The organism is Pseudoxanthomonas suwonensis (assembly GCF_000972865.1).
Lineage (GTDB): Bacteria > Pseudomonadota > Gammaproteobacteria > Xanthomonadales > Xanthomonadaceae > Pseudoxanthomonas > Pseudoxanthomonas suwonensis_B.
In genome coordinates this window covers 3,767,666-3,882,238 of record NZ_CP011144.1, presented here as the reverse complement: position 1 = coordinate 3,882,238, position 114,573 = coordinate 3,767,666, and the positions used below count along the sequence as shown (strand labels likewise).

Genomic DNA, 114,573 nt, shown 5'->3' with positions numbered 1-114,573 from the left:
GTGGCGGCGATCCGGTCCATGTCGGCCAGCGCGTCGGTGGCCAGCACTTCGCGCAGCAGCGCGGCCTTGGCACCGTCGACGCCGGCCTGCCGGCGCAGGTGTTCGCTGAGGCTGCGGCCATTGCGCGGCCGCGCCAGGTCGCGGCGCAGGCGTGCCAGGTCGCGGCCGGGAACCAGGTCCAGCCACAGCTTGGCCTGGCCGTCGCGGGCGATGGCCTCGCGCAACGGTACCGACAGCGCATAGACCAGGCTGCCCTCGATGCCGGTGGCGGTGGCCACGCATTCGCCCTGCAGCACGTGTTCGGCTCCGGCCGCGTCGCGCCAGTGCGCGACCACCGGTTTCAGCGGCGCGCCGGCGTGGCGCGCGGAGAAATGCGCGCTCCAGCCGACGTCGAAACCGCAGTTGCTCGGCAGCAGCGGCGCGACGTCCACGCCGCGCGCCTCCAGCGCCGGCACCCAGGCGCCGTCGGAACCCAGCTGCGGCCAGCTGCCACCGCCCAGCGCCAGCACCGTCGCCGCGACGCGCACGCTTCGCTCCCCGTCGGGCGTAGCCAGGCGCAGGGTGCCGCCTGCGTCGTCCCAGCCCAGCCAGCGGTGCTGGACGTGGAAACGCACGCCCTGGTCCTTGAGCCGGCGGACCCAGCCGCGCAGCAGGGGCGCGGCCTTGCGGTCCAGCGGGAACACCCGGTCCGAGCTGCCGACGTAGGTGTCCACGCCGAGCCCGCGCGCCCAGTCGCGCAGGTCGTCCGGCCCGAAGTCGCGCAGCCAGCCGCCGACCTCGGCTGCGCGGACACCGTAGCGCCGGGCGAAGCCCGGCATCGGCTCGGCATGGGTCAGGTTCAGCCCGCCCTTGCCGGCGATCAGGAACTTGCGCCCGACCGATCCCTTGGCCTCGAACAGGTCGACCTCCACGCCGGCCGCACGTGCCACCTCGGCGGCCATCAGGCCGGCGGGGCCGCCGCCGACGATGGCCAGTCCGGGCAGGGCAGGCGGGGATGTGGCCGCGGCCATGCGCGCCTCAGTGCGGCTTGACGTCCAGCAGCTCGACCTCGAACACCAGCGAGGCGTTGGGCGGGATCACCCCGCCGGCGCCGTTGCGTCCGTAGGCGTAGCCGGAGGGGATCAGCAGGGTGCGCCTGCCGCCCACGCGCATGCCGGCCACGCCGTCGTCCCAGCCGCGGATCACCTGGCCGGCGCCGAGCAGGAAGGTGAACGGTTCGCCGCGGTCGCGCGAGCTGTCGAACTTCATGCCGCGCCGCTCAGGCGCCTGCTCGTCGTACAGCCAGCCGGTGTAGTGCACGGTCACGGCGCTGCCGGCGCTGGCCAGGTCGCCGCCGCCGACCGCATCGTCGATGCGCTGCAGTTCGGCCACGCTGCCGCCCGGCGGGAGGCCCGGGTCGGCCCGGCACGCGGCCAGCAGCAGGAGGGCGAGCAGGGAGAGCAGGACAGGCAGGCGGCGCATGGCAACGGGTCCGTTCGCGGGGCGGCAAGGGTAACCGATGCCGGGCCGGCATCCGCCGCGCGGCTATCATGCGCCGATGGCGAAGCTGATCTTTCCCCTGCGCAACGTACCCGAGGACGAAGCCGACGAGGTGCGCCAGCTGCTGGCCGCGCACGGCCTCGACTGGTACGAGACCCGGCCGGGGCCGTGGGGCATTTCCGCCGGGGCGCTGTGGCTGAAGGAGGAATCGGCCTATCCCGAGGCGCGACGGCTACTCGACGACTACCAGCGCCAGCGGCGTGAACAGGTCCATGAGGAGGAGCGGGAACACGGCCGCGAGACCTTCCTCGACCTCCTGCGCCGGCGTCCCGGCTACGTACTGCCCAGGCTGCTGGCGATCCTGGCCGTGATCGCACTGGTGCTGGCCTTGCCCTGGCTGCTGCTGCGCTGAAGGCGCCGCGCCACGCAGAGGCGGCGGCCGTCGAGGTCGCCCGCCGGTCAGGTCGGGCCAGGGGCCGGCCTCTACAATGCGCCCCATGCTGAACGTCGCCGCCTACCACTTCACGCCGGTGGAAGACCCCCGGGCCCTGGCCGACCGGCTGCACGAGGCGGCCGCCGAGGCCGGCCTGAAGGGCTCGATCCTGGTCGCCGGCGAGGGCATCAACCTGTTCCTGGCCGGGACCGATCCGGCCGTGCGCGGCTTCGTCGACGCGCTGCGTGCCGATCCGCGCTTTGCCGGCCTGCAGGCCAAGTACAGCCACAGCAGCCAGCCGCCGTTCGCGCGGCTGAAGGTCAAGGTGAAGCCTGAGATCGTCAGTTTCCGCCATGCCCGCGCCACGCCGCTGGCAGCAGGCGAGCGGGCGCCGGCGGTGGATCCGCCGACGCTGGCGCGCTGGCTGGGGCAGGGCGGCCACGACGACCAGGGCAGGCCGGTGGTGCTGCTGGACACCCGCAACGCGCAGGAGATCGAGCACGGCACCTTCGCCGGCGCGCTGACCCTGCCGATCACGCGCTTCACCGAGTTGCCCGATGCCCTGGCGCCGCACCGCGAAGCGCTGCGCCATGCGACGGTGGTCAGCTTCTGCACCGGCGGCATCCGCTGCGAGAAGGCCGCGCTGTGGATGCGCCAGGACGGCATGGACAACGTGCTGCAGCTGGACGGCGGCATCCTCGGCTATTTCGAGCAGGTCGGCGGTGCCGGATACGACGGCCGCTGCTTCGTGTTCGACGAGCGGGTGGCGCTGGATCCGCAGCTGCGCCCGCTGGTCGACTGACCGCCGCGGGTTCCGCGCATCGGCTCGGCCGAGGGGCGCCACCTGAAGATTTTGCAGGGGGGAGGCTTGCGCGTCCCCGAAAGGCTGCATACAATTTCGCTCCTCAGCTCGTGGGGCCATAGCTCAGCTGGGAGAGCGCTTGCATGGCATGCAAGAGGTCGCCGGTTCGATCCCGGCTGGCTCCACCAACTCCGCGCCGTTCGCCGGCCGGGGAGCGACAGGTTCCAAGTCCCCATCGTCTAGAGGCCTAGGACATTACCCTTTCACGGTAGCGACCGGGGTTCGAATCCCCGTGGGGACGCCATACGGCAGACGGGCCCGCAGCAATGCGGGCCCGTTTCTTTTTGCGTCCTGCGTTCGCGTCCCTGCAGTTGCCGCCCGTAAAAACAGCGATCATCAACGCTGCTGGCGGTGCTGCTCTTCGTCCTGCGGGCGCTGCTGCGGGTTGCGGCCCTTCTGCTGGTCCTGGTTCGGATCCTGCTGCTGCTGACGGTTGTGGTCCGGTTCGCGCTGGTTCTGGTCCGGGCGCTGCTGATCGTTCTGGTTCTTGTTGGCCATGGTCGCTCTTTTCCGAATCGCGCGGCCGGTGCTGGCCGCAGATGAAGGCTAGGGCGGGGCCGGTAAAACACGGGTGGATCATTCGCTAGCTTGGCGTGATGGGTTCATCTTCGGGTGTGCGCGACCTGGAACATTGATCGGCATGCCTGTGGGAACAGCCGACGGTTGCGCCTTGGCATCGCCGTTCTCGTTGCCATGCGCCGGGCTGGGTATTCGACATGGGCGGCTGTGCCGAAGTGCCCGAAGCGATCGATCTGATGCACATGCGAACGCGGTTCCACCGAGGCATGCGTCTACGCAGAGTGCTGCCGAAGTCCAGTTTCGGATCGCACGCAGGGCAGGCTTTTTCCGAACGCGGTCCAGATCAGATTGAGGGATGGGGCCGTCATACGGCCCTCGTATCGCTGCATGTCACCCCAGAGACAGCGTCCGGTGCGAAGGGGGCGTCGGCCGTGCCGTACTGCCATTGACTTGTCAATCAACATCATAAAAATCAAATAAATATTTGATTTTGATGTGTAATTATTGGCGGAATTGCGACAAGAGCTTCGCGCCGCCGGCTTGCACGAGTGCTTCCGCATGCCGCGGCCATGCACGCACCGATCCTGAGCCGGCCTTCGTCAACACCCCTGGCATGCCGCCAAGCCGACACGGATGGCCGTCATTTGCATTCGCCATGACTGCCGAGCAGCATGGGCCGCACGCCGCAGGGGCGGCCACGGCAAGGGGAAGGGATATGGCATCGACTGACGGCAAGATGTCCCGGTTCCACCTCACCGCGATGGTGGTGGGCAGCATGGTGGGCGCGGGCATCTTCTCGCTGCCGCGCACCTTCGCCGGCGCGACCGGCCCGCTGGGCGCGGTGATCGCCTGGATCATCGCCGGCACCGGCATGTACATGCTGGCGCGCGTGTTCCAGTTCCTGGCCGAGCGCAAGCCCAATCTCGACGCGGGCGTGTTCGCCTATGCCAAGGAGGGCTACGGCGACTACCCAGGCTTCCTGTCCGCCTTCGGCTACTGGATCGGCAGCTGCATCGGCAACGTGTCCTACTGGGTGCTGATCAAGTCCACCCTCGGCGCGTTCTTCCCGGTGTTCGGCGACGGCAACACGCTGGTCGCGATCCTGGTCGCTTCCGTGGGCATCTGGCTGTTCCACTTCATGATCCTGCGCGGCGTGCAGCAGGCGGCGGCGCTGAACTTCATCGTCACCATCGCCAAGATCATCCCGATCCTGGTGTTCATCGGGATCCTGATCTTCGCCTTCCAGGCCGACATGTTCCGCTTCAACTTCTACGGCGGCGGGCTGGAAGGCGGCATCTTCGAACAGGTCCGCATGACGATGCTGGTGACGGTGTTCGTGTTCCTCGGCATCGAGGGCGCCAGCGTCTACTCGCGCTACGCCAGGGAGCGCCGCGACGTCGGCTTCGCCACGATCGCGGGCTTCGTCGGCGTGACCACGCTGATGGTGCTGGTGACGCTGCTGCCGTACGCGGTCATCCCGCGCGAGGAGATCGCCGGGATCCGGCAGCCGTCGATGGCCGGCGTGCTGGAGGCGGTGGTCGGACCCTGGGGCGCGGTGTTCGTGAGCGTGGGCCTGCTGATCTCGGTGCTCGGCGCCTACCTGGCCTGGGCCCTGATCTGCGCCGAGGTGATGTCCGCCGCGGCGCGCACGCGGGCCATGCCGTCGCTGTTCGCGCGCGAGAACAAGGCCAGGGTGCCGTCGGCGGCGATGTGGGCCACCAGCATCGTGGTCCAGGTGATCGTGATCACCACCTACTGGTCCACCGACGCCTTCGCGCTGATGCTCAACCTGACCAGTTCGATGGCGCTGATTCCCTTCCTGCTGGTGGCCGGCTACGCCATGCAACTGACCACGCGGGGAGAGAGCTACGCGGCGGGGCCGTCGTCGGACCGTTCCCGCGACATCCTCATCGCGGCGGTCGCCACGGTCTATACCGGCTACCTGGTCTATGCCGGCGGCCTGAAGTTCCTGGTGCTGTCGGCCATCCTGTACGCGCCAGGCAGCCTGCTGTACGTCTGGGCACGGCGGGAGCAGGGCAAGAAGGTGTTCGAGCGCACCTCGGACGTCGTGGTCCTGGCGTTGGCGTCGCTCGGTGCCGTCGTCGGCATCTACTGGATCGCGACCGGCTACATCGTTCTGTAACGTCTGGCCGGCCGCAGCGGCCGGACCCAAAAAAAACCGCCCCGGCATGGCCAGGGCGGTTGCGGGTCGGGTTTGCCGGCAGGTCAGTTGACGCGGGTGACCCGGGTGGTGACGCCGTCGGAGGCCACGTTCACGCGATCGCCGACGCGGAACTGGTTTGGAGCGCCTTCCTGGACGACCGCGACGGTCCTGCCGGAATCCAGTTGCACGGTCACTTCCACGCCCTGGCGGGTATTGCCGGAAATCGCACTGCCGGCGGCGCCGCCGGCGACCGCGCCGCCGACCGTGGCTGCGGTCCGGCCGCGGCCGCCACCGATCGTGTTGCCGGCCAGGCCGCCGAGCACCGCGCCGGTGGCGGTGGCCACGACGCTGCCGTCGGTCTGGATGGTCACCTCGCGCAACGCGGAGACGGTGCCGGCCTCGACCGTCTGCTGCCTGCCGACTTCAGACCGGTTGAAGGTGCTGGGACTGTTGTGGGTGGCGCACCCGGAAACGGCAAGCACGCCCAGAACCAGAGCTGCACTGCAGATCATTGCTTGGGGCTTCATCGGTTCCTCCATTGCGGTGAGTGGAACGGGGATGGCCTTGATTCGGATCAATGCTGGCCCCGGTGCGCTTGTGCTGTGCTGCAGCGGGCGCTACGAGGCAACCGAAGGCTCGCGATATTCATACTCCCGAAGCGGGGGGGGGCACAAGGCGGAGAGCACAATGCGGGAACGTCGGATCGACAGGACACTCGGCCGGGTGTCAAGATGGCCGCCGGACGGCCGTCTGCCCGCTTGCAGGCCGCCATGGTTGCGGCCGCAATGGCCTGCGACGGATCCATCGGGGGTTGTCGAGCACCAATCGCCTGGGAGGAGAGTGACATGTCCGCACCGGTCTACGGGGTCCATTCGGAAGTCGGCCTGTTGCGCAAGGTCCTGGTCTGTTCGCCCGGGCTGGCGCACACGCGCCTGACCCCGCGCAACAAGGACGACCTGCTGTTCGACGACGTGATGTGGGTGGAGAACGCCAAGCGCGACCACTTCGACTTCGCGTCCAAGATGCGCGACCGCGGCGTCGACGTGGTGGAGATGCACCAGCTGCTGGCGGAAACGGTCGCCTTGCCCGAGGCACGCAAGTGGATCCTCGACCACCAGATCAACGCCAACGAGGTCGGCCTGGACGTGATGGTCGACGTGCGCGCCTACCTGGAAAGCCTGTCGCCGCAGGAGTTGGCCAACACGCTGATCGGTGGCCTTAGCGTGCTCGATGTACCCGACGACTTCGCCGGCACGGTGCTGAAGGCCGCGCGCGCGGCGCCGGAGATGATCGGCTACCTGCTGCCGCCGCTGCCGAACATGCTGTACACGCGCGACACGACCTGCTGGATCTACCAGGGGGTCACACTCAATCCGCTTTATTGGCCGGCGCGCCACGAGGAGACCATCCTCACCACGGCCATCTACCGCTTCCATCCGGACTTCGCCGACGCCGGCTTCCCCGTCTGGTACGGCGATCCCACCCTGGACCACGGCAACGCCACGCTCGAAGGCGGCGACGTGCTGGTGCCGGGCAACGGCGTGGTCCTGGTCGGCATGAGCGAGCGCAGTTCGCGCACCGCGATCCTGCAGCTGGCCAAGTCGCTGTTCGACCACCAGGCCGTCGAACGGGTCATCGTCGCCGCGATGCCCAAGCTGCGCTCGGCGATGCACCTGGACACCGTGTTCACCTTCGCCGACCGCGACGTGGCCACTTACTTCCCGCACATCGTCGACCAGATCACGCCGATCTCGCTGCGTCCCAGCGACAAGGCACCGGGCTTCGAGGTCACCGTGGAGAAGAAGCACTTCAACGACGTGGTCGCCGAGTCGCTTGGCTTCAAGAAGCTGCGCATGGTGCCGGCGGGCGGCGACCACTACGCGGCCGAACGCTCGCAGTGGGACAGCGGCAACAACCTGGTGGCGCTGGCGCCGGGCGTGGTCATGGCTTACGACCGCAATCCGACCACCAACACGGCGCTGCGCAAGGAGGGCATCGAGGTCATCACGATCGTCGGCGCCGAACTCGGCCGCGGCCGCGGTGGCGGCCACTGCATGACCTGTCCGCTGATCCGCGACCCGGTGGCGTTCTGAGCCCGCAACGCCACAGTCGACCGGCAAGGGCAGGCGACGCGCGACCCTGCCAGCATCCAAACGAGGCCCGATGAAGAATCCCAGCACCGAACCGAAGCAAGCGCCCACCGCCATCCGCACGGCCGGGCGTGCCGGACCGCTGGCGGGCATGGCGATGGCGGTCGCCTGCGCCCTCGCCAGTCCGGCCGCACTGGCGCAGGTGGATACCGACGCCATCGCCGACCTGCTGGACACCCCGGGCAGCGCGGGGCTGGGTTTCCTGTACCGGTTCGAGGATTCGCCGTACATCGGGGCAGGGCACCGCAGCGACCTGCTGCCGCTGTACCTCTACCAGGGCGAGCGTTTCTATCTCAACGCGGACCGGGCCGGCTTCAAGTTCATCGACGACGGCACCCATCGCCTCGACGTGTTCCTGTCACGGCGGCTGGAGGGTTTCGCGCAGGACGACGTGCCCGCGATCGCCGAGGACATGGATCCGCGCAATGCCGGCGCCGACCTTGGCCTGCGGTACCGGCACCGCCTGCCGTGGGGAACGCTGCGCGCCACCGCGCTGCAGGACGTCACCAGCACCTCCAACGGCAGCGAACTGCGCCTGGGTTATTCCCATACCTGGAGCGGCGACCGCTGGAGCCTGCGCCCGGACGTCAGCGTGTCGTTCCGCGACGCCGACCTCAACAACTACTACTTCGGCGTGGCGCCCCACGAGGCGACCGTCGACCGTCCAGCCTATTCGCCGGGCAGCGGCACCGACCTGACCGTCGGCCTGTACGGCACCTGGGGCTTCCTGCAGAACTGGCGGCTGGTCGGCGGCGTGGCGGTGATCGCGCACGACAGCAGCGTGCGCGACAGCCCCATCATCCGCGACGAGCGGCTGCAGCCGGCGGTCTTCGCCGGCGCCGTCTACGACTTCGGCACCGCGATCGCCCGCTGGGACGATGACGACGTGCCGATGCTGCTGAAGGTGTTCTACGGCCGCTCGTCGGGCGAAGGCTGCCACATGGCCAGGATCATGACCCTCGCCTGCACCTCGCTGGACCACGACGAGCCCAGCAGCGTGACCGGCGTGCACTGGGGGCGTCCGTTCGTGGAGCGGATCAACGGCTGGCCGGTGGACTTCCACGGCTACGCCGGGTTCCTGTACCGCCACGAGATGAACGACATCCAGCCCGACGCATGGCAGTTCGACGCATACATGAAGGGCTTCTTCTACGGCTTCCCCTGGAGCCACCGGGTGAACACCCGGATCGGCATGGGGGCGGGCATCTCCTACGCAAACCACGTACCTTCGCCGGAGGTCACCAGCCAGGCCAGGCGCGAGCGCCCGATCTCCAAGCTGCTGAACTACCTCGATCCCACCATCGACATCAGCCTGGGCGACCTGTTCCGCTCGCCTGGCCTGAAGCAGACCTACTTCGGCCTGGGCATCTCGCACCGGTCCGGCATCTTCGCCAGTTCACGCCTGCTGGGCAGCGTCAACGGAGGATCCAACTACATCTATGCCTACGTGGAGACCACCCTCTGACCAGCCGCGCGCTTCGCGCGCATGGGTCCAGGCCGCGGGTATCCCGGGGGACGGCCCGGGGCCTGCGCGCCCGCGCCTGCCGATCCGGATGCCTGCGCTCCAAAGCGGCCAGGTCGCTGCGGGCCTGCATGTGTCCCGGCCATCCACCGGCGAGCGGCTAGGGCATCTGGTCAGGCGCGAATGTGAGGTGGCCCGGCAGGCGCTTGCGGCGTCCGGGTCCGTGCATGGACGCGTGCACGAGGCACGCAAGGCGATCCGTCGCGCGCGTTCCGCCTTGGCACTGGTGGAGAAACGCCTGGACATCGGCTCCGCGGACCGGACCCTGCAGCGGGTGGGCGACAGCCTGTCCTCACTGCGGGACGCCCATGCCACGGTCGAAACCCTGGCACGCGTGGACGAACTCGATGGCGGCGATCGCTGGGCACCGGCGATGGCGACGCTTCGCGCGCATGCTGACCAGGTGGCGGTAGTCGTGCAGGGTGGCGATCCGGGATTCGCCTGGCGCCAGCGGGCCATCGCCAGGGCCACGGCGCAGTTGGCCGGCCTTCCGTGGAAAACGGTCAAGCCGGCCCACCTGCGAGAAGGACTGGGCCGTCAGAGTGCGCGGGTGGAACGATCGGTGGCCCGCGCCAGGAAATCGCCCACGCCCGAGAACATCCACCGGTGGCGCCGTCGCGCCCGGCGCCTGCGCATGCAGCTCGAAGCGGTCGCCAAGCTGGAAGAACGGCGGCTTCAAGTGGATGCGCAGCAGCCGAAGAAACTTCGCCGGCTCGCCGACGAACTGGGCTGGTACCAGGACATCCAGGCGCTGATGCAGCTGGTGCGCCGATTGCCGGACGTGCCGGAACGGGCTGCGCTGGCGGCGCGTCTGGACGAACTGCTCGGACAATGCCAGGTGGAACCGGTCTCGGTACACAAGTTGCCGGAGCCGCCAGCGTAGGTAGCTCCAGAGCCAGCGGGCCCGTCCCTCCCAGTATTTCGCATAATGCACATTATGTACATCTGCGGCGACGCCGCAGGACGTAGAGAGTCAGGCTTTTCGGTTCTTGGCCATTCGCAGGTGTTCGCGCCACTCTTTGATTTCCCGGGAATTTGTCTGCTGCGGTGAACACCGCCCCGCGGTAATTGCGTAACTCAAAACGTTGTCTGGCGAGGCCAAATCCGCCCCGAAACTCTGCTCCGCAAGGCTCGTGCCGCCGCCCCAAGGACGAGCAAGCGGTCTTGGGCGTTGGGAAAATCTCAACGGATGAGATCCACGGCCGCTAGAAAGGATTGGTAGCCCCCGATTGGAGCGGACGCGTGACCTACGAGGCGATCACGGCATTAGCGAGCAATACCAGTCTGGCGGTCATCACGCTGATGACCGTGGGCTGGTGGTGGATTTGCCGGCGAACCGGCTCCAGCCATGCGCTGCACATGCGGTTGTGGCGGATATTGACCGGGAATCGAGAAATTAGCCACCCGCAGATCCGCGCCTATATCGAAGAGCAGGACAGTCTGATGGCATTCCGCTTGAGCTCGGGAATGCGGGTCAAATCGGCCACACATGCGGACCGGGCGATTGCGTTCGTGACGGCGCGTGACCTATCACCTGATCTGATTCGCCGAGTCGGTGACTACTTTGATGCCGATGAACTTCGAATGGCATCACGACCATCGAATTTGCTCAAAATCTGGCTCTTCTTCGCTACGGCCGTGCTCCTTCTGATCTTCGCAATCGCCGGATTTGCCTCGTTTGAACAGCGGGTCTTGGTCAGTTTGAAGGAAACCGGAACTTGGTTGTGGCTTTCTAGCAGTGAGGCGCAGGCTGTACGTCCAGCACTACTGGGCGATCGTCCAATCCTCTCGTTTGTGGAGTGCCCGAAGGCTGATTTCCAAGGGTGGTCTGCCCGTGATGTCGCCATCTTGTGCTCCATCAGGACGAATCCTGCGCTGGGTCCATACATCGAGAAGACTCGGAAGAGACAGCGTGTGACGTTCCTAGTGCTTGCTACCTTCTCGTTGGTAGTAGCCGGGTCCCAGTGGCTGGAGTTCTTACGTGCCAATGCTGCCGAGCGGCTGGCCAGGCAATTGGATAAGTGGGCCGCAACCTCTGCTGCAACCCAACCCATCAATGTCGCTCCAGAGCCGGCGGCAGCCACCCCGCTCCCCTAACGCGCGTTCACCGTGCTCCACCTTTTCCGGATCGGCGTTGCCGCACCAGTCAGTCCGCGCGTGCCTTGGGCTTGCGAACACGTCGGGCCGGTGCGGCGGTAGCGGTTTTCCTGCGCCCTGGCGCCGCGACCCCGACCTGGGCCCAGGCACGCTGCAGGACACCCAACTGCTCCTCCAGCGCTTGGCAGCGGGCCCGTTGCGCGCCGAGTTCACCCTGCACTGCCGCTGATCGCTGTACTGCCTCGTCGCGCTCACGCGCCAGGGTCAACTCCCGGGCATCGCGCCCTTTGAGGGCTATGGCCATCTCCGAGCGCGCTTCCTTGGTGGCTTGGCGCGCCAGGTCGATTTCCTGATGCGCTCGGTCTTCGAAGGCCCGGCGGTGGGCATCCAGCGCGTCCCGCTCGCGCTCGGCGCCTGCTTTGTGTTCCTCGAACCGAGTGGTCAGGGCCAGCAGCTCGGCGTCCAGACGATCGGCCCGGCCTTGGGCGCCATCGCGCTGGACAGCTAGGTCGGTGGTCTGGGCCTTGAGCTGGTCGACCAGTTGCTGCAGTTCGCGGGCTTGAGCCAAGGCGAGATCGCACGCGGACCGGGCCTCGGCCGCCACTTGCCGTGCGTCTCTGGCGTCGACCAGGGCGGCGTCCCGTTCGTCCTGCTGGCGGGCGCGTTCCTTGTCCAGGGTGTGCCGGTCCTGTTCCAGCGCGGCATCGGCCTGCTGGCGGGCCTCAGCCAGAGCGTGGGACCACAACTGCCCGGCCAGCCGAGCCACCGATTCAGGCGCCTCCGGCAGGGCCACCTGCATCGCATGGCGTTGCAGACGCGGGCCGAGCTGTCGCCACCAAGTGTCCAACCACCGAGTCACCGTGTTCGGCGATCCCGTGCCCAGATGGGCCCGGATCCGCTCCACGGTGGGACGCTCGCCGGCCGCAACCAAGGCGTCAGCGGCGTGGTGCACGTCGTTTTCGGTGATCCCGCGGGCCATGAAGGTCTCCTACTGGGGCACCCTGCCCCGTTGATTGCGTACTTGCGATAAGTGATGATTATCGCGGCTATAAACTCTATATCGTAGTATACATTACATACTATGAAAGAAATCTCTGCTAATTCCGCCCTTGCCCAGACCGTCCATCAGTTGGTGCTGCCGGAACAGCTGGCCCAACAGGCCGCCGACGCGGTGCGCGAACTCCTTGCCGAGGCCGCGGCCGCCAACACCATCCGGAGCTATGCCAGCGCTTTGCGCTATTGGGCCGGCTGGCACGCCGCTCGCTACGGCATCGAGTTGACGCTGCCGGTGCCCGAGGCGGCCGTGCTGCAGTTCGTGGTCGACCATGTGGTGCGCCGTAACGCCGACGGTGACTTGGCCTGGGAGCTGCCGCCGGCGGTCGACCAGGCCCTAGTGGCCGCCGGCCTGAAGGCCAAACCCGGCCCGTGGACCCTGGCCACGGTCCGGCACCGGGTGGCGGTCCTGTCCACGGCGCACCGGCTCAAACAGCAACCCAACCCCTGCGAGCAGCCGGCGATCCGCACCGTGCTCAGCCGCGCCGCCCGGGCGGCGGTCAAGCGTGGCGAGCGGCCACGCAAGAAGACCGCCATCACCCTGGCCGAACTGGAGGCCATGCTGGCCACCTGCGACGACAGCCTGGAAGGCCTGCGCGACCGTGCCCTGCTCTGCTTCGGCTTTGCCAGCGGCGGGCGCCGGCGTAGCGAGATCGCTGCGGCCGACCTGCGCGACCTACGCCGTATCGGGGCGCAGGGCTATATCTATCGGCTCGAGCACAGCAAGACCCAGCAGGCCGGTGTCACCGCGTCCTCCACCCCGGACAAGCCGGTGCTCGATCGGGCCGCTCTGGCGCTGGCGGACTGGCTGGACGCGGCGGGGATCACCGAGGGGGCGATCTTCCGGCGGCTGTGGAAACGGCGCGTGGGCCCTGCCCTCTCCCCTTCCGCGGTCGGGGAGATCGTGCAGCGGCGCGCGCGTCTGGCGGGGCTGGAGGGGGATTTTGGAGGGCACAGCCTCAGGTCGGGGTTCGTGACCGAGGCAAGCCGCCAAGGAGTCTCGCTGCCGGCGATCATGCAGCTCACCGAGCATCGGGCGGTGTCGAGCGTGGTTGGGTATTTTCAGGCCGGCGGAGCTACCGGTAACCCAGCAGCTCGCCTCTTAGAAGACTAGGGAACAGCACTCAGGTTACACGTGAAATACCAAGCCCTCATCTACTCTGCTCGTGACGAGTACTAGATCATCGTTGTTTCGCAAAATGCGATCCCGTTCGCGGTAAAGACGCGCCTGATCGACATGTATGTCCAGTCCTTGGGGCGTACAGCCACGAGTCTTATAAATCGTGAACGCCATCCAGAGTCAACTCCGAGTTCGCTTTCCATACCTCGGCCGGCGACTGGTCGACGACATGGATCAGCTCAGGTCGCCCGAGTTGGACGTAGTTCATGGAATCGGTTAGCCATGCGTACTTCTCACGATGGGCTTGGACCCGTGACAGTGAGCTACCCGAGGCAGTAGCGAGACGCTTCTGAAGTCGCTCGAGCCATCTCGGGTCCCGCTGGTTGATGTCGATGTTCGCCTGGATCAGTGCCTCGCTGAGGCTGGGCCAGCCCATTCCGACCGATGCACCATATGAATGGCCAAGTTCGCTTGCGTACACCATCCGGAGCATCCCGCTCATCAAGTATCTCCAGTTCACTCCGTGCGGAAATCGCGCCATGACGATCGGCAGGAACTCAGACAGGCGAAAGAGCAAGCGGGACAAGAACGCGCTTGACCGAACGGAGTGGACTGGCAGCAGCGTTCCCAATACCGTTCGTGCCCCGAGCGCGAGCATTCCGATGGCTGACGATCCGTGGCTACCGTCGATGGGGTACGTATCGCAGGCGCTCAGGAGCACGATGGGGGGAAGCGACAACCTGTCCCTGAGAGTCCAGATATCCAGAGGCTGGCCGCCCACGACGATCGAGCCGACACCTGTTTGCGAATCGCGGGACCCATGCCCGTCGAAAATCAGCATCGCCCCCTTGTAGCTCGAAACCGTCTCCACGAATTCATCGGCATTGGCCACATCCTGGAACCTGACGCGTGGCACGGATGACGCGTCGCCGCGCATTCGACCCGACAGAGCGGCTTCAAGGTGCCCTGCGATCGGATCCGATCCGGAAAAGCTTCGAACGACGAGAACCTCGTCGAAGCCGCTCTTCGAAATGAATGTGATGTCGTTGTTGACACATTGGGCAAACATCACGTTTCCGGGATTGCACGGGATTCGCGATACGTCGTGTTTAAGCCCCAAGGGCATGCCATCGATCGACAGCAGTTCAAGCGGAAGGTCTGCGATCAACGACATCTCGCCGATCCTGTTCGTCGGCCCTCGAACTTCGGAAAGCATTCGGCTCCCTGCCAGGGAGCCCATTTCCGTTGACAGCCTGCGCGCCAGCTTGTTGATCTTGAAATCCCTGTGAGGACCGCCCCCTCGCGCGCAACTTCCGATCTCAAGAAGCGCTGACCGAACCTTGTTGATGCCGGGATTCAGCCGCACCACTGGGGTGAGCGTCAATCCGCTGTGGACAATGAGCGCGCTCGAAAGCGCTCGAAGCTCCCGGGAACGGGTGGAAAGAACCCACTGCACAGTCGCGCCGTCAGGCATGCGAGGAGCGTTTCGCTTCCCCACCAAGGCGATTTCTGACACGTATCCGGCTCTTCTCGTTAGCGCATGGACGAAATTTGCCACGACCCGAGGCAGCCCTTCCTTCACCAGCTTTTGGCGGATATCTGTATGCGAAATCCACCACGCCACGGAATCAACGCAGATCGTCAGATCGTTAACGTGGCGCGCGAGACCATACTTGCCAAGGATCCTGGTCCGCATTGCGCTGACTGCACGGGCGCAGCGGACGGATCCAGAAACGTAGAGATTTTGTGCATGCGGGCCCATTGGTTCAACGCCACGCGTGTCAACCAGAAATCCTGCAAGCGCAATCTCGTTTGGCCGCGTAGTGTTGTGCGCATAGCTCGGACAGTCGACAGACATCGCAGGCCACTGTCGCAGCGGAGATTGCAGAAACTCCTCGAAAACACTTGCGAAGCGGGAATCGGTCTGCGCAGCTGCCACTCTGTGAAGGTAGTTATCGAAAACCTTGTCGTTGACCTGATCAAGCGGGATGGCACGTGGCTCTCCCGATTCGGAGAAGTGAAGCCAGTCGCATCCTGATTGCTCAATGATGTCGGCAACCCGCGTTGCCAATCCTTCCCTTGAGACCACGATATGGAAGAAGGGTTTCGCTTGCCCCGCCAGCACCTTAAAAGCGGATAGCTGCACCGGCAGGATATTCAATTTCACGAGTCCGACCTGACGAGCATTCAGTACATCGGTCCTGTCCGCGAACATCTCGCGCATATCCAGCGGCATCCGTACAATATGCTCAAGCAAATGTGCCGTTTCCAGAACTCCGGGAAGGAATGCCTGAAAAGGACTGGAATCCTCAAGCTCATCGTCTTCATGCGGCACCCAATACGTGATGGAGAACATCTGAGCGATGGCTTGCGCCGCCGCACGGATCTGGGGAGAACTTTCCTTCATCTATCCCTCACCCGATGACAAGTGGAACCACTCTCCACATCGACGACAATGGACTGTGTCGAAAGCTTTCTGGATGCTTCGGGCCTGCGATTCAAACTGGATATCCACGCGATCCCACTTCCGGAAACCCTCTCTCTCGCAGGCGTTTGCACTCCCGACGACTCCAGTGATTCCAAGAGGAGTCTGATCTTATGAAGCGGACGACAAATCAAGCCCGAGGAGTCGATTCGTGCCCGCGCCCGATCGCATAGACTCCTTTCGCGATCTTCTCCAGATGCCCGCGCTTGTAGGCCACACCGCAGGCTTGCGCGAAATCACGCTTCCAGGTTTCGAACGTCAACCCGTCCGGGACCAGGTAGCGGCCGTAAAGTTCGCGAGCCATGCCGGCCACGGTCAGTTTCCCGCCAATCGGCAGCAAGTTGATGAGCGAATACACGAAGCCCAGTGCGGCGTGATACGAGATTCGACCGCCGTACATCTGGTCGTACCCCACCAGGTCACGGGTCAAGTCACGCTCGGCGAATAGAAGCGCCGCTCCAGCAGCCAACGACAGCGGCAGCGATTTCCGCTCCGACTCGCCAAGCAATTTCGGGTTCTCCACCGCGACGAGATCATCCAGCCCCCTGATCTCCTCGACCATCCAGTCATCCGGACTCTCCGGAACCGCTATCTCATCCCATTCGCAGATCGAGCATTTCCATAGGTCGTCGCCGGACAACGGGTTCCTTCGCTGCGGGGTGATCATCGAGCAATTGCCACAATGGCGTACTTGATAGTGAGCACCTGCGGGACTGTCCTCTCCCGCACTACTCACTGGCGAAGCTCCTTGGATTTCGCGCAATGACGACTCATGCCAGTAGTAGATGGGCCACGGATAATGCGAAGACAGATAGTCGATCCAGTACAACGAGAGCTCGTTCTGAACCACCACGATCCACGCCCCCCATTCCCTGAGCCAGCCGACCTCGACACTGTGCAAGTCGAACCATTTTGGCAAGAAATTCGCGCGAACTATCTCACCCGTCTGCGCCTTCAATCGAGCATTGCTGGCCCGTTCACCGTTTCCCGGCTCGGAGATGACGGTCGCCTGGAATCGGCAGCCTGCGCCTCTCACTCCGAGGATCTCCGCGTCGTACAGGGCAATGCAAAGGGTCGTGGCGCGCGAGTAAGCGCAGAACAGCTCGGCGTCGTCCATTTCTTGGGCATTGCATATGACGACCACCGGGGATTCCATGCCTCGATAACGCGAAAGCGCGTAGCAGTGAAGGTCCTGTCTTTCGTCGCTTTTCGCCAAGTGACCGAATTTGTCGAGCACCACGATGTCGGAGTCGCGTATGCCGCTTCTGGCAAGAATGGCCAGTGTCCGGGACAGGGCGTCATGCATCCCGTCGACCAGTTCCTCCATTAAGGTGTCCGCTTCCAGATCCCGCGGCATGTGGAGCTGGTAGTCCGATTCCTTGACGGATCTCAACCGCTGGTACACCGCCTTCGGAGAGCGGATGACCGTAGTGAGCGCGAATGGCCTGGCGCCCCCCACCTGCTCACAAAGCCTAGATAACGAAACCCGATCCTGCTCGAACGAAAACACCTGCGTTTCGTCACAAAACGCCAGCATCTGGCCCTGCGAGTGCCAGCCGCATAGCCATTCGAGCCATTCCGCCCTGAAAGTCTGCGCTTCGTCAATCAACACCGCATCGAACTGCTGCACGCTGCTCCGAGAGGCCGCGCCCCGGATGTCCTCCAGGCAGCCGACTTCAAGCCATTCCCTGTCCATTTCCCCGTCATCGCGCCGCGTTCTTGAAGCCGTGGATGCGCACAGCGAATGCCACGTCCCCACTTTCAGCCGCTTGTCGTCCCCGATCTGCTTGCGGATGTACCTGGCGAGAAGTGTGTTGTAAGTCAGCACCAGCACTCTTTTGCCATCCTGCAGCAGGCGCCTTGCGCTCTCTATCAGGATCAGCGTCTTCCCGGTTCCAGGCCAACCCGTTATCACCCTCCTGTTGCCCATGACCGCATCGTCCACGATAGCCGATTGCTCAGCGGTCAAGCGCAGCCATACCTGTTCATCCCAAACGACGCGGGAGGCCCAGGCGGGAGTGCCATCGAACGACGGGCATATGGTGTTGATGAGGGCGTTTCTACGCTGGTCCCCCAGTGCCGAATTCGCGAGGGCCGCTTTCCAATAGGTCATGATCTCGACGATCCGCTGCCCGATGACCGGCAAGCCCGACCTGTCGATCACGATCGATTCCGGTGGATCGACGGTCACGTCCGTCAAGGCCACGCTCGCGATCTGGCCATTGAAATCGCTATCCGGAAAGATCAGCGCATAGCCGATCTTCAGTCGCAGGCCGGGCTTCACTCCCAGCCATCTCGCCAGGCCGTGGGCGCTCGCGCGGGCCTGCTCCACCGCCCGGCTGACGTTCCCGGAAGTGACGTGCACGAAAGCCAGCCCCTGGACCTTGTGTGCACCGCCCTTCACTTCCACGGCCAGCACACCCAACTCCGGATGGACAATCAAGAAGTCGATTTCCCCGGTCACGGCCTTGACCCCGGCGACCTCACGAACCGCCGCGCTGAGCCATGGAAGGCTATGCACTACAGTGAATCCATCTCCCAGCTGATCCTTCAGAAGATGGTAGACGAGCCCCTCCGCCCTGCTGTCGGTAGGTGCTGGCCCGCAATTGGGAATCATGACCACCAAATCAGACTCTCCCCGTCATCCCCACGCCTCGACTTCCGGCGTCGAGGATCCCGCGGACCGCGACAGACGCGTCGCTGCGCCCGGAGATCCCAGCGCAATCCGGGGCCAACCTCCCCATCGCGGCGTCCACGCACGAACCAAACATCGTTACGTTCGCGCCCGCCTCTTCCTCGCGCCTGGGTAAGGCAACTCGCCCACGCGTTCGCTGAAGGCGCGTTCGCCTACGCCCAGGAACTCGTCGTGGAATACTTGGCTGATCACCGACCGCGGCACGTGCTTGTTGCGGGAGTAGCTCTTGAGTTGACGCGACTCGCTCATCCATGTCTCCAGCCTCTGGCTGGCGCGCAGCACGATCACGTTCGAGGCCTGTTGGTTGCTGACCGGATGACGCTGCTTGTGGTCGGACGCGGCCATGGCCCCGAGGTAGATCAGATAGAACGCCTGGCTGACAGACACTTGCCGCACGAGTGATTTTGCCAGTGCATGGACCTTCGCATCATCGTCCGGGCTCGGCCAACCCCGGTCGTCGGCGACGTGCATCAGATACTGGACGCATTCTTCCTCTGCGATCGCTTCGGCCAGCGGCCTCGCCGCCTCTGTCCACGCCTGCGGCCAAACCGACTTATTCGCCATCTCCTCAATGGACTGCATCAGCGAGAGCGTCGCCGGCGAGACTCGCCATCGCATTCGGTCGAAGTGGTAGCCGCGAACCCTGTCGCCATTGACCTCGAATGCGACAGGTGGCGTATCCTCGTCAATTGCAACCAATCCGGTTTGCAGCAAGCGGAACAATCCCTTGCGATGCGCCGCGGTCGGCGAGAACAGTTTTCCGCTCTGGCCGAATGGCTCGAGCACCAATGTCCCATCCGCCGGGTCGCATATCCGCAGCAACGTCATCAGCGTCACCGCGTCCTGCAGAGGAATCTTCGCGGCCTTGGGCAACTCTCTGATCAGAGCCGGATACTGACCCAGTTCGCTCCGAATCGCAGCGCGGATCGCGTCGTTCGGATCACGACAGGCGTCACGTGCCTCGGCCAGCAGTCCAAGCAGCTTGCCACGCGCCTCGGATTCATCGGCAGGCAAGGCGTCGACCAGTGCGGCGACCAGTTCCGTCGCTGCCGCATATTGAGGGGATCGATAGAGCAGCAACAGGTTATGCAGTGACGAATAGTGCGCCTGGTCCCGGGAGAGCACGTCCCAATAGCGCGTGATCGCACGGCCATGATCCCTGCACCAATGCGCACCCAAGGCCTCAAAGAAGATCACGTTCGGATCTTCGGATTCCAGCGCCGCCAGCTCCGCGAGCTCACGGAACGCCCGGTACATTTTGTTCTCGCTGAGGACGTCGCGCAACGACGAGAATATCTCGGCCAGGTGCGGAGATGGCGCGACCTGCTCGAACACCTCCCGCATGCCCTTCGCATAGGCTTCGATCGCCGCGACCGAGGGGCAATCGACGGCATCCAACGGTCCCACTTCAGCAGATGGCGATCCCGCGCTTAAGCAGCGCAGTTCGCAGCGTGCCCAAATACTCCCCGCCAGTCGCCAGTGCGGGCGCTTCTTGACCGCGTAGGCCGTTGCTAACGCCGCGAGAATCACCGGGTTGCTCGTTTCCTCTGCGGCCTCGAGCATCGCTTCAGCGAAAACCTGCCTGTCGTAATCGTCGTCGCTTTCCCGCTCGCGGCATGCGAATAGGAATCTGACCAAGCCGCGTTCATTGGCTTGGGCAACATCGAGCAACCGCGCGCGATATGGAACCAGCGATTCAGCGGCGGCGAAGCCGCCGACTTCGCCGTCGAAGAAATAGAGCGGTTCGTACTCGCCTTCCAGCAGGTCGCTGAACGTTAATCGGCCCAACGACGGTATCGCCACCGCCAGCCAGGACTTGAGTGCATCGTCAACTCGTCCGGCATCGCCACCGCGGCAGGCAATCGCCAGCAGTGCCCGGCGCGCTGCAAGGACAATATCCCTGTCGGCTGCGACGTCCAGCGTCGCCAGTTCCCGGTAGAGCGTCACGGCCTCCTGTTCTCGTCCGGCAGATATCAAGATTTCAGCTTGCTTGATGCGCAATTGTTGGGCCGCGGTGCGTGCTCCCTCGCCATGTGCGATCGTCATGGCCAAGGCCGGGCCAAGGTACGCTAGTGCGTCGTCCCACCGCGCCAGCCGTTCTGCAGACGAAGCACACGTCCACAGGTACTCGGTCGTGACGTTCGCACCGAGGCCGGCTTCCAGGATTGCATATCGTTCGGCCTCATCTCCACCGTGTCTTCCGATGCACTCCGCCAGTTGCAGTCGAAAAAAGCAGCTGTCGGGATAAAGGGAAACCGCCGACCTGGCGTGTGCGAGCAGTGCATCGCCATCGCGGCGGTGGCTCTTGAACCAGAACAGCGCCACATAGGCTAGATAGGCTGGCACGTCGTCCGCCAGCGCCTCGCCTAGCAATTCATCGAGCAGACCCTTCTTGGGCTCTTCCAGCCGGTAGCGCGCGCTCCATCCTCCCACCGAGGCAACAGCCAAAGCCGCCAATCCGGCCGACGACAGGCGGTCGCGTTGGGGCGACAACAAGGCAGTGGCATCGGCCCAGGCTTCCGATTTGACGAGGCACCATCCCCGCTTTTCGTCGATGCGGACGCCACCTTCGCCGCATTGTTCGTACGCCGCAACCGCCTTCGACCAATCCTCGTCGAACAGCGCCTGGTCGCCTGCATGCTCCATTGTCGCGGGAGGGGAAGGCGGGGATATGCCTTGAAGAACTTCGGTCAACGTCAGATTGGTAGGGCTTGGCATTGCGATACCCGGCTGCATTACTCGAACCGAAGGTGTCCCGCCTACAAGGCTTACTCGGACACGAAGTGAAGAATGCTACGAACCATACTCGGGGAAACACCAAACTGCTGCGAGGATCCTCCTGTAATTCTTTGCCGCGTACGAGCGATTCCAGCAGGCCCCATCTTGCATTTGCCCAGCTCCATTACGCTGCCGCCAGGCCCTCGCAGAGTACCTCGATGGGATCCGCTTTCTTGCGCAAAACATCCTTTGAGTACTGTGCGATCAACTTCGCCGCCATCTTTTTGCACCAGTTCGGGCTCTTCAACTCATTTTTGTAGTCAAAGATTTCCCCTTCGTCGCCAACAAGCTCGGCATTCAGATCTAATGCAAGGGACCTGGCGAGCCCGCCGATCACCTCCAACAGCTTCGGAAGCTTATCGGGAATGAGAACTTTCTCAATATTCTGGAGCATCGCCACACCAGCCGGATCGGTCCTAAGAAGAGTGATGACTGCATACGCTAAAAAGTACTTCGTGAGGTTGTAATAGGCCAAGTGCTTGTCCTCGATCGCGTCAAGTGCCTCCTCAACCGCTTTGAAACTCTCCCAGTATCCTAGTATCCGAGCTCCCGTAACACCAGGCCTACCGAAGATATCGGAGTGGAGTTCATCCATTACTTTGTACTTCTGATGGCAGCTCCAGGGCTGTAGCAAGTCCATGGCAAGCAAGATTAGTCCTGCAGATTCATTGCTCAAGACGAGCTTTCCCTTATTGACTTCGCCTTGCTTAATTTCGTAGGCGACAGTCGCGGCGCTGATAGCCTCTACTTCAGCTTTCAGCCGCTGCTGGATCATATGGTTGGACTTGAGGTCACGCGCCTTGATCGCGTTTTGGTTGTTGCTTTTCGTTGTGATGGCTTGCGAGAGAGCGGAATCACCCTTTGTCTCTATGAGTTTCACCAGAATTTTTAGGTCTTCCGTGATCCTTGATTTCTCGGCCATCAACGATGTAAGGCTTTGCGCGCCATTGACAACTACGTAATCCTCGACTTCTAGTCGCTCGTCCGATTCCGCTACAATCTTCTTGCATAGCACATTGATGCCATTGTGATAGAGCGGAAAATTCTTATGCTCCCCTTTCTCTTTGATGCTGGCTCTCAGCCCCTTATTGACCTTCGTATTGCCAAGAGCAAATCTAACATTCTGCTCAAATAGTCGCCCGTCGACGATCCCGTCCATCTTTAGAAGATTGAGCGCTGGCGCAAGAAAAATCCGAGCGGCAGCACCGCCGGCGTCATAGTCGATAACGTCCGAATCAGAAATATCGAAGTAGTAGGCGCCCTTGATGCCACCATCTACTTCCAAGTCGATGTAAGCGCTGGCAATCGCGTCCGCGTCAAAGAGATCAATCTTAGGCAGCTTAGTGATAATTGCCTTTGCATCATCGTTCGCTAGTGCATTGGTAATAAACGCACCGCGCACTTCGTATGCATCTACTTTGTCAGCCAGACCGGTTCTTACGATCGTCTGCTTCAGCTTCTCGTTCTTAGTCTCCGCCAGAACTTCGTCAATCTTCTTCTTGCTATCGAATTGCTGAAGGGTCCCATAGAATTCCTTAAGATCAGTATCACCAAGCTCGGAATTGTCCTTTGTTTTGGTCTTAGCCTGAATGATGAAAACGGTCTCTGAAAAATCATCGACATAGATGGCATCCACGCCCTTGTCGTGCTTAGCATCCACGCATGCATCGTCAGCGTCGACCTCTTCCAGCCGATAAATGTGCTCCAGAAACCATCGAATGAAGCGCCCTGAGAAGTCAGGCGCCCGCTTTTCATAGGGCTTGAGATGATGCTCGGAGAAAGCCCCGTAGTTAAGATCAACGACCTTCATTTGTCACCCTTGCTCGCGAGTTACGGTCATTCTGCAACTATATCCGCCCAGCGTCACGCTCATCTTAATCGCCCGAGAGCTTTGGCGGTGAGAGGCTATTTACCCATGATAAATCAATCTAATCCGTGCCGCCCCAATGCCCGTCTTCGGCCAGATGAAGACATCCGACGCCTGTCATAAGTCGCGCCGCGAAGCAGCATTGATTTAAATGGAGAATGCCTGGCCTTCTCGGAGGCAACCAACGAGCCATCCATGCAGCGAGCTATCATCCCCAGATGATAACCGATGCGAAGAGAGCGCTGACCATGTAGCACGGGTTTCTGGTCGGTACATCAGCCATCCCTGTCCACCGACAAGCTATGAACAACGACTCCCTGGAAATCACCTATCTCATCACAGGACTCCGGCAAACCGTCTACGTGCCTATTCCCGAATGGCCGGGTTGCACCTTTGAGCAGGCCGACAACTTCGACGTCACGCTCCGAATCACAGAGGCCGAGCTGACGCCCGACACCGATCTCGGTTCGCTGATCGAGTTCTCCGATATGCGTGTAAGGCAGCTTGTCCTGGCATGGGAGCTCAGATTCGGGCGTAGGCTGCAACTCACCCGGCGCAACACCACGCTGCCCTCATTCCCGCAGAATGGTGGAACAATCGAGGTCTCCGATACGGTAATGCTCAGCGACCGAGCGGGAGCTGAGATCGTGCTTGCGCCCCCTCCCGAGCAGATGCCACAGGTGGCGCTCAGGGCGGAACGCTGGATCAGGACGTTCGCTGAGGCTGGCGACTTTCCGGACTATCCGGAGGAGCAGCTGCGGCGGCACTACCTGATCATCGAGGAACTGTGGGAAACATATAAGTCGACGTTCGATGCGGACGGCCAGGCAAAGTGCGAGGACATCGGCCTGATCAGGCACTTCGTGTCGCACGTCGAATGCAACCATGAGAAGGTCGTACAGTTCATCTCTGCTCGTCTACCCAGCGCGGTCGTGGCCGGGAAAAGTCGTCCGACCGTTCGCTTCGACCGTCTCAGCGTCGAGCATCGCAACTTCGTCGGGAGGCATGTCCCCGACTCCGAGCGGACGGCGAGAGAGCTGATAGAGCTTGCGATCAAGGACCTCCCGACGATCCCCTGCGGGTGACGGACTCCACCGACCCATCCCGAGGACGGCGCGGTGGCGGGAACAGCTCGGGTTGGACGCCTCGCGGGCGCCCAGCTTGGCTACCCATGCGGCGGTGATGCCAACCGGTCTAAGCGCGTCCTGGCCCACAACCGCCAGGACGTGATCGCCCAATCGTCGTTAGGGTCAAATCGAACTTGATGCGGCCCACGCCCCGTCCTGAACTATGTCGATAAGGCAATCCGGAAGGCACTCTACCCCCGATAAACATCCCTAATCCTCTACCCCTACCCATCTGGATGTCCGCTTAGGGAAGGTCTGAACAAGCGACCGACCTGAATGACGTTTCCACGTTCGCTCCGATCTCCATGGGATCAGGCGCATGCAATTGCACCAGCATTGTCAATTTCATGCTGGAATCGCCTGAAAAATCCCTCTCTTTCGGTTCTCCGGACGCAGCAATCGCTTGCGCGCCATCCACAGATTCGACAGCGCGAACAGCACGTTAAGCTGCGCCCCATTCTTGGCCAAGCCCCGATAGCGCATCTTCGTGTAGCCAACCTGCCGCTTGATCACCCGGAATGGATGCTCCACCCGTGACCTCACCTTCGCGATCAGGTGTTCGAGCAGTTCGCTGACATTCCTCAACTCGCCTTCCGGTAGCGCCTTGATCCGGCTCCGCCGCTCGGCAATTTCCAGCGGATCTTCTTGTCCTTCAGCCCCTCACGCTTGTCCGCGCCCATGTAACCGGCATTGGCATAGACCGCCTTCTCCTTGCCGTGCAGCAACTTTCCCATCTGGGTCACGTCCGCCACGTTCGCGGCCGTCGACACCACCGTGTGCACTAGGCCCGAGTCCCGATCCACGCCGATGTGCGCCTTCATCCCGAAGAACTACGGGTTCCCCTTCTTCGTCTGGTGCATCTCGGGGTCGCGCGTGCCACTGCGGTTCTTCGTCGAACTGGGTGCGTCGATGATCGTCGCATCCATGATCATGTCCTCGACGCCCCCCGGTTTTGAGTAGCGCGGCGATCTGGAGTCCAATTCCCCAACCCAAGGAGATTGGACGTGAAGAAGCGCTTTTCCGAAGAGCAGATCATCGGCTTCCTGCGTGAGGCCGAGGCCGGGCTGCCGGTCAAGGAACTGTGCTGCCGGTACGGCTTCAGCGAGGCGTCGTACTACCTGTGGCGGAGCAAGTTCGGGGGCATGAGCGTGCCCGACGCCAAGCGCCTGAAGGAGTTGGAGACCGAGAACGCCCGGCTGAAGAAGCTGCTGGCCGAATCGATGCTCGAGAACGAGGTGACCCGCGAGGCGCTGCGAAAAAAGTGGTGACCGCACCGGCGCGCAGGGCACTGGTGCGGTACATGGTGGAGCGTGGCCTGAGCGAGCGGCGATCGTTGGCGGTGGTGCGCATGAGTGCCAGCGCGTACCGCTACCAGCCACGGCCTGACGGCAATGTCAAACTGCGCGAGCGCATCCTAGCGCTGGCGCAGCGGTACAAGCGCTACGGCGTCGGGATGATCTACCTCAAGCTCAGGCAAGTGGAAGTGCTCGTGAACTACAAGCGCGTGGAGCGGCTGTACCAGGAAGCGAAGCTGCAGGTGCGGCGTCGGAAGCGGAAGAAGGTGCCCGCGGGTGAGCGACAGCCGCTGCTGCGACCAGAGCGTGCCAACCAGGTCTGGTCGATGGACTTCGTGTTCGACCGGACAGCGGATGGGCGGGCATCGCGGTCGAGCCGGCGATGCTGGCACACTCGCCAGCTGGGCGCGCCCGGGCACGGTGCTGCGCAGCTACAACGGCAAGTGCTACGACACGCCGCTGCTGGCCACCCGTTACCAGCTGGCGCGGCGCATACATCTGCTGGCCGACCTGCGCCACGTCGATCTGCTGTTTCCGGCGCGGCGCCGATACCGTGGCGTCTACGAGAATTGCCGCCCGGCGACCATCGAGCGTCGCATGCTGCAGGTCGTGCGCGACGATGACCTGCTCGGCTCGGAAGCGTCTGCCGTCTGGCTGGGCTACCTGCGCGGCGACGCCGGCCTGCTGCGGCGCGTGCTCACGCACAACCGGCAGGACGTGATCTCGCTGTCGTGGTTGTTGAGGCACCTCAGCCAACTGGTCCCGGTTTGAAGTCAGCGGGCTGAGACGACGACTACCTTAGCCCCGATGCATGCCACATATAGCGGCGCTGTTTCCCTTGTGAGAGACGCCGTCCAGGAGGTTAGTACTATAAAGCTGCAGCCAACGAAATGGGGAACGATCATTGTTCTAGCATGCCGAGATAGGTGACCTTCCTGAAGATCAAGCTCTCGTTGGCTGTAAGGCGAACAGAATCGCCTTCTCTCACGACATGCCTATTGCCCAGTATCACAGCAGGCACCAAGTTACCATTTTCTAGCTTTACAACCGCCGGGCCGGACCCCACGGCAAATCGACTTGCCGGCTCAACACTCACCACCACGCCTCGATAATTACCTATAACTCGCCATTGCGGGTCAATAATCGCCGCTACTAGCAGAAGAAAAATAGCCCCGAATATTACGAGAACACAGCCGCTAGGCTTATGCTTCGCGTCCATAGCAACCTTCAAGAGAGCTTAATAATTCGCAAACGCCTTCTTCCCAAGCAGAACCCATAACACGGGAATCGCCAATAGCGTACATAGCACCATTGTTGAATAGGAAAAATTTCGACCTTCATGGCGAAGCACTCTTGCCATCCCCCAAAAGCCTTGGACCCGCCCCCTTATCGCTGCCCGTCGAAAGTATCGCAACGAAAGCTGAAGGTCCTTTAGTTCGCTCCGTTCGTAGAGACGGCCAAGATCCAACTCAACGTCTGGAAGCGCACCGTCCATGACGGCGGCCTCTTTCAAGAATCTCTCGGCCTGCACTATCTCCCCGCTCTTCATTAGCGCACGTCCCAAATACCAATACGAGATCATCGCGGGAGTTAGAACGGACGCCCGTCGATAGTCACTTATGGCTTTCGACAAATCCTGCGCAACACCTGTAGCCCCGTATTCATAGACTCCGCCCCTCATCAAAAATCCCGCGCCGTGCTCCGACTCATCGATAGACTTGATCAAAATCTCCGCAGCTTCAATAAGCGCCCTACCGTCGCGCTCCCTAAGCGATCTCCTGGCATCGCTATAGAAATTATTGCGGTTCATGGGGGAGGTACCGGCTTGGCTTCAATCGAAACCCCGGGCCTAGCGCGTTGACCAGCCTCTTGCAGAGCACGAACATGCACCAAGAATTCATCAGGCAACTGCGCTTGACGATTGTTCATATGCTGATCCAAGTGGCAGTGTGCGGTCGCTCCCCCGATTGTACAGGCTAACGCTAGCTCTCTCCTGTACTGCCATACCCTCCGAGCACCTTCAATGCATCCAGCACCGCCAATCACGGCGCACCCACCCCCGACAACAGGGCCGATTGAGACGACTGCGACCATGGTTAAGTCACCTCTCTTTACCTGATCTGGTCGCACGCAGGTGTCCATCGTGATGCATGAACTACGATATCCAACGACTCTCACCGTTTGGATATCAACAATCTCTGGCTCTTTGTCAGGTGGTGGTCTTTCACCTTTCACTTCGAGCCTCGGAAGATTCGTTGGCGCGGGGCCGGGATCCGTTGCCGTTGAGTCACAGCCACTAGTCGTGCACCCACTGAGCGCAGCGCGTCCATCAGGATCAACAAACGAGTAAGGATTTCCAAACGCGTAGGCGTAACGAGTGAAAAAGCGCCAATCGCCACTTTCAATCGCAGACACGGGATCAGCACTTATGAAAAGGCCCAGCTCCGGATCATAGTAGCGCTGTTCCATGTAAATGAGACCGGTGAGATGGTCCTGTACATGACCCGTATACCCGGGCTCATCATCGGGTTCACCATTTAGAGACTCTCCATACGGCGAGTATTCTGTAGTGCCCACGATCATGCCGCTGGCATCGGTTATAGCGATCGGAGTTCCCAAGCTGTCGTTGTGATAGTAAACGACAGTATCGGCCTGGACTTCGGGAGCCTTCGCTAGAAAAATGAGAGCAGCGAGCGAGATCAACGCAGCTTTATGCACCACAATCTCCCCCTACAGGTCTAACGAGCGAATTAAAACGTTATATATAGATGTTAGTCGAGACATCTTAATCAGTGCGCAAGCCACAGCAATCAGATGCCTGTTCGAGACTGCCCGCCGGTGCTACTCGATGCTCTAAGGCCTTGAGAAGGCGAAATCAATCGTAACTACGGATCCGGGCTCAAGGACTGGGCTCGCTCGATTTCACTATCTTTGTGGGACGAAAGCGCTCATCGAAACACGGTGAACCACCGGACCCGCATGTAGACGGGACTTCGCTAATGAACGACCGCCCAGACTCAGTAGTTACCATCTTTCTAGGGCGAACTACTCGATAGGATCGAACGTCATAACCCAGGACCCGTTTGCCTGGAAGCCCGGTATTTTCGTAGAGGGATACATTATCAATTAAAACAGATCGCAACCCGCCCTCTGTACTACCAAGGAGCAGACCGGCATTCCCGTAAAACTGGTTACCAAACGTCAGGGTTCTGAGACTCCCGTCAGTACCAGAGATCGTCACGTTACGCACCCGGGGGGAATTAGAACCGCACACATTCGGCGGCGCAGGTTGAGGGCCAGGGGAATAGCAAGCATTGATGTCACCATAATCTATGGTATGAGTGAAAGAAGCCAATCCTGGACCCGATACCGTCCTCGACTTTAATGCAATCTCATCCATAAAATGCATTATGTTCGAGTAGTTCTGGCCCTCCTTGCTCCCTGAAAGGGCGTAGTCACATTGGAACCACACATCAGAAAACCCCTGACGACGTGGTTGAAACACGAAAACACCCTTAGCCCCAGACTCGATCTGTACTTGCACTGTCATCTGGCCAGAGTAGGAAGACGGGATTTGACTTTCCGTCGAACATGAATTGGACAGGGGCGATAAGGCGGGAGAAATGATCCCGGTCTGCGAGAAATCCCAAACTGATCCATCAGGATTCGTTATTGCGAAGGATCCGTTGCCAGCAAGGTTCCTGCTGCCGGATATCGACCACTGCTTGCCATTTGTTTGGATAACTGCTCCAGCGCTGCCCTGGCTTGGGTTTGAAGTTAAAGTGATGGCACGCCCATCACTACTGGTTATTCCGCTGGCGCCGTAGCTAACCCAGTTCCCGAATCTGTCTTCAATTCGAGTAACGTACATTCGGAATGTGTCCACATCGAGCCATCCGTCTACATCAGGACGATTAGGACTAAGGATCTGAATGTTCCGCCCCATCGCCTCCGGAGCACCGAAGTAGTACTTATCACCATTCGGGCTATGTCCGACGAAACCTTCCCCCCCGCCAGGCAGTTGATAGCAGCTGAATCGCCATCCTTCATTGGTGGCCCACTTGGAATCGAAGCCTGTGGGTCGATCCTCTTCGGTAGACAGCGGACGTAGAAGTCCACCACCGGCGTCGGGTGTATACAGAGAGTTGCCGTCCCAATAGTCGGATGGGAGGATATTATCTAAGGGCTTAAGTATGCGAACAGTCGCTGCGCCGCCATGGGGAAACATCAGAGCCCTCGGATCTGAACATCGATTCTCCGTATAGCTTGAAGGTGCATACCCCACTACCCACCCATACTCAGTGCTATGTACACCTTCGATATAAGGAATATCTCTTTCAAGCATGTAAGTCGCGTAGCCGCCGGGGGGCGTGTACAGACGGACTATGTAGTCTGCGGCAACTCGAAGATTATTGTTTCCCGGGATTTCAACTAAGGTCTTCCTAAATGTTGTTACTCCGGAAAAGTAGTCTATTCCGTCACCAAACTGACCAAACCCTGGCAACACGGCAGCCTTTGACGCACGATCGATCTCCTTGCCATGAGTTTCAAATGTGTATACCTGACCGAGCACGGAAAATGTGACAGACATAATTGCCACTAAAATCGCGCTACGAGTGATCATTCTAGAGCCACCCTTCAGCCCAGGGCTGGATTGTGCAAAGCGGCGGACGACAACTCCCGCCGCGATCATCAATTTGGGGATGACTGACATCATATTCATTTGACTACTCCGCAAATCCATACAGGCATGCCGCATAGTTGCTCCCAATCCAATCGACCCCTAGTCCTATAAAGGAGTGTGAGTCACCCAATCTGACCATGCTGAACAGGTTGTGCCATTGCATGACCTAATTCTGTATTGCCCCTGAGGTCCGAAGTGCATGGGGGGACCGGACATCGAGACTTGGTGCGGGATTGCTGTATTGCCTGGCAATGTCATCGTCGGCCCGGATTGTCCTGTGATTTCATAGCTGGTCGCACCCGCGACCTGGTTCCAGAAAAAGTAGTAGGTGGTTGTTTGCGGCCAACCGGACGACTGGTATTTCACGTAGAAGTTCACCGGAATCAGATTTATCACTACCACGGTCTGCGCCACAGCCGAGTACGGCCCACAACCAGAGGTATTGCATGCGCGTACTCGATATCCGTAGGTGCCGTTGGGCTTCGAACTGATTGATCTGCTCGTATTTGCCCCCTCATAGATCTGAGCCCATGCCCCACCGTCGACTTGCTCTTCCAACTGGTAGCTCGTCGCTGTACCTACGGCCGTCCACATGAGGGCGTACGTGCCGGTAGTGTTGTTAGTAGGTGCAGTCACCGTTGGCGCCGAGGCCGGTGGCAGCAGCACCGTGGTGCTACTCACCGCCGAATAGCCGCCACAGCCACTGCTGTTGCAGGCCTGGACCCGATAGCCGTAGGTCCCGTTGCCCTTGCCGCTGATCGCCCGGCTCGTCCCGGCCGCATCCTGGATCAGGGACCAGCTGCCACCGTCGATCTGCTCCTGCAGCTCGTAGCGGGTCGCCGTGGCCACGGTGGTCCAGCTCACCGTGTAACTGCCGGTAGCGCTGCTGGCCGGCGTGGTCACCGTCGGCACCGACGCCGGTGGCAGCAGCACCGTAGTGCTCTTCACCGCCGAATAGCCGCCACAGCCACTGCTGTTGCAAGCGCGGGCTCGATAGTCATAGGCGCCACCATCTCTTCCGCTGAGCGCCTTGCTGGCGGACGATCCATTGTGGACCTCGCTCCAGCCACCCCCATCCTTGCGTTCCTCCAGGCGGTAGCTAGTCGCCGCGGCCACCGTGGTCCAGCTCACCGTGTAACTACCGGTGGTGCTGCTGGCCGGCGCGGTCACCGTCGGAGCTCCGTCGGGGGGCTGCAGGGTCGAAGTGGTCACTTTAGCCACCAGGCTTCCGCCCAGGTGGATGTACGCGTTGGTCTCGCTCGTCCGAGCATTCCGCTGGTAACGCAGCGCACCGCCCATGTCGTAGAACGAGTCGATATCGCCCAACGTGGACGATACGGACTTCACGCGGCGTCCGTGGCCATCGTAGCGATAGCTCTCCTGGCCCGTGACCTCACGAAGGCGGTTGCCGTAATCGAACTGGTGCAGCACACCATTCTTGTTGGCCAAGTTGCCGCGCACGTCGTAACCGAGCCCGACCACCGCCGCACCGCCCACCACCTGGTTCACCGTCTCCAGCTGCTGCTTGGCGTTGTACCAATAGGTGTAGTTGCGGCTGGTCCCAACCTTGAAGGTTTTCAGGTTGTCCAGCACGTCGTAACTGAACTGGGCCAGATTGTCCCCGCCGAACATCACCGACTGGGTTGTGAGCAGACGGTCCAGGCCGTCATAGGCCATGCTGCGCGTCTGGCGTCCCGTGCCGACGTAGTCCGTGATGGCTGCAACGTTGGCATTGGCGTCGTAGCTGTACGCCAAATCCAGCGGATTGCCGCCGCCGGAATCGGTGCTGCGCGCCGGGAGCTGACGCGCGTTCTGGGTCATGGAATGGACGATGCCGTTGCCGTAGGTGAACTGTTTGATCGCCCCGTTGGGGTAGTAACTCACCCCCGTGGCATAGGTTCCGGCTCGGGTGGCCTGCCCCAAGGCATTGGGGGCATAGGCCACGGTTAGGCCCGAAGGATAAACGTGGTTGGCGAGATGGCCGTTGGCCGTGTAGCCATAACCCAGGGTGAAGGTGTCCCCTCCCTGAGTGACAGCCTCCCCGGTCAGCAACCGACGCTTGTTATAGGTATATGCATTGATGGCGGTGTCCCCGCCATTGCTGTTGTTCGTGCTGATCTGGCCAGGTAGTCCATCCGGGGTGTAGGTCCACGTCTGGTTGCCACGCCCATCCGGGAAGGTCAGCGTCTTGAGCCGGTTGCGCGCATCGTAGGTGCGACTCACCTTCTGGTTGGACGCCACGCTGGCGGTATCACAGCTACTAGTGGATGGATAGCTCTGCCCGCTGGCCGACCAACTAAGATTGCCGGCACCGTCGTAGGCCATCACCGCTGCCCCGGTCTCCGGCTCGATCGACTTGCACAACTGCTGGTTGGCGTCATAGACGTAGCTGCGGGTGACGGACACACTGCCGCTGTTGTTGCGTCGGGTGATCGAAGTCGGCTTGCCGAACACGTCGCGGGCGATGTCGGTATAGGCCCCTTCCGGTTGGACAATGGCTACCGGCCAGTCGTAGGTCGGCTGGTCGTAAGCCATGTACGAGATGGTGGTCGCATGTCCACGGGGCGGTGTGTTGCGGATTCGATTGCCGGACAGGTATTCGGTCAGCGTGACCAAGGGCTGTGAACCCAGCTCGCTGTCCTGCGACACGGCAACCACCCGTCCCAAGGCGTCGTAGTCAGTCCATGTGCCCGTGGTCGGGTTGTTCACCGCGGCCGGATATGAGGCGAAGGTCACACGGCCCTCATGGTCGTAGGCGAAGCGCTGGAAGCGCTCGGTGCCGGCCTGGTTGGCGGTGTCGTACTCACGAACCACTAGCGGCCGCCACAAGGCATCGAAATAGGTGATCTTGCGTCCGGTACCCGTGGACACGGTCTGCTGCCAGTGACCGGCCGGAATGCCATACTCGCTGCTGGCGACCTGGACGAAGGCCTGCGTCGTGGTGGACCAGGTGGTGCTGTCGGCGGTGGGATACACAATGCTGGCCAACCGGCCCATCGCATCATAGCCGTAGCCGGTGACATAGCCGTTCTCGTCGGTCACCGAGGTGATCCAGCCCTCGTCGTTGACCACGGCTGACCCGCTGGCCCCATCGGCATACTGGATCGACTGGGGAATGCCCCGCTTCCAGCTACCCGCCGTCGTGACGTTGTTGTTGCCGTCCTTCACCGTGGCCACCGTGCCATCGGTGTTGTAGGTCAATGTCTGGACGGTCTTGCCGAATGACTTGACGACACTTGGTTGGGCATTGGCATTGTAGGTCGTCTCAGAGGCAACCACGCCATTGACGGTGGCCTGGGAGACCTGTCCCAATACCCACTTGGCGGTATTGTCATGATAGGTGATGGTCTCGGTGCGCGTGTAAGTCTGCGCCTCGGCCATAACAGGCAAAGCAGCCACCATGCTAGCAAGCAACAGCTTGCCGACAATTGCTGACATGAGTTCCCCTTTTCTTGTACGCCAACCAACGAACGCCAAAGCGGTATCCCTAAACCGCCAGACGTGTCCCCACACGCATGTCATCGCTTGTAACTAGGCGCCCGCGAATCCCCAACCGCTTACCGCACTTACGGCCCAGCCGTGTCTAGAGCACCACATTGCAACGAGGATTTCCGGGATCGGCATCACATATGCAATGCAATAACGAAGCATCGCAGCCGAGGAATATCGGAACTATGTATCTGCGATACACCAAAGGCATGAATTCCACCGAGACACCCCTGAGCTAAAGAGGATGTTTGACCGACACTGCTATCTTCTTGGCAGCGGCTGCAGTGCACGGAATCCCCTTCCGTACTCATCGGTAAGGCCCGCTGCCTCCTGCGGATTGCGGATCACGGTCGGAGTCAGCAGCACGATCACTTCCTCGCGGTTGTCGTTGACGACCTGGCGCCCGAACAACCCACCCACGACCGGCAACCGGCTCAGGCCGGGCACGCCTGACGAGCCCTTGTCCTGTCCCTGGCTGATCAGGCCGGCGAGCATGATGGTGTCGCCGGCGCGGATGGCCGCCTCGGTCTTCAGGCGACGGGTGTCGATGCGCACGTTGCCGTTCTCGTCCGCATCCGTCTGCGAACCCGGCGTGCTGACCTCCTGCACGATGTCCAGGAACACCATGCCGTCGCGGGTCACCCGCGGGCGGACCTTGAGGATGATGCCGGTATCCAGATACTGCACCTGGGTGTAGCGGCTTTCGCCCGTTCCCGGCATGACCGACACCGAGGTCACCGGGATCTGGCTGCCGACGATGAAGGTTGCCTCGGCGTTGTTGCGCACCACCACCGACGGGGTCTGCAGCAGCTGCACGTCGGTGACCCTGTCCAGGGCGCTGATGACCGCAGCCGCGTTGCGGCCGAGGAAGGTCCAGCCCAGGCCGTTGCCGGTGATGCTGCCGGCGATGTCGCCCCAGATATCGCGGCCTAGCGCGCTGGGCAGGCCAGGACCCGCGGGCGGAGCGGCGGTCACCGCGTTCTCGAAATACCAGTTCACCCCGTAGCTCAGTTCGCCGGTGAGCTTGACCTCGGCGACCTGTGCCTCGATGTGCACCTGAAGCGGCATCACGTCGAGCTTGTCGATCACTTCGCGGATCGAGCGCCAGGCTCCAGGCCGGGCACGTACCAGCAAGGAGTTGGTTTCCTCCACCGCCGACACGCCGACCCGGTCGCCGTCCACGTCCAAGCCGAGGCTGGCGTTGCCGTTGGTCGCCGGGCTCAGCTGCAGCATGCCTTCGTTCACTCCACCGCCCATGCCCTGCCTGCCGAAGCCGACCGTTCCGCCGCGGCTGTCCAGTCCGCCGCTGTCCAGCTGGACCGGCGTGGCGCCGGGGGCCAGCGCCGCGGGCGCGGCATCGACGCTCCTGTTGCCGGCGCCGTAGACCTCGGCCAGGCGTTCGGCCAGATCGCGCGCCTTGATGTACTTGAGTTCGTAGGAATACAGGCGCGAACCAACGCCTGCGCTGTCGATCCGGTCCAGCCACTGCTGGATCTGGTCCAGGTACGTGGCCTGCGGCGTGATCACCAGGACCGCGTTGGCGGCTTCCAGCGGCAGGAAGCGGAACATGCCGGCACTGGGCGTCTTGCCGCTGTCGCCGAACACCTTCTCCAGGTCCGCCGCCACCTGCCCGGCCCGGCCGGACTGCAGCGGGAACACGCCGACCGACATGCCCGACAGCCAGTCGACGTCGAAGACCTGCACCGTGCGCAGGTAGTTCTCCAGTTCGGCCGCGGTCCCGCCCAGGGTGATCAGGTTGCGGGTCTGGTCGACGGCGACGACCGCATTGGAGCGTGTATACGGCTCCAGCACCTTCTTCATTTCCTCCGCGCCGATGTAGCGCAGCGGCACCACGCGCACCTCGTAGCCGCGCGCGCGCGCAGCCGACCCGGTTCGCGGCGCCACGTTGCCGTTCATCCCCTGCTCGGCGGGAACAACGTTGTAGCGGCCGCCGCTGTAGACAAGGCGCGCATTGTTCTGGGCCAGGACCATTTCCAGCAGCCGCATTGCCTCGCCCGGCGATACGGGGTTCGGCGTGGCCAAGGTAACGGACCCCTGCACTTCGGCGGCGATGAAGTAGTTCTGGCCGAGCATCTCGCCCAGGATCGCCTTGACCACGCCCTGCAGCGATTCGCCCTCGAAGTTGAAGGTGGCCATGCCCGAGCCCGCTTCGCTGGGCGGCGGCGGCGGCGCGAGGGCCGATTCGTTGATGACCTGGCCGCTGCCGCGCCGGATCATCGGCTGGGGGCGGGTATTGCCGTCCTCTTCCGTCCCCGGCATGTCGGAAGCGGCTGGCGGCGACGGATCGCTGTTGCGGCGGATGTCGGCGGTGGGGACGCTGCTACAGGCCGCCAGCAGGGTCACGAGGAAAAGGGTGGTGGTCGTGCGGAATGTCATGCCGGTGCTCTTAGGGTGTGTCGCTGGGGACGGGCGCTTCGCCCTGACCTTGTTGGTTCATTCGCTGGCGGCGCTCTTCGATCCGCCGACGGATTTCATCGATCTGCTGCTGCGTGGCGACGGTGGAAGCCATGGGTGCAGGCTGCGCCGGCGTCACGTGGGCGCCCGCCCCAGGTTGCATCGAGGAAGAGGCGGCCGATGCAGGAGCGAGGAAGCCGGAAGGGCGTCCCTGTCCTGCGCGCGTGCCTTCGTAGGTCTGCAGCGCCAGCGAGCGGACGCCACCGGGACCGGTCACCATCGCCGCGCGGGGTTGCAGCGAAAGCAGACGCCACCCCGCCACCTCGGGACCGTCCAGGCGCAGCCGCAGCGAAGCGCCGTTGGTGGTCTGCAGGGTCGCCAGCTGCAAGCCCGGCGTGATCAGCACGCCGGTGAGACGGACATCTTCGGTGGCGGCAGGTGCGGCGTCGGCAACGAGCTGGAAGGCCTTGGGCAGGCGGTCCATGGAGAACAGCGGATGCGCGGCAATGCCGGAGTATCGGTCGAAGGCCAGCAACCGTTCCGACGCTGGCTCGGGCAAAGTCGGCATGGCCAGGACCGTAGCGGTGCCGTCCTCCTTGGCCGGCTGCGCAATCCGCCCGCCGAGGCCCATCACAGCCAGCAGCCATACCAGCATCGCCCATCCGGCCAGCGCTGCCAGCAGCCAGGTGCGGGAGCTCAATGCTTCAAAGCGCATTGTCGACCTCCATCGGAGTTCCCACGACTCCGTCCGGGTCGAGATAGCCGCTAAGGTCGAAGCTGGCTTCCACGCCGCCACTGTTATCCCGGCCGTCCCCAGTCCGCTGGGCCAGCAGGTTTACCTTGTCGACGAACAGCCGCGGCTGCCCTTGCCCACTCTCCAGCGCATACAGCACTGCGGCCAGCGCCGGTACGCCGCAGCGAACGTGCGCGCGCAGCGATACGCGGACGAAGCGCCCGTCCTCGGTTTCCGGCGGCAGCGGGGAGCGGTTGTTGATGGCACAGGTACTGCCATCGGGGCTGGCGGCCAGCACCGCCGCTTCCAGACGCTGTGCCAACCCCGCGCTGGCGAGCTCGGCGCTGCGCTCGGGCAGGAAGCCGGGACGTCCGGCCAGCGCATCAGCGACCGCCTGCAGCTGTCTGTCGACCTGCGGCGCCTGCCGCAGTTGCGCCTGGATGCGCTGGTCCCGTTCCTGCAGGTCCCGGATCCGCCGGTCCGCCTCGCGCATCGGCCCTGTCCAGACCGGATGCACGAGCAGCGCGTAGGCCAACGCCATGACGGCCAAGAACAAGGCCAGTGCCAGCCAGCGCTCCCGCCTACTGGGTACTGTCATCGCCATCGGCGGCCTCCGGTCGGGAGATGGTGCCCCCTGTCAGCTGGGCGGTCACGGTGAAACGGCTGCGGCCGGATACTGCGTCGGACTGGAGCGTGCCGGCCAGGGCCGGCTTGCGCCACAGCGGCGAACCTTCCATGCGTTCGATCAACGACGGCGCATCGTCGCTGAAACCGATCAGCACCAGTTGGCCACCATCGATGGAAAGCTTCTCGAGCCAGGTGCCATCGGGCAGGCGATGCGTCACCTCGTCCCATACTTCCACCACGGTAGACTGCCCGGCGCGGATCCGATCCAGGAACGCGGCACCTTCGACCAGCGCGGAAAGCCGGCCGCGCTGCGCGGCGACCTGGCGTGCCTGCGCGACTTCGGCTTCGACCCGTTGCTGAAGCACATCAGCGGCGTCGCGCCGGTTCTTCAGGATCTGGGCGCCAGCGGCGCCAGCGGCAATCAGCGCAACGACGGCCAGAAGCATGTTCCAGCGCTGCATCGGGTCTGTCTGGCGCCGCCGCTGTGCCATCGGCAGCAGGTTGAATCCCAATGGCTGGCCCTGCGCATCGGCCAGGTCGATGCCGGCCAATGCCGATGCCGTCCCACCACGCTCGCCCAATTCCCGATCCAGTACGCGCTGCGGCACGACGACGATTTCCACATCGATCTGCCCATCGTGGCGGTGGTCGACCGTGCGTGCGTCGTACTGGACTTCGCCGGCCGCAAACGGCGTCTGCCGGTCGATCTCGAATCCGACGACCTGGCGCAGGTGCCTGGCGGCGGACGACGGCAGGCGAAGGCGCCGATTCAACCCGGATCCGGCGGGCAGCAGCCACCAACGCGGCAGGGCGGCCGCCCGCGCAACCAGCAGCCGGTCGAGATCGAGGTGGCCGGCCGAGGCGGAAATGCGCGCCAGTTCGCGCACGCATCCGTCGTCCTCCCAGAGCACAAGCACGTCTTCGCCTTGCCTGCACAGCAGCAGGCGGTCATGGGTCCAGCCCAACAGGTTGCGCCAGCCGCGGGGAAGCCACGCCGCCAGGCTCCGTCGCCACCAGTCCCAGAAGCCCGCCAGGGCGGGAAGCAGGCGCAAGCCGGTGTTCCTGACGCCAATACCTGCCGTGTTCATCGTGCCAATGTCCCCGTTTCCCAACGCATGACCGCGTATGCCGCACCCGGCACCGCGCCGCCGCGCCGCACCGTCGCCCGCAGGACCGCTTCGCGTCCGTCGGCCAGCGTCGCGTGGCTCTCGATGCTATAGGTTCCCGTGCCGGCGATCGCCTGGCCGCTCCGGCGTTCCTGGCCGATGCGTGCGGTATCCAATCCCAGCGCGGCACGCACCGGTGCGGACGCGAACTCGGCATTCGGGCGCGACAGGCCGCTGAAGACCGTCAGGTGCGGCGCCAACCCGACGAACAGTTCCGGTGTCATGCCCAGCACCTGGTGTAACTCGGCCACGCTTTGGAACGGGGCGTCCTTGGCACCGTAGGCCCGGCCGGCCGCCGCGTACGCGGGATCCTCGGCACCGCCGCCGGGCTGGGTCAGCGAATCCGGATCGCGCCAGTCCACGATCGCGCCAGCCAGCTGCTGCGCCGCGGACGGCTCCGCGCCCACGGCGTACAGCAGCGCCGCAAGCAGTGCGGGATCGGCGTGGTTGATATCGACCTTGCCCGACTCGTCGACGATCCGCAGTTCGACGGACGCGCCTGCGAAGGACCAGGCGTACGTCCGGCCATCGGCGGCCCATCGGCGCTGCGGATGCGGATCGGCCAGGCGCGCCATCGCGTACTCAATGCCGGCGCGCGCGATCTCCTGGGCCTGCGCGCCGTCGGCCTGCACTTTGCCCTGCAGCATCTCCACGCGCGAGGCCAGCGCGAAAGCACCGATCGTCGCCACCATCATCACGATCAGCCACAGCACGAGCGGAAGCGCCGCGCCCCGTTGGACGCCGGCATCACGGCCGCATGTCCGGCGGTCGACTCGCCGGCCGCCTCGGCCCGGCATGCATGCACCGGGTCGCCTCATGGTGCGGCTCCGGCACTGCCGTGCGGCAGCGACACGACCATCGGCGGCCAAGCCTCCCCATCGTCCGGCTCGATCACGACCTCGACCTGCAGCGGCATCCGTTCCGGCCACGGCCACTGCGCCTGCCAGTCGCCAAGCCCACCTTGCGGATCCAGTCCGCGATAGCGGAAGCGCACCGCCTGCAACCGGTCGGCCAGCACCTCTGGCGGTCGCACTGTCGTCCCGGCGACCACCCTGCCCGCCTGGACCATGGACAGGTCCAGCAGCAGCCGTCGCTGGCTGCCCCTACCGTCCGTCTGCAGTTCGTGGAGATATGGGCCGCCATGGCCCAGGTAGGGCGGCAGATCGGCGACGAACCGCATGCGCTCCGGTTCCCCGACGAAACGCAGGTGGCGTGCACCACCCTCGGTGTCGAACGTGATCGGCAAGGCCCCCGCCAGACGCCAGCGCAGGAAACCCTCGACCGCGCGCATGCGCTCGCTGCGCGCGGCGATAGCTTCGCCGCGCGCGCCGACAGCCTGCGCGGACCGGATCACCGCAAAGGCCAGCGCCAGTCCGGCCGCCAGCAGCACCATCGCCAGCAGCACCTCGATCATGGTGAAGCCGCGCATCCGTGCGGCACCCGAGCGGGCAGCGATGGGCAACGCCACCATCAACGAATTCCCTCTGCGGGAACCAGCCGCAACGTCTGCCAGCGCATCGCCTGGCCCGGCTCATCCCCCCAACGAACCTCCAGGGTCAGCTGCCGCAACTGCGGCGAAGAAAGCCGTACCGGCATCGTGAGGACGGGTGCAGAATCGGCGTAGGGCGCGATCTCCAACGTCCAGCGATAGACCCCCTTATCGAACGTGCCTTCCCTTCGCCCCGGTTCCAGCGCCTCGCCAACGCCGGCCTGGGCCAGCAGCGATTGCGCATGTAGGCTGGCGCGGCTGATTGCCTCCGAGTGACGCACCTGCCGCGCGGCACCCGACAGCGTCCCCAACAGCAACGTCAGCGCCAGCGCCAGCAGGGCGAAAGCGACAATCACCTCCAGCAGGGTGAAGCCGGCGCAACACCCAGCACCGGCTCGGCACGCACGGCGAAGGCCCCGCGTCATCGCGCGCCCTCCACCGACGGGCGGCTAAGCGTCACCTCGCCGGTGAGCCATGCCACGTCGACCTGCCAAATGGCGCCTCCCGACTCCAAGCGCACGCGTCCGCCGGTGGAACCGCCGTCCTCGAAGAACACGATGGCGCCAGTGCCAGGACGTGGCTGCACTTCGCGGGCGCCGATGAAGTCGACTTCAAGGGATTCCGGAAGCCTGCCCTGGCGCCCTCCGGCCGCTTGCCAGCGCCGCTGCAGCGGATCGATTTCGAACCGCTGCACCTGTCCGCTGGCGATCGCCTGCGCCCGGGTGTAACGCAGTTGCGCGGCGATCTCCTTGGCGCTGCTGCGCATCCGCACGCCTTCCAAGCCGCCGCTGTACACGGCTACGGCAAGCGTGCCGGCCAGCGCGACCAGCGCCATCACCAGCAGCAGTTCGATCAGGGACATGCCGTCCGCCCGCCCCCGGCGGGCCCGCGTGCTCATGCAGGCGTCCCTTCTCGCACCGGCAGCACCGCTCCGCTCATTCGTAGCGCACGTCGGCGTCGTAGCTGTCACCGCCAGGCTTGCCGTCCTTGCCCAGGCTGACCAGGTCGAAGGACTGGGACTCGCCCGGCACCCGATACTGGATCGGATGTCCCCAAGGGTCGTTCAGTTCGGCCGCCTTGGCATAGGGACCCAGCCAGCCGCCGGCGATGCCGGGCGCAGTCACCAAGTCCTCCAGCTTCCCCGGCAACCGCCCGGTGTCCAGCTGGTAGTTCTCCACCTTCCCCGCCAGCGTCTGGATCTGCGACCGGGCCAGGTTGGCCTTGCCGCGGTCCGCGCCGCCGAGCACCCGGCTGCCGACCAGGGTCAGCACCCCGCCAATCAGCACCAGCACGATGATCATCTCCAGCAGGCTCATGCCTGCCTGCCGGAAACCGCTGCGTACGGGATGCGGCCGGGTGACGGTTCGCATTGCGGTGTTCTCCATGGATTGCATTCTCCGGTTACGCATTGCCCTCATCCCAAGGCGCCGGTCAGGTCGTACAGGGGCACCAATACCGCGACGATCACCAGGCCCACCACGGATGCCAGTACTAGCGTCACCGCAGGCACCAGCGCCGCGAGCAGGCGGTCGATGGTGCGCTGCGTTTCCTGCTCGAAGACGTCGGCGGCCTTGAGCAGCATCCCGTCGAGCGCACCCGATTCCTCGCCCACTTGGATCATCTGCAACGCCAGCCGCGGAAAGCGCCCGCCCTCGGCCAGCGCCGCGGACAGGCCAAGGCCATCGCGCACGCGGTCGGTGGCCACGTCCACGTCCGCGGCCAGCGCCCGGTTGCCGAGCACGTTGCGGGCGATGCCCAGCGCACCCAGCAGCGGCACTCCGTTCTTCAGCAGCGTGCCTGCGGTGCGCGCCAGGCGCGCGGTCTCCAGCCGGAGCAGCAACGGACCCAGCGACCGGCGGCGCAGCATCCAGGCGTCCAGGCGCAGGCGTGCCTGGGGATCGCGTCGTTGGCGGTCGAGCCACCACGCCGCCACGGCCAGCGCCACGGGCAACGCCGGCCAGCCCGAGCGCACGGCCAGCCCCAGCCACAGCACCAGGCGGGTGAACCACGGCAGCGGCACCTCCAGGCTCTCGTACATCAGCGCGAACTGCGGCACGACGTAGCCGAGCAGGAACAACAGCGCCAACCCCACCACCACCAGCAGGATCGCCGGGTAGATCAGCGCGTTGACCACGCGCGTCTTCAGCGCCTGGCTGCGCTCCAGGTAATCCGCCAGGCGTTGCAGGCTCTCGTGCAGGTTTCCGCCGGCTTCGCCGGCGCGGACCATGTTCAGGTACAGGCGGGAGAATGTGCCGTGCTGCCGTTCCAGCGCCGACGAGAGCGACGCGCCGCCGCGCACCGCGTCGCGCACCTCGGCGACCAGCCGCCGCGCCCTATCGTCGTCCGGTACTTCCAGCAGGATCGACAGCGCCCGGTCCAGCGGCTGCCCCGCGCCCAGCAGGGTTGCCAGCTGCTGGGTGAACTGCGGCAGCGCGTCGCCCGCCAGCGGCCTGCGACGCCCGATGGCGCGCAACAGGGAGCCGCCGCCGGACGAGCCCGCGGGCCTGGTCTCCACCGGCAGGTGACCCTGCTCCTGCAGGCGGGCAACCACCTCGGCATCGCTGGCCGCCTCCATCCGCCCTTCCAGCATCCCGCCGCGCGAATCGATGGCCTTGTAGTCGAAGAAGGCCATGCGCCTAGCCTTCCTCTGTCACGCGCAGCACTTCCTCGAGGGTCGTTTCGCCGCGCAGCGCCTTGGCCAGGCCGTCCTCGTACATGGTCCGCATGCCGCCCTCGCGGGCGATCCGCTCGATCTCGTCGGCGCCGGCGCGGCGCAGGGTCGCGGCGCGCAGGGCGTCGTCCATGACCAGCAGTTCCATGATCGTGGTCCGTCCCAGGTAGCCGGTGGGGGTCAGCGCCGACGGCCGCGGCCGGTACAGCCGTATCTCGCCCTGCGGCTGGAAACGGCGCAGGCCGAAGCGCTGGATCTCCTCCGGCGAAGCCGGATAGGACTCGGCGTGGGTCGGCTCCAGGCGCCGGACCAGGCGCTGAGCGAGGATGGCGTTGACGGTGGAGGTCAGCAGGTAGTCCTCCACGCCCATATCCAGCAGCCGCGCCACTCCGCCGGCGGCGCTGTTGGTGTGCAGCGTGCTCAGCACCAGGTGGCCGGTCAGCGCCGACTGGATCGCGATGCGCGCGGTTTCCAGGTCGCGCATCTCGCCGATCATGATGATGTCGGGGTCCTGACGGACGATGCCGCGCAAAGCGCTGGCGAAGTCCAGGCCGATCATCGGCTTGACCTGGATCTGGTTGATGCCCTCGATCTGGTACTCGACCGGATCCTCGACCGTGATGATCTTGACGCCCGGCGTGTTGAGTCGCGACAGCGCGGCGTAGAGCGTGGTGGTCTTGCCCGAACCGGTGGGGCCGGTCACCAGCAGGATGCCGTGCGGCTGCGCCAGGACCCGGTGGAAACCGGACAGCAGCGCATCCGTGAACCCCAGCCGCTGGAAATCGAATACCACCGTCTCGCGGTCGAGCAGGCGCATCACCGCGCTCTCGCCATGCGCGGTCGGCATCGTGCTCACGCGCAGGTCGAGCTCCTTGCCCTGCACCCGCAGCATGATCCGCCCGTCCTGCGGCAGCCGGCGTTCGGCGATATTGAGCTTCGCCATTAGTTTGATCCGGCTGAGTACCGCGGCAGTAAGTTGGGCCGGCGGGCTCTCGCCCTCGGACAGCACGCCGTCGATGCGGTAGCGCACCTTCAGCCGGTTCTCGAAGGGCTCGATGTGGATGTCCGAGGCGCGCAGTTCCACTGCGCGCTGGATGATCAGGTTCACGAGGCGGATGACCGGCGCCTCGGAGGCCAGGTCGCGAAGGTGCTCGACGTCATCGGCATGGCTGCCGTTGTCGCCGTCTGCGGTCTCCACGATCACGCCCATGGTGCTGCGGCCCTGGCCGTACAGGCGCTCGATCAGCGCGTCGATCTCGGTTCCCACCCCCACCTTAGGGACGACCTTGCAGCCGGTCGCAAGACCGATCGCGTCCGAGGGATACGGATCGTATGGATTGGCCAGTACCGTTTCGATGAATCCGTCGCCTATCGCGATGGGGCATATACGGAACTGGCGCAGGAATCTTAGCGAGATTCCTAGGTTCTCGGGATTGAGTTCGTCGCCGGGCTCGATAGAACCGAGCTCAGCGCCACGGACCAGGGGGAGTCCCAGCACATCGGCGCACGCTTCCGCCTTGTCTTGCTCAGAAAGCAGCCCGAGCCGGCCGATCAATTCGAGTTGCCCGACGTCTGCTTCGCGCTCCAGGCCCTCGATCCGCTGCAGATCGACTGTTTTCAGCCGGCCGGATGCGACCAAGGCATCAATGATTGATGTCTCAGCGCTTATGGCACTTCCGGTCAACATCGAACCCGCTCGAGTAATCGAGCTGGCTTCTGGCTCTTTCATGTACCCGCTTTACCCCGTCCCCTGGTCAAGCATCGCATGTGCTTACCCGCCTTCCACGCTAGCCGTAGGCGAGCCAAATTTTTGTGACAGACACCTCGGTTCTGGCAGGCCACAGATACGCATCGGGCATCACTGGACTCTGCAATCGCGGCCACAGCCCACCCGGCAAGGAAGGGTGCCCGGCCCGCAGGTAGTAAAGTTTCCTGCTGATCTGGCCATTCTTATGCTCGACAGCATAATCGACCACGGTGAACTGATCACGGCCGAAGACCGATCAATCTTTGCTGTCGAGACAATCTTCGACCACTGGAGCTAATGCGGATACCCTCGTTGGCGGTACGGTCAAGAAGACAATGGCCAAAGCTATCCTTTCCTACCTACGATAACGGCCCCTAATCGCGTAGCTCCACTCCTTGGCTTTTGGCTACGTCGCACTAGAACACCTGTCACTGGTTGTAAGCGGACCTCGAACCGTCTGTGGAAGACATCTTGAACAACGGGTTTCAATCAGATCGATCAGCCCCCCCCCCCCGACGCTTGAGGGCTATTTGTTCGGCGTCGGTGGCGTCAGGAATCGATCGTTCAGTTCGCCAGTTCGGACAGTTGCTTCCAGGCGGCCAACTCAACGAGGACCACATTGGCTTCCAAGGTCGATGGGGCATGCGGCCCCTCAGAGACAATTTCCACGCGAGCCGGATCAACACCGTCACGGCGCAGGTGGGCAATCAGCTGATCGGCTGAGCGAGCCTCGTACGTGCACCTACCCGGTCGCCCCAGCGGATCGTGCGCGATGAACCGCTCCAGTCGATCGGCTTGAACCCCGATCATCACGGGCGGCGGCGCGAACTTGCCCGGAGTGAACCAGCCGATCATGCCTCGGGTGACCGCCGCCCTAGCTTCGGCACTGCCCAAGTCGCGGACGCAATGCGCCAGATGATGGCGCTCACCATCCGGCCAGCCCAGATCGTCGTCATCGATCGCCAGCCAGCGGTCGCGGATGTCCGGCCGCACGTGTTCCCGATAGAAAGCGATCTCAGCCCAGCGCGACGCCAGGTCGTGGCCCCGATGGATGTCTTCCAACGGCGGCAGCCGATGGTGGACCGCATCGGTCACCCGTGCAGCCAGCTCAGGCGGTAACAGGCCGCGCAGCGTGTCCAGGTTTCGTTTGCGGCCCCAGGTTGAAGAGATCACAACCTCGATGCCGGCCAGGTACGGGCGCAACAGCTCGGCCAAGGCCGGCGCGTGCACGAAGAATGGACCGGCATAGGCTCGGTGCCGGCCTGACTCGTCCAGCTCCCATGACGGGTGGAGCACGCCGTCGAAGTCGAGGAAGACGATCATCGTTGACCCGGCTGCATCTTCTGGAGGGTCAATGTGCGCGCCCACGCCGGTGGCGGGATGTGGCCGGTGACGGCCAACCAAGCCTGCCGCAGGGCCTCGGCGTCGACCAGGGCATGGTGCCGGCGCGCGGCGGCCTCCGGGTGTGCTGCGAAATAGTCCTCAACCAGCATGCCCATGGCACCTTCCTTGAGCATTCGCGACATCACTGGCTGCGGGATCGGGCCACAGGCCGCCGCCTGCTCGTCCGGCAGCTCGAAGCCCTCCAGTACATAGCGCAGCAGTGAAAAGTCGTTGGGGTAGTCGGCCAACACGACTGGCTCTGGATCTGCCCCCAGAAACGTCCGTAGGCCCGTGGTCATGGCCTGGTCCGTCATGGCCGCCCGCCCACGCTCCAGCAGCGGATAGACCACGTGCTGCGCGAAATCCGTTGGCGTCGCCGGCAACGGGTCGCGCTCAGCATAGAAGCGATGCCCCCCGTCCTCGCTGACCAGCGCAATGCTCACCAGCTCGCTGCCCAGCGTGTCGGCCCATTCGGTGTCGAGGAAAAAGTACATCAGCCGGTGCCTTCGTTGACGTAGGAAAAGGCCCACCGCAAGGCTTCAGCGTCGACCGCGGCATGGTGTCGGAATCGACGCCGGTCCGGGGGGGCGATCGAAATAGGTTTCAATGTGGCCCCACACGTCAGACTGGTCGACCAGAACCGACCCCCATTCCACCGGAGCAGCAGCCTGGGCCAGCACGCGGCGAAGCAGCGCGAAATCGTTCGGGTGGTCGGCCAAGACCTCCGGCACCCCTGCGGCGTCCAAGAAGGCGCGAACGCGCTCAGCTAAGTCCAGGTCAGGCATGGCTGGCCAGCCCCGCTCCAACAACGGATAGACCACGTGCCCAACAAAATCTGATCCTGCCGGTGGCAGCGGATCCCGTTCGACGTAGAGCTTGCGACGGCCATCCTTGCTGACCAGCGCTAGGCGCACCAGCTCAGTTCCAGTGGCATCTGCCCATTCGGCGTCGAGGAACAGGCGCATCACAGCGGATCCTGGATTCGTTTCCATGCTCAGCTCTTGCGGTACTTGGCCGGGAAGGTCGGCTTGGCCTTCCGCACCAGCGAGGGCGGAAAGAAGTGCAAATCTTCAGGCCGCAGACGCCCTTCGATCACGTCCAGACAATCGCGCTCGCGAGATGCGGCGAGCATGGCGTCGATCAACAAATCTCGCCCTTCCTCGGTCAAGCACCAGCCACCTCGCACCTCGTCGTAGACGATATGCGCCAGATAAGCGTCCCGAGCAATGCAATCGACCATGCTGGCACGCTACCATTTCCCGACGAGCGAAATGCCCCCATATATGGGATGGGCGCCAGCCCTTCAGCAGGCGCAAGCGTTCACTTCCTATGGGTATCCAGGGAAAGGACTTCGGCCGGTTCGTCGTAGGCACTTTCCAGGTCACCCGGCCCGACATCCAGCGGAAGCTCGCCAGGCGGACAGATTTCCATACCACTCATCAATGCTTCTTCCCAAGTGCAGGCATTGGGGTCGGGGGACGAACGAAATCGCAGTATCTTACTCATGGCTGGCTCCAAGCGTAGCGCGTGGCCACGCGAACAGGTGGTGCCCCTGGCCGGGCTCGAACCGGCACAAGCCGCTTATCTGGCGCTGACGGGATATAAATCCGCTGCTCTACCCATTGAGCTACAGGGGCATGATCGTTGCGATCAGACCGGTATTCGGCTGTAGCTAGGGCGGCGGAAGGTCGACATGGCCCTACGGTACTTGAAGAGGAGCATCCGCTCAACTCACCCCAAATTTGGGGGCATTACGTTTCGGAGGCCGAATAGTGGAATTGGAGGCTCCTCTATCTGGCCCGAATTCTGACAGGAAAAGGAATCGGTCTGTGTGCATTTTTCTTCGATAACCATCTCTAATCCCCTCCTCACCAGGATGCCCGCCCTTGGGCGAAAGCGGCCTTCGGGTTACCGAAAATCTCTACTCTTAGTCTCCCTCCCCTCCAGCAACCCATCGATGTTCTCTAGTCGTCCGAAGTGGCTTCGTCGCCGCGGCGCGCGGGAGAAAACCGCACGTTATTTCGCTCATTTCGATGCCGGCGTCTCTGCCGAGCGGCATCACGCAACTTCGAATCGGGTGACTTCGCTCCTAGCAGGTCGCGCAATTCATCCGACACCGCGTTCATGCCAAGGGATGGCGGCGGACGAAAGGCCCACGCGGGCAACATCACGCTCGTGGGGACCTGCTCCGGCGTCAGGTGCGCTTGCTGGGGCAAGGAGCGGTTTTCGACCAGGCATCCGCGTCGGGCATCAAAGGCCAAGAACCGTCCTTGCGCAGTCATTCGCGTAAGGACGGTGATCGTCTCGCTACAGGACAATCCTAGAAGGCGAGCCTCCGGCAAGGTCAGATAGCCGACACACTCGTCATCTGTCGGTTTCGCGAGCCGAGCGTAATCCTCTTTCCGGAGCAACGCATCGTAATGCGCCAGCGAGTGCGTCCGCTCAGTAGGCCCATGGAGCAGCACCTGCCCAGTTCGCACGCGCAGTGGACGGTCCTCGCCCCAGCCAATTGCCCGCACCAGTAGCGGCGTACGCAGCGCTAGCGCGGACGTCGGCAGCGGCGTAGCTGTCCACTCGGACAAGATCGCTTCGGCGAGGACATTGATCGCGAAGCGATTGCCGTTCTTCGCACGATTGAATCCAGGATTAGGATGCTGATCCTCCGGTCCGTCATGGGCCAAGTAGACCTGGTCAAGTAAGTCCGAAACGAGCTCGCGGTAGATCGCTCGCAACGTGGTTTGGGTCATTCCCTTCGGAAACCACGCGCCGTGCTGTCGGCCGGCGAGAGCCGTTTCCAAATGGATCGCACGGCGATCTGCGCCGAGCGAGAAACGCAGCAATACCCCATTTGGTCGGTGGCGCCTGATGCACAGCTCCTGCCCGGTCCACCGTGGACTCTCGAGCAGGCGCATCCATCTGGGCGGCGTCTTGTGATTGTCGGTATCAAACAGGGGCCCATGCCGCGGGCAGCAGGTTCTCCAAGCGACACACCAGGCTCGTCGGTTGTAGGCCGGCACACCCTGCGCCCAGTCTTCGGCAAGGCAACGCGGGCACTGCAACGTACGCTGGTGTGGTAGCAGCAACCAGTCGTCCGGCGGCTGGGCGGCGCGTTGCAGCTGTTCCTGCAACGTGCGCGGCAACTCGGGTAGGTCGATAATCAGCTGTCCAAACGTATCCTTCTCTAGCGATTCGGAATGCAGGCAGACGCCGGGTTGCCGACGGGCCCAACTAGCCACCGTCTCGTCCGCAAGCAACGGCAGGTACGCCCCCGACTCGTCCTCGCGGCTAATGCGACTGAGGACAATCTGCAGTCGCGTCATGTCCGCGACTTTGACCACGTCGCGTCGCGAAAGCACAGCGCCAGACGCGGCCGCCAATGCGGATGCACCCGCCCGATCCGACCTTCCAGCCAGGCTAACGCCCGAGCGCGGATCGGCAGCGCCGGCCAACCCGTCTCTTGCCCGATATCCAACGCGACGAACACGCGGTGAACGATCGCTGCTAGCGCCAAACGATCGAACTGAAGCACTGGAGTCAGGGGGCCACGGCGAGGGAATCGCGGAGCGGTCCGCACGGGCCACCCACTCGCCCACAGGTGCCACTGCGCTTCGGTCCAGGCGCGGGAATGGGCCACCCGCGGATCGCTCCGCGCGCAGACAGCATGCGCGATCGCATCGCCGACCGCGTGCACCTGAACTTGCTGGGACCACATGCCCAGAGCACGAAATTCGTCCCGCAGCGTCTTCGACCAGCGCCGCCCCCACAGCCGGGCTGGCGCTGTTTCGCAGCGCAGCAGCGGCAAGGCATGGGTCGCGCACACAACGCCGTCCACAGGCCAGTCTTCACGCGTGTACCACCGACGTCGACCCATTTCGTCCACATGGCAGGCCGGGCAGAACAATGAGCCCACACCTAGCTCGGACGTGGGAGGCACGCCAAAGGCCTCCGCACCTAAGGGACTAGCCCGCAACCAGGAGGCCAACGACTCGCCCGCGCCGCGGCGTGCTCCCAGCGCGGCCCAATGCTCGACTTTCATGCCACCCTCCGCAGAGCCACACTCGGCGGGGTCGGGCTTTCGATGGCCAGTACGAGGCTGTCATGGGAAATGTGCGCCGCATCCGCTTCAAGCGCATGCAGTGCCGCCAGTCGGATCACCTCGACAATTTCCTTGGTATTTCCCTCGCTGTGCTGGGCGATCAACGGCAGGCACTGGCGATCGTCCAGCTGCGAGCGCTCCGGGAATGGCAGGTTGCGCTGCAGACCGTAGACGAAGTTGCGCAGGTCGTTCGACAGCGCCCAAGGCGAGATGGTGATCTTGCGCTTGAAGCGGCTGGCAAACTGTTGATCCACGTCGAGCACATGTGCCAAGTTGGTCACCGTGGCGGCCACGATCCCGACACGTGCGGTATTGCTGAGGCGCTTGAGTTCCGACAATGCACGCCGATGGCTGGCTGCGCCGGCCTTGGTCAGCTCGCCGAACTCGTCAAGCAACAGCATGCGCACCCCCTGCGCGCGCAGCGTGGAATCGACCTCCTCCTCCGTACCCCTAATGTGCGTGGCGCTAGGCCAGCAGGCCTTCAGAATCGCGTGCCGTACGCCCCGCTCCCCTTGGTGCTCTGGCTTGCATTCGACGTAGACGATTGGGCGCTGAAGCCGAAGCGGATCGTCCGGCGTTTGTTGTACCGGATGCAGTTCGGTGTAAGCCAGCAGTACGGCCGTCTTTCCCATGCCGCCTTCGGCGATAAGGTGCAGGCAGGGCGGCCGCATCACCACGCCACAGCGATGCATGTACGCCATCCACTGAAAAGCGATAGTCGTCGTGGGTGTGTGCACCCAAGCATCGGCCAAAATCCAGTCGACCTTTTGCATTGTCGTGGCTTGCAGCAATGCACGGGCCGCGTCTGAGAGATCAGTGGGGGCGGTGGTCATGGCCGTCCTGCCAGAGGGTTGGAAAGCAGTACTGGGGCGTCACCATAGTCCACGGCGTGAACCCTGGCCTTGGGTCGGTCGTCTTCGGGGCGACGTTGTTGGTCACGCCGCTGCTGGCGCGTTTTTTTCGCAGCCTTCTTCTCGATTTCGCGCTGAGCCTCGATGTGCTTGAAGGCCGCGGCGTTACTGACCGGGCCGTTGTGCCTCTTGCGTAGCTCTCGCTTGGCGCGCACCCACTCCCACAAGGCAATGGGTGCACGGGTGCGATCGCGCCAGGGAACGTCAATCCAAGTACTTCCTACCAGCACGTAGACGCGGCTGATATTGCGTGGATCGTGGGCCACCCAAAACTTGCGCTTATCCCCAATCAGAGGAATCAGGCCTTCGTCCCAATACTTTATATTGAAGCGCTGAATGCCCTCGCGTCCTGCCGTGCGCTGGATGCGGGGGAACAAGGAAAGTCGAAAATCACGCCGGTCCGCGGGGATGGGAGGAAGCCGAGTCACCCCGTCCTGCATCCAAGCCTCGTTCCAAGCCTCTAGCGGCGTACGCTCCAGGCCACCGTGCTCGGTGTTGTGGTAGCGGCCGTTGATCTCGTGAATCGTCCATAGCTCGAGCTCTTGCAAGGTCATGATGGCCTTCTTTCCGCTCTTGTAGTCCTCGCGATCCTTTGTGTTCGAGAAGGTCGTTCCCTTGATTAGGTGGATGCGCCCCATGTAGGTGCCGATTACGCGTTCGATGTGGGCGCCGTGGACCGGATTACGCACCTTCCGATAGCGGGGATTAATGTCATGCTCGCGACACGCATTGATTAGATTGGTATTGCGGAAACATTTGGCGTTATCCCAGCCGATAACCTTCATCAGACCGAAGGGCAGCCATGGATCGGAGACACCCAAGCCCTTCAGCCACGCATCCTTGGGCAGGCAGCACTGCTCAAGCGTGATCGCGACGCTTGTTTGCGAAGGGGCGTCGAAGGTCAGGTAGAAGCCGAGGATACAGCGAGTGGCGATATCGATGGCCAGCGTGATCCAGGGCCGTCCTATTTCTTCGCGCGTCTCAGGGTCGACCACGATCACGTCGACGATCGCGTGGTCCATCTGCACGAAGTCAAGCGGCTTAATGTCACTCTTGCCCGGGATTCCGGAACCGGCGGGACCGGCCTTGGCATCGCCACGAACACGACCGTGGCGTTCGCGCGCCAGCTTCCAGCGGTCCAGAGTCTTGATGCGCGCCAGCACAGTGTTGTAGCAGGGTGCCTCCAGACCCGCGGCAGCGCAACGCGCTCCCGCCAAATCGGTGGTGGCCTGAATAGAGCCTCGCTCTTCTACGCGATACCGTTCCTCGATCGCCTTGTCGACAATCGCCAGCTTGGCCTTGCCCAGATGAGAAGTGCCCTTCTCCGGGCCCGACTTGCACGGAAGTTGGCTGCGAGCGCTAGGATCGAATTGGTACAAATTGAAGTGGCGCTCTACTGTGCGCCGACTGACTCCCATCTCTTTCCCGATTTGTTCCTTAACGTCAGGCGGAAGCGCCGGACAGTCCATGTAGCGATCGAAGATCCGTGTCCATTCGGCGGCGCGTTCGAACTCGAGGTCGTCTTCGACTCTAACTTCAGCCGGAGCCGGCGTGGACGGGTCAGATTCTTCGTACGGCGACAGCGCCTCGAGACTGACCCACTGGTGGTCGTCGGTGCCCAAGTAGCTGACCCAGATTTGCGATGCAGAGACGATCGCCAACACCTTGGCGGCGCGCCCTTCGCACACCACCAGTACTCCTTTCTTCACCCGCATAACCGCGGCACCACGCTTCGCGTGCGGCGCAGTCGGTGGTGCCGATGTCTCAATTTCGGGCGTATTGGCCATGGGAAACTCCCTGTTCACGCGTGACAAGGCGTGACAAGGCGACACCCGGGCTTATCCGGCGAGCGAACGCTTGACGGTGGAAGGTTTCGCCGCGGACAATGACGACGACGGGGGCGCCACAGAGTGTCTTCGTCATGGGCGATCCGACGGACGCAACCCGACGGACCGCCCTTTTTTTATTCGGAGCGACCCGGGGTCGACTTGAACTCCGCTCCTTGTATCAGGGGCGCGCCGTGCTCGAAAGCCCAGCGCGCGATATCGGACGTGCGAGCGCAGCGCCCGCGCCGTCCAAGAATGAAGAAGGTTCGAACGCCGAGCGATTGCCTATGCACCGCTTGGCGAAAGGCCGCCGACGTGCGATAGCCGAGCAGGCGCACCAGGTCACGCCCCGCAACAACCATGCCAAAGCGCTGCTGCAATGCCTCGATGTTGATATCTAAGGCGGCCGTGGATTCTGGAGATGATGGGGCCATGCTCCTAACGTTATCCATTCCCAGCTCGCCAAAGAAGGGTAAAGTTGGTACCGGTACGTTCTTTACCACGATTGTTAAGTTCGGAGGCTCATGCCTCGACGCCGCGTGCCCACTCGGATCCTGGATCCCGAGGCCCGCTTGATCGCTGGCCGCATGGTCTTTGCGGCGGCAGCCGAGGCGCTGGGCGGTGTGTACGGCACCACCGCAATGGAACGGGCATTGGCTTTCTCGCCTCGGGCCCGAGCTGAGCGCAGGTCAATCCAATCCGGGAGCGAACCGCAAGCAACTAAACGCTCGTTGCCAACAGGAACCTGCAAGAAGTGGCTCGAAGGCCACGTTCCCATCGACCAGACCCTCGCACTGATCGCTGAGCTGCATCCGAATGTCGCCAATCGCATGAAGCAAGTCCGCGACGGCGACATCGTGAAAGCGCTCACCGTTTCGAAGGACGGCCTCCGGTTCGTGGGCAGCCGCCTCGCGGCGCTCTCACCCGAACTGTTCGGAAAGTACCTGGGGTGTATGGCGCTGGGCCACCGCAATCCCAATTTTATTTCCGGTCTTTCCGCTGGACTGCTGCACCTTGCCATGGCGGGACGGGGACCGGAGGTGCTCGTTGCATGCCTCGGCCTGGATCGGCAGATACCCTTTCCGCGCGGCCCTGCGGCCAACAGGAGTCTCGACGAGGCTTTTGATCTGTCGCTTCGCAAAGTCGCCGAGACCCAACCAGAAATGGCATTTGCGAAGGTCGCACTGGCGGAACTCTGGTTACGTCGCAAGGCCGAGCAGGAGCGAATCACGATAAGCCGAGCCGCAAAAGTTCGTGGCCCAACAGCGCAAACTGCCTACGTTCGTGACCATTTAACGCTAGTTCTTCGCTGGAATCGCATGTTTTGCTGAATAAAAATCTCACAACCATTGGATTTTAAAAGTTTTTCAAAAATTCTCGCCCATTGATAAAACTGAGTTAGAGAACCAGGCCGCGCTTAAGCGGTTTGCGCGCTTCCCGGTGGTCGAGGGTTACGCCGCCGACACGCAGCGTGCCGTTGACCACTGGCTGGCGGCTGGCGGGTCGCCCGGGCATGTTGGACTTGCACCTAGTCCGGCGCTGGCTGCACCGCCGTCGGCTGCGCACCGTGTTGGCCACGGTGAACCTGGACATCAATCAAGGCCCTGTGGGCGTCCTACCGGTACGCGGAGGTCTTCCACGACGTGCCGGCGTGCGAGCGGGTCAAGATCCCGCGGGCCAGACTGCCGCACTGGTTGAGCGACGAGGAGGCGGCCGGGTGCTTGGGCTGCTGCCGCTGGACACGTTCCAGGGTCTGCGTGACTACGCGATGCTGCTGACCCTGCCCTACTCCTTAGTAAAGGTTGTGGAAACAGTGAATGATTTCCTGGAGTCTGGTGCATCGCCAGGTCTCATAATTGCACATGTTCTTCGTATGTCTTCAGTACTGACTGTGTGACTTAAGCAATTGAGTTCCGCAACTTCCCCTTCATGAAAAATTGCGACTGCATATATTCCTTGTGAAGATGGTCTGCGAATCTCAAACGCTGGCGACCCATGCCAATGACAATCACCCAGCCCATAGTAGTCGCCGCTCTTGATCCAGTCTGCGTAAAACACGATCTTGTAAGAATCAGGGGAGACTCTGACAATGGGAATATCTCGGCGTTCTGAATGGTAGTGACGGCTTCCACCAAGTGATCGCCGCCTGTCAATCGGTAGGCAATCTCGCCGATTATTGATCGAGAAATATGCATTCGCCGTCACCGTATAGGCTTCATCCAGTCCCTCGACCTTCAGCGTCGCAACGTAAGCATCAACCGGGCGCTCATTCCATTCCACATCCGGCGGCTTCGGGGGCTCGTACTTGCTGCATGCCGTGAGCGCAAGAAATATACTCCCAAGCAATAAGATCCTCGCACTCCAAAGAAGTGGTGTCGATCGCACTTTCCCCATATTTTCAGCCTTGGCATTCATTTCTCACCATTCCTCTGGAATCCTTGGCGAATCTCATCTTGGGGAAAAACAGAAAATCGGAAACGGCTGTATAGCTGCGTTAGACAACTCCTCGTTTCCCGTCCGACAACACCCCTAATCCTCTCCAGCACCTCCACCACCGTGTCGTGGTATTGCGCCCTGACCTGACCCTGGGGCTATCACTATCATCAGTGTTCGTGGTGCCGTGCGAATTCGCGGCGAGTATCGTGTAAACCAGATCCATGTCCATCGCCTGCTCTCCCTTCAGGATTTGACTAATTCACGCACTCAGGAGACGGCAGCATGATCGGACATGGCAACCACACCTGGGCCGGCTGGCGCTGGACCGAAAATGGGCGTTACCTCGTACATCCAGGTACGGCCCCGAGGTGAAAGTGATCGTCGTTCCGCTGACCGACTGGCTGGAACGCCGGTTCGGCCGCATTGGGTAGCCGCGGCCGCAACCCGTGCCGCATCCGGTTCGTTGCCATGGCTTCTGGCATGGCGATCGGTCATTCGGGACTTGTGGCAGGCCTGAGCCCAGGCGGCTCCTCCAGCCAGGCCGGCCCCGCCGCCGCGGCGCGGTATCCGATGTCGTAGAGCTCGGCCATCTTTTCCGTGTCGAAGGCGATCGGGTCCGGCAGTTCGACACTCTCGTCGATGGTCACCCAGTGGAATCCGGACCGGTTGCGCTGGGCGAAGGCGTATTCCCGGAACAGGTCGCCGATGATGCTCGCGCGTCCGGTGGTCTCGATGACCCGCGCGGCGATCCCGCGCAGCGACCGCGGCGTCGGGCTCGGGGGCGCGTGCAACTGGCCGTTGTGCACGATGAAGATGTCCTCCCGCCCCGGGGCGCGGCCTGCACGGCCATACAGCGGCAAAGGGTCGAATACTCCCGCGTTGAGGAACACGTTGGCGCCGACGAAGCCGTCCACGTGCATCTCGTCGTAGCGCTGGCCGCCGACCTCGACGTCGAACATCACCGGCGGGAACGCGATCGGGATCGACGAGGACGCGAGCATCACCTTGCGGAACAGTTCCAGCGCCGCGTCGTCGCCCCGTTCTGCGATCAGGCCCATGTTCCAGACCACGAAGTCGCGCGAATCCAGGTCCACGGTGCCCATGTACAGCCGCCGGCCCTGCCGGTGCGCCTCGGCGACCTCCTGCAGCAGCGCCATGTCGACCTGCTGCGCGATGAGCGAGGCCAGCGGCGCGGTCTGCGCCAGCGAATCGCGGCGCAGCAGCGCCATCAGCGGCGAGCCGGCCTCGAACACGTCCTGCGAGCGGGTCGTGGTGTAGAAGCGGTGCAGGACCGGGTCGTAGCGCGGCCCGAGGAACACGAACGGCGCCATCAGCGCGCCGGTGGAGACGCCGGTCACCACCTTGAACACCGGCCGGGTACCGGTCGTGGTCCAGCCGTTTAGGAACCCTGCCCCGAACGCGCCGTTGGCGCCGCCACCGGAAATTGCCAGGTAGGGATAGCGGATGACGCCGTCGGCGCCGACCGGGAAATCCTCCGGCGACTCCTGTTGCAGCGACAGGATGAAGTCACGCTCCAGCGCATCGCTGTGGCTGCCTGCCCAGCCGCGCACTTCCGGCATGCCCGGCAGCATGGCCGATGCCGTCGCCCCGGCGGGAACCGGATGGCGGGGAATGGTGATGCAACCAGCCAGCGACGCGGCGAACGCGATCGGAATCAGCGCGTGTACGAGCCTGCGAACGGGCGATGCGGAACGGCTCATGCGTCGGGCACCCCTTCGATCGGGACAGGTCCCGGGCCTGCCCGCGCCGACCCGCCCGCGCTTGCACCCGGTTTTCCCTGAGTCCAGCGATGCATGGGGATCTCCCCTCCCCTGCGGCATGCGACCGACTCTAGCAGACGGGCGGTCGTCGATGGCGCGTGCCAACCGGAAACGGCCCGTGCGATACCGCAGCAACTGCGACGTCGCCATCCCGACCGGGATGTAGCATCATCGGCTTGCCGGACACATGAACCACGCTTGTCGAACGGGGGCAACATGAAAGGGAAATTGATCGCGTTGTCGATGGTGGCCGTGGTGGCCGCTTGTGCGCATTCCGGCCCTTCCCTGACTTCGGCAGAACGCCTGGAACTGTACCAGGCGCATGCCGGACCTCCGGTGGCGAGTTTCCGCATCGACCGGATCGCAGGAGTGACCCGCTGGACGCCGCTCGGCGACCAGGCACTGGCGTTCTGGAACACACCGAACCAGGGCTATCTGCTGGAGTTCCATGCGCGCTGCTCCGGCCTGTCCATCGCCAGTTCGATCACCATCAGCAACTCCATGGGGCTGGTCAACGCCCGCCTGGACAGCGTCCAGCCCAGGGCCGCCAACGGCTCGGCGATTTCCCAGCCCTGCAGGATCTCCAGCGCCCGCCCGATTGACGGTCGGGCGCTCAACGACGCAAAGCGCGAACTGCGCGAGGCGAGCGTGGTGGAACGCCCGGCGGACGTCGAGCCGGACGGCGGAGACTGACCTCCCCCACCTGCGCAGTCGGGGATGGACGAGGCCGTTCCCGGTACCAACACGCACACGCTCCTGCAGCGAAAGGGCTCCAGACAGTACGCAACGCCGGCTAGTGATGCTTCGACGCAGTTAGCTGGCCGCATATACGAAACCAGCCAAGACGCGGAGGAATTCCCATGTCGCAACCCGATTCGGACCGTCGCACCTTCCTCAAGCTCGGTACCGGCGCCGCCATAGGTGCCGCGCTTTCCATGCGTTTCCCGTTCGACTCGGCCGCCGCGCAGCCGTCGACGTCCTTCGACATCCAGGCGCGGTTCTCCGAATTCATGCACGCGATCGGCGGCGCGCCCGGCGACGCCGGCGGCAAAGTCGAGTTCACCGGGGTCGATCCACTGCTGCGCAGCCACTTCCGCATCGGTGCCTGCATGGCGATCCCGGCCATGGCGGCCGGCGTCGGCGCGGCGGCGATCTGGCGCGAGCGCACCGGCCAGGGCCAGGACCTGACCGTGGACCTGCGCCAGGCGGTGTGGAACACCAATCCGCTGATCGGCATGGTCCACACCAAGTTGCAGGCGGCCGGGCTGATCCCGGCCAGCGACCCGATCCCGGCCTCGCTGACGTCCTGGAAGCCAAAGGTCAACGGGCTGATGGTCCAGGCGCCGGTCGGGCTGGGCAATCCGCTGTCGTTCCAGGCGTTCGAGACCCGCGACGGCCGTTTCATCAACCTCACCGGCATCTATCCGCACCTGATGGACCGGATCCTCAACGTGCTCAAGACCCCGCCCGACCAGGCCGCGATCCGCGCTGCGGTCAAGAAATGGGACGGCCAGGAGCTGGAGGACACGCTGGCGGCGAACAATGGCGTGGCCGCGTTGCATCGCACCCGCGCCGAATGGCTGGCCCACCCGCAGGGCGAATACCTGGCGGGCTTGCCGCTGATCGAGATCGTCAAGGTGGGCGACGCGCCGCCGCGACCGTTCTCGCCCGATCCGGAGCGGCCACTGTCGGGCAAGCGGGTGATCTCGTGCACCCACGTCATCGCCGGCACCACCGCCGCGCGGACCCTGGCCGAGTACGGCGCCAACGTGCTGCACATCGCCCGCGACCAGAGCTTCGAGCACGAGGCGATGGTGATCGACGTCAACGTCGGCATGCGCTCGGCCTGGGTCAACCTGCGCGATCCGGAGCAGAGCAGGCACTTCGCCACCCTGCTGCCGGACGCGGACGTGTTCATCGAGGGCTTCCGTGGCCGCTCGATGGAGCGGCTGGGCTTCGGCGTCGAAGAAGTCGCACGACAGCGGCCCGGCATCGTCTACCTGTCGGTGCGCGGCTACGGCTGGGACGGCCCGTGGGGCGACCGCGCCGCATTCGACATGGAGGGCGTGTCCACCACCGGCTTCACCCTCACCGAGGGTGGCGGTACCGGCGTGCCGCGCTTCCCGCCGACGCTGGTGATGAACGACTACATCACCGGCTACATCGGGGCGGCCGGCATCCTGGCCGCGCTGCGGCGGCAAGCGCAGGAAGGTGGCAGCTGGCACGTGCGGGTCAACCTGGCGCGCGCGGCGATGTGGTTCCAGGACCTGGGCCACTTCCCCGGCATCGATTTCGATGCCTCGCGGCCGGAGCACCGCATGACTCCGCCGGACACCATGACCCGGCAGACTCCCTACGGCCGGGTCGAACGCCTGGTCCCGCAAGTGCGGCTGTCGAAGACGCCGGGGCGCTGGCGCGACCCGCTGGTCACCGTGCGCGGCAGCGACCTGCCCACCTGGGAGGGCTGACGGATGCGCTCATCCAGGACGTCCGCGAACGCATGGAGAAGACGGGCGGTGGCCGCCACCGTTTGCTGCGCGCTGCTGCCCATCGCCGCCACCGCGCAACAGGTCCAGCCGCCGGCCGACGCGCCGCAGCCGGCGCAGCTGGACCTCACCCTGGCCGACATCGCCGACCGCGAACCCTATCCCAACCTGCTCGACTACACGCTGTCGGTACAGGGCGACCTGCAGGAGGACACGGCCGTGCCGACCGGCTGGTTGCGCCGGCCGACTTCGATGGGCCCTTGGTTCGCCTGGAAGAACCGGGTGCGCGAGGACACCGGCCTGAGCTTCGGCGGCTCGTGGATGATGCTGTGGCAGAACTATTCCAGCAGCCTCATCGACCAGCACAACGCGGTCGGCAACAAGCTGACCCTGAACTTCTCCTACGACCTGTTCAACCGCGGCCAGGCCAATGCGATGTCGCTGGACGTGGCGGTCGAGGACCGCCGCCCGGTCGGCACCGACCTGCCGCCGCTGCAGGCGGGCATGGCCACCGGCTCGATGATCCCCACTGCGGCCACCTACGGCGACTTCAGCCTCGGCGTGACCCAGGCCTACATCCGCCAGAACCTGGCCGACAACCGCTTCCAGTACACGGTTGGCAAGATCTTCGCGCCGAACTTCCTCAACGCCTATCCGTTCTTCGACGACAACCGCCAGTTCCTGACCCAGGCGTTCTCCACCAGCCCGTCCATCGCCTCGCCGCTGCGAGGCTTCGGCGCGGTCGCCGCCTGGTACCCGACGCAATCTGGCCTGTACCTCAAGCCGGGCATCTTCACCGTCCACAGCAGCGACACCGGCAGCACGATCGACGATTTCTTCAGCAAGGACGAGCACTTCTACATGCTCGAGGTGGGCTTCACCTCGCTGGCCCGCACCCGCACCCCGATCCACGCCCGCGCGGCGATGGACGCCAACAACATCCACCTCACCGCCTGGTACAAGGACCCGGAGCAAGGCGGGCTGCCGCGCGCGCGCGGCCTGGCGTTCAACGCCAACTACATGCTCGGCGCCAACCTGATGTGGTTCGCCCGCGCCGGCTGGTCCGACGGCTGGTTCGTCGACCGCAACGCGGCGGTGGGCATCGGCTGGCGCCCGACCGAGCACTTCTCCGACCTGTTCGGCGTGGCCGTCGGCGGCCTGCAGCCGGCCAGCCCCGCGTTGCGCAGCCAGTACACCGCCGAAGTGTTCTACCGCTTCCACGTCACCCCGAACTTCGCGATCACCCCGGACCTGCAGGTCCAGGTGGATCCGGCGCTGGACCCGTCGACCGATGCGATCTGGGTGTTCAGCCTGCGCGGGCGACTGACGTTCTGACCTGCGCCGCCGGTCGATGGCCGGCGGCCTCGAGGACACCGTGAACAGCCCCGGCTGGGAAACCCGACTGTCCGCGCTGTCGCTGTCCGGGCAGATGGTGGCCTATGCGCTGGGCATCGTGCTGGCCCGGCAGCTGGGGGTGGCCGGCTTCGAAAGCTACGTGGTGGCCTCGGCCGCCTTCGTGCTGATGGTGACCCTGGTCCCGCAGGGGCTGGAGAAGTATTCGCTCAAGCTGCTGCCGACCTTGCTCGATCGCGGCGATGCCGCCGGCCTGCTCGGCTTCCTGCGGTTCTCGCGCCGGCGCGTGCTGCTCGGCGCACTGCTGGTGGGTGGCGCAGTCGGCCTGTGGGCCAGCTGGACGGACGGGCTGTCTGCCGGGATGCGGGCCGCGATCGTGGTCAGCTGCGTGTCGCTGCCGGCCGGTGCGCTCGTGCACCTCGGGCTGGAAGTGCTCACCGCGCTCGGACGCGCGTCCAGCGCGGCACTGGTATTCCGGCTGGTGGTGCCGGCCATGGCGCTGGTGCTGGCGTGCATCGCGCTGGCCGTGTACCCCGGCATGCCCGCGGCCTGGGCGATCGCGGCCTGGGGCCTGTCATGGGGCCTGGCGCTGGCGTTGATGGCCGCGCAGTTCCGGCGGGCGGCACCGCCCGGCCTGTTCCGCACCGAACCGGTCGAGCGGCGGCGGCAGTGGCAGGCCGAGGCGCGACCGTTCTGGCTCTACCGCGTCTCGCTCGCGGTCCTCGCCCAGGCCGCGGTGCTGGCGCTGGAATGGCTGCATCCCTCGCCGGGTACCGCGGTCGGCGCCTTCGCCGCGGCCTTCAGCACGGCGGCGATCGCGCAGGTGCTGGCGACGGCGACCAACCGGGTGTACGCCAGCCGCCTGTCGCTGCTGCTGGCGAACCGGGACTTCGACGGCATCGACCGGCTGCGGGCAGAGCGGCTGCGCTGGCTGGCCGCGCCATTGCTGGTCTATCTGCTGGTGGCCTTCGTCTTCGCCCGCGAGCTGATCGGGCTGTTCCGCCCCGAGTTCGTCGCCGAGGGCGCCACCGCGCTGCGGATACTGGCGGTGAGCACCGCCCTGACCACCCTGCTGGCCATGGCGCCGACCTACCTCAAGCACCAGGGCGAGAACCGCGCCCTGTTCCGCGGCGTGGCCACGGCGGCGGTGCTGCTGATGGTCCTGCTGGCGGTGCTGGTGCCACTGTTGGGCGTCGCCGGTGCGGCGGTGGCCCACGCCGTCGCCAGCGTGTTCATGTATGGCAACCTCGCGCGCCTGGCCCATCGGGGGCTGGCGCAGCGCCAACCCGGCGCCTGAGCGGCTGCGCTCACACCGCCGCGGTCACCACGATCTCGACCTTCCACGCCGGATCGGCCAGCGCCGCCTGGACGGTGGCGCGCGGCGGCGTGTGGCCCGGGACCACCCACGCGTCCCAGGCCTGGTTCATGCCGGTGAAGTCGGCGATGTCGGCCAGGAAGATCTGCGCGCGCAGGATCCGGGTCTTGTCGGTGCCGGCCTGGGCCAGCAGCGCGTCGATCGCCTCCAGCACCTGGCGGGTCTGGCCGACGATGTCCTCGGACGGATCCTCGGGGATCTGCCCGGCCAGGTAGGCCACGCCGTTGTGCACGGCGAGCTCGGACATGCGCGGACCGACATCGTGACGCTGGATCATTGGGAGACTCCGGGAGGGATGGGGGCGCCGCCGTCGGCGGCGGCGCAGCATACAACGCGGTTCAGCGGATGCGCTGCGGTTCCAGGGCCGCGACGCTGGCGTGAAGCAGTTCGCGCAGTACCTCGGGCGATGCGTCCGACAGTCGGCGCAGGTACAGGCACGACTTGCCGGTACGGTGGCGCCCCAGCCGTGCGAGCAGTTCCTGCCGCTGCGAGAACCCGTCCATCAGGTACAGCGACAGTTCGCGGCCACGCGGCGAGAAGCCCAGCAGCGGCCAGGGCAGCTGCCGGCCGTCGGCATAGCGCTGGGCGTACTGGCCGAAGCCGACGATATCGCCGCCCCAGACCAGCGGCGGCTCGCCGGTGGCTTCCTGCATCATCGCCGCCAGCTGCCGCGCCTCGCTGCGCCGTGGCTCGTCGATGCCGGCCAGCAGGGTCTCCAGCGGGACATCGGTCGGACGTGTCTTGGGTTCGGCCATCGGCGGTTCCTCCCGGCATCGGGACATCCTACTCCCGGGCGCGCCGCACGCTCCTGTGACGGTCCTCAACTTCGGCGGGCGCCTGCCGATACGGGATCGACACCTCCACGCGCGCGCCCCATGCTCATCATCGTCGGCTTCGTGATCGTCATTCTCAGCGTGCTCGGAGGCTTCGTGCTCTCGCACGGCAAGCTGGCCGCGCTGTGGCAGCCGTACGAGGTGCTGATCATCTGCGGCGCGGCGTTCGGCGCGTTCCTGGTGGCCAACCCGATGAAGGTGGTCAAGGCCGCGCTGCTGGGCATTCCCGGACTGCTCAAGGGTGCGCGCTACCGGCGCGCGGACTACATCGACATCCTCTCGATGATCTACGACGTGCTGGTCAAGGCGCGCAAGGAAGGCATGATCGGGATCGAGAAGGACGTGGAGAACCCCGAGTCCAGCCCGGTGTTCGCCAAGTACCCCAAGCTGCTGGCCGACCACCACCTGATGGAGTTCACCACCGACTGCCTGCGGCTGATGATCAGCGGCAACATGGAGCCGCACGAGCTCGAGCAACTGCTGGAGATCGAGGTGGAGACCCACCACCATGAGGCGGCCGAGCCGGCGCACGCGCTGCAGGTGCTGGCCGACTCCCTGCCCGGCTTCGGCATCGTCGCCGCGGTGCTGGGCATCGTGATCACCATGGCCGCCATCGGCGGCGAGGTGACCGAGATCGGCCACCACGTCGCCGCGGCGCTGGTCGGCACCTTCCTGGGCATCCTGCTCGGCTACGGCTTCGTCGGCCCGCTGGCCGCGTCGATGGGGCATCGCGCGCACGAGGAAGGCAAGGCCTTCGAGATCATCAAGATGGCGCTGGTCTCCAGCCTGCGCGGCTATCCGCCCACGGTCGCGGTGGAGTTCGCGCGCAAGCTGCTGCACTCGGACGTGCGCCCGGCGTTCTCCGACCTGGAAGCCCACCTGCGCAGCAGCCGCTGACCGGCCATGGAGCAGAAGCAGCCGATCATCATCCGCCGGGTCAAGAAGGTCGCCGGCGGCCACCATGGCGGCGCCTGGAAGGTGGCCTACGCCGACTTCGTCACCGCGATGATGGCGTTCTTCCTGGTGATGTGGCTGGTCGGCATCGCCAGCAAGGAACAGAAGGCGGCGGTGTCGGAGTACTTCAAGAACCCCAGCGCGGTGGAGGGCTCGGCCGCGATCCCGGGCTCCAGTTCGCTCGGTCCCGGCGGTGCGTCCGACAAGCTGATCCCCACCGCCAACGCGCTGTCGATGCCCGGCGGCATCGGGCCGAAGGTCGGCGATCCCGGCGAGGCCACCCGCAGCCGTATTCCCAGCGAGGAAGCGGCGCGCGCGGCGGCGGCCGAAGACCGCCGGCAGCTCGACGAGCTGCGCCGGGACCTGGAGGCGGCGATCGAAAAGAGCCTGGCGCTGGCGCCGTTCAAGGACCAGCTGCTGATCGACCTCACCCCCGAGGGGCTGCGCATCCAGATCGTCGACCGGCTGAACCGGCCGATGTTCGACCTGGGCAGCGCGCGGATGAAGGACTACACCGCCGAGGTCATGCACGAGCTGGGCGCGCTGCTGACCGATACCCCGCACCGGATCGCGCTGGCCGGGCATACCGACGAGACCCCGTTCCAGGCCCCGCGCGGGTACGGCAACTGGGAGCTGTCGAGCGACCGTGCCAACGCCGCCCGCCGCGCCCTGCTCGAAGGCGGCCTGGACGAGGCACGGATCGCGCGCGTGGTCGGGCTGGCCTCGTCGGTGCCGTTCGACCGCGACGATCCGCGTGCGCCGATCAACCGCAGGATCAGCCTGGTGGTCCTGAACCGCGCCGCCGATGCCGCACCCGACGCACTCGCCAGCGTGCCGCCACCGCTGCCGGACGCCGCGCCAGCGACGGTGGCCGTCGCGCCGGCCTTCCCCGCCCCGCTCCACGCCGGCCACGACTGAAAGGCATAGACTGGCGGCACCGTGGTCCATCCGGGAGGGTGCCATGCTCCAGGTCTGGTCATTGATCGTCGTACTGGCGCTGGCGCCGGTGCCGGCCACCGCTGCGGCCGCCGTGCCCGATGCAGCGCAGGTCATGGCGGTTCCCGGCGAACTGCGCGAGGTCGTGCGGCAGCGGGTGGTGGCGCCCGGCGGCTCCCGCAGCCAGCGGCTGGAGCGCCTGGCCGACTATGTCTTCGGCGACGACGGGCTCGCCCTGGAATACGACAACAGCACCACCCGCACGGTCGCCGAGGTGTATCGCGACCGCAAGGCCAACTGCCTGTCCTTCACCCTGCTGTTCGTGGCGCTGGCGCGCGAGGCCGGCCTGGAGGCGCAGGTCCAGGAAGTGGGCGAAGTGCTGGCGTGGTACCAGGACGAGGGGGTGATCTACAACGCCAACCACGTCAACGTCGGCGTCCGCGTCGGCACGCAGTGGCAGGTGGTGGACGTGGACACCAACATCCTCGCCGCCCGCAACCGCCCGCGCGGGATCGACGACCGCCGTGCAATGGCGCATTTCCACAACAACCGCGGCGCCGAGTTGCTGGTCGAAGGCGACAGCGGCGGTGCGCGCGCCGCGCTGCTGGCCGCGCTGGAGGACGATCCGGACTTCGTGGCGGCCTGGAACAACCTGGGCGTGCTGCTGCTGCGCGAAGGCGACGTGCGCGGCGCCGAGCATGCGTATTTCTCCGCGCTGCGGCGCAACCACCAGCATGCGGCCACGCTCAGCAACCTGGTCGGCCTGTACCGCCGCAACGGCGACGTGCGCATGCAACGGCGCTACGAATGGCGCCTGGACAGCGTCCAGAACTCCGATCCGTTCCACCAGTTCATGCGCGCGCTGGAATGCGAGAACAACGGCGACTACGATTGCGCCGTCGCCCGCTACCGCCGCGCGATACGGCTGCAGGACGGAGAGCACACGTTCCATTTCGGGCTGGCGCGGGTCTACTTCCTGTCCGGGGACCTGCCCCGCGCGCAGCGCGAACTGGGCCGTGCCTATACGCTGGGCGGCAGCGAGCAGGTCCGCAGCGTCTACCGGCAGAAGCTGGAGAACCTGCGCCGCTGGCGGCAGCAGGCCTCCAGTCATCTCGGACACTGAGGCCACGCATGGCGGACGCACTGGATTTCGAACTGGAAGGCGATTACGTCGAACTCAACCAGCTGCTCAAGCTGGCCGGACTGTGCGACAGCGGCGGTGCCGGCAAGGCGCTCGTGGCCGATGGCCGGGTGCGGGTGGACGGCGCGGTGGAGCTGCGCAAGACCTGCAAGATCCGCGCGGGCCAGCGGGTCGAGTACGACGGGATCAGCATCCGCGTCCATCCGGGCACTGTGCCGGATTGACCGGTATCATGCCGGCATCGGGTCGTTGCGCGAAGGGGGATCGCCGCATGCCGACCGGGGCCTCCCTGGATCAACACGCCTCTGCCCTGCCCGGCACCCACGCCGGGTTGTCGGCGACCGCGTCCGAACGGCTTGCGCGCATGCCGCGCCAGGTCTATCCGCTGCGCGTGCTCGGCATGGGCCTGGGCGGGCTGCCGCTGGCGGCGGTCCTCTACGAAAGCGGAGCCCCGGCGGCGACCTGGGCGTGGCTGGGCTTCACCGCCCTGCTCTGGCCGCAGCTGGCGCTGTGGCTGGCGCTGCGCAGCCGGCATCCGCACCGCGCCGAGGTGCGCAACCTGCTGTTCGATTCGGCGCTGGCCGGCATGTGGGTGCCGCTGATGCACTTCAACCTGCTGCCCAGCGTGCTCCTGGTCACGCTGACCACGGTCGACAAGATCAGCACCGGCATCCCGCGCCTGTGGCTGCAGTCGCTGCCGGTGATGCTCGCCGGCGCCGTGCTGGGCAGCGTGGCCACCGGGCTGGCGTTCCAGCCGGCGACCAGCATGGCGGTGATCCTGGCCTGCCTCCCCGTGCTGCTGATCCATACCGTCGCGGTGAGCCTGGCAGCCAACCGCCTGATCGGCCGGATCCGCGAGCAGAACCGCGAGCTGGACCGGCTGCAGCGGGTGGATGCGCTGACCGGCCTGTCCGGACGCCGCCACTGGCAGCAGCAGGCCGAAGCGGCGCTGCACCGGCACCGCGAGGAGGCCGCGCCGGCGGTGTTGCTGATGGTCGACATCGACCGTTTCAAGGACATCAACGACCAGTACGGCCATGCCTCCGGCGACGACGTGCTGCGCATGGCCGCCGGGATCCTGCGCCGGCGCCTGGGCGAACACGACAGCGCCGGCCGCTTCGGCGGCGACGAGTTCGCGGTGGTGCTGGCCGGTGCCGGCCGCGACGACGCCGTGGCGGTCGCCGAAGGCATGCGCCGCGACGTCGAGGCGGCGGCGCTCGCCCTGCCCCACATGGCCGGCCTGCGCTGTTCGGTCAGCATCGGCGTGGCCGCGGCCGATGCGGGCCACGCCAGCGTGCGCGATTGGCTCGAGGCAGCCGATGCCGCGCTCTACGCGGCCAAGCACGCCGGCCGCAACCGGGTGGTCGCGGCCATCCTGCCTCGCGCCTGAGGCCGATCGCGTAGTGCCGCCCCGGCGGATTTGCCGCCAATGGAACAGGGTCCGCCGTTCATCTCCTAGAATGGCAGCCGGAAGCGGCCGTGGCGGCCGCATGCGGGTCGGCAACGGATGAAGGAACGTATGCCCGTCTGGATCCAGGACTGGCTCGGCACGGTGCTGCCGATCGGCGAAGTGCTGCTGGTCGTGCTGGTGGCCTGGCTGCTACAGCGGCTGGTGCGCGCGGCGGTCCGCCGGCTGATGTCGCGCCGCGGCCTGCCGCCGGAGATGGCCGCCGTGCTGCGCCGGGTATCGGCCACCCTGATCGCGTTCGCCGCGCTGCTGCTGGTGCTGGAGCGGCTCGGCGTGTCCGGTACCGTGCTGTGGACGGCATTCACCGGTTTCGCGGCGGTCGGCGCGGTGGCCTTCTTCGCCGCCTGGAGCGTGCTGTCCAACATCTTCTGCACGGTGCTGATCTTCAGCACACGGCCGTTCCGCCTGTACGACCACATCGAGGTGCTGGAGAACGGCGAGAAGCCCGGGCTCAAGGGCCGGGTGATCGACATCAACCTGATCTACACCACCCTGCTGGAAGTGGGCACCGGCGCCAGCGAGGAAGGCAGCGTGCTGCAGATCCCCAACAACCTGTTCTTCCAGCGCACCGTCCGGCGCTGGCGCGGCCAGCAGGTGCCGGCGCGCTGGCTGGTGCCGCCGGGCGATCCGGTGGAAGCGCAGAAGCCCCAGGGCTAGCGCGGGGCCGCGGGTGCCTGCTCAGCGCAGCTGGCTGTCCTTGCTGCCGCGCCGGTTGTAGGCGCTGAAGCCCGCTTCCTCGTCATGGACTTCCTGGCAGGACACGCACAGGCGCACGCCCGGGATGGCCTTGCGCCGTGCTGCCGGGATCGGCGCGTCGCACTCCTCGCAACGCTCCAGGCCCGGACCCTGCGGCAGTTGCCGGCGCGCGCGCTCGACCGCGTCCTTCACCGTCGCGTCGATCTGGTCGTTGACCGCACCATCGCCTGCCCAACCGGTCGCCATGTCCGTCCTCCCGCTGATCGCTCGATGCCGAGGGTGCGCGAGGGCCGATGAACCGTGGCCCAAGCTTCCCCGCGGCACGGTTCAGCCCGTCTTGCGGCCCGTGCGCCGGGCCGGCGCCTTCTTCGCGGCGGCCTTGCCGGCCTTCTTCGCCGGCGCGGCGCGGTCGCCAGCCAGCTTGCGCCCGCCGGCGGTGCGCGTGGTCGTCCGCGCCGTCTTCTTCGTCGTGGCCTTCTTCGTTGCGGCCTTGCCGCCGGCACCGGCCGGCCGCTTGCGCGCGCGCACCGGCGCCATGCGCAGCTGGCCGCTGTCGCCCATCGCCGAATCGTCCTTGCGCACCCGCGCGACCACGAAGGCGATCGCCTTGCCCAGCAGGGTCGACGGGCCATCCCAGTACTCGACGGTGTGCACGGTGACCCGCAGCAGCACCAGGTCCGGATCGGTGCGGCCGCCGGGGAAGAAGGCCTTCAGCGCGTCGTTCCAGAACGCGTCGATCTTCGCCTGGTCATCCACCACCTCGGCCATGCCGGCCACGGACAGATAGACGTTCTTCTCCTTCGAGGCGTAGGCCACGTTGACCTTGGGATGGCGCCGGACCTCGGCCACCTTGGCGCTGGAACGCCTGACGAAGAACCACAGCAGGCGGCCGTCGAATTCCGCATCCTGGGTGCTCAGCGGGCGGCTGACCGGGAAACCGTCCTCGCCGAGGGTGGTGAACATGGCGATGTCGATGCCCTTCATCAGTCCGCGCAACTGGGCGCGCTTCTCGCTGGCGGTGGCCATGCCGTTTCCTCTGTCCCATCGCGGATCGCGATGCGGACAAAGCTATGACGCCGGAACGCCAAGCCGGCGTGAAAAAAACGCACGGAGGTCGCCCTCGCTTCGATGCGATTCATCCGCCACGGCCGGTGCCGCGGTTCCCGCGCGACACGTCGGGACTTGATCCGGGACGCCGGCTGCGGCGAGGCTGGGGATCCCTACCCCATCCAGGACCCTGCCGATGCCCGACACGTTCCGCCGCCGCCTGCTGCAGGCCGGCGCGCTCGCACCGCTGGCGACGCTGTTGCCCTTCGCCGCCGTCGCATCGGTGCCGCCCCCGCCGGCCGGCCTCGCGGCGGGCATCTCCGCCGAGCAGGCCACCGCCGGCCTGGACCTGCGCGGCCGCACGATACTGGTCACCGGCTGCAATTCGGGCATCGGGCTGGAGACGATGCGGGTGCTGGCACTGCGCGGCGCGCACGTGATCGGTACCGCCCGCTCCCCGGAGAAGGGCCGCGCCGCCTGCGCCGGCGTGCGCGGCCAGGCCACGCCGGTGGTGCTGGACCTGGCCGACTTCGACTCGGTCCGGGCCTGCGCCGCGCAGGTGCGCCGGCTGGCGCCGCGGCTGGACGCGCTGGTCTGCAACGCCGGCATCGTGCTCGACGACTGGGAGCGCGTGGGCGGGCTGGAGAAGCAGTTCGTGGTCAACCACCTCGGCCACTTCCTGCTGGTCGAGCAACTGCTGGACACGGTGGTCGCGGCGCGTGGCCGGGTGGTGGTGGTCGGCAGCGGCAGCCACCGCACCGCGCCGCCGGGTGGCATCCAGTTCGACCGCCTCTCCGGCGAGGGCTGGTACCCGCGTGGCTACTCCCACTCCAAGCTGGCCAACGGCCTGTTCTCGCTCGAGCTGTCGCGCCGCCTGCGCGGCAGCGGCGCGACCAGCAACTGCGTCAGCCCCGGGCATACGCGCACCGCGATCCTGCGCAACGTGGACGAAGGCTACCGCGACGACGCGCGCACGCCCGCACAGGGCGCGGCCACGCCCTGCTACGCCGCCGTGCATCCGGCGATGGCCGGCGTCAGTGGCCAGTACCTGGCCGACTTCCGCGCCGGCGAACAGAGCGCGCTGCAGCGGGACGCGGCGATGGCCGCGCGCCTGTGGCAGGTCTCCTCGGACCTGGTGCGCGGGAAGGCCTGACCGCGGGGCCCTGGCTTCCTTGCCGCCTGGCGCGCCGCCGGTGCCGCGTCCGGCGTCAGGCGGCGGGCGCAGCCGCGGCCCGCGCGTGCCAGGCCTTCAGCACTTCGGCCTCGCGTTCGCGCGGGATCCCGGCGCGCAGCTTGGCCTGGCGCTCGGCCGGCAGGCTGCCGAACCATTCCAGCGTTTCGGCCACGGTCGTGGCCAGCGGCCGGAAGGTGAGCCCGGCGCCGACCGCGCGGGCGTTGCTCACCTGGCCGTAGCCGGCATAGGGGCCATCGCCGCGGTACACCCAGATCGGCAGGTCGAGCTTGTTCTCGACCACGAATTCCGCCGGCACGTGGGTGAAGGTCGCCCGGCTGCCGGTCACCTTGCGCGAGGTCTCGAGCATCGCGTCCATCAGCAGCGGCTCGCGCGGACCGACCGCGTTGAAGGTGCCGAAGCTGCCGTTCTCCGCCAGCCGGATCATCCATTCGCCCAGGTCGCGGCCGTCGATGATCTGGATCGGATCCTTGCCGTCGCCCGGCACCAGCACCTCGCCGCCCTGCGCGACCCGGTGCGGCCAGTAGGTGAAGCGGTCGGTCTCGTCGCGCGGGCCGACGATGTAGCCCGGACGCACCACCGTCACCCGCTCGCCGAACTGCTTCCAGGCCTCGGCCTCGCTCAGCGCCTTGAGCGGGCCGTACAGGTTCTGCACGTCGGCCATCAGCGTCTGCTGGGTCTCGGCCATGGCGTCCGCGCCCCGGTACGGCGCCAGCGCCGCGTCCTCGGTAATGCCGGGCTGGCTGCCATCGGCATAGACCGAGATGGTGGAGATGAACAGGTAGTGGCCGACGTTGCCCTTCAGTGCCTGGCCGGCGTCGCGCACCCAGAACGGCAGGCTGGTCGGGTTGTCGATGCACACGTCCCAGGTGCGGCCGCGCAGCGCGGACAGGTCGCCGCTGTTGCGGTCGCCGTGCAGCTGCTCCACCTCGCCCGGCCACTCCGGGGACGGCCGCTTGCCGCGGTTGAACAGGGTCACCTGGTGGCCGCGGGCCAGCGCGTAGGCGACCTGGAACGGCCCGGTGAAGCCGGTGCCGCCGAGGATCAGGATGCGCAGCGGCCGGGATGCACGGGCGATGGGCGCAGTGGATGCCGCGGCACTGGCCAGCGCGGGAAAAGCGGCCGCGGCCGCCGCCAGGGCGCCGAGCCGGATCAGGTCACGACGGGTGGTACGCATGCGGGCTCTCTCCTGTCATGCGGGGAGCGCTGCCGGATGGTGCGCGCCTCCCGGGCGTGCGGATTGATAGCATTCCCGCCGACCGCCGGGCCCATGACGGAAGTCGGGGGGCTGACCGGCACCCCGGCGCGGCCGGCGCAGCACCCTGATCCGGTCTTGACGCCGCGCGCGCCACCCTGTGGCCGGCACGTCCTTCCCCAAGGAGCCTTCGCATGGAACCGACCGTCCACCCGTTCTCCGAGCTGTTCGCCCAGCTCGGCCTGCCCAACGATGCGGCGGGCATCCGCGGCTTCATCGCCAGCCATGCGCCGTTGCCGGAGGATGTCCGCCTGGAAGAGGCGCCGTTCTGGTCGCCGGCGCAGGCCCAGCTGCTGCGCGAGGAACGCATCGAGGATGCCGATTGGGCGATCGTGGTCGACCAGCTCAACCTGGCGCTGCGCGCGCCGACCTGACCTGACCAGGCCGGCGCCGCGCTCAGGCCTTGCGCAGGAACTCGGTCTTCAGCACCAGGCCCTTGATCCTGTCGGAGTGGCCTTCGATGTGCGCCGGGTCGTCCTCGACCAGGCGGATGTTGCGGATCACCGTGCCCTGCTTGAGCGGGATCGACGAGCCCTTGACCTTGAGGTCCTTGATCACGACCACGGTGTCGCCGGCCGCCAGCACGTTGCCGTTGCTGTCGCGCACGACCAGCGCATCCTCGGCGGCCGCCTCGCCGCTCCACTCGTGGCCGCAGTCCGGGCAGACCCAGAACGCGCCGTCGGCGTAGGTGTTGTCCAGCCCGCACTGCGGGCACGCGGGAAAGTCGGCCATGGATCGTTCCGCTCGACTGCAGGGGCGCGCAGTCTACCCCGTGCGCCTGGACTCGTTCCGCCCCGGCGATCCTGCGCCTGCCGTGCCTATTGCGGTTCGCCGGGCGGCGGCATCGACGCCGGACGCGCGCAGCCGTTGATCGGGCCACCGCCGTCGATGGACAGCACCGCGCTGTAGGGGAACGTCGCGCCGGACATCGTGTCCTGGCATTCGGTCGCCGTGACCGTCAGTTCGACCAGGCCGCTGGCGTCGGTCGCGCGCACGCTGCGGGTGTCGCCGGCAGTGTCGCTGGTGGTGACGGCCAGTTCGCGCTGGCCGTCGATGCCGCGCAGGACCAGCACCGGCCCGGAGACCTGCGCCTGCCAGAACGGCTCGTTGGTCGAGGCGATGATGTCGCCTTCCAGGCCGGCGTCGCCAGTCGCGGCGTCCGCTTCGTCGACGGTCGCTTCGGTGGCCGGGCCGGAGGCCGGCGGAACGGTCGCGTCCGGCTGTTGCGGTCCCCTGCAGGCCGCCAGCGCGAGGCAGAGGGCGACCGTCAGGCAGAGGTTCGCGGCAGGCATGGGCGTGCGCATGGTGCGTCTCCTCGTTGCGGGTGGGGCCCATCATGCCTCAAGCCGCGGGCGGGCGATGCGGTGCTCAGCCGGCGCCCGGTTCGCGGATCAGCTCCTCGACCGGATAGCCCAGTTGCTGCGCCTGCTCCACCAGCGCCTCGTAGCGGGCCGGATCCATCCGCGGGTCGCGGGACAGGATCCACAGGTACTTGCGGTCCGGCCCGCCGACCATCGCCCAGCGGTAGTCCGGATCCACGTCGATGACCCAGTACGGCGCCCAGGTGAACGGCAGCCACCCGAGCCAGTCCGGGGCGAAGCGCACGCGCAGCGAGCCCGGCGCCCCCGGCACCGGCTCGGCCACGCCGATCGACTCGATCCGCTTGCCGTCCTTGCGGGTACAGGCGTTGCGCACCTCGATGCTGCCGTCGGCCTGCGGCGTATAGGTGGCCGTGGTGTCGCGCACGCAATTGCGCTGGAAGAACATCGGCAAGTGCGCCACCTGGTGCCAGGTGCCGGAATAGCGCTGCAGGTCCAGCACCGGTACCGGCATGTTGCGTGGTGGCTGCGCGGTCGCGGCCATCGGGAAAAGCAGGAACGCGAGCAGGACCGTCAGGATCGGGAGCGGCTGGGATCGCATGGGCGTCGCATCGTGCGTGGCGTGCCCCGAAGGTGGCATCCGCGGCGTGAGCGCGCCGTGGTGCCGGTACTTCAGAGTTGCGACTCGACTGGCAGCAGCCGCATCAGCCAGGCCATTGCCCGCTGCGAGGCGGTCGCCGCCGGGTCGCGGGTCCAGGCGTCGCTGCCGTCGCTCCAGCGCAGGCCGCCGCCCGGCTCCAGGGCGACCGACCAGGCCAGGTCGGCTTCGGTCTGGCGCGCGAACAGCGCCGCCAGTTCCGCGGCCAGCTCCGGGTGCCCGACCAGCACGCCCTGTTCGCAGTTGAGCGAGGTCGAGCGCGGATCGAGGTTGTAGGAACCGACGAACGCGCGGTCGCCGTCGAAGACCATCGACTTGGTGTGCAGGCTCGACCCGGACGAGCCGGCCAGGCTGAAGCGCGCCGGCGCGCCGCCGGGCTTGAGTTCCCACAGCCGCACGCCGCCGGCCAGCAGCGGCTTGCGGTAGGGGCTGTAGCCGCCGTGCACCGCGGCCACGTCGTTGGCCGCCAGCGAGTTGGTCAGCACCCGCACGTCCACGCCGCGGGCAGCGGCGTCGAGCAGCTCGCGGGTGCCGCGCTCGCCCGGCACGAAATAGGGCGAGACCACCAGCAGCCGCTGCCGCGTACTGCCGATCTCCGGCAGCAACGCCCGCACCACCTCCGAGCGCTGCTCCGGCGGCAGCCCGGCCTTCATCGGATCGTCGCTGACGAAGCGCCAGTGCGCGCTCCAATGCAGCCGGGTATCCCCGGCCAGCAGGTCCTGCACGGACGGGTCTTCGCGCAGCACCTGCGCGTAGCCGCTGCCGTCCAGCGCGGCCACGCTCTCCTCCAGCACCCGGCGCAGCCGCGCCAGCGCCGTTTCGCTGGCCGCCTCCGGCGACAACTGGGCGATCGGGTAGTTGGACGGCGAGTTCCAGAACCGGTCGAAGTTGGCCACGACCTCGGCGACCACCGGGCCGGCCATGAGCACGTCGAGGTCGACGAAGTTGGGCCCGTCGCTGGCGCCGAAGTACTCGTTGCCCAGGTTGCGGCCACCGACCAGCGCCAGCCGCCCGTCGGCGATCCAGCTCTTGTTGTGCATGCGGTGGTTCAGGCGCTTGAAGCCGGTGGCGAACTCGCCGGCCTTGCCCAGGGTGCCGGAGCGGCTGGCGGTGGGGTTGTACAGCCGCACCTCGACCCGCGGATGCGCGTCCAGCGCGGCCAGGCCGGCATTCTTGGCCCGCGCGTCCAGGTCGTCGACCAGGATGCGCACGCGCACGCCGCGGTCGGCGGCCAGTAGCGCCTGCCGCGCCAGCAGCCGCCCGGTCAGGTCGTCGTGCCAGATGTAGGTCTGCAGGTCGAGGCTGCGGGTGGCCGCCTGGGCGCTGTAGGCGCGCAGCGCATAGGCCTCGGTGCCGTCGGCGACCAGGTGGAAGCCGGACTTGCCCGGATGCGCGGCGGTGGCGGCCGCCACGCGTTCGGCGATCACGCCGTCGGTGGCCGCCGGCAGCGCCTGCTCCAGCGGCAGCTCGGCGCGCGGCGGCAGGCCGGCGCAGCCGGCCAGCAGGCACGCCAGTGCCAACACCCCCCAAGCCGCCACGGTCCGTCCGAAGGCTCCCATCCCCGTCCCTCCCGCCTGGCGGCGCCGGCGCTGCCCGATGGCGACGATCGTCACCGATGCGGTCGCCGCCATACAAGCGCAGCACGAGACCCGCAGGCGTACAGGCCGTGGCAGGACGGCAGTTGCGGGCCGAACGGGCGCGTGGCCACGCCGCGTTTCGCGCACGGGGAGGCGACCGATCCTAGCCGCGCGACCTGCGCGCCTGCTCGCGGGCGGCGCGCAGCCGGTCGAGCTTGTCCTTCAGCTTGATCTCCAGGCCGCGCTCGACCGGTTCGTAGTAGACCCGCTCGCCGATCGCGTCCGGGAAGCCGGTCTGGTCCAGCGCGATCCCGCCCGCGCTGTCGTGGTCGTACTGGTAGCCCTTCGAGTAGCCCAGTTGCTTCATCAGCTTGGTCGGCGCGTTGCGCAGGTGCAGCGGCACCTCGGCGGTGCCGTGCTCGCGCACGTCGGCGCGGGCCGCGTTCCAGGCGTTGTAGGCGGCGTTGGACTTGGCGGTGCTGGCCAGGTAGATCGCGACCTGGGCCAGGGCCAGGTCGCCCTCGGGGCTGCCCAGGCGCTCGTAGGTATCCCAGGCATCGACCGCCATCTGCAGGGCGCGCGGGTCGGCCAGGCCGATGTCCTCCACCGCCATCCGGGTCAGGCGCCGGGCCAGGTAGGCCGGGTCGCAGCCGCCGTCGAGCATGCGCGCCAGCCAGTACACCGCGGCGTCCGGGTTGGAACTGCGCACTGACTTGTGCAGCGCCGAGATCTGGTCGTAGAACTGCTCGCCGCCCTTGTCGAAGCGGCGGGTGCGGTCGGCCAGCACCTGCAGCAGGGTCTGCTCGCTGATCCGTCCGCCCTCGTCGGCGGCCAGTTCGGCGGCGATCTCCAGCAGGGTCAGGGCGCGGCGCACGTCGCCATCGGCGGCACCGGCGATCTCGCGCAGCAGCGCCGCGTCCACTTCGATGCCCTGCCCGCCCAGGCCGCGCTCGCCGTCGTCCAGCGCCCGCCGCAGCGCGCCGACGATGTCGTCCACCGACACCGCCTCCATCACGTGCACGCGGCAGCGCGACAGCAGCGCCGAGTTCAGCTCGAACGAGGGGTTCTCGGTGGTGGCACCGACGAAGACGATGCTGCCGCGCTCGATATGCGGCAGGAACGCGTCCTGCTGGGCCTTGTTGAAGCGGTGCACCTCGTCCACGAACAGCACCGTGCGGCGGCCTTCGGCGAAGCGCTGCGCGGCCTCGGCCAGCACCTGGCGCACTTCGGGCAGGCCCGACAGCACCGCGGAGATCGCGCGGAAATCGGCGTCGGCGTAGCGCGCCAGCAGCAGCGCCAGGGTGGTCTTGCCGCAGCCCGGCGGTCCCCACAGCACCATCGAGTGCACCCGGCCCGACTCCACCGCGCGGCGCAGCGCCGAACCCGGCGCGAGCAGGCGGCGCTGGCCGACCATCTCGTCGAGCGTGCGCGGGCGCATGCGCTCGGCCAGCGGGCGCATGGCGTCCTGGCGGCCGTCGGCCAGCAGGTCGCTTTCGGGATCGGGAGAACGGCGCGCGCGGGTCATGCGGTCATCCTAGGCAGAATCGGCACGGATCGCATGCCTGCCCGTCGTCCCGGCGAACGCCGGGACCCAGTGACTCTCCGCTCTTGTTGCCAGGCCCGGCAAAGCCAAGTCGCTGGGTCCCGGCGTTCGCCGGGACGACGGGCTCACTGGCCGACGACGTCGACATCCCTGCCCGGGGTGAACTGGAACGTGCCGGCGGCGAAGGCCGGGTTGCGCTTCCAGCCCTCGAAGCTGATCTCGGTCTTCTGCCCGACCAGGTCGAGCACCTGCATCCTGGCCAGGCCCTGCGGGCCGAAGCCCAGCCGCGCCATCTGGAAGTTGGCCTCGGCGTCGACCTTCGGGGTCAGGGTCAGCCACTGCAGGCCGTCGCTGGCCGCGGCCTCCTCGCTGACGTCGAACTGGCGGTCCAGCCGCGCCGGGTCGAACAGCGCCACCAGCGGGCTGTTGCGCTCCTCCTCGCCCTGCGCACGCACGCTGGCCTGCTGCAGGTCCGGTTCGTAGACCCACACCTTCTGCCCGTCGGCCACGATCAGCTGGGCGAACGGCTTGACGTACTCCCAGCGGAACAGGCGCGGCGCGGAGACGGCGACCTTGCCGCTGCTGCTCTCCTTGGCGCGGCCGTTGGCGTCGAACACCTGCTGGCTGAACTGCCCTTCCAGGCCCTTCAGGCCGCTGGTGAAGCGGTTCAGCTCGTCGCGGGCGCCGGCGAAGGCGTTGCCGGCGAGGAGCAGTCCGACGGCGAGGGCGAGACGGGGAACGAGGCGCGGGATGCGGAGCATGGTGGCGTCGATTCGATGGATTTGGTTGCGGCCAGTGTGCCGCGCGGAACCTGAACAGGCGGCGGCATGTTCGGGTCTTGTCGACGCACCTTCGGGAACTGCGGCAGGCGTGCCTGTGCCGATGCGGGTCGTGGTCTTGCCCGCCTGCCGTTTGTTGTAGGAGCGGGCATGACCGCGACCCGGGCGTCGAATCGCCAGGGGCGTCACCTGTGCCGACGTCGTCGGGTCGCGGTCATGCCCGCTCCTACACACAAGCCAAGGGCGCCGGCTCAGTCCCGCGGCGGTGGCGGCGCCAGCACGCTGCGGTCGCCGTTGTGCTCGGGCGGGCTGACCACGCCGGCCGCTTCCATCGCCTCGATCAGGCGCGCGGCGCGGTTGTAGCCGATCTTCAGGCGACGCTGCACGCCGGAAATGGACGCGCGGCGGGTTTCGGTGACGATCCGCACGGCCTCGTCGTACAGCGGATCGGACTCGTCCCCGCCCCCGCCGCCGGCCTCGGGCAGACCGGTGGCGCCGACCACCACGCCGTCGCCCATCGTCTGCACCTCGTCCAGCACGCCTTCGACGTAGTCGGCGCGGCCGCTGGCCTTGAGGTGCTCGACCACGCGGTGCACCTCCTCGTCGCTGACGAAGGCGCCGTGGATGCGCTCGGGCATGGCCGTGCCCGGCGGCAGGTAGAGCATGTCGCCATGGCCCAGCAGCGTCTCCGCGCCGGACTGGTCCAGGATCGTGCGCGAATCGATCTTGCTCGAGACCTGGAAGGCGATGCGGGTGGGGATATTGGCCTTGATCAGGCCCGTAATCACGTCCACCGACGGGCGCTGGGTGGCCAGGATCAGGTGGATGCCGGCCGCGCGCGCCTTCTGCGCCAGGCGCGCGATCAGCTCCTCGACCTTCTTGCCGACGATCATCATCATGTCGGCGAATTCGTCGATGAAGATGACGATGAACGGCAGCGGCTCCAGCGGTCGCGGCGCCTCGCCCAGCTCGGGGTTCGGCTTGAACAACGGGTCCATCAGCGGCTGGCCGGCGTCGATGGCGTCCCGGACCTTCTTGTTGAAGCCGGCCAAGTTGCGCACGCCCACCGCGCTCATCAGCTTGTAGCGGCGCTCCATCTCCGCCACGCACCAGCGCAGGCCGTTGGCGGCCTCCTTCATGTCGGTCACGACCGGTGCCAGCAGGTGCGGGATGTCCTGGTAGACGCTCAGTTCGAGCATCTTCGGATCGATCATCAGCATCCGCAGGTCCTTGGGGCTGGCCTTGTACAGCAGGCTCAGGACCATGGCGTTGACCGCCACCGACTTGCCCGAGCCGGTGGTGCCGGCCACCAGCAGGTGCGGCATGCGCGCCAGGTCGGCCACCGTCGGCCGGCCGGCGATGTCCTTGCCCAGGGCCAGGGTCAGCGGGCTGCCGGACTTGTCGTATTCCTTGGAGCGCAGCAGCTCGGAGAGGAAGATCATCTCCCGGCTGGTGTTGGGGATCTCCAGGCCGATCACCGACTTGCCCGGGATCACGTCGACCACGCGCACCGACTTGACCGACAGGCCGCGGGCGATGTCCTTGTCCAGTGAACTGATCTGGCTGACCTTCACCCCCGGCGCCGGCTCCATCTCGAAGCGGGTGATCACCGGGCCCGGGTAGGCGCCGACCACCTGCGCGTCGATGCGGAAATCCTTGAGCTTGAACTCGATCTGCCGCGACAGCGTCTCCAGGGTCTCCTCGGAGTAGCCCTTGACCTGTGGCCTGGGCTCGTCGAGCAGGGCCAGCGGCGGCAGGCCGTCGGGGCTGCCGCCGGCGCCCTGGAACAGCGGGATCTGGGTCTCGCGCTTGGCCCGCTCGCTCTTCTCCACCACCTGCGCGGCCGGCGGCTCGATCCGCACCGGCTCGCGCCGGGCCTGCCTGACCGCCTCGGTCTTGCGGACCTCCTCGCGCTCCTCGCGCATGTCGCGGGTGCGCTTCCATTCCTCGGCCTGGCGGGTCTTGCGCCGCAGCAGGTCCGGCAATGCCAGCACCCCGGCGCCGATCCGCTCCATCACCCAGAACCAGGACAGGCCGGTGGCCAGGGTGACCGAGACCAGCATCAGCACGATCAGGAACATGTTCGCGCCGAGGCTGCCGAAGCCGTTGGACAGCGACTGGCCGACCAGCTTGCCGATCCCGCCGCCGGCCTGGCCGATGTCGCCCACGTACAGCCGCAGGTGCAGCAGGCCCGCCAGCGAGATCAGGAAGCCGACGATCCCGACCAGCCGCAGCGCCGGGCCCAGTTCGTCCTCCTCGCCCAGCCCGAACAGCGCGATCCAGGCCACCGCGCCCAGGATCACCGGCAGGATGAAGGCTGCATAGCCGAAGAACTGGATCAGCAGGTCGGCGATCCAGGCGCCCGCCAGGCCGCCCAGGTTCTGGACCTCCCCGGTGATGCTGCCGCTGTTGGACCCGCTAGGGTCGTCGGGCGAATAGCTGATCAGGCAGGCCAGCAGGTACAGCAGCAGCGGCGCGATCACGATCAGGGCCAGGTCGCGCCAGAGACGCTGCCGCCGCGGGCCGGCGCCGTCGCGTTCGACGCGCGCGCTGCTGCCGCGGCTGGACTTGCTGCGTTCCGTCAATGCCTTGGCCACTTCGACAAATCGATCCGGGGGTCTGGAAGCGCTCGCAGAATGCGACGTTAGGCCTTGATCTTAAATGGTTCTGTCGGCCATTGCCTAGCGGCGTGCACGGGGTCTGCGGCCCCTTCGCCGGATTGGCCGGCGCATGCCCTGCCCCGTCGTCCCGGCGCAAGCCGGGACCCAGCGACTTTCAGGCATCGCAGCCAGGCTTGATGCGGCGGCAAGGCACTGGGTCCCGGCTTGCGCCGGGACGACGGACAGGAAGCGTGGCCGGAGCGTTCCGCTGCTCGCCTTGATTCACCCCGATGCGGCCGCCACTCTATGCGCTGCCTTTTCACTCCCTTTCCGGAACTGCATGTCCGCCACCCGACACTCGCGCCTGCTCATCCTCGGTTCCGGCCCCGCCGGCTGGACCGCCGCCGTCTACGCCGCCCGCGCCAACCTCAAGCCGGTGGTGATCACCGGCCTGCAGCAGGGCGGGCAGCTGATGACCACCACCGAGGTCGACAACTGGCCGGGCGACGCGCACGGGCTGATGGGCCCGGACCTGATGACGCGCATGCAGGCCCATGCCGAGCGCTTCGACACCGAGGTGATCTTCGACCACATCCACACCGCCGACCTGTCGCAGCGGCCGTTCCGGCTGGTCGGCGACAGCGCGACCTACACCTGCGACGCGCTGATCATCGCCACCGGCGCCACCGCCAAGTACCTGGGCATCGAGTCGGAGGAGAAGTTCAAGGGCCGCGGCGTGTCCGCCTGCGCTACCTGCGACGGCTTCTTCTACAAGGACCAGGACGTGGTCGTGGTCGGCGGCGGCAACACCGCCGTGGAGGAGGCGCTGTACCTGTCCAACATCGCCCGCAAGGTCTACCTGGTCCACCGCCGCGACACCCTGCGCGCGGAGAAGATCATGCAGGACAAGCTGTTCGCCAAGATCGAGGCCGGCAGGATCGAGCCGGTCTGGCACCACACCATCGACGAGGTGCTGGGCGACGACGCCGGCGTGACCGGGGTGCGGGTGAAGTCCGCGCTCGACGGCAGCACCCGCGACATCGCCGCGCACGGTTTCTTCGTCGCCATCGGCCACCACCCCAACACCGGCCTGTTCGAGGGCCAGTTGGCGATGGACAACGGCTACCTCGACATCCGCTCCGGCCTGGGCGGCAACGCCACCCAGACCTCGGTGGAGGGCGTGTTCGCTGCCGGCGACGTGGCCGACCAGCACTACCGCCAGGCGATCACCTCGGCCGGCTTCGGCTGCATGGCCGCCCTGGACGCCGAGCGCTACCTCGACAAGGGCGCCTGATGCAGGGCCGCCGCCGTCCGGCTACGGCACGGCGGCGGGCCGGGCATGCGCGCCCGGCGCATGGCCCGGCCACGGCGCCCACGGCGCCACGATGAGTCTGCAGGCGCGCACGCTGGGCGCGTTGGCCGAGGTCGCGGCGGCCGACTGGGACGCCCTGCACGACGGCCGCAATCCGTTCCTGCGCCATGCCTTCTTGGAAGGCCTGGAGCGCCACGGCTGCCTGCGCCCGGAGTGGGGCTGGACCGCCCGCCACCTGACCCTGTGGGACGGCACGAGGCTGGTCGCCGCCGCACCGGGCTACCTCAAGACCAACTCGCACGGCGAGTTCGTGTTCGACCATGCCTGGGCGCATGCCTACGCGCGCCACGGGCTGGACTACTACCCCAAGTGGCTGTTCGCGGTGCCCTACTCGCCGGTTCCCGGGCCGCGCCTGCTGGCCCGCGACGGCGCGGCGCGGCGCGCGCTGCTGGCCGCGATCGCGCACCAGGCCGACGCCGACGGCCTGGCTTCGGCCCACGTCAATTTCCACACCGGGGCCGAGGACGCCCTGTTCGGCGAGGACTGGCTGCCGCGGATCGACGTGCAGTACCACTGGCGCAACCGCGACGGCTGGCGCGACTTCGCCGGCTTCCTGGCGGCGATGGACCACCGGCACCGCAAGAACATCCGCCAGGAGCGGGCCAAGGTGCAGCGTGCCGGGGTCGTGTTCCGCCGCCTGCACGGCGACGAGGCATCGCCGGCCGAACTGGACGCGATCCACCGCTTCTACCTGCAGACCTTCCGCGACTACGGCAACGCTCCGGCGCTGACTCGGGATTTCATCGGACACATTGCACGAGAAATACCTCGCAACATCCTGATAATACTTGCGTATCATGAGGCGATCCCTGTGGCGGGCGCACTCTGCCTGCGCGGCGCGGACACTCTCTACGGCCGCTACTGGGGTGCCGACACCCACCTGCCCGGGCTGCATTTCGAGACCTGCTACTACCAGGGCATCGAGTACTGCCTGGAGCAGGGCCTGGCCCGCTTCGAGCCCGGCGCGCAGGGCGAGCACAAGCTGGCCCGCGGCTTCCTGCCGGCCCTGGTCCGCAGCCGGCACCGCATCGCCGATCCGCAGTTCCGCCAGGCGCTGCGCGACTGGTGCGCCGAGGAAGCGCGCTCGGTGCGACGCTATGCCGCCACGCTGGACGCGCACGGTCCGTTCCGGGATCCGGCGCGGGCCGGCTGACCGACGCCCGGAACCGCGCATGCCCCGCCCCTTCCTGTTGCCCGACGACCCGCACGCGCCGTTCCCGCCGGCGGAGCGCGCCCTGCGCCGGCCCGACGGGCTGCTGGCGGTGGGCGGCGACCTGTCGACGCGGCGCCTGCTGGATGCCTACCGGCACGGGATCTTCCCCTGGTATTCGCAGGGCCAGCCGATCCTGTGGTGGAGCCCGGACCCGCGCCTGGTGTTCCGCACCGACGCGTTGCGCCTGTCCTCGCGCTTCCGCCGCGAACTGCGCCGCAGCCGCTGGCGGGTGTGCGCCGACACCGCCTTCGACACGGTGCTGGCCGCCTGCGCCGACATCCCCCGGCCCGGCCAGCGCGGTACCTGGATCACGCCCGAGATGCGGCAGGCGTACTCGCGCCTGCACCGGCTCGGGCACGCGCATTCGGTCGAAGTGTTCGACGAGGACGGCGGGCTGGCCGGCGGCATCTACGGCGTGGCGATCGGCCGGATGTTCTTCGGCGAGAGCATGTTCAGCGCCCGCTCCGGCGGTTCCAAGGTCGCCCTGGCGGCGCTGGCCCGGTGCCTGGCCGGCTGGGGCTGGCCGCTGATCGACGCCCAGGTCGAGAACCCGCACCTGCTCTCCCTGGGCGCCGAGGCCTGGCCGCGGCCGCGCTTCCTGGAGGCGGTCGCGCACCTGGCCGCGGAACCGGGCGGCACCGGCCGCTGGACGGAGATTTTCGGTACCTGGGAGGCGGTCTCGCTGGCCGGTCCGCAACTCCCGGATTAACGCTTTTTTGCCTTCGCCGCCCAGGTGACGTAAAATCGCGGACTTTCCGCCCCGACCCTGGCAGACCCGGAACCGCATGTCGAAAGACGACTCCATCGAGTTCGAAGGCACCGTCATCGAGACGCTGCCCAACACCACCTTCCGGGTCCGCCTGGAGAACGGGCACGAGATCATCGCCCACATCTCCGGCCGCATGCGCAAGAACTACATCCGTATCCTGACCGGCGACAAGGTGAAGGTCGAGATGACGCCCTACGACCTGACCAAGGGTCGGATCACCTACCGCATGAAGTGACGCGCATCCGCTCGCGATGCGCTCATGGAAGGAAGGCGGCCACTGGCCGCTTTCTTTTTTGGTTCTTGGCCCATTCGAGGGGACGGGCAGGACGGCGAAGGCAACTGCAACCGCAAGAGCGCCTGGGATGGTCGGCTTCGGGCTGAGCCGCGGCAGTGTATTGCGGTCGTCTCGACGGCACATCCCTGTGCCGACTCGCCGACGCGGCCATCCATGGCCGCTGCCGCAACACACCCGCACTGCCACGTCTTCGGGAACGTCAGGGTCGTGGCTCCGTTCCGGTGTCCAGAAGCAACAGCCGTCGTTGCGCCGCCGCGCCGTTCTGTAGGAGCCGGGCTTGCCCGCGACACGACGCCGTTGGCACAGGCAACGCCCTCGTGGTTCCGACGCTCGTGTCGCCGACTGAAGTCAGCTCCTACAGAAAAGCGGTTGCGCCGTGGCGGTTGTAGGAGCCGGGTTCAGCCGGCGACACGACGACCTCGGCACAGGCGACGCCCTCGTGATTCCGACACCCGGGTCGCCAGCAAGCTGGGCTCCTACAGGGAACCGGGACCATCGGACGGCGGCTCCCGGCCGAAGCCAGCGCTATTGCTCCAAAGCCGTAGCGGCCGCCCCGCACTGAAGCCGGTGGTTGGCGACGACACCTGCGCCCGATCCAGCATCCGGTCAGCTCTTCCCGGAGTCGGAAGAAGAACCTTTCTTGCGCGCGGATCCGGCGGGCGCGCTCGGCATGCCGGAAGTCACTCCCACCTGCGACGCAATGACCATGGTCATTGTCACCACAGGCAGATTCGCCGGCGATGGCACGGGGCTAGCCTGACCGCGGTCCAATCCGGACCCCCGAGCCCCCGATCGCCATGAACATCAAGCGCCTCTGCGTCGCCGTGCTGTTCGCCGGTGCCGCCTTCGCCGCCCATGCGGCCGACAATGCCACGCTCACCGATTGCGTCGACCTGGGCAGCGACCAGGAAATCGTGCGCGGCGGGAGCACCAGCAATTTCCTGCTGCGCGACGGCGACAGCCACTACCGCGTCGGACTCGTCAGGAGCTGCGATGCGCTGCCGATCGCCAGCTCGGTCGAAATCACCAGCAACGGCACCCACGACCGGCTCTGCCCCCGGGACAGCACGGTCAAGACCAATCGCGGCTCCTGCGACGTGGGCGACGTCGAAACGCTCGATGCCGAACAGTTCGCCAAGCTCAAGCGGCGCGCCCGCCGCTGACCCCGTTTCCGCGGTACCCGCCGCTTCCCGTCTACCTCGTCGTGGCGGGAAGCGGCGGTATCGTCGGGCCACCGGCCCGCGCGGTTCGGGCCCGCGAGCCCGGCCAGCGAAGCCCGCCGCGCGCGGTCAGACCGTCGCCGGCAACAGCCGCTCCGGCTCGGACTGGCTCTCCACCACCAGCTCGCCATCGCGCACGTCGATGTTGACCCGGCCGCCCTCGACCAGCTTGCCGAACAGCAGCTCGTCGGCCAACGGGCGCTTGATCCGGTCCTGGATCACCCGCGCCATCGGCCGCGCGCCCATCAGCGGATCGAAGCCGTGCTGGGCCAGCCACTCGCGCGCCGTCGGCGAGGCCGACAGCACCACGTGCTTCTCGTTGAGCTGCATCTCCAGCTCGATCAGGAACTTGTCCACCACCCGCAGGATGTGCTCGAAGCCCAGCGCCTGGAACTGCACCACCGCGTCCAGGCGATTGCGGAACTCCGGGCTGAAGCTGCGCCGGATCACTTCCATCGCGTCGGTCGAGTGGTCCTGCTTGGTGAAGCCGATCGAGCGCCGCGAGGCCTGCGCCGCGCCGGCATTGGTGGTCATCACGATCACCACGTTCTTGAAGTTGGCCTCGCGCCCGTTGGTGTCGGTCAGCACGCCGCGGTCCATCACCTGCAGCAGGATGTTGAAGATGTCCGGGTGCGCCTTCTCGACCTCGTCCAGCAGCAGCACGCAGTGCGGGGTCTTGACGATCTTCTCGGTCAGCAGGCCGCCCTGGTCGAAGCCGACATAGCCCGGGGGCGCGCCGATCAGGCGCGACACCGAGTGCGGTTCCATGTACTCGGACATGTCGAAGCGGACCAGCTCGATGCCCAGCTGCAGCGCCAGCTGCTTGGTCACCTCGGTCTTGCCCACGCCGGTGGGGCCGGCGAACAGGAAGTTGCCGATCGGCTTGTCCGGGTTGCCCAGCCCGCTGCGCGCCAGCTTGATGGCCGAGGCCAGGGTCTCGATCGCCGGATCCTGGCCGAAGATCACCATCTTCAGGTTGCGCTCCAGGTGCTGGAGCACGTCCTTGTCGGAGGCGCTGACCTGCTTGGCCGGGATCCGCGCCATCTTGGCGACGATGGTCTCGATCTCCTCGATGTCGATCAGTTCCTTGCGCTGCTCCAGCGGCAGCAGCCGCTGGCGCGCGCCGGCCTCGTCGATCACGTCGATGGCCTTGTCCGGCAGCAGGCGGTCGCCGATGTGCTTGACCGACAGGTCCACCGCCGCCTGCAGCGCCTCGTCGGCGTAGGTCACGCCGTGGTGCGCCTCGTACCGGGGCTTGAGGCCCTGCAGGATCTCGTAGGCCTCGCCCACGGTCGGCTCGACGATGTCGATCTTCTGGAAGCGGCGGGCCAGGGCCCGGTCCTTCTCGAAGATGCCGCGGTATTCCTGGAAGGTGGTAGAACCAATACAGCGCAGGTCGCCCGACGCCAGCGCCGGCTTGATCAGGTTGGACGCGTCCATCGTGCCGCCGCTGGCCGAGCCGGCGCCGATGATGGTGTGGATCTCGTCGATGAACAGGATCGCGCCGGGAATCTTCTTGATCGACGACAGCACGCCCTTCAGGCGCTTCTCGAAGTCGCCGCGGTACTTGGTCCCGGCCACCAGCGCGCCCAGGTCCAGCGCGTAGATCACCGCGTCGGCCAGTACCTCGGGCACGTCGCCCTCGACGATCCGCTTGGCCAGGCCCTCGGCGATGGCGGTCTTGCCCACCCCGGCCTCGCCCACGTACAGCGGGTTGTTCTTGCGCCGGCGGCACAGCACCTGGATGGTGCGCTCGATCTCGTCGGCGCGGCCGACCAGCGGGTCGATCTTGCCGATCCGCGCCTGCTCGTTGAGGTTGCTGGCGTACTCGGCCAGGGCGTCGCCCTTGCCCTCGCCCTCGCCGCCCTCGGCCTTGCCCTCGCCTTCGCCGCCCGGCGCCGGCGAACCGCTGTCCTGCTCGTCGCCGAGCTTGGCGATGCCGTGCGAGAGGTAATTGACCACGTCCAGCCGGGTGACGTCCTGCTGGGTCAGGAAATAGACCGCGTGCGAATCCTTCTCGCCGAAGATGGCGACCAGCACGTTGGCGCCGGTGACCTCCTTCTTGCCCGAGGACTGCACGTGGTAGACCGCGCGCTGCAGCACGCGCTGGAAGCCGAGGGTGGGCTGGGTGTCGCGGCCGTCGTCCTCGGCCAGGCGCGAGACCGAGGCCTCGATGGCCTGGTCCAGTTCGCCGCGCAGGCGGTTGCCGTCCGCACCGCAGGCGCGCAGCACGGCCTGGGCGGAGGGGTTGTCGAGCAGCGCCAGCAGCAGGTGCTCGACCGTCATGAATTCATGCCGTGCTTCGCGCGCGCGCTTGTAGCACTGGCCGATGGTCTGTTCGAGGTCTTTGCTGAACATGGCGGACTCCGGAGCTTTGCCAACAATATGCGGCCTGTCGCCCGGATTTCCACAACCCCCGTGGACCGCAGCGTTCAGCCGGCGGCTTGCCAGGGGTCCGGCGGCGCCGGCCTGGCCGGCCGGTCAGGCCTTTTCCATGGTGCACAGCAGGGGGTGCTGGTTCATCCGCGAGAACTCGTTGACCTGGGCCACCTTGGATTCGGCCACTTCCCGCGTGAAGACCCCGCACACGCCGCGGCCGCGGGTATGCACGTGCAGCATGACCTGGGTGGCCCGCTCCAGGTCCAGGGCGAAGAACTGCTGCAGGACCGCCACCACGAAATCCATCGGGGTGTAGTCGTCGTTGAGCAGGACCACCTGGTACATGGGGGGTGGCGCGACCTCGGGCTTGCCGGGGTCGACCAGGGTGCCGTGCTCGTGTTCGTGGCGGGGCGTATTGGGCATGGCCGCAATTATAAAGGGCGGTGCCGATGGACTCGATCGCGCCGGCTGCCGGACAATGCCCTGCCCGCAACGCCCTACGCCTTCCCCCCGGGAGTCCCATGTCGCCGCCCCGCCTCGCCTGTGCCCTGCTGCTGGCCGCCCTGCCGATCCATGCCCACGCCGCCGGCAAGGAACCGGACCCGGGCGTGGCCCCGCTGCTGGAGCAGCTCGGCTACAGGTACGAGATCGATGGCGACGGCGACTACAAGCTGATCATGGCCATCGAGGACGACGACCGCACCCAGATGGTGTTCGTCCGTTCGCCGGTGGAGAGTTACGGCCGGCACCGCATCCGCGAGATCTGGTCGCCGGCCTACAAGGCCGACGGCGGCACCTTTCCCGCACCGGTCGCCAACCGGCTGCTGGAAGCCTCCAACGACCTCAAGCTGGGCGCCTGGGTCAAGAACGGCGGGTACGCGATGCTGGTGGTGAAGATCGACGCCGATGCCGGTGCCGAGGCGCTGGAACAGGCCATCACCGCGGCGGTGACCAGCGCCGACGAGATGGAGCGGGAACTCGCCGGCGACCTGGCCAGCGACGAGTTCTGAGCATGGCTGCCCCCCTGCTGCCCGGCCACGGCTGGCGCCCGGACGTGACCGTGGCCAGCGTCGTCGCCCGCGACGGCCGCCTGCTGCTGGTCGAGGAGCGCATCGACGGCCGCCTGGTGCTGAACCAGCCCGCCGGCCACCTGGAACCCGGCGAGAGCCTGGCCCAGGCCGCGGTCCGCGAGACCCGCGAGGAGACCGGCTGGGACATCGCCCTGGACGCGTTCATCGGCGCCTACCAGTGGACCGCGCCGGGCGGGCAGCCGTACCTGCGCTTCGCCTTCGCCGGCCGGGCGCTGGCGCACGACCCGGCGCTGCGGCTGGACGACGGCATCGAGCGCGCGGTCTGGCTGACGCCGGCGGAACTGCGCGCCCGCAGCGACCACCACCGCAGCCCGCTGGTCTGGCAGGTGGCCGCCGACTGGCTGGCCGGGCGGCGCCATCCGCTGTCGCTGGTCCAGGCCCTGTGAGCGCTGCGGGCGCCCGGGGCCGATCGCGATGAGCGTGCCGCGCACCGTGGTCGGCGTCTCAGGCGGCGTCGACTCCTCGGTCGCCGCCTGGCTGCTGGTGCAGGCCGGCGAACCGCTGGCCGGACTGTTCATGCAGAACTGGGACGACGACGGCAGCGGCGAATGCCGGGCCGAGGACGACCGCCGCGACGCGGTCGCGGTCTGCGGCCGGCTCGGCATCCCGTTCCACTTCCGCGACTTCTCGAAGGAGTACTGGGCGGGGGTGTTCGAGCATTTCCTGGCCGAATACGCCGCCGGGCGCACGCCCAACCCCGACGTGCTGTGCAACCGCGAGGTCAAGTTCAAGCACTTCCTCGACGCGGCGCGCGAGCTCGGCGCCGAGCGCATCGCCACCGGCCACTACGCGCAGGTCGCGCGCGCGGGCGGGCGCTGGCGGCTGCTGCGCGGCGCCGACCGCGACAAGGACCAGAGCTACTTCCTGCACCAGCTCGGCCAGGAACAGCTGGCGGCCACCCTGTTCCCGATCGGCCACCTGCCCAAGGCGCAGGTGCGGACGACCGCGCGCGAGGCCGGCCTGCCGACCCACGCGAAGAAGGATTCGACCGGGATCTGCTTCATCGGCGAGCGCGACTTCCGCGAGTTCCTCGGCCGCTGGCTGCCGGCCCGGCCGGGCGAGATCCGCGACCCGCACGGGGTCAGGGTCGGCGAGCATCCGGGCGTGTTCTATTTCACCCTCGGCCAGCGCGAGGGGCTGGCCATCGGCGGCGTGCGCGGCCGCGCCGCCGCGCCGTGGTACGTGGTCGGCAAGGACGTGGCCGGCAACGTGCTGTACGTGGACCAGGACCGCGACAGCCCGTGGCTGCTGTCGCGGGCGCTGCGCAGCGAAACGATGCACTGGATCGAGGGCGCGGCGCCGGCACGGGAGTTCGACTGCGCCGCGCAGGTCCGCTACCGCCAGCAGGAAGAGCCGTGCCGGGTGCGTGTCGACGACGACGGCACGGTGTCGGTGCGCTTCGCGCGCGCCCAGCGCGCCGCCACGCCGGGCCAGTCGCTGGTGCTGTACGACGGCCCGGCCTGCCTGGGCGGCGCGGTGATCGATTCCACCGACGCGCCGGTGCCGGGCGTGCAGGAGCGGGCATGACCGCGACACGGGCGTCGGAATCGTGACGGCGTCGCCTGTGCCGACGGCGTCGTGTCGCGGTCATGCCCGCTCCTACAACAGCCAAAGCCTCCCCTCCCCGACCCTACGGACGTAGGAATCACGAGGACGTCGCCGTGCCGACTGAAGCGCCGCGTCCTTTTTGTAGGAGCCGGGTTCAGCCGGCGACACGCCACGCCGGCACAGGCGACTCCTTCATGGTTCCGACGCCCGTGCCGCCGGCTGAACCCGGCTCCTACACACACACGGAAGCGGTACGTGCGCGGCGACCATCGCGCCCGCCCGGTTAGAATGCCGCGCATGAGCCATTCCTACGACGACCGCGTGCTGGCCCTGGCCGGCCTGGCCCAGGCGCTGCAGCAGGTGCGCCGCATCGCCGAGACCGGGCAGAGCGAGACCGATGCCGCGCAGCCGGTGCTGGACAGCGTGTTCCGCATCGACGCCGACTCCACCGAGCAGATCTACGGCGGCCGCCGCGCGCTCGAACCCGGCCTGCGCGCCCTCGCCGACTACCTGTCCAACCGCGGCAACGACCCGTTGCTGCCGCGGCTGGCGCTGGCGACCGTGCAGCTGGAGCGCCGCTTCTCCAGCGAATCCAACACCCTGGCCGCCGTGGCCAACGGCATCGCCAGCATCGCGCCGCAGGCCGAAGCGCAGGGCAGCGCCCATCCGGACGTGCTGGCCGCGCTCGGCGGGCTGTACGCCGACACCATCAGCCACCTGCGCCCGCGGATCATGGTCCAGGGCAACCCGCACTACCTCGGCCAGCCCGGGGTGGTATCGGAGATCCGCGCCCTGCTGCTGGCCGCGGTCCGCTCGGCGATGCTGTGGCGCCAGCTCGGCGGCAGCCAGTGGCAGTTCCTGCTGGCGCGACGGGCACTGGCCGAGGCGGTCGACCGCCAGCTGCCCTGAGCGGCACGTGCGCCGCCATGCCGGCATGCGCCCGCGGGTGACCGGCATCCCGTTCCGGCGCCGGCATCCCGCGGCGAACTAAAGGCGACCGCGGGGCGGCCGATACTGCGAACGTGGTTCCGCAGAGATCGCCCATGGACTCCCGATTGCTCATCCGCATGGCCGCGCCGCTGGCGCTGACCCTCCTCGCTCCCCTCGCCGTCGGCCTCGAATGGCCGCCCGCGGTCCGCTGGGCGATCCTGACCACCCTGACCCTGAGCTGGTTCGGCTTCGCCGCCTGGCTGCTGCTGCGCGGTGCCGTTCCGGCGCACTCGCCCGAGCACCAGCGCGTGGTCCGCGAGCAGGAACAGCTGCTCGGCGAGCTGCGCAGCTTCGTCGGCAAGGAGATCGACGGCTCCCGCCACGAGGTCGAGCGGGCCCGCGAGCTGATCCGCCAGGCCGTCGCCGGCCTGGGCGGCAGCTTCGAGGCGATGAACCGCAAGTCGCGCCAGCAGAGCGGCGCGATGGCCCGGATCATCGCCGACCAGGACGGCGCCGGCGGGGTCGACGTGGCCCGCTTCGCCCAGCACGCCAGCTCGCGCATGGAGCAGCTGGTGGAGGCGCTGGAGCAGGTCGCCGGGCAGAGCACCGTCACCGTGCAGCACATCGACCAGATGGCCCAGCACCTGGACGGCATCTTCGCCCTGCTCGAGGATGTCAAGTCGATCGCCGACCAGACCAACCTGCTGGCGCTCAACGCGGCCATCGAAGCCGCCCGCGCCGGCGAGGCCGGCCGCGGCTTCGCGGTGGTCGCCGACGAGGTGCGCAACCTGTCCGAGCGCTCGACCACCTTCAACGAGCAGATCCGCAAGCTGGCGCACAGCTCCAAGGACGCCATCGCCAAGGTCCGCGAAACGGTCACCCAGATGGCCTCGCGCGACCTGGACCGCTCCCGCGAGGCGCGCGCCGAGGCGGCGCAAATGCTGCAGAACGTGGCCGCGATCAACAGCTCGCTGGGCGACGGCATGCGCGAGATCTCCGAGTGCGGCCGCGCCATCGACGGCTCCGTCGCCGAGGCGGTGCGCGCCCTGCAGTTCGAGGACATCGCCACCCAGGCCCTGGGCGGCGCCCACGTCCACCTGGACCGCCTGGATGCGATCAACCGCGAGGCGCTGGCACTGCAGGACCTGCTCCACCGCAGCAACGTCGGCGACGAGGACCTGCTGCGCGCCCTGCAGCGCCTGGGCCAGCGCCTGCGCGACCTGCGCGGCGAATGGGAGACCCCGCCGCACAAGCCGGTCGCCCAGCAGAACATGGGTGCGGGCACGGTCGAGCTGTTCTGAGCACGGGCGATCCCGTGATGCAGCCGCGGTCCCTGCCGACCGCCTCCACCGCCAGGCCCCGGCTGCACCACGCCGGGGCCTTCGCCCGTGCCGGGAGCGCGACGGCCATGGAAGACGAACAGCAAGCCCCGGCCTTGCGGCCGGTGGACGCCGCGGCGCCCGGGGGCATCGAAGGCGCCGGGGAAGCGCCGGTCGGCAAGGCCGCGCTGCTGCGCCTGGAGCAGCTGGCCCTGCGGGAACTGGCCGCCGCCCGCCCGCTCGCCAGCGCCGGGCAGGATCCGGCGGACACGCTGCTGGCCTGCATCCGCTGGGACCTGGATTCGCCGGTGCGCTGAGCACGGCGGGGCTGCGCGGCGCATATGCGCGCCGGTCGTTGGCAGACCGGCTCTGGCGGTGTCTGTCGTCCTGCAGGAGCCAACTTCGGCGACACGGGCGTCGGGATCATGAGGACGTCGACTGTGCCGACGGCGTCGTGTCGCCGGCTGAACCCGGCTCCTACAACAGCTGCGGCGTCGCGCTTCTTTTGCAGGAGCCGGCATGACGGCGACACGAGCGTCGGAACCACGAGGCAGTCGCCTGTGCCGACGCGGCGTGTCGCCAGCATGACAGGCTCCCGCGACGGCAAGGCCAAGGCCGCCTTTCGCGGCCGTCAGTGGCTGCGACCGGCCAGGTTAGGGATCCAGCCGGTGGTGACCGGCTCGCCCGACAGATGGCGCAGCCACTGCGCCAGTTCCCGCGGCGGCAGCGGACGCGTGTACAGGTAGCCCTGGATCTCGTCGCAGCCCCAGCGGGCCAGCTGGGCCTGTTCCTCCAGCGTCTCCACCCCTTCGGCCACCACCCGCATGCCCAGCGCGTGGCCGATGTGGATGATCGCCTGGGTGACCTCGCCGGCGTTGGGGTCGCGCAGCATGTCGGTGACGAAGCTGCGGTCGATCTTGAGCCGCTGCACCGGGAAGCGGTTGAGGTACTGCAGGTTGGAGAAGCCGGTGCCGAAGTCGTCGACCGCCAGTTGCACGCCGTTGCGCTCGAACACCTGGAAGCAGTGGCGCAGGCTGTCGCTGTCGAGGATCAGCGCCGATTCGGTCAGCTCCAGCTCCAGCCGCCCCGGCGGCCAGCCGGCGCGCTGGCACAGGGTCACCACCCGCTCGGCGAAGCCGCGGTCGCGCAGCTGCACGCCCGAGACGTTGACCGCGATGCGGCCGAAATCCAGCCCCGCCGCGTGCCAGGCCACCGCCTGGCGGCAGGCCTGGGCGATCACCCATTCGCCCAGGCGGACGATTTCCCCGCACTGCTCGGCGATCGGGATGAACTCGGCCGGATGGCAGGCACCGGCCGGCCGGTGCCAGCGCAGCAGCGCCTCCACGCCCGGCGCCTGGCCGTCGCGGATGCTGACCTGCGGTTGGTAGACCAGGGTGAATTCCTCGCGCTCCAGCGCGCCGCGCAGGCTGTGCTCGATCTCCAGCCGGCGCCGGGTCTGGCGCTGGATCTCCTCGTTGTGCAGCTGCCAGCTGTTGCGGCCGCGCTCGCGCGCCACCCGCAGCGCGGCGTGGGCGGCGCGCAGCAGGTCGTCGAACACGCAGCCGTCGCTGCCCAGCAGGGCGATGCCGGCGCTGGCGCCGACCTTGAGCTGTTCGCTGCCGAAGGCCAGCGGTTCGGACAGGGCCGCGATCAGGCGCCCGGCCAGGGCTTCGGCCGCGGCATGGTCGGCCCCGCGCAGCACCACCAGGAATTCATCGCCGCCCAGGCGCCCGAACAGCTCGCCATTGCCCAGTGCGTGGTGCATGCGGCCGGCGGCGGCCTTGAGCATGGCGTCGCCGGCGGCGTGGCCGAAGGAATCGTTGATGCTCTTGAACCCGTCCAGGTCCAGCAGCAGCAGCGCCAGCCCGCTGCCGTCGGCGCGGTCCTGGCTGGCGGCGATCGCCTCCTCGGTCTGTGCGCGCAGCAGGAAGCGGTTCGGCAGGCCGGTCAGCAGGTCGTAGTGGGACAGCAGTTCGATCCGCTCGCTGGTCTCGCGTTCGCGGGTGATGTCGCGGTACAGGGCCACCAGCCGCGGCGCTAGTCCCGGGCGGCTGTCCATCTCCACCAGTACCTGCACCCACACGCGCTGGCCGCTGTGGCGGTAGAAGCACAGTTCCAGCTGCTCCGGCGGTCCGCCGGCGGCCAGGCGCTGCAGCGCGCCCTCGAACGCTTCGCGCGAATCGCGCGTGTACAGGGCCAGCGCATCGTCCAGGGTCAGCGGCCCGGGCGGCATGCCGTGGATCCGGTAGCACTCCTCGGTCCACTGCACGCGGCGGCCCGCCGGCTCGATCTCGCAGCCGCCGATGTGGCCGAGCGAGGACACCCGGTCCAGCAGCTCGGTGCGCCAGCGCAGCAGCGCGTCGGCGCGGCGCTGCGCGGTCACGTCCTGGACCTGGCCGAGCACGCGCACGATGTGGCCGTGGCCGTCCTGCTCGGGCCGCGCCCAGGCCTGCAGGTGCAGCGGCGCGCCCTGCGCGTCCTCCAGCTCGAGGTCGAAGTGCACCGGCTGGCCATCGCGGCGCATCCGCCGCCAGGCCTGGCGCAGCGTGGCCGCGGCCGGGCGCGTCAGGCGCCGCAGCCAGGCCCGGGCCGTGTCGTGCTGGCGCTGGGCGTGGCCGGTGAGCCGGTACAGGTCGCGCGGCCACCAGCCGGTGTCGGTGCGCGGGTCCCAGGACCACGGCACCATCGCGGCGATGCGCTGGATCTCCTCCAGCAGCGACTGCTGCTTGCGCAGCTCGCCCTCCAGCTGCTTCTGCTCGTCGATCGCGGTATGGGTGCCGACCATCCGCAGCGGCCGGCCGTCGGCCGACCAGGCCACCACCCGGCCGCTGTCGCGGACCCAGCGCCAGCTGCCGTCGCAGTGGCGCACGCGGTGCTCGCCCACGTAGACATCGCTGCGCCCGTCCAGGTGCGCGCGCACGCTCTGGCGCACGCGCTCGATGTCGTCCGGATGGACCAGGGACAGGGCCGATTCCAGGCTGGTGTCGGGCGCGTCCTCGACCGTGTAGCCGAGCATCGCCAGCCAGCTTTCGGAACGGAAGATGCGGTTGGCGGCGATGTCCCAGTCCCACAGGCCGTGGCCGGCGCTGTCCAGCGCCACCTGCCAGCGGCCGTTGCCCTCCGGGTCGGGAATACCAAGGGTGTAGGCCAGCACCCCGCCTTCCGGGGCGCGCACCGCGCGCAGCCAGCCGTCGAGCCGCCGCTGCGGCCCGGGCAGGCTGCACGGCAGCGTCTGCAGGCCGCCGGCGGCCAGCAGCTCGCGCAGGTCGCGCAGCACCGGCGCATAGCGGGCAGCCGCGTCCTGCAGGCCGAGCGCCTGCGCCGCCGGGTTGGCCGCCAGCGGCATACCATCGCGGTCCAGCACCAGCAGCGCGCTGTCGATCGGATGCTGCATCAGGCTCGCGATCGCGCCTGGATCCACGCTGCACTCCATGCCTTTGCGCCCGGGTACCGGGCCGTCAAGCAGGTAACGGCCGCCCCGGCCGAATGTTGAGCCCGTGGCGCGGCGGGGAGCGCTGATATGCTTTGCGGGCCGTCCACGGGGGAACCATGTCGCAGCAGGACCAACCAGGGGAACGCCGTGCTCCGCCGACGGCAGGCCGGCCGGTGGCGGCGCCGATAGCGCGCGGCCTGGTCTGGCGCATCCCCCTGTTCCATATCCTGTTCGGGATCTGCTGGATCCTGTTCAGCGACCAGGCCATCGGCGCGCTGGTCTCCGACGCCCAGACCATCACCCGCCTGCAGAGCTGGAAGGGCACGGCCTACATGGTCGCCACCGGCGCGCTGCTGTACCTGCTGCTGCGCCCGCTGGTGGAGCGGCTGCTGGAGGCGCAGCAGCGGATCATGGACTCGGAGGCCCGCTACCGCGAGATGTTCGAGGCCAACCCCAGCCCGATGTGGACCTACGACCTGGACACGCTGCGGATCCTGGATTCGAACCCGGCGGCGAGCGCGTTCCTGGGCTGGTCGCGCGGCGAACTGCGCGGCATGGAGATGCACATGCTGTGGCCGGCCGAGGAGCGCCCGCGCTTCGACGCCGGGGTGGCGGCGATCCGCGCCGCGCCGGACCAGCCCTATGCGCGCATCGAGCGGCTGCGGGTCGGCGACGGCGGCCATCGCGACGTGGAGATGCGCAGTTCGGAACTGGTCTTCTCCGGCGGCAACCGGACCCGTCTCATCGTCATGTACGACCGCACCGCCGAACTGCAGTCGCAGCGCTCGCGCGAGCAGGCCATGGCCCGGCTGCAGGAGGCGCAGCGGCTGGCGCGGCTGGGCTCGTTCGAGATCGACGCGCGCACCCGGCGCGGCCATTTCTGCCAGATCCTGCAGCGCCTGGTCGGCCACAACGCCGCCGACGGCCGCCCGTGCGCGCTGCAGGACGTGCTGGTGGCGGCCAACCCCGTCACCCAGGCCCGGCTGGAGCAGATGCTGGACGAACTGGCCGGCGGCCAGGCGCAGAAGATGGACGTGCTGCTGCCGTTCCTCGGCCCCGGCGGCCACGAGCGGCTGCTGCGCCTGCGCGTGCAGTGCGTGGAGGAGGACCGCCGCCGGCTCCTGCGCGGCACCGCCCAGGACGTCACCGAGGAGCAGCAGACCCGGCGCCTGCTGGGCGAGCGCGAGCAGCAGTTCTCCGAGCTGATGCGGATCCTGCCGGACGGGGTGATGATCCTGTCCGGCGAGCACGTGATCTACGCCAACCCGGCCTGCGCCGGCATGTTCGGCCGCAAGAGCGAGATGCTGCTGGGCGAGCCGCTGTCCGCGCTGGTGGAGCCGGCCGACCTGCCGCCGCTGCGCGACTACCTGGCCGGGCAAGGCCAGGAACCTTCGCCGAACATGCTGCGCGCCGACGGCAGCGCCTTCCGCGTCGCCCTGTCCTACAGCAACGCGCGCTACGGCGGCCAGGACTGCAAGCTGCTGGTGGTGCGCGACCTCAGCGAGCCCGAACGCATGCGCATCGCCCTGGCCGCCAGCAACCAGGAACTGCAGGCGATGGGCCGGCAGCTGTTCACCGCCCAGGAGGACGAGCGCCGGGCGATCTCGCGCGAGCTGCACGACGACATCGGCCAGGCGATCACCGCGATGAAGCTGTCGGCGCACGCGGCCATGTCCGAGGACGACGGCGCGCGCCGGCTCGAGGACCTGCAGCTGCTGGCCGGGACCGCCGACGCCACCCTCGACAAGCTGCGCAACCTGTCCATGCTGCTGCGCCCGCCGCAACTCGATGCGCTGGGGCTGGAAGCGGCGCTGCGCTGGCATGCGGGCGTGCTGATGCGCAACTCACCGGTGCAGCTGGACGTGGACATCCGCCCGCTGCCGCAGCGCCCGGAGCGCGAGATCGAACAGACCTGCTTCCGCATCGCCCAGGAAGGACTGACCAACGTGCTGCGGCATGCCGGCGCCCGCAGCGTCAGCCTGGCCCTGGCCGACATGGACGGCGACTGGCTCGACCTGCGGATCGAGGACGACGGGCGCGGCTTCGAGCCCGCCGACGCCCACGGCCTGGGCCTGGTGATCATGCGCGAGCGCGCGCAGAGCGTCGGCGGGCAACTGCGCATCGACACCATGCCCGGGCGCGGCACCCGCATCCACCTGCAGCTGCCCTACGGCCAGCCGACCGTGCACTGACCGCCATGTCCATGCACCTGCCCTTCCTGCCGCCCGCCGATTCTCCGCCGCCCACCCGCCTCGGCGCGGGCCACCCGGCGCTGCAGGCCATGGTCGAGGAGGCCGTGGCCGGCGGCCGCGAGCTGATGCTGGTGCACCTGGACATCGACCACTTCGCCTCGGTCAACGAGAACATGAGCGTGGCCGTGGGCGACCTGGCGCTGGAACTGCTGGCGCGGCGCCTGGACCACTGGCTGCAGGGCCGCGGCCGGCTCTGGCGGCACGGCAGCGACGAGTTCATCGCCGCCCTCCAGCTGGACAAGGACGGCCCCGACGCGACCGACGCGGCCTGGGAACTGCAGCGCGAGGCGGAACTGCCGCTGAGCGTGCTGCCCTACACCCTGTTCCTGTCGGTGAAGCTCGGCATCAGCCTGTGCCCGCAGCACGCGCAGGACAGCGATGGCCTGCTGCGCCTGGCCGAGATCGCCGCCCGCCAGGCCACCCACGGCGACGAGCGCATCCAGTTCTACGGTGGCCAGAGCCTGCAGAGCGTCCACAACGAGAGCATGATCGCGCGGCAGATCGTCGATGCGGTCCCCAACGGCGAGCTGCGCCTGCGCTTCCAGCCGGAGATCAGTGCCCGCGACGGCCGCGTGATCGGCATGGAGGCGCTGCTGCGCTGGCAGTCGCCGACCCTGGGCATGCTGGTGCCCGAGCGCTTCATGCCCACCGCCGAACGGCTGGGCGTGATCGTGCAGATCGGCGGCTGGGTGCTGGAGAACGCGATCGAGCAGGTGCGGCAGTGGCGCGAGTCGGGCTTCGACGACCTGTTCGTGACGGTCAACGTCTCGACCCTGCAGCTGCAGCGTCCCGGATTCGCCGACGAGGTGCTGGCGCTGCTGCGTCGCGCCGGGGTGCCGCCGGAATGCCTGGTGCTGGAGATCAACGAGAGCGCGCTGGCAGCCAACGTCACCCCGGTGTACGAGGGGGTAGTCGCGCTGCGCCGCGAGGGCGTGGGCCTGGCGCTGGACAACTTCGGCACCGGCGATTCGAGCCTCAGCTCGCTGGTCCGCTATCCGGTGGACAAGCTCAAGATCGACCGCAGCTTCATCCGCAGCTCGCCGGCCGGCGAGCGCGAGACGGCGATCGTGCGCGCGATCATCGCCATGGGCCACCAGCTGAACATGAAGGTCGTCGCCAACGGGGTCGAGACCGAGGCGCAGCTGGGCTACCTGCGCCGCAGCGACTGCGACATGTTCCAGGGCTACCTGTTCGGCGAACCGATGCCGGCCGATACCGCCGGCCTGACCCTGCGCCGCCGCTACCTGCGCCCGGAGCTGTTCGCGGTCAGCAAGCCGGACCTGACCCTGCTGCTGGTCGACGACGAGGAGAACGTGCTGCGCTCGCTGGTGCGCCTGTTCCGCCGCGACGGCTACCGGATCCTGGCCGCGGGCAACGTGCGCGACGCCTTCGACCTGCTGGCCACCAACGAGGTGCAGGTGATCCTGTCGGACCAGCGCATGTCGGACATGAGCGGCACCGAGTTCCTGGGCCGGGTGAAGATGCTCTACCCCGACACCGTGCGCATGGTCCTGTCCGGCTACACCGACCTGGCCACGGTCACCGACGCGATCAACCGCGGCGCGATCTACCGATTCCTGACCAAGCCCTGGAACGACGACGAGCTGCGCGAGCACATCCGCCAGGCGTTCCGCACCCACCAGGAGCGGCAGCCGCTGGCCAGCGGGCCGTAGGCCGTCCATTCGCCGTCGTCCCCGCACAGGCGGGGGTCCAGTGACTTTCTGCTCTTGAAGCGGGGCTTCGGTTCGGACGGGGTCGTGTTGTCTCAGGAGCAGAAGCGCTGGCTCCGGAGGGGGCCGTCGTGCCCAAGGGGGGTCTGGCGCATCGCTCCGCTGCGGCGTCCTGCCTCCGAGTCGCGAACGCAGCACATCCCTGTGCTGCTTGCGCCAGACCCCCTGGGCACGACGGCCTCGGGAGCTTCGGGGGCGTGGCTTCGATCTGGGAGCAACAGCAACGGCAAAGGCACCCCTCCCCGGCCCTCCCCTTCGCCTTCGAAAGGGAGGGGGAAAATCCGCGACGGCGCTGCTTTCTGTAGGAGCGGGCATGACCGCGACACGGGCGTCGGAATCAGGAGGGCGTCGCCTGGGCCGATGGCGTCGGGTCGCGGTCATGCCCGCTCCTACAAAAGCCTACGCTGCTCATCGTCTGTGAACGGAGCCACGACCTGGAAGCTCCCGGAGACGTGGCGGGCCGGGGGTATTGCGGCAGTGGCCATGGATGGCCACGTCGGCTCAAAACAGCAGCCGTCCGAACGGCAGCTGTCGAGATCAACCCGCCGCGGCCGCCGCGCGCGGCTGTCGCACCGGCAGCACGATGCGGAAGCGCGAGCCGTCGCCCAGGCGGCTGTCCACGTCGATCCGGCCGTGGTGCTTGGCGACGATGCCGTAGGAGATCGACAGCCCCAGCCCGGTGCCCTTGCCCACCGGCTTGGTGGTGAAGAACGGATCGAAGATCCGCTGCTGGAATTCCGGCGGGATGCCGGGGCCGCTGTCGGCGATCTCGACCCAGACGTGATCGCCCTCGTGCCCGGTCGAGACCCGGATCGTGCCGCGCTCGCCGATCGACTGGCCGGCGTTGATCAGGATGTTCATGAACACCTGGTTCAACTCCGACGGCAGGCACTCCACCGGTGGCAGCGTGCCGTAGTGCTTCTCCAGGGTGGTGTTGTACTTGAGCTCGTTCCAGATGATGTTGAGGGTGGATTCCAGGCCGGCGTGGATGTCGACCAGCTTCCACGACTCGTCGCGCTCGCTGCGCGAGAAGTCCTTCAGGTCGCGAACGATCCGGGTCACCCGCTCGATGCCCTCGCGCGACTCGGTCATCAGCTGCGGCAGGTCGCGGCTGATGAAGTCGATGTCCAGGCGCTCGCGGGTCTGGTCGATCTCCGGGATCGACGCGCGCGGGTCGGACGAGCGCAGCGCGCGCTCGTAGGCCTCGATCAGCGCGAACAGGCTGTGCAGGTATTCCTGCAGGCTGCCCAGGTTCGAGTGCACGTAGCCGATCGGGTTGTTGATCTCGTGGGCCACGCCGGCGGCCAGCTGGCCGATCGAGGCCAGCTTCTCCGACTGCAGCAGCTTCTCCTGGGCCGCGGTCAGGCGCACGTTCAGTTCGGCGTGCTGGCGCAGCAGGTCCTGCTCGTAGACGCGGATCTGCCGCAGGTCCTGCATCACGACCAGGAAATGGCCGTGCTCGGCTTCGTCGAAGTAGACGTGGACCATGAGGATGGCGTCCTGCCCGAACGACAGGTGGCCGCTCCAGCGCCCGCCCGAGCGTGCGCCGCTCAGCGCGTCCCGCGGCAGCAACTGCTCCAGGGTCAGCCCGCTGGCCAGCTCGCGCGGGTAGCAGGCCTTGCACAGCTTGTGCGCGGAAGGATTGGCGTACAGCAGCCGGCTGCCGGCGTCGTACAGCAGCACGCCCTCGAGCATGCGGTCGCTCAGGCCCTGGAGGGTGTGGATCGAAGGCACGCGGCCTTCGTCGGGGAGTTCGGTCACGGCGCTGCCAGGCAAGTTTCGCAGCGTCCGATTCTAATGGCGTGTCCGGCGGCGCGCGCGGTCGGCGTGGCGGCGACGGTCACACCACCGCGAGTTCGCGGCGTGCCTGCAGCTGCTGGGCCTGTCCTTGCGCGTCGTAGGCCGGCGCGCTCTCGGCGCGGCCGAGATGGCGCAGGGCCCAGTTGACCTCGCGCCGGCGGCGGGCCAGCAGCGCGCCGTTGCTGCGGTTGGCCTCGGCCAGTTCGGCCAGGCGCTCGCCGAGGCCATCGGGCAGGTCGGCCTCCAGATGGCGCAGCGCCTGCAGCTTGTCTTGGGTCGAGCGCACCAGCAGTTCGATGTCGTGGTCCAGCAGCGCGCGGCGTTCGTCGGCCAGCGCGGCGGCCAGCCGGTCGAGCGCGTCGTCGCTGGCGACCGCCGGCTGCATCGGTCAGCCGCCCAGCTGCTCGTCCAGGTCCAGCATGCGCTCGGCGATCTTCGCCGGGTCGATGCGGTAGCTGCCCGACTCCAGCGCCTGCTTGACCTCGGCCACGCGGGCCTGGTCCACCGCCGGGGCGGCGGCCAGCTCGCGCTGCAGCGCCTGCAGGCTGGCGGCCTCGCCGGTCAGGCGCAGGCTGTCGACGGGCCGGCTGGCCTCGACCGGGCTGGAGCGATCGCCGCCGGCGACGGCGACACGGCCGCCGACGGGACCGGTGCTGTGCACCGCGGGAGGCGGGGTGCCTTCGATCTTGTGGCTCATGGCGGTGATCCTTGCATTACGGGCTACGCCGGGGGTATCGGCAGGGGTCTGGGGGAACTTTAGGGGCAAGTCGGGAAATTTTTCACGGCGGCGGTCAGCGGGTCACCCAGACCTCGCCGTCGGGACCGACGCGTCCCTGCAGCACGCGGCGGGACGACAGGTTCTCCACCGAGACCCGCTCGTCCTCGCCGGCGTCGCCCAGGGCGCGGCCGGCGACCCGGACCTCGACCCCGCCACGACGCGAGACCAGCGCCACCTGGTCGCCACGGCGCACCAGCCGCGGCGCGGCCAGGTCGCCGGCGGTGAGCACGCTGCCGGCAGCCAGCGTACGCCGCGCCACCCGGCCGATGGCCTGGGCCGGATCGGCCACCGCCGCGCCGGCGATCCGCGACGCGTCGCGGGTCTCGGCGACCAGCGCGTCGGCACCGATGGCCTCGCCTGCGGCCACGCCGCGGGCCAGCACCAGCACCGTCTGGCTGCGCCGGGTCTTCACCGGCACGAACAGCCGCCAGCCGTCCGGGCAGGCCACCTCGACCGTGCCGGCCGACGCCTGCCGCGCCTGCAGCGCCTGGCCGCAGGCCGGCATGCGCAACGCCGGGTCCAGGCTGGCCTCGGCCTGCCCGCCCGGCACCGCACCCAGCGCGGCGGCGCGGATCGACTCCACCGGCTGGAAGCCGCCGGCGGCCAGCGCCACCGTCATCGGCAGTCCCAGCAGGAACATGAGGGTGCAGCGCAGCAGGGTCATGGCGGCCTCGGCACGGAATGGCGCGCAGGACCATGCAAGCGCCATGCCGCGGCGCCCGCTCAAGCCGCCGCCGCGGCCGCCGATACCGGGCTCATGTCGCACAACCTGCTCAACCGCATCGACCAGCGCACCCGGCTGGCCGGCCACAACCGCCTGGCGCTGCTGCTGTTCCGGCTCGGCGGCCGCCAGCTGTTCGGGGTCAACGTGTTCAAGGTGCAGGAGGTGCTGCGCCGCCCGTCGCTGTTCCAGCTGCCCGGGCTGCCGGCGCAGTTCGCCGGGGTGGCCGACGTGCGCGGCCGCTCGGTGCCGGTGCTGGACCTGGGGCTGGCCATCGGCCATCCCGAGCGGCATCCGGACGAGGACGGCGGCACCCAGTACCTGGTGGTGACCGAGTTCAACCGCTCGGTGCAGGGCTTCCTGGTCAGCGACGTGGAGCGGATCGTCAACATCGCGGTGGAGGACATCCACCCGCCGCCGGACCTGGGCGCGCAGAGCAGCTACCTGACCGCGGTGACCCGCTTCCAGGACGCGCTGATCCAGGTGATCGACGTGGAGAGCGTGCTGGCCGACATCACCCAGGCGCGGATGGACGCGACCCTGGCCCCGGAGATGGCCCTGCCGGCCGGGGCGCCGCCGCTGCAGGTGCTGGTGGTGGACGACTCGCGGGTGGCCCGGCAGCAGATCCGCAGCGTGCTGGACCAGTTGGGGGTCGGGGTCACCCTGCTCTCCGACGGCCGCCAGGCGCTGGACCACCTGCTGCAGGTGCATGCCGGCGGCGAGAACCCGGCCGAGCGCTACGCCATGGTCATCTCCGACATCGAGATGCCGGCCATGGACGGCTACACCCTGACGACGGAAATCCGGCGCCACCCCGGGCTGGCCGGGCTGTATGTGCTGCTGCACACCTCGCTGTCGGGCGTGTTCAACAACGCCATGGTCGAGCGGGTCGGGGCCAATGCCTTCGTCGCCAAGTACAGCCCGCACGAGCTGGCCGAGCATGTATTGGCGCGGCTGAGCCAGGTGGCGCGAGCGGCTTGAAGGGGCATTGCGTGGGGGCTCGGGGGAAGGCTTTCATACCTTAGAAAACAGGTCAGATACTCATATCAAGTGTCTGTTATTAAACAAGATATTACAGATTATTGATTCTTCACCCAGTCGAGGGGGACCGGACGGCAAAGGCAACCGCAACCGCAAGAGCGCCGGGGGTGGTCGGCTTCGGGCTGAGCCGCGGCAGTGCGGGTGTGTTGCGGTCGTCTCGACGGCACATCCCTGTGCCGACTCGCCGACGCGGCCATCCATGGCCGCTGCCGCAACACACCCGCACTGCCACGTCTTCGGGAACGTCGGGGTCGTGGCTCCGTTCCGGCGTCCTCCAAGCAACAGCCGTCATTTTGCTGCCGCGCCGTTCTGTAGGAGCCGGGCTTGCCCGCGACGCGACGCCATTGGCACAGGCGACGCCCTCTGATCCCGACGCCCGTGTCGCCGACTGAAGTCAGCTCCTACAGAGAGCGGCTGCGCCGTGGCTGTTGTAGGAGCCGGGTTCAGCCGGCGACCCGACGCCGTCGGCCCAGGCGACGCCCCCACGATTCCGACGCCCGGGTCGCCAGCAAGCTGGGCTCCTACAGGAAGCCTGGAACCGTCAGATCGCGATGTCCTTTCGCCAGGTCATGGAAGCCACGACCGCCACGCCGCCCGAGGACGTCGTCCTGCCGGGGTATGGCGCAAGTGGCACAGGGAGGTGCCACGGCCCCGAGTTGAGGGCAGGATGCCCGACCGAGGGGTAAGCCATACCCCGGCAGGACGGCGACCCCGGCCGACGCCAGCGCTTTTGCTCCAAGGGGCCATAGCGACGGCGGCCCACCGAATCCGCCTGTGCTTCGCGACGCCTGCTGCAGCCCCAGGATCCGGACGGCCTTCCCCGCAGTTTTTGAAGCTGCGCCCCACCTTCAGGAGCATGCAGCCCGGCCTGCATGCAAGCCTGCGGCACGGCGCCTGATCTCGAGCCGGAGGCCTCGCAGCCAGAACACCGTCGCCCCCGACCGCATGCTTTGGCACGGCGCTTGCCTGTGTGACGGCAACGGTCCGTCCGGAGGCAGCATGTCCAACCCGATCACGTCCTACATGGGGGTCCACGCCGACGCCCTGCCCCTGCGCGAGCAGCGGATGAAGCTGATCGCCAGCAACCTGGCCAACGCCGACACGCCCGGCTACCAGGCCCAGGACATCGACTTCAACGCCGCCTTGGGCGCGGCACGGCTGCAGCGCGAAGGCGCCGCCGCGGCCCATGGCCTGGCCACGACGAGCGAGCGCCACCTGTCCGACGCGATCGCCCCCGGCCACCTGCCGTTCCAGTTCGCCCGCCCGGCCAGCCAGCCCAGCCTCGACGGCAACACCGTCGCCCCCGACGCCGAGCGCGCCGCCTACGGCCGCGCCGCGCTGGAGTACCGCGCCTCGCTGAGCTTCCTCGAATCCAAGGTGCGCACCCTGCTCACCGCCATTACCGGTCAATAGGCCGGACAGCCAGGAGCGCCGCCATGAGCAACCTGCCGATCTTCGACGTCGCCGGCTCCGCGCTGCAGGCGCAGTCGGTGCGCCTGAGCACGATCGCCTCCAACCTGGCCAACGCCGATTCGGTGGCCGGTTCGGCCGAGGCGGTCTACAAGCCGCTCGAGCCGGTGTTCCAGGCCCAGGCCAGCGGCAAGGACCCGGCCCTGACCGGCGTGCGCGTGCGCGAGATCGCGCAGAGCGAGGCGCCGCCGGTGCGCCGCTACGAGCCCGGCCATCCGCTGGCCGACAGCGACGGCTACGTGTTCTCGCCCGACGTCGATCCGGTGGCGCAGATGGTCAACCTGATCTCCGCCTCGCGCAGCTACCAGGCCGGCGTGGAAGTCATCAACACGGCCAAGGAACTGGCCCTGGCCACCCTGTCCATGGGCCGCTGAGGAACCCGAGCATGAGCAGTATCGCCTCCGACATCTATTCCAGCCTGGGCCTGACCGGCGCGGCCCAGGGCGCGCAGGACAAGAAGAACGACGCCCTCGGCCAGGCCGACTTCCTGCGCCTGATGACCAAGCAGCTGCAGCACCAGGATCCGCTCAAGCCGATGGAGAACAGCGCCTTCCTCGGCCAGCTGGCGCAGTTCTCCACGGTGCAGGGCATCCAGGAACTCAACAACCAGGTGCAGGGCTTCTCCGCCGCGCTGGGCAACGACCAGGTGCTGCGCGGCGCGGCGCTGGTCGGCCACCAGGTACTGGTGCCGTCGGCGAAGCTGGCGCTTGGCGCGGAGGGCGGCGCCAGCGGCGCGGTCGCCGCCCCGCTCGCAGGCAGCGTGACCTTCACCATAACCGACGCCAACGGCCAGAAGGTGCACGAGTTCTCCGTCCCCGCCGCCAAGGCCGGCGAAGTGGCCTTCCACTGGGACGGCACCGACGCGCTCGGCGAACGCCTGCCCGCCGGCAGCTACGGCATCAGCGCCGACCACGTCGCCGGCGACGGCACCGCGACCCGGCTCGACACCTACGTCAAGGGCACGGTCGACAGCGTCACCGTCGGTTCCGGCGGCCTCTACCTCGACCTGCCCGGGCTGGGCACCGTCCCGCTCGATTACGTGCTCCGCGTCAGCTGAGCCATCCACCCGCACACGACCCGCAAGACTCACGTCAGGAGTCCGCCATGAGCTTCAACACCTCGCTGTCCGGCATCAACGCGGCCAACGCCGACCTCAACGTCACCGCCAACAACATCGCCAACGTCAACACCACCGGCTTCAAGGAATCGCGCGCCGAGTTCGCCGACCTGTTCTCGTACACGACCTACGGCCTGTCCCGCAACGCCATCGGCGCCGGCGTCAAGGTCAGCAACGTCGCCCAGCAGTTCTCGCAGGGCAACATCGACCCGACCGGCCGCAGCCTGGACTTCGCCGTCGATGGCGAGGGCTTCTTCACCGTCAACAAGAACGGCGCCACGCTCTACACCCGCGCCGGCAACTTCCAGACCGACAACCAGGGCTACGTGGTGACGCCCGACGGCGCCCGCCTGCAGGTGTTCGCACCCAGCGCCAACGGCAGCGGCTTCGACGTGGGCCGGCTGTCGGACCTGCAGCTGCTGACCACCGACAGCCCGCCGCAGCAGACCGGCCTGATCAACCTGATGGTCACCCTGCCCGGCAACGCCTCGGCGCCGATCGTGGCCCCGTTCGACCCGGCCGACCCCAACAGCTACAACGCCTCCAGCGGCGGCGTGACGGTCTACGACTCGCTGGGCGTCAGCCACGTGCAGACCTCCTACTTCGTCAAGACCGCCAACCCGAACGAGTGGCAGGTCCACAACTACGTCGACGGCACCGCGGTCGGCGCGCCGACCACCCTGCAGTTCTCCGCCAACGGCGCCCTGCAGGCGCCGATGCCCGGCCGGATCACCCTGGATCCCTACACCCCGGCCACCGGCGCGGGCGTGCTGGACATGACCCTGGACCTGACCGGCAGCACCCAGTACGGCAACAGCTTCGCCCTGCGCGACGTGCGCCAGGACGGCTACGCCGCCGGCCGCCTCAACGAGATCAACGTCTCCGAGGACGGCGTGGTGTTCGCCCGCTACAGCAACGGCGACGACGTGGCCCTGGGCCAGATCGCACTGACCAACTTCGTCAACCCGCAGGGCCTGCAGCCGCAGGGCAACAACCAGTGGGGCGCGACCTACGCCTCGGGCACGCCGCGCACCGGCGCGCCGGGCAGTTCCGACTTCGGCCAGGTCCAGTCCGGCGCGCTGGAATCCTCGACCGTCGACCTGACCGAGCAGCTGGTGAACATGATCGTGGCCCAGCGCAATTTCCAGGCCAACGCGCAGATGATCTCCACCCAGGACCAGGCCACGCAGACGGTGATCAACATCCGCTGACGCCGATAGCCCGCACGTAGTCCGCACGGAGACAGCACATGGACAAGGCCCTCTACGTCGCGATGACCGGCGCCCGCGCCACCCTGCAGGCGCAGGGCACGGTCTCGCACAACCTGGCCAACGCCGACACCGCCGGCTTCAAGGCGGCACTGGCCAACACCGAGGCTTTCCAGGTGCGCGGCCAGGGCCACGCCTCGCGCACGGCGGCCATGCACATCGACCAGGGTTTCGACGCCCGCGCCGGCGCGCAGCGGATCACCGGCAACCCGCTGGACGTATCGCTGCAGGCCGACCGCTGGCTGGCGGTGCAGGCGCCGGACGGCGGCGAGGCCTACACCCGCGCCGGAAACCTGTCGCTGACCCCCAACGGCCAGCTGGTCACCGCCGGCGGGCGTCCGCTGCTGGACCAGGAAGGCAACCCGATCGCGCTGCCGCCGCACCAGGCGCTGGAGATCGGCCAGGACGGCACGATCTCGATCGTGCCGCTGGGCGAAGGCGCCGACACGATGGCGATCATCGGCCGGCTGAAGGTGGTGGAGGCCGCCCCGGACCGGCTCGCCCGCGGGCTGGACGGGCTGATGCGCAACACCGATCCGCAGCAGCCGCTGGCCCAGGCGCCCGGCGCGGTGATGGCCACCGGCGCGCTGGAACAGAGCAACGTCGACGCGGCCGGGGCACTGGTGCAGATGATCCAGCTGCAGCGCCAGTTCGAGATGCAGGTCAAGGTGATCCAGCGCGGCGACGACAACGCGCAGGCGGCGAATTCGTTGCTGCGGTTGAACGGCTGAGGCTTCTGACTAGCTGGCCGGTTCACTGAAAGCCGTCGGCGTCGGAGAGGTTTCGGCTTGAAGGCAAGAGCGTCGGCTCCGGACGGGGCCGTCGTGCCCAAGGGGTCTGGCGCATCGCTCCGCTGCGGCGTCCTGCCTCCGAGTCGCGACCGCAGCACATCCATGTGCTGCTTGCGCCAGACCCCTTGGGCACGACGGCCTCGGGTGGCTTGTAGGTCGTGGCTTCGATCGGACGAGCAACGGCAAAAGCAGCCCTCCCCGACCCTCCCCTTCGCCTGCGGCGAAAGGGAGGGGGCAAAGCCACGACGGCGCCGCTTTCTGTTGGAGCGGGCATGACCGCGACACGGGCGTCGGAATCACGAGGGTGTGGCCTGGGCCGACGGCGTCGGGTCGCGGTCATGCCCGCTCCTACAAAAGCCGTGCGCTGGTCGTCGCTTGTGAACGGAGCCACGACCTGGAAGCTCCCGAAGACGTGGCGGGCCGGGAGTATTGCGGCAGCGGCCATGGATGGCCGCGTCGGCGAGTCGGCACATGGATGTGCCGTCGAGACGACCGCAATACTCCCGGCTCGCCGCGGCTCAGCCCGAAGCCGACCACGCCCGGCGCTTTTGACCACGCGGTTGCGATTGCGGTTGCCGTTGCTGTCGCGGCTGTCGCAAAAGCGCACAAACCGAGTCGCCGGAAACCGGCATCCCAGCCTCCGCCGGCCAGCCGGCACCGTTCTGGCACGCCGCATGCATCTGCCCAGGCGTCAATCCGCCTCGCGAGGTACCGCGTCATGAATCAGGCACTCTGGGTCGCCAAGACCGGACTGGATGCGCAGCAGACGCGCATGTCGGTGGTCGCCAACAACCTGGCCAATACCAACACCACCGGCTTCAAGCGCGACCGCGCCAACTTCGAGGACCTGCTGTACCAGCAGGTGCGCCAGCCCGGCGGCTCGACCTCGGCGCAGACCCAGCTGCCGTCCGGCCTGCAGCTGGGCACCGGCGTGCGCGTGGTCTCCACCGCCAAGGACTTCCAGCAGGGCAACCAGCAGCAGACCGGCCGCTCGCTGGACGTGATGATCAACGGCCGCGGCTTCTTCGAGGTGATGATGCCCGACGGCAGTTCCGCCTATACCCGCGACGGCAGCTTCCAGGTCAACGCCCAGGGCGAACTGGTCACCAGCAGCGGCTACCCGGTGCAGCCCGGCATCCAGATCCCCGAGGGCGCGCAGTCGCTGACCGTCGGCAACGACGGCACCGTCACCGTGCAGATGGCCGGCGAGGCGCAGGCGCTGGAAGTGGGCTCGCTGAGCGTCACCGACTTCGTCAACCCGGCCGGCCTGCAGGCCCGCGGCGAGAACCTCTACGTCGAGACCACCGCCTCCGGCCCCGCCCAGAACGGCACGCCCGGCCTCAACGGCCTGGGCCTGCTGGTCCAGGGCGCGCTGGAAGGCAGCAACGTCAACGTGGTCGAGGAGCTGGTCAGCATGATCGAGACCCAGCGTGCCTACGAGATGAACGCCAAGGCCATCTCCACCACCGACTCGATGCTCGGTTACCTGAACAACAACGTCTGACGCGCGCGTCTGACGCGCCGCAGGAGGCTTCGCCATGAACCGTTCCGCGCTCTCCCTCGCCGCCCTGCCCGCCATGCTGCTGCTCGGCGGCTGCGTGGCCGCCGGCGACGTGCGCCCCTACCCGGCCATGGCCCCGATCGTGCCGGTGGTCGCCGCCAGCGCGCCGGCCACGCCCGGCGCCATCTACCAGGCCGGCCCCGGGCTGTCGCTGTACTCGGACCGCATCGCGCGCGACGTCGGCGACCTGTTGACGATCAACCTGGTCGAATCGACCACCGCCCAGACCAGCGCCAGCACCCAGGTCGCCAAGAGCAGCGAGATCGACGTGGGCGCGCCGCAGATCTTCGGCGCGCCGGTCACCTACAACGGCCGCGACATCCTCTCGGCCTCGGCCAGCGCCGAGCGCGAGTTCGACGGCCAGGGCAAGAGCAGCCAGAGCAATCGCCTGCAGGGCAGCGTCACCGTCACCGTGGTCCAGCGCCTGCCCAATGGCAACCTGGTCGTGCAGGGGCAGAAGAACCTGCGGCTGAACCAGGGCGACGAGCTGGTCCAGATCCAGGGCATCGTCCGCCCGGCCGACATCTCCCCGGGCAACAGCGTGCCGTCGAGCAAGGTCGGCGAGGCGCGGATCGTCTACGGCGGCCGCGGCGCCATCGCCCAGTCCAACGCGATGGGCTGGCTGGGCCGGTTCTTCAACACCCGGCTGTATCCGTACTGAGGTCACTATGCGAATCCTTCGCAAGAGCCCGCACATCGACAGGCGAGTCCCTCGCAAGAGCCCGCACATCCATGTGCGGGGATTCAACGGGCTGATCCGCGCCATGTTGTGCACGCTGGCGCTGCTGGGCGTGTTCCTGGCGCCAGCCCATGCCGAGCGGATCAAGGACCTGGCCCAGGTCGGCGGCGTGCGTGGCAACGCGCTGGTCGGCTACGGCCTGGTCGTGGGCCTGGACAACAGCGGCGACCGCACCAGCCAGGCGCCGTTCACCGTGCAGAGCCTGAAGAACATGCTCGGCGAGCTCGGCGTGAACGTGCCGCCGAACGTCAACCCGCAGCTGAAGAACGTGGCCGCGGTGGCGATCCACGCCGAGTTGCCGCCGTTCGCCAAGCCGGGCCAGACCATCGACATCACCGTGTCCTCGATCGGCAACGCGGTGTCGCTGCGCGGCGGCTCGCTGCTGATGGCCCCGCTCAAGGGCGCCGACGGCCAGGTCTACGCCATCGCCCAGGGCAACCTGGTGGTCGGCGGCTTCGGCGCGCAGGGCCGGGACGGCTCGCGGGTGGCGGTGAACGTGCCCAGCGTCGGCCGCATCCCCAACGGCGCCACGGTCGAGCGCGCGGTGCCCAGCGCGCTGGACGGCGGCGGCGAGATCACCCTGAACCTGCACCGCAACGACTTCACCACGGTGTCGCGCATGGTCGATGCGCTGAACGGCGCGTTCGGGTCCGGCGTCGCACGCGCGGTCGACGGCGTCACCGTCTCGGTCGCCGCGCCCAGCGATCCGGGCGCGCGCATCGGCTTCCTGGCCCGGGTCGAGAACCTGGAGCTGACTCCGGGCAGCGCCCCGGCCAAGGTCATCGTCAACGCGCGTACCGGCACCGTGGTGATCGGCTCGCAGGTGCGGGTGATGCCGGCGGCGGTGGCGCATGGCGCGCTCACCGTGACCATCAACGAATCGGTCGAGGTCAGCCAGCCCGGCGCGTTCGCCGGCGGCGGCACCGTGGTCGCGCCCGCCTCCACCGTGGGCGCCTCGCAGGACGGCAGCCGCATGTTCAAGTTCGAGGGCGGCACCACCCTGGACGAGATCGTGCGCGCGGTGAACGAGGTCGGTGCCGCCCCCGGCGACCTGATCGCGATCCTGGAGGCATTGCGCCAGGCCGGCGCGCTGCGTGCGGAGCTGGAAGTGATCTGATGCGCATCGCCGGGCCACCGCTGGAACTGGCCGCCGCGCCCAAGGCCGATGCCGCGCGCATCGACCAGGTCGCGCGCCAGCTCGAGGGCCAGTTCGCGCAGATGCTGGTCAAGAGCATGCGCGACGCCAGCTTCGGCGACTCGCTGTTCCCCGGCGAGAACCAGACCTTCCGCGACCTCTACGACCAGCAGCTGGCCAAGGCCCTGACCGAGGGCAAGGGACTGGGCCTGGCGCCCATGATCGCGCGCCAGCTCGGCCGCCAGTCCGGCGTGGCGCAGGAGACCGCGCCCGCGCTGGACGCCCGCCTGCCCGGCGTCGGCGACGGCCGCCCCGGTCCGACCCGTGCCGCCGCCGCGGCGCTGGCCTACGCCCGCGAGGGCGCCGCCGCCACGCCCGCGTCGCCCGACTTCGACCGCGCGCTGGACCTGATCGCCGGCCGCGAGGGCGACGGCGCATCGACCACGTCCGCTTCGCCGCTGGACGCACTGGTGGCCCGGTTGATGGCCGCGCCCGCCGCCGCGGCCGGATCGGCTTCCCCGGCATCGGATTTCCACCCCGGAGCCGCTGATGCCGCTGCCGCGTCCGAAGCCGCCGCCGGCTTCGCCCCGCGCAGCCCGGAGCAGTTCGTGGCGAAGATCTGGCACCACGCCCAGGCCGCCGCGCGCGAACTGGGCGTGGATGCGCGCGCGCTGGTCGCCCAGGCCGCGCTGGAAACCGGCTGGGGGCGCAAGCAGATCCAGCGCAACGACGGCGGCAGCACGCACAACCTGTTCGGGATCAAGGCCACCGGCTGGAAGGGCGAGCGCGCCAGCGCCGGCACCCACGAGTACGTCAACGGCGTGCGGGTCAGCGAGAAGGCCGAGTTCCGCGCCTACGCCTCGCCGTCCGAGAGCTTCGCCGACTACGTGCGCATGCTCAAGAACAACCCGCGCTACCGCCAGGCACTGCAGTCCGGCGGCGACGTCAAGCGCTTCGCCCAGGCGCTGCAGAACGCCGGCTACGCCACCGACCCGTCCTACGCCGCCAAGATCGCCGCGATCGCGAACGGGCCGACCGTCGGCCGCGCGGTGCAGGCGATCGCCGGCATCGCCACCCGCACCGGCACCGGCGCGGTCGATACCGGCGGCAACGCCATGGCCAGTGCCGCCGGCGCCTTCGGCGCCACCCTGAGGAGGTAAGCCCGATGTCCGTCCTGTCCACCGGCACCGGCGCCCTGATCGCCTTCCAGCGGGCGCTGGCGACCGTCAGCCACAACGTCGCCAACCTCAACACCCCCGGCTACAGCCGGCAGCGGGCCGACTTCGCCGCGCGCACGCCGACCGACTACGGCTATGGCTACGTCGGCAACGGTACCCGCCTGGCCCAGGTCGGCCGCGTCGCCGACCAGATGGCGATCTCGCGCCTGCTCGACAGCGGCGGCGAGCTGGCCCGGCTGCAGCAGCTGTCGTCCCTGGCCGGACGGGTGGACAGCCTGTTCTCCGACAAGGCCACCAACCTGGCCGGGCTCTGGTCGAACTTCTTCGACTCGGTCAGCGCGCTGTCCTCCAACGCCTCCTCCAGCGCCGAGCGCGAGAACCTGCTGGCCCAGGCCAGCGCGATGGCCAACCGCTTCCGCGTGCTGGACGGCCAGCTCGGCGCACTGGGCCAGGAGGTCAACAACGGCCTGATCACCGGCGCCGCGGAGATCAACCGGCTGTCCGCCGAGGTCGCCCGGCTCAACGGCATGATCGGCAGCGATGCGACCCGCGCCGCGCCCGACCTGCTCGACCGCCGCGACCAGCTGATCTCCGAACTGGTCGCCTATACCGGCGGCACCGCGGTGTCGCAGGACGGCGGACCATTGAACGTGTTCACCGCCGGCGGCCAGGCCCTGGTGGTCGGTACCATCGCCACCCAGGTGGCCACGGTCGCCGACCCCTACCGTCCCGAACGGCTGCAGCTGGCGCTGCTGACGCCCGGACAGCCGATCACCCTGGACGGCCGCAGCATGGGCGGCCGCATCGGCGGCCTGCTCGAGTTCCGCGCCAGCGTGCTGGACCCGTCGATGGCCGAGCTGGGCCGTATCGCTTCTGGCCTGGTCGACACCTTCAACGCCGCGCACCGTGCCGGCATGGACCTGTACGGGCAGATGGGCGGGGACTTCTTCGCCCTGCCCGCGCCGGCGGTCAACCCCCACCAGGGCAACGGCAGCGGCGCCACCCTGCAGGCCAGCTTCCACGACCTGGGCCAGGTGGACGGACAGAACCTGCTGCTGCGCTTCGAAGGCGGCGGCTGGGTGGCGCAGCGGGTCGACACCGGCGCCAGCGT

General features: G+C 67.1%; 100 protein-coding genes, 3 tRNA genes and 3 pseudogenes (2 of these 106 only partly in view). 50 read left to right on the top strand and 56 right to left on the bottom strand.

The features are described from left to right. Together WQ53_RS16065 and WQ53_RS16060 are read right to left on the bottom strand one after the other, a co-directional pair. A protein-coding gene (locus WQ53_RS16065) for a TIGR03862 family flavoprotein (protein ID WP_052633765.1) crosses the window boundary here: on the bottom strand, positions 1–1,010 show its 5' portion. 250 nt of this gene lie to the left of the window's left edge; 1,010 of the gene's 1,260 nt are visible here — the first part of the coding sequence; its start codon is at positions 1,008–1,010; its stop codon lies beyond the left edge, outside the window. 7 nt (positions 1,011–1,017) lie between these two features. After that, positions 1,018–1,452 (bottom strand): FKBP-type peptidyl-prolyl cis-trans isomerase, encoded by a 435-nt coding sequence (locus tag WQ53_RS16060; protein WP_173427247.1) that lies wholly within the window; start codon positions 1,450–1,452, stop codon positions 1,018–1,020. An 85-nt stretch (positions 1,453–1,537) separates the two neighbouring features. On the opposite strand from WQ53_RS16060, the gene WQ53_RS16055 reads away from it, so the two are divergent. From WQ53_RS16055 to WQ53_RS16040, 4 genes are all read left to right on the top strand, one after another. Next, on the top strand, positions 1,538–1,891 hold the full coding sequence (locus tag WQ53_RS16055) for a DUF6164 family protein (protein ID WP_052634132.1): 354 nt from the start codon (positions 1,538–1,540) through the stop codon (positions 1,889–1,891). 85 nt (positions 1,892–1,976) lie between these two features. Then, positions 1,977–2,714, top strand: a complete 738-nt coding sequence (locus WQ53_RS16050; RefSeq protein WP_052633761.1) for a sulfurtransferase — start codon at positions 1,977–1,979, stop codon at positions 2,712–2,714. 112 nt (positions 2,715–2,826) lie between these two features. Next, positions 2,827–2,902, top strand: a tRNA-Ala gene (locus tag WQ53_RS16045). Between the two features lie 40 nt (positions 2,903–2,942). Continuing rightward, a tRNA-Glu gene (locus tag WQ53_RS16040) sits at positions 2,943–3,018 on the top strand. A 92-nt stretch (positions 3,019–3,110) separates the two neighbouring features. Here the strand turns inward: WQ53_RS16040 and WQ53_RS17160 are convergent. Then, complete coding sequence (locus tag WQ53_RS17160) at positions 3,111–3,272, bottom strand: hypothetical protein (protein WP_173427221.1); 162 nt, start codon at positions 3,270–3,272, stop codon at positions 3,111–3,113. Positions 3,273–4,029: 757 nt separating this feature from the next. Here WQ53_RS17160 and WQ53_RS16035 point away from each other — a divergent pair. Further along, on the top strand, positions 4,030–5,436 hold the full coding sequence (locus tag WQ53_RS16035; protein ID WP_201774018.1) for a basic amino acid/polyamine antiporter: 1,407 nt from the start codon (positions 4,030–4,032) through the stop codon (positions 5,434–5,436). 83 nt (positions 5,437–5,519) lie between these two features. On the opposite strand, the gene WQ53_RS16030 is transcribed toward WQ53_RS16035, so the two are convergent. Continuing rightward, on the bottom strand, positions 5,520–5,984 hold the full coding sequence (locus WQ53_RS16030) for a glycine zipper 2TM domain-containing protein (protein WP_052634131.1): 465 nt from the start codon (positions 5,982–5,984) through the stop codon (positions 5,520–5,522). A gap of 318 nt (positions 5,985–6,302) precedes the next feature. On the opposite strand from WQ53_RS16030, the gene arcA reads away from it, so the two are divergent. The 4 genes from arcA to WQ53_RS16945 all read left to right on the top strand — a co-directional run bounded on the left by arcA (position 6,303) and on the right by WQ53_RS16945 (position 11,226). After that, positions 6,303–7,550: an arginine deiminase gene (gene arcA / locus WQ53_RS16025; protein ID WP_052633757.1), complete on the top strand. Its 1,248-nt coding sequence runs from the start codon at positions 6,303–6,305 to the stop codon at positions 7,548–7,550. A gap of 70 nt (positions 7,551–7,620) precedes the next feature. Further along, positions 7,621–9,072 carry a MipA/OmpV family protein gene (locus WQ53_RS16020; protein WP_052633755.1) on the top strand — a complete coding sequence of 484 codons (1,452 nt, stop codon included), beginning with the start codon at positions 7,621–7,623 and terminating at the stop codon, positions 9,070–9,072. Between the two features lie 232 nt (positions 9,073–9,304). Further along, positions 9,305–10,012 (top strand): CHAD domain-containing protein, encoded by a 708-nt coding sequence (locus tag WQ53_RS16015; protein ID WP_052633753.1) that lies wholly within the window; start codon positions 9,305–9,307, stop codon positions 10,010–10,012. Positions 10,013–10,371: 359 nt separating this feature from the next. After that, complete coding sequence (locus WQ53_RS16945) at positions 10,372–11,226, top strand: DUF6216 family protein (RefSeq protein ID WP_144409367.1); 855 nt, start codon at positions 10,372–10,374, stop codon at positions 11,224–11,226. 49 nt (positions 11,227–11,275) lie between these two features. Here the strand turns inward: WQ53_RS16945 and WQ53_RS16010 are convergent, their stop codons facing one another. Then, entirely contained in the window at positions 11,276–12,205 is a 930-nt protein-coding gene (locus tag WQ53_RS16010; protein WP_052633750.1) for a DNA-binding protein, read from the bottom strand. A 102-nt stretch (positions 12,206–12,307) separates the two neighbouring features. Here WQ53_RS16010 and WQ53_RS16005 point away from each other — a divergent pair, with 102 nt between their 5' ends. Next, positions 12,308–13,393: a site-specific integrase gene (locus WQ53_RS16005; RefSeq protein ID WP_052633746.1), complete on the top strand. Its 1,086-nt coding sequence runs from the start codon at positions 12,308–12,310 to the stop codon at positions 13,391–13,393. Between the two features lie 160 nt (positions 13,394–13,553). Here WQ53_RS16005 and WQ53_RS16940 read toward each other — a convergent pair whose 3' ends face one another. The 4 genes from WQ53_RS16940 to WQ53_RS15985 all read right to left on the bottom strand — a co-directional run bounded on the left by WQ53_RS16940 (position 13,554) and on the right by WQ53_RS15985 (position 23,167). After that, entirely contained in the window at positions 13,554–15,806 is a 2,253-nt protein-coding gene (locus tag WQ53_RS16940) for a hypothetical protein (protein ID WP_144409366.1), read from the bottom strand. Between the two features lie 208 nt (positions 15,807–16,014). Continuing rightward, the gene (locus WQ53_RS15995; protein ID WP_082113091.1) at positions 16,015–18,501 is read right to left on the bottom strand and encodes a nuclease-related domain-containing DEAD/DEAH box helicase; all 2,487 of its coding nucleotides are present in this window, start codon (positions 18,499–18,501) and stop codon (positions 16,015–16,017) included. Positions 18,502–18,657: 156 nt separating this feature from the next. Next, entirely contained in the window at positions 18,658–21,315 is a 2,658-nt protein-coding gene (locus WQ53_RS15990; protein WP_144409364.1) for a hypothetical protein, read from the bottom strand. A 166-nt stretch (positions 21,316–21,481) separates the two neighbouring features. Next, positions 21,482–23,167 (bottom strand): AIPR family protein, encoded by a 1,686-nt coding sequence (locus WQ53_RS15985; RefSeq protein ID WP_052633735.1) that lies wholly within the window; start codon positions 23,165–23,167, stop codon positions 21,482–21,484. 359 nt (positions 23,168–23,526) lie between these two features. Between WQ53_RS15985 and WQ53_RS15980 the strand changes: the two genes are divergently transcribed. Next, positions 23,527–24,309, top strand: coding sequence for a hypothetical protein (locus WQ53_RS15980; RefSeq protein WP_052633733.1), 783 nt, complete (start codon positions 23,527–23,529; stop codon positions 24,307–24,309). A 387-nt stretch (positions 24,310–24,696) separates the two neighbouring features. Here the strand turns inward: WQ53_RS15980 and WQ53_RS17310 are convergent. Continuing rightward, positions 24,697–25,280 (bottom strand): annotated as a pseudogene (locus WQ53_RS17310) (IS5 family transposase); the annotation flags it as partial. Positions 25,281–25,355: 75 nt separating this feature from the next. Between WQ53_RS17310 and WQ53_RS16935 the strand changes: the two are divergent. Continuing rightward, a pseudogene (locus tag WQ53_RS16935) lies at positions 25,356–26,012 on the top strand (transposase); the annotation flags it as partial. Next, the gene (locus WQ53_RS15965; protein WP_162488663.1) at positions 26,001–26,417 is read left to right on the top strand and encodes a ribonuclease H-like domain-containing protein; all 417 of its coding nucleotides are present in this window, start codon (positions 26,001–26,003) and stop codon (positions 26,415–26,417) included. The pseudogene WQ53_RS16935 and the gene WQ53_RS15965, both read left to right, overlap by 12 nt. 466 nt (positions 26,418–26,883) lie before the next feature. Here WQ53_RS15965 and WQ53_RS16930 read toward each other — a convergent pair whose 3' ends face one another. The 25 genes from WQ53_RS16930 to WQ53_RS16905 form a co-directional block, all read right to left on the bottom strand. Then, positions 26,884–27,456, bottom strand: coding sequence for a tetratricopeptide repeat protein (locus WQ53_RS16930; RefSeq protein WP_144409363.1), 573 nt, complete (start codon positions 27,454–27,456; stop codon positions 26,884–26,886). Beyond that, positions 27,453–28,364: an RHS repeat-associated core domain-containing protein gene (locus WQ53_RS17475; RefSeq protein ID WP_158497856.1), complete on the bottom strand. Its 912-nt coding sequence runs from the start codon at positions 28,362–28,364 to the stop codon at positions 27,453–27,455. Before WQ53_RS17475 ends, WQ53_RS16930 begins: the two co-directional genes overlap by 4 nt. Positions 28,365–28,545: 181 nt before the next feature. Beyond that, complete coding sequence (locus WQ53_RS16925) at positions 28,546–30,369, bottom strand: hypothetical protein (RefSeq protein WP_144409362.1); 1,824 nt, start codon at positions 30,367–30,369, stop codon at positions 28,546–28,548. Positions 30,370–30,435: 66 nt separating this feature from the next. After that, a complete protein-coding gene (locus WQ53_RS15960; RefSeq protein ID WP_158497855.1) occupies positions 30,436–33,807 on the bottom strand; it encodes an RHS repeat protein in 3,372 nt (1,123 codons plus the stop codon). Between the two features lie 273 nt (positions 33,808–34,080). Further along, complete coding sequence (gene gspD, locus WQ53_RS15955; protein ID WP_052633724.1) at positions 34,081–36,216, bottom strand: type II secretion system secretin GspD; 2,136 nt, start codon at positions 36,214–36,216, stop codon at positions 34,081–34,083. Positions 36,217–36,226: 10 nt separating this feature from the next. Next, entirely contained in the window at positions 36,227–36,949 is a 723-nt protein-coding gene (locus tag WQ53_RS15950) for a hypothetical protein (protein ID WP_052633722.1), read from the bottom strand. Next, positions 36,939–37,571, bottom strand: coding sequence for a type II secretion system protein GspM (gspM, locus tag WQ53_RS15945; RefSeq protein ID WP_236685872.1), 633 nt, complete (start codon positions 37,569–37,571; stop codon positions 36,939–36,941). The genes WQ53_RS15950 and gspM overlap by 11 nt, the downstream gene beginning before the upstream one ends. Continuing rightward, complete coding sequence (locus WQ53_RS15940) at positions 37,549–38,682, bottom strand: PilN domain-containing protein (protein WP_052633719.1); 1,134 nt, start codon at positions 38,680–38,682, stop codon at positions 37,549–37,551. Before WQ53_RS15940 ends, gspM begins: the two co-directional genes overlap by 23 nt. Next, positions 38,679–39,455 carry a general secretion pathway protein GspK gene (locus WQ53_RS15935; protein ID WP_052634129.1) on the bottom strand — a complete coding sequence of 259 codons (777 nt, stop codon included), beginning with the start codon at positions 39,453–39,455 and terminating at the stop codon, positions 38,679–38,681. Before WQ53_RS15935 ends, WQ53_RS15940 begins: the two co-directional genes overlap by 4 nt. Positions 39,456–39,574: 119 nt before the next feature. Further along, positions 39,575–40,231, bottom strand: a complete 657-nt coding sequence (locus WQ53_RS15930; protein WP_052633717.1) for a prepilin-type N-terminal cleavage/methylation domain-containing protein — start codon at positions 40,229–40,231, stop codon at positions 39,575–39,577. Next, complete coding sequence (gene xpsI / locus WQ53_RS15925) at positions 40,231–40,674, bottom strand: type II secretion system protein XpsI (protein WP_052633715.1); 444 nt, start codon at positions 40,672–40,674, stop codon at positions 40,231–40,233. The genes WQ53_RS15930 and xpsI overlap by 1 nt, the downstream gene beginning before the upstream one ends. Continuing rightward, on the bottom strand, positions 40,671–41,147 hold the full coding sequence (xpsH, locus tag WQ53_RS15920) for a type II secretion system protein XpsH (RefSeq protein ID WP_052633712.1): 477 nt from the start codon (positions 41,145–41,147) through the stop codon (positions 40,671–40,673). The genes xpsI and xpsH overlap by 4 nt, the downstream gene beginning before the upstream one ends. A gap of 37 nt (positions 41,148–41,184) precedes the next feature. Beyond that, entirely contained in the window at positions 41,185–41,619 is a 435-nt protein-coding gene (gene gspG, locus WQ53_RS15915) for a type II secretion system major pseudopilin GspG (RefSeq protein ID WP_236685871.1), read from the bottom strand. 44 nt (positions 41,620–41,663) lie between these two features. Then, positions 41,664–42,881: a type II secretion system protein XpsF gene (xpsF, locus tag WQ53_RS15910; protein WP_052633709.1), complete on the bottom strand. Its 1,218-nt coding sequence runs from the start codon at positions 42,879–42,881 to the stop codon at positions 41,664–41,666. A gap of 4 nt (positions 42,882–42,885) precedes the next feature. Continuing rightward, a complete protein-coding gene (gene gspE, locus WQ53_RS15905; RefSeq protein WP_052633706.1) occupies positions 42,886–44,607 on the bottom strand; it encodes a type II secretion system ATPase GspE in 1,722 nt (573 codons plus the stop codon). Positions 44,608–45,231: 624 nt separating this feature from the next. Next, entirely contained in the window at positions 45,232–45,990 is a 759-nt protein-coding gene (locus tag WQ53_RS15900) for an HAD domain-containing protein (RefSeq protein WP_052633703.1), read from the bottom strand. Further along, a complete protein-coding gene (locus tag WQ53_RS15895) occupies positions 45,987–46,544 on the bottom strand; it encodes a 3'-5' exoribonuclease (protein ID WP_052633701.1) in 558 nt (185 codons plus the stop codon). The genes WQ53_RS15900 and WQ53_RS15895 overlap by 4 nt, the downstream gene beginning before the upstream one ends. A gap of 45 nt (positions 46,545–46,589) precedes the next feature. Further along, entirely contained in the window at positions 46,590–47,015 is a 426-nt protein-coding gene (locus WQ53_RS16920; RefSeq protein WP_144409359.1) for a hypothetical protein, read from the bottom strand. 29 nt (positions 47,016–47,044) lie between these two features. Further along, positions 47,045–47,290 (bottom strand): hypothetical protein, encoded by a 246-nt coding sequence (locus WQ53_RS15890; RefSeq protein ID WP_052633699.1) that lies wholly within the window; start codon positions 47,288–47,290, stop codon positions 47,045–47,047. Positions 47,291–47,370: 80 nt separating this feature from the next. Then, on the bottom strand, positions 47,371–47,556 hold the full coding sequence (locus tag WQ53_RS16915; protein WP_144409358.1) for a hypothetical protein: 186 nt from the start codon (positions 47,554–47,556) through the stop codon (positions 47,371–47,373). A gap of 38 nt (positions 47,557–47,594) precedes the next feature. Beyond that, positions 47,595–47,687: transfer RNA gene (locus WQ53_RS15885), tRNA-Ile, on the bottom strand. Between the two features lie 327 nt (positions 47,688–48,014). Continuing rightward, a complete protein-coding gene (locus WQ53_RS16910) occupies positions 48,015–49,370 on the bottom strand; it encodes a hypothetical protein (protein WP_144409357.1) in 1,356 nt (451 codons plus the stop codon). Positions 49,371–50,082: 712 nt separating this feature from the next. Continuing rightward, a complete protein-coding gene (locus WQ53_RS15880) occupies positions 50,083–50,979 on the bottom strand; it encodes a TniB family NTP-binding protein (RefSeq protein ID WP_052633697.1) in 897 nt (298 codons plus the stop codon). Next, entirely contained in the window at positions 50,976–52,844 is a 1,869-nt protein-coding gene (locus WQ53_RS15875) for a Mu transposase C-terminal domain-containing protein (RefSeq protein ID WP_082113084.1), read from the bottom strand. The genes WQ53_RS15880 and WQ53_RS15875 overlap by 4 nt, the downstream gene beginning before the upstream one ends. Positions 52,845–53,020: 176 nt before the next feature. Further along, positions 53,021–53,317 (bottom strand): hypothetical protein, encoded by a 297-nt coding sequence (locus WQ53_RS16905; RefSeq protein WP_144409356.1) that lies wholly within the window; start codon positions 53,315–53,317, stop codon positions 53,021–53,023. Positions 53,318–53,455: 138 nt separating this feature from the next. Here WQ53_RS16905 and WQ53_RS16900 point away from each other — a divergent pair, with 138 nt between their 5' ends. Further along, positions 53,456–54,214, top strand: coding sequence for a hypothetical protein (locus WQ53_RS16900; protein WP_144409355.1), 759 nt, complete (start codon positions 53,456–53,458; stop codon positions 54,212–54,214). Between the two features lie 454 nt (positions 54,215–54,668). Here the strand turns inward: WQ53_RS16900 and WQ53_RS16895 are convergent, their stop codons facing one another. Together WQ53_RS16895 and WQ53_RS15870 are read right to left on the bottom strand one after the other, a co-directional pair. Further along, positions 54,669–55,298, bottom strand: coding sequence for a hypothetical protein (locus WQ53_RS16895; protein ID WP_144409354.1), 630 nt, complete (start codon positions 55,296–55,298; stop codon positions 54,669–54,671). Between the two features lie 512 nt (positions 55,299–55,810). Further along, on the bottom strand, positions 55,811–57,040 hold the full coding sequence (locus tag WQ53_RS15870; RefSeq protein WP_052633692.1) for a patatin-like phospholipase family protein: 1,230 nt from the start codon (positions 57,038–57,040) through the stop codon (positions 55,811–55,813). 258 nt (positions 57,041–57,298) lie between these two features. On the opposite strand from WQ53_RS15870, the gene WQ53_RS15865 reads away from it, so the two are divergent. The 4 genes from WQ53_RS15865 (at position 57,299) to WQ53_RS15850 (ending at position 62,236) form a co-directional block, all read left to right on the top strand. Then, positions 57,299–57,793 (top strand): DUF6491 family protein, encoded by a 495-nt coding sequence (locus tag WQ53_RS15865; RefSeq protein ID WP_144409353.1) that lies wholly within the window; start codon positions 57,299–57,301, stop codon positions 57,791–57,793. A gap of 167 nt (positions 57,794–57,960) precedes the next feature. Continuing rightward, positions 57,961–59,568 carry a CoA transferase gene (locus tag WQ53_RS15860; RefSeq protein ID WP_052633689.1) on the top strand — a complete coding sequence of 536 codons (1,608 nt, stop codon included), beginning with the start codon at positions 57,961–57,963 and terminating at the stop codon, positions 59,566–59,568. A 48-nt stretch (positions 59,569–59,616) separates the two neighbouring features. Then, positions 59,617–60,921: a carbohydrate porin gene (locus tag WQ53_RS15855; protein ID WP_052633687.1), complete on the top strand. Its 1,305-nt coding sequence runs from the start codon at positions 59,617–59,619 to the stop codon at positions 60,919–60,921. Between the two features lie 40 nt (positions 60,922–60,961). Beyond that, positions 60,962–62,236 carry a polysaccharide biosynthesis C-terminal domain-containing protein gene (locus WQ53_RS15850; RefSeq protein WP_158497854.1) on the top strand — a complete coding sequence of 425 codons (1,275 nt, stop codon included), beginning with the start codon at positions 60,962–60,964 and terminating at the stop codon, positions 62,234–62,236. A gap of 10 nt (positions 62,237–62,246) precedes the next feature. On the opposite strand, the gene WQ53_RS15845 is transcribed toward WQ53_RS15850, so the two are convergent. Together WQ53_RS15845 and WQ53_RS15840 are read right to left on the bottom strand one after the other, a co-directional pair. Further along, complete coding sequence (locus WQ53_RS15845) at positions 62,247–62,591, bottom strand: RidA family protein (protein ID WP_052633683.1); 345 nt, start codon at positions 62,589–62,591, stop codon at positions 62,247–62,249. Positions 62,592–62,652: 61 nt separating this feature from the next. Beyond that, the gene (locus tag WQ53_RS15840) at positions 62,653–63,069 is read right to left on the bottom strand and encodes a DUF1801 domain-containing protein (protein WP_052633682.1); all 417 of its coding nucleotides are present in this window, start codon (positions 63,067–63,069) and stop codon (positions 62,653–62,655) included. Between the two features lie 120 nt (positions 63,070–63,189). Here WQ53_RS15840 and motA point away from each other — a divergent pair, with 120 nt between their 5' ends. The 6 genes from motA to WQ53_RS15810 all read left to right on the top strand — a co-directional run bounded on the left by motA (position 63,190) and on the right by WQ53_RS15810 (position 68,303). Further along, a complete protein-coding gene (motA, locus tag WQ53_RS15835; protein ID WP_052633680.1) occupies positions 63,190–64,044 on the top strand; it encodes a flagellar motor stator protein MotA in 855 nt (284 codons plus the stop codon). A 6-nt stretch (positions 64,045–64,050) separates the two neighbouring features. Continuing rightward, entirely contained in the window at positions 64,051–65,019 is a 969-nt protein-coding gene (gene motB, locus WQ53_RS15830; RefSeq protein ID WP_052633679.1) for a flagellar motor protein MotB, read from the top strand. Between the two features lie 43 nt (positions 65,020–65,062). Then, positions 65,063–66,160, top strand: a complete 1,098-nt coding sequence (locus tag WQ53_RS15825) for a transglutaminase-like domain-containing protein (RefSeq protein ID WP_052633677.1) — start codon at positions 65,063–65,065, stop codon at positions 66,158–66,160. Positions 66,161–66,168: 8 nt separating this feature from the next. Beyond that, the gene (locus WQ53_RS15820) at positions 66,169–66,402 is read left to right on the top strand and encodes an RNA-binding S4 domain-containing protein (protein ID WP_052633675.1); all 234 of its coding nucleotides are present in this window, start codon (positions 66,169–66,171) and stop codon (positions 66,400–66,402) included. A gap of 140 nt (positions 66,403–66,542) precedes the next feature. Next, the gene (locus tag WQ53_RS15815; RefSeq protein WP_052633674.1) at positions 66,543–67,568 is read left to right on the top strand and encodes a diguanylate cyclase; all 1,026 of its coding nucleotides are present in this window, start codon (positions 66,543–66,545) and stop codon (positions 67,566–67,568) included. Positions 67,569–67,685: 117 nt separating this feature from the next. Further along, on the top strand, positions 67,686–68,303 hold the full coding sequence (locus tag WQ53_RS15810; protein WP_052633672.1) for a mechanosensitive ion channel family protein: 618 nt from the start codon (positions 67,686–67,688) through the stop codon (positions 68,301–68,303). 21 nt (positions 68,304–68,324) lie between these two features. Here WQ53_RS15810 and WQ53_RS15805 read toward each other — a convergent pair whose 3' ends face one another. Next, complete coding sequence (locus WQ53_RS15805) at positions 68,325–68,588, bottom strand: DksA/TraR family C4-type zinc finger protein (protein ID WP_052633670.1); 264 nt, start codon at positions 68,586–68,588, stop codon at positions 68,325–68,327. A gap of 303 nt (positions 68,589–68,891) precedes the next feature. Further along, positions 68,892–69,368, bottom strand: a pseudogene (locus WQ53_RS17305) (pyridoxamine 5'-phosphate oxidase family protein); the annotation flags it as partial. A gap of 217 nt (positions 69,369–69,585) precedes the next feature. Here WQ53_RS17305 and WQ53_RS15795 point away from each other — a divergent pair. Further along, the gene (locus WQ53_RS15795) at positions 69,586–70,542 is read left to right on the top strand and encodes an SDR family NAD(P)-dependent oxidoreductase (protein WP_052633668.1); all 957 of its coding nucleotides are present in this window, start codon (positions 69,586–69,588) and stop codon (positions 70,540–70,542) included. A 55-nt stretch (positions 70,543–70,597) separates the two neighbouring features. Here WQ53_RS15795 and WQ53_RS15790 read toward each other — a convergent pair whose 3' ends face one another. Continuing rightward, a complete protein-coding gene (locus tag WQ53_RS15790; RefSeq protein WP_052633666.1) occupies positions 70,598–71,758 on the bottom strand; it encodes an NAD-dependent epimerase/dehydratase family protein in 1,161 nt (386 codons plus the stop codon). A gap of 212 nt (positions 71,759–71,970) precedes the next feature. Between WQ53_RS15790 and WQ53_RS15785 the strand changes: the two genes are divergently transcribed. Further along, positions 71,971–72,210: a DUF2789 domain-containing protein gene (locus tag WQ53_RS15785; protein ID WP_052633664.1), complete on the top strand. Its 240-nt coding sequence runs from the start codon at positions 71,971–71,973 to the stop codon at positions 72,208–72,210. A gap of 22 nt (positions 72,211–72,232) precedes the next feature. Here WQ53_RS15785 and WQ53_RS15780 read toward each other — a convergent pair whose 3' ends face one another. The 7 genes from WQ53_RS15780 to WQ53_RS15750 all read right to left on the bottom strand — a co-directional run bounded on the left by WQ53_RS15780 (position 72,233) and on the right by WQ53_RS15750 (position 80,309). Then, positions 72,233–72,568, bottom strand: coding sequence for a zinc ribbon domain-containing protein YjdM (locus tag WQ53_RS15780; RefSeq protein ID WP_052633663.1), 336 nt, complete (start codon positions 72,566–72,568; stop codon positions 72,233–72,235). Positions 72,569–72,654: 86 nt separating this feature from the next. Then, entirely contained in the window at positions 72,655–73,140 is a 486-nt protein-coding gene (locus WQ53_RS15775) for a hypothetical protein (RefSeq protein ID WP_144409351.1), read from the bottom strand. A 64-nt stretch (positions 73,141–73,204) separates the two neighbouring features. After that, complete coding sequence (locus WQ53_RS15770) at positions 73,205–73,756, bottom strand: lipocalin family protein (RefSeq protein ID WP_052633661.1); 552 nt, start codon at positions 73,754–73,756, stop codon at positions 73,205–73,207. A 71-nt stretch (positions 73,757–73,827) separates the two neighbouring features. Further along, entirely contained in the window at positions 73,828–75,336 is a 1,509-nt protein-coding gene (locus WQ53_RS15765) for a phospholipase D-like domain-containing protein (protein WP_158497853.1), read from the bottom strand. Positions 75,337–75,553: 217 nt separating this feature from the next. Continuing rightward, positions 75,554–76,849 carry a replication-associated recombination protein A gene (locus WQ53_RS15760; protein WP_144409467.1) on the bottom strand — a complete coding sequence of 432 codons (1,296 nt, stop codon included), beginning with the start codon at positions 76,847–76,849 and terminating at the stop codon, positions 75,554–75,556. A 209-nt stretch (positions 76,850–77,058) separates the two neighbouring features. Further along, positions 77,059–77,694, bottom strand: coding sequence for an outer membrane lipoprotein chaperone LolA (lolA, locus tag WQ53_RS15755; RefSeq protein ID WP_052633655.1), 636 nt, complete (start codon positions 77,692–77,694; stop codon positions 77,059–77,061). 269 nt (positions 77,695–77,963) lie between these two features. Then, a complete protein-coding gene (locus WQ53_RS15750) occupies positions 77,964–80,309 on the bottom strand; it encodes a DNA translocase FtsK (protein WP_052633654.1) in 2,346 nt (781 codons plus the stop codon). A gap of 343 nt (positions 80,310–80,652) precedes the next feature. Here WQ53_RS15750 and trxB point away from each other — a divergent pair, with 343 nt between their 5' ends. From trxB to WQ53_RS15725, 5 genes are all read left to right on the top strand, one after another. Beyond that, entirely contained in the window at positions 80,653–81,606 is a 954-nt protein-coding gene (gene trxB / locus WQ53_RS15745) for a thioredoxin-disulfide reductase (RefSeq protein ID WP_052633652.1), read from the top strand. Positions 81,607–81,697: 91 nt separating this feature from the next. Next, the gene (locus WQ53_RS15740) at positions 81,698–82,837 is read left to right on the top strand and encodes a GNAT family N-acetyltransferase (RefSeq protein WP_052633650.1); all 1,140 of its coding nucleotides are present in this window, start codon (positions 81,698–81,700) and stop codon (positions 82,835–82,837) included. A gap of 19 nt (positions 82,838–82,856) precedes the next feature. Then, a complete protein-coding gene (gene aat / locus WQ53_RS15735; RefSeq protein WP_052633648.1) occupies positions 82,857–83,606 on the top strand; it encodes a leucyl/phenylalanyl-tRNA--protein transferase in 750 nt (249 codons plus the stop codon). A 76-nt stretch (positions 83,607–83,682) separates the two neighbouring features. After that, on the top strand, positions 83,683–83,901 hold the full coding sequence (gene infA, locus WQ53_RS15730) for a translation initiation factor IF-1 (RefSeq protein WP_052633646.1): 219 nt from the start codon (positions 83,683–83,685) through the stop codon (positions 83,899–83,901). An 857-nt stretch (positions 83,902–84,758) separates the two neighbouring features. Continuing rightward, positions 84,759–85,124, top strand: a complete 366-nt coding sequence (locus WQ53_RS15725; RefSeq protein ID WP_052633644.1) for a hypothetical protein — start codon at positions 84,759–84,761, stop codon at positions 85,122–85,124. Between the two features lie 126 nt (positions 85,125–85,250). Here the strand turns inward: WQ53_RS15725 and clpA are convergent, their stop codons facing one another. Both clpA and clpS read right to left on the bottom strand, forming a co-directional pair. Next, on the bottom strand, positions 85,251–87,539 hold the full coding sequence (gene clpA / locus WQ53_RS15720; RefSeq protein ID WP_052633641.1) for an ATP-dependent Clp protease ATP-binding subunit ClpA: 2,289 nt from the start codon (positions 87,537–87,539) through the stop codon (positions 85,251–85,253). A gap of 123 nt (positions 87,540–87,662) precedes the next feature. Further along, on the bottom strand, positions 87,663–87,983 hold the full coding sequence (gene clpS / locus WQ53_RS15715) for an ATP-dependent Clp protease adapter ClpS (protein ID WP_052633639.1): 321 nt from the start codon (positions 87,981–87,983) through the stop codon (positions 87,663–87,665). Positions 87,984–88,081: 98 nt separating this feature from the next. Between clpS and WQ53_RS15710 the strand changes: the two genes are divergently transcribed. The 6 genes from WQ53_RS15710 to WQ53_RS15685 all read left to right on the top strand — a co-directional run bounded on the left by WQ53_RS15710 (position 88,082) and on the right by WQ53_RS15685 (position 92,765). Continuing rightward, positions 88,082–88,570, top strand: a complete 489-nt coding sequence (locus tag WQ53_RS15710) for a hypothetical protein (protein WP_052633637.1) — start codon at positions 88,082–88,084, stop codon at positions 88,568–88,570. 2 nt (positions 88,571–88,572) lie between these two features. Then, positions 88,573–89,037, top strand: coding sequence for an NUDIX hydrolase (locus WQ53_RS15705; protein WP_052633636.1), 465 nt, complete (start codon positions 88,573–88,575; stop codon positions 89,035–89,037). 28 nt (positions 89,038–89,065) lie between these two features. Continuing rightward, positions 89,066–90,178: a tRNA 2-thiouridine(34) synthase MnmA gene (gene mnmA, locus WQ53_RS15700; RefSeq protein ID WP_052633635.1), complete on the top strand. Its 1,113-nt coding sequence runs from the start codon at positions 89,066–89,068 to the stop codon at positions 90,176–90,178. A gap of 318 nt (positions 90,179–90,496) precedes the next feature. Continuing rightward, positions 90,497–91,108, top strand: coding sequence for a high frequency lysogenization protein HflD (gene hflD, locus WQ53_RS15695; protein WP_052634128.1), 612 nt, complete (start codon positions 90,497–90,499; stop codon positions 91,106–91,108). A gap of 134 nt (positions 91,109–91,242) precedes the next feature. Continuing rightward, on the top strand, positions 91,243–92,430 hold the full coding sequence (locus tag WQ53_RS15690; protein WP_052633634.1) for a methyl-accepting chemotaxis protein: 1,188 nt from the start codon (positions 91,243–91,245) through the stop codon (positions 92,428–92,430). Positions 92,431–92,447: 17 nt separating this feature from the next. Then, positions 92,448–92,765, top strand: a complete 318-nt coding sequence (locus WQ53_RS15685; protein ID WP_052633633.1) for a hypothetical protein — start codon at positions 92,448–92,450, stop codon at positions 92,763–92,765. A 314-nt stretch (positions 92,766–93,079) separates the two neighbouring features. On the opposite strand, the gene WQ53_RS15680 is transcribed toward WQ53_RS15685, so the two are convergent. Further along, positions 93,080–95,869 (bottom strand): bifunctional diguanylate cyclase/phosphodiesterase, encoded by a 2,790-nt coding sequence (locus WQ53_RS15680; RefSeq protein WP_052634127.1) that lies wholly within the window; start codon positions 95,867–95,869, stop codon positions 93,080–93,082. A 128-nt stretch (positions 95,870–95,997) separates the two neighbouring features. Here WQ53_RS15680 and WQ53_RS15675 point away from each other — a divergent pair, with 128 nt between their 5' ends. Beyond that, complete coding sequence (locus tag WQ53_RS15675; protein WP_052633632.1) at positions 95,998–98,073, top strand: PAS domain S-box protein; 2,076 nt, start codon at positions 95,998–96,000, stop codon at positions 98,071–98,073. 11 nt (positions 98,074–98,084) lie between these two features. Further along, a complete protein-coding gene (locus WQ53_RS15670) occupies positions 98,085–99,806 on the top strand; it encodes an EAL domain-containing protein (RefSeq protein ID WP_052634126.1) in 1,722 nt (573 codons plus the stop codon). 594 nt (positions 99,807–100,400) lie between these two features. Here WQ53_RS15670 and WQ53_RS15665 read toward each other — a convergent pair. From WQ53_RS15665 to flgA, 4 genes are all read right to left on the bottom strand, one after another. Then, positions 100,401–101,558, bottom strand: coding sequence for an ATP-binding protein (locus WQ53_RS15665; protein ID WP_082113151.1), 1,158 nt, complete (start codon positions 101,556–101,558; stop codon positions 100,401–100,403). Positions 101,559–101,703: 145 nt separating this feature from the next. Beyond that, positions 101,704–102,048, bottom strand: a complete 345-nt coding sequence (locus WQ53_RS15660; protein ID WP_052633630.1) for a hypothetical protein — start codon at positions 102,046–102,048, stop codon at positions 101,704–101,706. 3 nt (positions 102,049–102,051) lie between these two features. Further along, the gene (flgM, locus tag WQ53_RS15655; RefSeq protein ID WP_052633629.1) at positions 102,052–102,360 is read right to left on the bottom strand and encodes a flagellar biosynthesis anti-sigma factor FlgM; all 309 of its coding nucleotides are present in this window, start codon (positions 102,358–102,360) and stop codon (positions 102,052–102,054) included. 94 nt (positions 102,361–102,454) lie between these two features. Continuing rightward, positions 102,455–103,105, bottom strand: coding sequence for a flagellar basal body P-ring formation chaperone FlgA (gene flgA, locus WQ53_RS15650; protein ID WP_236685870.1), 651 nt, complete (start codon positions 103,103–103,105; stop codon positions 102,455–102,457). A gap of 93 nt (positions 103,106–103,198) precedes the next feature. Between flgA and WQ53_RS15645 the strand changes: the two genes are divergently transcribed. The 11 genes from WQ53_RS15645 to flgK form a co-directional block, all read left to right on the top strand. Next, positions 103,199–104,143 (top strand): chemotaxis protein, encoded by a 945-nt coding sequence (locus tag WQ53_RS15645; RefSeq protein ID WP_052633628.1) that lies wholly within the window; start codon positions 103,199–103,201, stop codon positions 104,141–104,143. A 1,059-nt stretch (positions 104,144–105,202) separates the two neighbouring features. Next, entirely contained in the window at positions 105,203–105,616 is a 414-nt protein-coding gene (gene flgB / locus WQ53_RS15640) for a flagellar basal body rod protein FlgB (protein ID WP_052633627.1), read from the top strand. A 23-nt stretch (positions 105,617–105,639) separates the two neighbouring features. Continuing rightward, a complete protein-coding gene (flgC, locus tag WQ53_RS15635; protein WP_052633626.1) occupies positions 105,640–106,047 on the top strand; it encodes a flagellar basal body rod protein FlgC in 408 nt (135 codons plus the stop codon). 11 nt (positions 106,048–106,058) lie between these two features. Beyond that, complete coding sequence (locus WQ53_RS15630) at positions 106,059–106,730, top strand: flagellar hook capping FlgD N-terminal domain-containing protein (protein WP_052633625.1); 672 nt, start codon at positions 106,059–106,061, stop codon at positions 106,728–106,730. A gap of 47 nt (positions 106,731–106,777) precedes the next feature. Beyond that, the gene (flgE, locus tag WQ53_RS15625) at positions 106,778–108,001 is read left to right on the top strand and encodes a flagellar hook protein FlgE (protein WP_052633624.1); all 1,224 of its coding nucleotides are present in this window, start codon (positions 106,778–106,780) and stop codon (positions 107,999–108,001) included. 38 nt (positions 108,002–108,039) lie between these two features. Continuing rightward, positions 108,040–108,789, top strand: a complete 750-nt coding sequence (locus tag WQ53_RS15620) for a flagellar basal body rod protein FlgF (protein WP_052633623.1) — start codon at positions 108,040–108,042, stop codon at positions 108,787–108,789. Positions 108,790–109,567: 778 nt separating this feature from the next. Continuing rightward, positions 109,568–110,353, top strand: coding sequence for a flagellar basal-body rod protein FlgG (gene flgG, locus WQ53_RS15615; RefSeq protein WP_052633622.1), 786 nt, complete (start codon positions 109,568–109,570; stop codon positions 110,351–110,353). Between the two features lie 34 nt (positions 110,354–110,387). After that, positions 110,388–111,071 (top strand): flagellar basal body L-ring protein FlgH, encoded by a 684-nt coding sequence (flgH, locus tag WQ53_RS15610; protein WP_052633621.1) that lies wholly within the window; start codon positions 110,388–110,390, stop codon positions 111,069–111,071. 103 nt (positions 111,072–111,174) lie between these two features. Next, complete coding sequence (locus tag WQ53_RS15605; RefSeq protein WP_052634124.1) at positions 111,175–112,266, top strand: flagellar basal body P-ring protein FlgI; 1,092 nt, start codon at positions 111,175–111,177, stop codon at positions 112,264–112,266. Then, positions 112,266–113,444, top strand: a complete 1,179-nt coding sequence (gene flgJ / locus WQ53_RS15600; RefSeq protein WP_052633620.1) for a flagellar assembly peptidoglycan hydrolase FlgJ — start codon at positions 112,266–112,268, stop codon at positions 113,442–113,444. Before WQ53_RS15605 ends, flgJ begins: the two co-directional genes overlap by 1 nt. A 5-nt stretch (positions 113,445–113,449) precedes the next feature. Continuing rightward, positions 113,450–114,573, top strand: the 5' portion of a protein-coding gene (gene flgK, locus WQ53_RS15595; protein ID WP_052633619.1) for a flagellar hook-associated protein FlgK. The gene runs 754 nt beyond the window's last position; the window shows 1,124 of its 1,878 coding nt (coding positions 1–1,124); the start codon lies at positions 113,450–113,452; its stop codon lies beyond the right edge, outside the window.

Excerpts from the sequence above, each read along its gene's own strand:
- WQ53_RS16055 (WP_052634132.1), top strand. The coding sequence starts at position 1,538 with ATGGCGAAGCTGATCTTTCCCCTGCGCAACGTACCCGAGGACGAAGCC.
- WQ53_RS16050 (WP_052633761.1), top strand. The coding sequence starts at position 1,977 with ATGCTGAACGTCGCCGCCTACCACTTCACGCCGGTGGAAGACCCCCGG.
- WQ53_RS17160 (WP_173427221.1), bottom strand. The coding sequence starts at position 3,272 with ATGGCCAACAAGAACCAGAACGATCAGCAGCGCCCGGACCAGAACCAG.
- WQ53_RS16035 (WP_201774018.1), top strand. The coding sequence starts at position 4,030 with ATGTCCCGGTTCCACCTCACCGCGATGGTGGTGGGCAGCATGGTGGGC.
- WQ53_RS16030 (WP_052634131.1), bottom strand. The coding sequence starts at position 5,984 with ATGAAGCCCCAAGCAATGATCTGCAGTGCAGCTCTGGTTCTGGGCGTG.
- arcA (WP_052633757.1), top strand. The coding sequence starts at position 6,303 with ATGTCCGCACCGGTCTACGGGGTCCATTCGGAAGTCGGCCTGTTGCGC.
- WQ53_RS16020 (WP_052633755.1), top strand. The coding sequence starts at position 7,621 with ATGAAGAATCCCAGCACCGAACCGAAGCAAGCGCCCACCGCCATCCGC.
- WQ53_RS16010 (WP_052633750.1), bottom strand. The coding sequence starts at position 12,205 with ATGGCCCGCGGGATCACCGAAAACGACGTGCACCACGCCGCTGACGCC.
- WQ53_RS16005 (WP_052633746.1), top strand. The coding sequence starts at position 12,308 with ATGAAAGAAATCTCTGCTAATTCCGCCCTTGCCCAGACCGTCCATCAG.
- WQ53_RS16940 (WP_144409366.1), bottom strand. The coding sequence starts at position 15,806 with ATGAAGGAAAGTTCTCCCCAGATCCGTGCGGCGGCGCAAGCCATCGCT.
- WQ53_RS15995 (WP_082113091.1), bottom strand. The coding sequence starts at position 18,501 with ATGATTCCCAATTGCGGGCCAGCACCTACCGACAGCAGGGCGGAGGGG.
- WQ53_RS15990 (WP_144409364.1), bottom strand. The coding sequence starts at position 21,315 with ATGCAGCCGGGTATCGCAATGCCAAGCCCTACCAATCTGACGTTGACC.
- WQ53_RS15985 (WP_052633735.1), bottom strand. The coding sequence starts at position 23,167 with ATGAAGGTCGTTGATCTTAACTACGGGGCTTTCTCCGAGCATCATCTC.
- WQ53_RS15980 (WP_052633733.1), top strand. The coding sequence starts at position 23,527 with ATGAACAACGACTCCCTGGAAATCACCTATCTCATCACAGGACTCCGG.
- WQ53_RS15965 (WP_162488663.1), top strand. The coding sequence starts at position 26,001 with ATGGGCGGGCATCGCGGTCGAGCCGGCGATGCTGGCACACTCGCCAGC.
- WQ53_RS16930 (WP_144409363.1), bottom strand. The coding sequence starts at position 27,456 with ATGAACCGCAATAATTTCTATAGCGATGCCAGGAGATCGCTTAGGGAG.
- WQ53_RS16925 (WP_144409362.1), bottom strand. The coding sequence starts at position 30,369 with ATGAATATGATGTCAGTCATCCCCAAATTGATGATCGCGGCGGGAGTT.
- gspD (WP_052633724.1), bottom strand. The coding sequence starts at position 36,216 with ATGACATTCCGCACGACCACCACCCTTTTCCTCGTGACCCTGCTGGCG.
- WQ53_RS15950 (WP_052633722.1), bottom strand. The coding sequence starts at position 36,949 with ATGCGCTTTGAAGCATTGAGCTCCCGCACCTGGCTGCTGGCAGCGCTG.
- gspM (WP_236685872.1), bottom strand. The coding sequence starts at position 37,571 with ATGGCGATGACAGTACCCAGTAGGCGGGAGCGCTGGCTGGCACTGGCC.
- WQ53_RS15940 (WP_052633719.1), bottom strand. The coding sequence starts at position 38,682 with ATGAACACGGCAGGTATTGGCGTCAGGAACACCGGCTTGCGCCTGCTT.
- WQ53_RS15935 (WP_052634129.1), bottom strand. The coding sequence starts at position 39,455 with ATGATGGTGGCGACGATCGGTGCTTTCGCGCTGGCCTCGCGCGTGGAG.
- WQ53_RS15930 (WP_052633717.1), bottom strand. The coding sequence starts at position 40,231 with ATGGTGGCGTTGCCCATCGCTGCCCGCTCGGGTGCCGCACGGATGCGC.
- xpsI (WP_052633715.1), bottom strand. The coding sequence starts at position 40,674 with ATGACGCGGGGCCTTCGCCGTGCGTGCCGAGCCGGTGCTGGGTGTTGC.
- xpsH (WP_052633712.1), bottom strand. The coding sequence starts at position 41,147 with ATGAGCACGCGGGCCCGCCGGGGGCGGGCGGACGGCATGTCCCTGATC.
- gspG (WP_236685871.1), bottom strand. The coding sequence starts at position 41,619 with ATGCGAACCGTCACCCGGCCGCATCCCGTACGCAGCGGTTTCCGGCAG.
- xpsF (WP_052633709.1), bottom strand. The coding sequence starts at position 42,881 with ATGGCCTTCTTCGACTACAAGGCCATCGATTCGCGCGGCGGGATGCTG.
- gspE (WP_052633706.1), bottom strand. The coding sequence starts at position 44,607 with ATGTTGACCGGAAGTGCCATAAGCGCTGAGACATCAATCATTGATGCC.
- WQ53_RS15900 (WP_052633703.1), bottom strand. The coding sequence starts at position 45,990 with ATGATCGTCTTCCTCGACTTCGACGGCGTGCTCCACCCGTCATGGGAG.
- WQ53_RS15895 (WP_052633701.1), bottom strand. The coding sequence starts at position 46,544 with ATGTACTTTTTCCTCGACACCGAATGGGCCGACACGCTGGGCAGCGAG.
- WQ53_RS16920 (WP_144409359.1), bottom strand. The coding sequence starts at position 47,015 with ATGCGCCTGTTCCTCGACGCCGAATGGGCAGATGCCACTGGAACTGAG.
- WQ53_RS15890 (WP_052633699.1), bottom strand. The coding sequence starts at position 47,290 with ATGGTCGATTGCATTGCTCGGGACGCTTATCTGGCGCATATCGTCTAC.
- WQ53_RS16915 (WP_144409358.1), bottom strand. The coding sequence starts at position 47,556 with ATGAGTAAGATACTGCGATTTCGTTCGTCCCCCGACCCCAATGCCTGC.
- WQ53_RS16910 (WP_144409357.1), bottom strand. The coding sequence starts at position 49,370 with ATGACGCGACTGCAGATTGTCCTCAGTCGCATTAGCCGCGAGGACGAG.
- WQ53_RS15880 (WP_052633697.1), bottom strand. The coding sequence starts at position 50,979 with ATGACCACCGCCCCCACTGATCTCTCAGACGCGGCCCGTGCATTGCTG.
- WQ53_RS15875 (WP_082113084.1), bottom strand. The coding sequence starts at position 52,844 with ATGGCCAATACGCCCGAAATTGAGACATCGGCACCACCGACTGCGCCG.
- WQ53_RS16905 (WP_144409356.1), bottom strand. The coding sequence starts at position 53,317 with ATGGCCCCATCATCTCCAGAATCCACGGCCGCCTTAGATATCAACATC.
- WQ53_RS16895 (WP_144409354.1), bottom strand. The coding sequence starts at position 55,298 with ATGAATGCCAAGGCTGAAAATATGGGGAAAGTGCGATCGACACCACTT.
- WQ53_RS15870 (WP_052633692.1), bottom strand. The coding sequence starts at position 57,040 with ATGAGCCGTTCCGCATCGCCCGTTCGCAGGCTCGTACACGCGCTGATT.
- WQ53_RS15860 (WP_052633689.1), top strand. The coding sequence starts at position 57,961 with ATGTCGCAACCCGATTCGGACCGTCGCACCTTCCTCAAGCTCGGTACC.
- WQ53_RS15845 (WP_052633683.1), bottom strand. The coding sequence starts at position 62,591 with ATGATCCAGCGTCACGATGTCGGTCCGCGCATGTCCGAGCTCGCCGTG.
- WQ53_RS15840 (WP_052633682.1), bottom strand. The coding sequence starts at position 63,069 with ATGGCCGAACCCAAGACACGTCCGACCGATGTCCCGCTGGAGACCCTG.
- motA (WP_052633680.1), top strand. The coding sequence starts at position 63,190 with ATGCTCATCATCGTCGGCTTCGTGATCGTCATTCTCAGCGTGCTCGGA.
- motB (WP_052633679.1), top strand. The coding sequence starts at position 64,051 with ATGGAGCAGAAGCAGCCGATCATCATCCGCCGGGTCAAGAAGGTCGCC.
- WQ53_RS15825 (WP_052633677.1), top strand. The coding sequence starts at position 65,063 with ATGCTCCAGGTCTGGTCATTGATCGTCGTACTGGCGCTGGCGCCGGTG.
- WQ53_RS15820 (WP_052633675.1), top strand. The coding sequence starts at position 66,169 with ATGGCGGACGCACTGGATTTCGAACTGGAAGGCGATTACGTCGAACTC.
- WQ53_RS15815 (WP_052633674.1), top strand. The coding sequence starts at position 66,543 with ATGCCGCGCCAGGTCTATCCGCTGCGCGTGCTCGGCATGGGCCTGGGC.
- WQ53_RS15810 (WP_052633672.1), top strand. The coding sequence starts at position 67,686 with ATGAAGGAACGTATGCCCGTCTGGATCCAGGACTGGCTCGGCACGGTG.
- WQ53_RS15805 (WP_052633670.1), bottom strand. The coding sequence starts at position 68,588 with ATGGCGACCGGTTGGGCAGGCGATGGTGCGGTCAACGACCAGATCGAC.
- WQ53_RS15795 (WP_052633668.1), top strand. The coding sequence starts at position 69,586 with ATGCCCGACACGTTCCGCCGCCGCCTGCTGCAGGCCGGCGCGCTCGCA.
- WQ53_RS15790 (WP_052633666.1), bottom strand. The coding sequence starts at position 71,758 with ATGCGTACCACCCGTCGTGACCTGATCCGGCTCGGCGCCCTGGCGGCG.
- WQ53_RS15785 (WP_052633664.1), top strand. The coding sequence starts at position 71,971 with ATGGAACCGACCGTCCACCCGTTCTCCGAGCTGTTCGCCCAGCTCGGC.
- WQ53_RS15780 (WP_052633663.1), bottom strand. The coding sequence starts at position 72,568 with ATGGCCGACTTTCCCGCGTGCCCGCAGTGCGGGCTGGACAACACCTAC.
- WQ53_RS15775 (WP_144409351.1), bottom strand. The coding sequence starts at position 73,140 with ATGCGCACGCCCATGCCTGCCGCGAACCTCTGCCTGACGGTCGCCCTC.
- WQ53_RS15770 (WP_052633661.1), bottom strand. The coding sequence starts at position 73,756 with ATGCGATCCCAGCCGCTCCCGATCCTGACGGTCCTGCTCGCGTTCCTG.
- WQ53_RS15760 (WP_144409467.1), bottom strand. The coding sequence starts at position 76,849 with ATGCGCCCGCTGGCCGAGCGCATGCGCCCGCGCACGCTCGACGAGATG.
- lolA (WP_052633655.1), bottom strand. The coding sequence starts at position 77,694 with ATGCTCCGCATCCCGCGCCTCGTTCCCCGTCTCGCCCTCGCCGTCGGA.
- trxB (WP_052633652.1), top strand. The coding sequence starts at position 80,653 with ATGTCCGCCACCCGACACTCGCGCCTGCTCATCCTCGGTTCCGGCCCC.
- WQ53_RS15740 (WP_052633650.1), top strand. The coding sequence starts at position 81,698 with ATGAGTCTGCAGGCGCGCACGCTGGGCGCGTTGGCCGAGGTCGCGGCG.
- aat (WP_052633648.1), top strand. The coding sequence starts at position 82,857 with ATGCCCCGCCCCTTCCTGTTGCCCGACGACCCGCACGCGCCGTTCCCG.
- infA (WP_052633646.1), top strand. The coding sequence starts at position 83,683 with ATGTCGAAAGACGACTCCATCGAGTTCGAAGGCACCGTCATCGAGACG.
- WQ53_RS15725 (WP_052633644.1), top strand. The coding sequence starts at position 84,759 with ATGAACATCAAGCGCCTCTGCGTCGCCGTGCTGTTCGCCGGTGCCGCC.
- clpA (WP_052633641.1), bottom strand. The coding sequence starts at position 87,539 with ATGTTCAGCAAAGACCTCGAACAGACCATCGGCCAGTGCTACAAGCGC.
- clpS (WP_052633639.1), bottom strand. The coding sequence starts at position 87,983 with ATGCCCAATACGCCCCGCCACGAACACGAGCACGGCACCCTGGTCGAC.
- WQ53_RS15710 (WP_052633637.1), top strand. The coding sequence starts at position 88,082 with ATGTCGCCGCCCCGCCTCGCCTGTGCCCTGCTGCTGGCCGCCCTGCCG.
- WQ53_RS15705 (WP_052633636.1), top strand. The coding sequence starts at position 88,573 with ATGGCTGCCCCCCTGCTGCCCGGCCACGGCTGGCGCCCGGACGTGACC.
- mnmA (WP_052633635.1), top strand. The coding sequence starts at position 89,066 with ATGAGCGTGCCGCGCACCGTGGTCGGCGTCTCAGGCGGCGTCGACTCC.
- hflD (WP_052634128.1), top strand. The coding sequence starts at position 90,497 with ATGAGCCATTCCTACGACGACCGCGTGCTGGCCCTGGCCGGCCTGGCC.
- WQ53_RS15690 (WP_052633634.1), top strand. The coding sequence starts at position 91,243 with ATGGACTCCCGATTGCTCATCCGCATGGCCGCGCCGCTGGCGCTGACC.
- WQ53_RS15685 (WP_052633633.1), top strand. The coding sequence starts at position 92,448 with ATGCAGCCGCGGTCCCTGCCGACCGCCTCCACCGCCAGGCCCCGGCTG.
- WQ53_RS15675 (WP_052633632.1), top strand. The coding sequence starts at position 95,998 with ATGTCGCAGCAGGACCAACCAGGGGAACGCCGTGCTCCGCCGACGGCA.
- WQ53_RS15670 (WP_052634126.1), top strand. The coding sequence starts at position 98,085 with ATGCACCTGCCCTTCCTGCCGCCCGCCGATTCTCCGCCGCCCACCCGC.
- WQ53_RS15665 (WP_082113151.1), bottom strand. The coding sequence starts at position 101,558 with ATGCTCGAGGGCGTGCTGCTGTACGACGCCGGCAGCCGGCTGCTGTAC.
- WQ53_RS15660 (WP_052633630.1), bottom strand. The coding sequence starts at position 102,048 with ATGCAGCCGGCGGTCGCCAGCGACGACGCGCTCGACCGGCTGGCCGCC.
- flgM (WP_052633629.1), bottom strand. The coding sequence starts at position 102,360 with ATGAGCCACAAGATCGAAGGCACCCCGCCTCCCGCGGTGCACAGCACC.
- flgA (WP_236685870.1), bottom strand. The coding sequence starts at position 103,105 with ATGACCCTGCTGCGCTGCACCCTCATGTTCCTGCTGGGACTGCCGATG.
- WQ53_RS15645 (WP_052633628.1), top strand. The coding sequence starts at position 103,199 with ATGTCGCACAACCTGCTCAACCGCATCGACCAGCGCACCCGGCTGGCC.
- flgB (WP_052633627.1), top strand. The coding sequence starts at position 105,203 with ATGTCCAACCCGATCACGTCCTACATGGGGGTCCACGCCGACGCCCTG.
- flgC (WP_052633626.1), top strand. The coding sequence starts at position 105,640 with ATGAGCAACCTGCCGATCTTCGACGTCGCCGGCTCCGCGCTGCAGGCG.
- WQ53_RS15630 (WP_052633625.1), top strand. The coding sequence starts at position 106,059 with ATGAGCAGTATCGCCTCCGACATCTATTCCAGCCTGGGCCTGACCGGC.
- flgE (WP_052633624.1), top strand. The coding sequence starts at position 106,778 with ATGAGCTTCAACACCTCGCTGTCCGGCATCAACGCGGCCAACGCCGAC.
- WQ53_RS15620 (WP_052633623.1), top strand. The coding sequence starts at position 108,040 with ATGGACAAGGCCCTCTACGTCGCGATGACCGGCGCCCGCGCCACCCTG.
- flgG (WP_052633622.1), top strand. The coding sequence starts at position 109,568 with ATGAATCAGGCACTCTGGGTCGCCAAGACCGGACTGGATGCGCAGCAG.
- flgH (WP_052633621.1), top strand. The coding sequence starts at position 110,388 with ATGAACCGTTCCGCGCTCTCCCTCGCCGCCCTGCCCGCCATGCTGCTG.
- WQ53_RS15605 (WP_052634124.1), top strand. The coding sequence starts at position 111,175 with ATGTTGTGCACGCTGGCGCTGCTGGGCGTGTTCCTGGCGCCAGCCCAT.
- flgJ (WP_052633620.1), top strand. The coding sequence starts at position 112,266 with ATGCGCATCGCCGGGCCACCGCTGGAACTGGCCGCCGCGCCCAAGGCC.